This is a genomic window from Paenibacillus sp. HWE-109 (assembly GCF_022163125.1).
Lineage (GTDB): Bacteria > Bacillota > Bacilli > Paenibacillales > NBRC-103111 > Paenibacillus_E.
In genome coordinates this window covers 3,979,330-4,094,672 of the sequence record NZ_CP091881.1, presented here as the reverse complement: position 1 = coordinate 4,094,672, position 115,343 = coordinate 3,979,330, and the positions used below count along the sequence as shown (strand labels likewise).

At 46.3% G+C, this 115,343-nt stretch carries 118 protein-coding genes, 1 tRNA gene, 3 pseudogenes and 1 other annotated feature (1 of these 123 running past the window's edge); of the genes and pseudogenes, 101 read left to right on the top strand and 21 right to left on the bottom strand.

Features of this window, described 5'->3' with window-relative positions; genetic code table 11:
* The 6 genes from LOZ80_RS17560 to LOZ80_RS17535 all read left to right on the top strand — a co-directional run.
* Nucleotides 1–280, top strand: partial view of a pseudouridine synthase gene (locus LOZ80_RS17560; RefSeq protein WP_238172557.1) — the final stretch only. The gene continues 467 nt to the left of window position 1, outside the view; the window shows 280 of its 747 coding nt (coding positions 468–747); the start codon falls outside the window, past its left edge; the stop codon is at nt 278–280.
* A gap of 83 nt (nt 281–363) precedes the next feature.
* Nucleotides 364–906 (top strand): redoxin domain-containing protein, encoded by a 543-nt coding sequence (locus LOZ80_RS17555; protein WP_238172556.1) that lies wholly within the window; start codon nt 364–366, stop codon nt 904–906.
* A gap of 29 nt (nt 907–935) precedes the next feature.
* Entirely contained in the window at nt 936–2,603 is a 1,668-nt protein-coding gene (resB, locus tag LOZ80_RS17550) for a cytochrome c biogenesis protein ResB (RefSeq protein ID WP_238173018.1), read from the top strand.
* On the top strand, nt 2,600–3,859 hold the full coding sequence (ccsA, locus tag LOZ80_RS17545) for a cytochrome c biogenesis protein CcsA (RefSeq protein ID WP_238172555.1): 1,260 nt from the start codon (nt 2,600–2,602) through the stop codon (nt 3,857–3,859). The genes resB and ccsA overlap by 4 nt, the downstream gene beginning before the upstream one ends.
* Before the next feature lie 37 nt (nt 3,860–3,896).
* Nucleotides 3,897–4,610, top strand: a complete 714-nt coding sequence (locus LOZ80_RS17540) for a response regulator (RefSeq protein ID WP_189014224.1) — start codon at nt 3,897–3,899, stop codon at nt 4,608–4,610.
* A 1-nt stretch (nt 4,611) separates the two neighbouring features.
* Nucleotides 4,612–6,504, top strand: coding sequence for a HAMP domain-containing sensor histidine kinase (locus LOZ80_RS17535; protein WP_238172554.1), 1,893 nt, complete (start codon nt 4,612–4,614; stop codon nt 6,502–6,504).
* A gap of 126 nt (nt 6,505–6,630) precedes the next feature.
* On the opposite strand, the gene serA is transcribed toward LOZ80_RS17535, so the two are convergent.
* On the bottom strand, nt 6,631–8,211 hold the full coding sequence (serA, locus tag LOZ80_RS17530; protein WP_238172553.1) for a phosphoglycerate dehydrogenase: 1,581 nt from the start codon (nt 8,209–8,211) through the stop codon (nt 6,631–6,633).
* A 73-nt stretch (nt 8,212–8,284) separates the two neighbouring features.
* Nucleotides 8,285–8,515: a binding site (T-box leader), on the bottom strand.
* A gap of 226 nt (nt 8,516–8,741) precedes the next feature.
* On the opposite strand from serA, the gene LOZ80_RS17525 reads away from it, so the two are divergent.
* The gene (locus LOZ80_RS17525) at nt 8,742–9,065 is read left to right on the top strand and encodes a rhodanese-like domain-containing protein (protein WP_238172552.1); all 324 of its coding nucleotides are present in this window, start codon (nt 8,742–8,744) and stop codon (nt 9,063–9,065) included.
* Between the two features lie 248 nt (nt 9,066–9,313).
* On the opposite strand, the pseudogene LOZ80_RS17520 reads toward LOZ80_RS17525, so the two are convergent.
* Nucleotides 9,314–10,491: pseudogene (locus LOZ80_RS17520) on the bottom strand (IS3 family transposase).
* Between the two features lie 977 nt (nt 10,492–11,468).
* Entirely contained in the window at nt 11,469–12,389 is a 921-nt protein-coding gene (locus LOZ80_RS17510; RefSeq protein WP_238172551.1) for a hypothetical protein, read from the bottom strand.
* A 91-nt stretch (nt 12,390–12,480) separates the two neighbouring features.
* On the opposite strand from LOZ80_RS17510, the gene LOZ80_RS17505 reads away from it, so the two are divergent.
* The 4 genes and pseudogenes from LOZ80_RS17505 to LOZ80_RS39525 all read left to right on the top strand — a co-directional run.
* A complete protein-coding gene (locus LOZ80_RS17505; RefSeq protein WP_238172550.1) occupies nt 12,481–13,092 on the top strand; it encodes a CPBP family intramembrane glutamic endopeptidase in 612 nt (203 codons plus the stop codon).
* Complete coding sequence (locus tag LOZ80_RS17500; RefSeq protein WP_238172549.1) at nt 13,089–13,292, top strand: hypothetical protein; 204 nt, start codon at nt 13,089–13,091, stop codon at nt 13,290–13,292. Before LOZ80_RS17505 ends, LOZ80_RS17500 begins: the two co-directional genes overlap by 4 nt.
* A 113-nt stretch (nt 13,293–13,405) precedes the next feature.
* Entirely contained in the window at nt 13,406–15,061 is a 1,656-nt protein-coding gene (locus tag LOZ80_RS17495) for a stalk domain-containing protein (protein WP_238172548.1), read from the top strand.
* A 177-nt stretch (nt 15,062–15,238) separates the two neighbouring features.
* A pseudogene (locus tag LOZ80_RS39525) lies at nt 15,239–15,547 on the top strand (transposase zinc-binding domain-containing protein); the annotation flags it as partial.
* Nucleotides 15,548–15,921: 374 nt separating this feature from the next.
* Here LOZ80_RS39525 and LOZ80_RS17490 read toward each other — a convergent pair.
* A pseudogene (locus LOZ80_RS17490) lies at nt 15,922–17,099 on the bottom strand (IS3 family transposase).
* Between the two features lie 618 nt (nt 17,100–17,717).
* A complete protein-coding gene (locus LOZ80_RS17480; protein WP_337951021.1) occupies nt 17,718–18,566 on the bottom strand; it encodes a polysaccharide deacetylase family protein in 849 nt (282 codons plus the stop codon).
* 165 nt (nt 18,567–18,731) lie between these two features.
* On the opposite strand from LOZ80_RS17480, the gene LOZ80_RS17475 reads away from it, so the two are divergent.
* From LOZ80_RS17475 to LOZ80_RS17165, 63 genes are all read left to right on the top strand, one after another.
* Complete coding sequence (locus tag LOZ80_RS17475) at nt 18,732–19,049, top strand: hypothetical protein (RefSeq protein ID WP_238172547.1); 318 nt, start codon at nt 18,732–18,734, stop codon at nt 19,047–19,049.
* Nucleotides 19,050–19,296: 247 nt separating this feature from the next.
* Nucleotides 19,297–19,902 carry a genetic competence negative regulator gene (locus LOZ80_RS17470; protein WP_238172546.1) on the top strand — a complete coding sequence of 202 codons (606 nt, stop codon included), beginning with the start codon at nt 19,297–19,299 and terminating at the stop codon, nt 19,900–19,902.
* Between the two features lie 124 nt (nt 19,903–20,026).
* On the top strand, nt 20,027–21,529 hold the full coding sequence (locus tag LOZ80_RS17465; RefSeq protein ID WP_238172545.1) for a DnaB-like helicase C-terminal domain-containing protein: 1,503 nt from the start codon (nt 20,027–20,029) through the stop codon (nt 21,527–21,529).
* Nucleotides 21,530–21,554: 25 nt separating this feature from the next.
* The gene (prsW, locus tag LOZ80_RS17460; protein WP_238172544.1) at nt 21,555–22,250 is read left to right on the top strand and encodes a glutamic-type intramembrane protease PrsW; all 696 of its coding nucleotides are present in this window, start codon (nt 21,555–21,557) and stop codon (nt 22,248–22,250) included.
* 68 nt (nt 22,251–22,318) lie between these two features.
* Complete coding sequence (locus LOZ80_RS17455; protein WP_189014250.1) at nt 22,319–22,474, top strand: hypothetical protein; 156 nt, start codon at nt 22,319–22,321, stop codon at nt 22,472–22,474.
* 108 nt (nt 22,475–22,582) lie between these two features.
* Entirely contained in the window at nt 22,583–23,956 is a 1,374-nt protein-coding gene (gene ypeB, locus LOZ80_RS17450; protein WP_238172543.1) for a germination protein YpeB, read from the top strand.
* Nucleotides 23,957–24,027: 71 nt separating this feature from the next.
* Complete coding sequence (locus LOZ80_RS17445) at nt 24,028–24,711, top strand: flagellar brake protein (protein ID WP_283214772.1); 684 nt, start codon at nt 24,028–24,030, stop codon at nt 24,709–24,711.
* Between the two features lie 72 nt (nt 24,712–24,783).
* Nucleotides 24,784–25,008 carry a hypothetical protein gene (locus tag LOZ80_RS17440; protein WP_238172542.1) on the top strand — a complete coding sequence of 75 codons (225 nt, stop codon included), beginning with the start codon at nt 24,784–24,786 and terminating at the stop codon, nt 25,006–25,008.
* Between the two features lie 139 nt (nt 25,009–25,147).
* The gene (gene cmk, locus LOZ80_RS17435; protein WP_238172541.1) at nt 25,148–25,831 is read left to right on the top strand and encodes a (d)CMP kinase; all 684 of its coding nucleotides are present in this window, start codon (nt 25,148–25,150) and stop codon (nt 25,829–25,831) included.
* Nucleotide 25,832: 1 nt separating this feature from the next.
* The gene (locus LOZ80_RS17430) at nt 25,833–26,417 is read left to right on the top strand and encodes a lysophospholipid acyltransferase family protein (RefSeq protein WP_238172540.1); all 585 of its coding nucleotides are present in this window, start codon (nt 25,833–25,835) and stop codon (nt 26,415–26,417) included.
* A gap of 144 nt (nt 26,418–26,561) precedes the next feature.
* Entirely contained in the window at nt 26,562–27,881 is a 1,320-nt protein-coding gene (gene rpsA / locus LOZ80_RS17425; protein WP_189014260.1) for a 30S ribosomal protein S1, read from the top strand.
* Nucleotides 27,882–27,914: 33 nt separating this feature from the next.
* Complete coding sequence (gene fni, locus LOZ80_RS17420; RefSeq protein ID WP_238172539.1) at nt 27,915–28,955, top strand: type 2 isopentenyl-diphosphate Delta-isomerase; 1,041 nt, start codon at nt 27,915–27,917, stop codon at nt 28,953–28,955.
* 143 nt (nt 28,956–29,098) lie between these two features.
* Complete coding sequence (locus LOZ80_RS17415) at nt 29,099–29,728, top strand: YphA family membrane protein (protein WP_238172538.1); 630 nt, start codon at nt 29,099–29,101, stop codon at nt 29,726–29,728.
* Nucleotides 29,729–30,634 carry a YIEGIA family protein gene (locus LOZ80_RS17410; protein ID WP_238172537.1) on the top strand — a complete coding sequence of 302 codons (906 nt, stop codon included), beginning with the start codon at nt 29,729–29,731 and terminating at the stop codon, nt 30,632–30,634.
* A gap of 6 nt (nt 30,635–30,640) precedes the next feature.
* Complete coding sequence (locus tag LOZ80_RS17405) at nt 30,641–30,820, top strand: capping complex subunit for YIEGIA (RefSeq protein ID WP_238172536.1); 180 nt, start codon at nt 30,641–30,643, stop codon at nt 30,818–30,820.
* A gap of 131 nt (nt 30,821–30,951) precedes the next feature.
* Nucleotides 30,952–32,277 carry a ribosome biogenesis GTPase Der gene (der, locus tag LOZ80_RS17400; protein ID WP_238172535.1) on the top strand — a complete coding sequence of 442 codons (1,326 nt, stop codon included), beginning with the start codon at nt 30,952–30,954 and terminating at the stop codon, nt 32,275–32,277.
* 14 nt (nt 32,278–32,291) lie between these two features.
* Entirely contained in the window at nt 32,292–32,900 is a 609-nt protein-coding gene (plsY, locus tag LOZ80_RS17395) for a glycerol-3-phosphate 1-O-acyltransferase PlsY (protein WP_238172534.1), read from the top strand.
* A 16-nt stretch (nt 32,901–32,916) separates the two neighbouring features.
* A complete protein-coding gene (locus LOZ80_RS17390; RefSeq protein ID WP_238172533.1) occupies nt 32,917–33,960 on the top strand; it encodes an NAD(P)H-dependent glycerol-3-phosphate dehydrogenase in 1,044 nt (347 codons plus the stop codon).
* A gap of 91 nt (nt 33,961–34,051) precedes the next feature.
* A complete protein-coding gene (locus tag LOZ80_RS17385; protein ID WP_189014384.1) occupies nt 34,052–34,318 on the top strand; it encodes a stage VI sporulation protein F in 267 nt (88 codons plus the stop codon).
* A 103-nt stretch (nt 34,319–34,421) separates the two neighbouring features.
* Nucleotides 34,422–34,601: a DUF2768 family protein gene (locus LOZ80_RS17380; protein WP_238172532.1), complete on the top strand. Its 180-nt coding sequence runs from the start codon at nt 34,422–34,424 to the stop codon at nt 34,599–34,601.
* Nucleotides 34,602–34,621: 20 nt separating this feature from the next.
* Nucleotides 34,622–34,915 carry a 2Fe-2S iron-sulfur cluster-binding protein gene (locus LOZ80_RS17375; protein WP_238172531.1) on the top strand — a complete coding sequence of 98 codons (294 nt, stop codon included), beginning with the start codon at nt 34,622–34,624 and terminating at the stop codon, nt 34,913–34,915.
* 28 nt (nt 34,916–34,943) lie between these two features.
* Nucleotides 34,944–35,528 carry a nucleotidyltransferase family protein gene (locus tag LOZ80_RS17370; protein WP_238172530.1) on the top strand — a complete coding sequence of 195 codons (585 nt, stop codon included), beginning with the start codon at nt 34,944–34,946 and terminating at the stop codon, nt 35,526–35,528.
* 32 nt (nt 35,529–35,560) lie between these two features.
* Entirely contained in the window at nt 35,561–35,908 is a 348-nt protein-coding gene (locus LOZ80_RS17365) for a 2Fe-2S iron-sulfur cluster-binding protein (RefSeq protein WP_189014277.1), read from the top strand.
* Between the two features lie 27 nt (nt 35,909–35,935).
* The gene (locus tag LOZ80_RS17360; RefSeq protein WP_238173015.1) at nt 35,936–36,679 is read left to right on the top strand and encodes a hypothetical protein; all 744 of its coding nucleotides are present in this window, start codon (nt 35,936–35,938) and stop codon (nt 36,677–36,679) included.
* A 413-nt stretch (nt 36,680–37,092) separates the two neighbouring features.
* Nucleotides 37,093–38,571: a stage IV sporulation protein A gene (gene spoIVA, locus LOZ80_RS17355; RefSeq protein ID WP_189014278.1), complete on the top strand. Its 1,479-nt coding sequence runs from the start codon at nt 37,093–37,095 to the stop codon at nt 38,569–38,571.
* A 251-nt stretch (nt 38,572–38,822) separates the two neighbouring features.
* Nucleotides 38,823–39,095 (top strand): HU family DNA-binding protein, encoded by a 273-nt coding sequence (locus LOZ80_RS17350; protein ID WP_029193008.1) that lies wholly within the window; start codon nt 38,823–38,825, stop codon nt 39,093–39,095.
* Between the two features lie 153 nt (nt 39,096–39,248).
* Nucleotides 39,249–39,322: transfer RNA gene (locus LOZ80_RS17345), tRNA-Pro, on the top strand.
* 110 nt (nt 39,323–39,432) lie between these two features.
* Entirely contained in the window at nt 39,433–40,350 is a 918-nt protein-coding gene (locus tag LOZ80_RS17340) for a phosphatase PAP2 family protein (protein WP_238173014.1), read from the top strand.
* 78 nt (nt 40,351–40,428) lie between these two features.
* The gene (gene mtrB, locus LOZ80_RS17335; RefSeq protein ID WP_238172529.1) at nt 40,429–40,680 is read left to right on the top strand and encodes a trp RNA-binding attenuation protein MtrB; all 252 of its coding nucleotides are present in this window, start codon (nt 40,429–40,431) and stop codon (nt 40,678–40,680) included.
* Nucleotides 40,681–40,795: 115 nt separating this feature from the next.
* A complete protein-coding gene (locus LOZ80_RS17330; protein ID WP_238172528.1) occupies nt 40,796–41,329 on the top strand; it encodes a hypothetical protein in 534 nt (177 codons plus the stop codon).
* Between the two features lie 97 nt (nt 41,330–41,426).
* A complete protein-coding gene (locus LOZ80_RS17325; RefSeq protein ID WP_238172527.1) occupies nt 41,427–42,293 on the top strand; it encodes a heptaprenyl diphosphate synthase component 1 in 867 nt (288 codons plus the stop codon).
* Between the two features lie 19 nt (nt 42,294–42,312).
* Complete coding sequence (locus LOZ80_RS17320; protein ID WP_238173013.1) at nt 42,313–43,062, top strand: demethylmenaquinone methyltransferase; 750 nt, start codon at nt 42,313–42,315, stop codon at nt 43,060–43,062.
* Nucleotides 43,063–43,069: 7 nt separating this feature from the next.
* A complete protein-coding gene (locus LOZ80_RS17315; RefSeq protein WP_238172526.1) occupies nt 43,070–43,945 on the top strand; it encodes a UbiA-like polyprenyltransferase in 876 nt (291 codons plus the stop codon).
* Nucleotides 43,942–44,553 (top strand): UbiX family flavin prenyltransferase, encoded by a 612-nt coding sequence (locus tag LOZ80_RS17310; protein WP_238172525.1) that lies wholly within the window; start codon nt 43,942–43,944, stop codon nt 44,551–44,553. Before LOZ80_RS17315 ends, LOZ80_RS17310 begins: the two co-directional genes overlap by 4 nt.
* Nucleotides 44,534–45,397 carry a menaquinone biosynthesis protein gene (locus LOZ80_RS17305; protein WP_238172524.1) on the top strand — a complete coding sequence of 288 codons (864 nt, stop codon included), beginning with the start codon at nt 44,534–44,536 and terminating at the stop codon, nt 45,395–45,397. The genes LOZ80_RS17310 and LOZ80_RS17305 overlap by 20 nt, the downstream gene beginning before the upstream one ends.
* Nucleotides 45,394–46,371, top strand: coding sequence for a polyprenyl synthetase family protein (locus LOZ80_RS17300; protein WP_238172523.1), 978 nt, complete (start codon nt 45,394–45,396; stop codon nt 46,369–46,371). The genes LOZ80_RS17305 and LOZ80_RS17300 overlap by 4 nt, the downstream gene beginning before the upstream one ends.
* A gap of 80 nt (nt 46,372–46,451) precedes the next feature.
* The gene (ndk, locus tag LOZ80_RS17295) at nt 46,452–46,895 is read left to right on the top strand and encodes a nucleoside-diphosphate kinase (protein ID WP_189014288.1); all 444 of its coding nucleotides are present in this window, start codon (nt 46,452–46,454) and stop codon (nt 46,893–46,895) included.
* A 129-nt stretch (nt 46,896–47,024) separates the two neighbouring features.
* Nucleotides 47,025–47,807, top strand: a complete 783-nt coding sequence (locus tag LOZ80_RS17290) for a CheR family methyltransferase (protein ID WP_238172522.1) — start codon at nt 47,025–47,027, stop codon at nt 47,805–47,807.
* 128 nt (nt 47,808–47,935) lie between these two features.
* Nucleotides 47,936–48,100, top strand: coding sequence for a hypothetical protein (locus LOZ80_RS17285; protein WP_189014291.1), 165 nt, complete (start codon nt 47,936–47,938; stop codon nt 48,098–48,100).
* Between the two features lie 170 nt (nt 48,101–48,270).
* Complete coding sequence (gene aroC, locus LOZ80_RS17280; RefSeq protein ID WP_238172521.1) at nt 48,271–49,434, top strand: chorismate synthase; 1,164 nt, start codon at nt 48,271–48,273, stop codon at nt 49,432–49,434.
* 1 nt (nt 49,435) lies between these two features.
* Nucleotides 49,436–50,530, top strand: coding sequence for a 3-dehydroquinate synthase (gene aroB, locus LOZ80_RS17275; RefSeq protein ID WP_238172520.1), 1,095 nt, complete (start codon nt 49,436–49,438; stop codon nt 50,528–50,530).
* A gap of 3 nt (nt 50,531–50,533) precedes the next feature.
* The gene (aroH, locus tag LOZ80_RS17270) at nt 50,534–50,920 is read left to right on the top strand and encodes a chorismate mutase (protein WP_189014297.1); all 387 of its coding nucleotides are present in this window, start codon (nt 50,534–50,536) and stop codon (nt 50,918–50,920) included.
* Between the two features lie 287 nt (nt 50,921–51,207).
* On the top strand, nt 51,208–52,755 hold the full coding sequence (gene trpE, locus LOZ80_RS17265; RefSeq protein WP_238172519.1) for an anthranilate synthase component I: 1,548 nt from the start codon (nt 51,208–51,210) through the stop codon (nt 52,753–52,755).
* A gap of 29 nt (nt 52,756–52,784) precedes the next feature.
* Nucleotides 52,785–53,825, top strand: coding sequence for an anthranilate phosphoribosyltransferase (gene trpD, locus LOZ80_RS17260; RefSeq protein WP_238172518.1), 1,041 nt, complete (start codon nt 52,785–52,787; stop codon nt 53,823–53,825).
* Nucleotides 53,815–54,612, top strand: coding sequence for an indole-3-glycerol phosphate synthase TrpC (trpC, locus tag LOZ80_RS17255; protein WP_238172517.1), 798 nt, complete (start codon nt 53,815–53,817; stop codon nt 54,610–54,612). The genes trpD and trpC overlap by 11 nt, the downstream gene beginning before the upstream one ends.
* Before the next feature lie 24 nt (nt 54,613–54,636).
* Nucleotides 54,637–55,335 (top strand): phosphoribosylanthranilate isomerase, encoded by a 699-nt coding sequence (locus LOZ80_RS17250; protein ID WP_238172516.1) that lies wholly within the window; start codon nt 54,637–54,639, stop codon nt 55,333–55,335.
* Nucleotides 55,332–56,528 (top strand): tryptophan synthase subunit beta, encoded by a 1,197-nt coding sequence (gene trpB, locus LOZ80_RS17245; protein ID WP_189014307.1) that lies wholly within the window; start codon nt 55,332–55,334, stop codon nt 56,526–56,528. The genes LOZ80_RS17250 and trpB overlap by 4 nt, the downstream gene beginning before the upstream one ends.
* A 3-nt stretch (nt 56,529–56,531) precedes the next feature.
* Complete coding sequence (gene trpA, locus LOZ80_RS17240) at nt 56,532–57,347, top strand: tryptophan synthase subunit alpha (protein WP_238172515.1); 816 nt, start codon at nt 56,532–56,534, stop codon at nt 57,345–57,347.
* Between the two features lie 18 nt (nt 57,348–57,365).
* Nucleotides 57,366–58,466, top strand: coding sequence for a histidinol-phosphate transaminase (gene hisC, locus LOZ80_RS17235; RefSeq protein WP_238172514.1), 1,101 nt, complete (start codon nt 57,366–57,368; stop codon nt 58,464–58,466).
* A 23-nt stretch (nt 58,467–58,489) separates the two neighbouring features.
* Entirely contained in the window at nt 58,490–59,578 is a 1,089-nt protein-coding gene (locus LOZ80_RS17230) for a prephenate dehydrogenase (RefSeq protein WP_238172513.1), read from the top strand.
* A gap of 150 nt (nt 59,579–59,728) precedes the next feature.
* The gene (locus LOZ80_RS17225) at nt 59,729–60,601 is read left to right on the top strand and encodes a polysaccharide deacetylase family protein (RefSeq protein ID WP_238172512.1); all 873 of its coding nucleotides are present in this window, start codon (nt 59,729–59,731) and stop codon (nt 60,599–60,601) included.
* A gap of 414 nt (nt 60,602–61,015) precedes the next feature.
* On the top strand, nt 61,016–61,597 hold the full coding sequence (locus LOZ80_RS17220) for an RNA polymerase sigma factor (RefSeq protein WP_189014316.1): 582 nt from the start codon (nt 61,016–61,018) through the stop codon (nt 61,595–61,597).
* Between the two features lie 7 nt (nt 61,598–61,604).
* The gene (locus LOZ80_RS17215; RefSeq protein ID WP_238172511.1) at nt 61,605–62,234 is read left to right on the top strand and encodes an anti-sigma factor family protein; all 630 of its coding nucleotides are present in this window, start codon (nt 61,605–61,607) and stop codon (nt 62,232–62,234) included.
* A gap of 50 nt (nt 62,235–62,284) precedes the next feature.
* A complete protein-coding gene (locus LOZ80_RS17210; protein WP_238172510.1) occupies nt 62,285–62,866 on the top strand; it encodes a histidine phosphatase family protein in 582 nt (193 codons plus the stop codon).
* A gap of 138 nt (nt 62,867–63,004) precedes the next feature.
* Complete coding sequence (locus LOZ80_RS17205; protein WP_238173012.1) at nt 63,005–64,120, top strand: hypothetical protein; 1,116 nt, start codon at nt 63,005–63,007, stop codon at nt 64,118–64,120.
* Nucleotides 64,121–64,338: 218 nt separating this feature from the next.
* Nucleotides 64,339–64,527, top strand: a complete 189-nt coding sequence (locus LOZ80_RS17200) for an IDEAL domain-containing protein (RefSeq protein WP_189014322.1) — start codon at nt 64,339–64,341, stop codon at nt 64,525–64,527.
* Nucleotides 64,528–64,903: 376 nt separating this feature from the next.
* A complete protein-coding gene (locus LOZ80_RS17195; RefSeq protein WP_238172509.1) occupies nt 64,904–65,929 on the top strand; it encodes an LCP family protein in 1,026 nt (341 codons plus the stop codon).
* Nucleotides 65,930–65,999: 70 nt separating this feature from the next.
* Nucleotides 66,000–66,431, top strand: a complete 432-nt coding sequence (locus LOZ80_RS17190; protein ID WP_189014326.1) for a DUF2487 family protein — start codon at nt 66,000–66,002, stop codon at nt 66,429–66,431.
* A gap of 282 nt (nt 66,432–66,713) precedes the next feature.
* On the top strand, nt 66,714–67,259 hold the full coding sequence (locus LOZ80_RS17185; RefSeq protein WP_189014328.1) for a QcrA and Rieske domain-containing protein: 546 nt from the start codon (nt 66,714–66,716) through the stop codon (nt 67,257–67,259).
* 17 nt (nt 67,260–67,276) lie between these two features.
* Nucleotides 67,277–67,948, top strand: coding sequence for a menaquinol-cytochrome c reductase cytochrome b subunit (gene qcrB / locus LOZ80_RS17180; protein WP_028554311.1), 672 nt, complete (start codon nt 67,277–67,279; stop codon nt 67,946–67,948).
* A gap of 19 nt (nt 67,949–67,967) precedes the next feature.
* Nucleotides 67,968–68,858, top strand: a complete 891-nt coding sequence (locus LOZ80_RS17175) for a menaquinol-cytochrome c reductase cytochrome b/c subunit (RefSeq protein WP_238172508.1) — start codon at nt 67,968–67,970, stop codon at nt 68,856–68,858.
* Between the two features lie 111 nt (nt 68,859–68,969).
* Entirely contained in the window at nt 68,970–69,584 is a 615-nt protein-coding gene (locus LOZ80_RS17170; protein WP_337951020.1) for a DUF1405 domain-containing protein, read from the top strand.
* Between the two features lie 66 nt (nt 69,585–69,650).
* The gene (locus LOZ80_RS17165) at nt 69,651–70,529 is read left to right on the top strand and encodes a sporulation protein YpjB (protein WP_238172506.1); all 879 of its coding nucleotides are present in this window, start codon (nt 69,651–69,653) and stop codon (nt 70,527–70,529) included.
* A gap of 83 nt (nt 70,530–70,612) precedes the next feature.
* On the opposite strand, the gene LOZ80_RS17160 is transcribed toward LOZ80_RS17165, so the two are convergent.
* Nucleotides 70,613–71,485, bottom strand: coding sequence for a YitT family protein (locus tag LOZ80_RS17160; protein ID WP_238172505.1), 873 nt, complete (start codon nt 71,483–71,485; stop codon nt 70,613–70,615).
* A 112-nt stretch (nt 71,486–71,597) separates the two neighbouring features.
* Here LOZ80_RS17160 and LOZ80_RS17155 point away from each other — a divergent pair, with 112 nt between their 5' ends.
* The 14 genes from LOZ80_RS17155 (at nt 71,598) to LOZ80_RS17090 (ending at nt 85,016) form a co-directional block, all read left to right on the top strand.
* Entirely contained in the window at nt 71,598–71,936 is a 339-nt protein-coding gene (locus LOZ80_RS17155; RefSeq protein WP_189014338.1) for a nucleotide pyrophosphohydrolase, read from the top strand.
* A 63-nt stretch (nt 71,937–71,999) separates the two neighbouring features.
* Nucleotides 72,000–72,503: a tetratricopeptide repeat protein gene (locus LOZ80_RS17150; protein WP_238172504.1), complete on the top strand. Its 504-nt coding sequence runs from the start codon at nt 72,000–72,002 to the stop codon at nt 72,501–72,503.
* Nucleotides 72,504–72,536: 33 nt separating this feature from the next.
* Entirely contained in the window at nt 72,537–73,340 is an 804-nt protein-coding gene (gene dapB, locus LOZ80_RS17145) for a 4-hydroxy-tetrahydrodipicolinate reductase (protein ID WP_238172503.1), read from the top strand.
* A 25-nt stretch (nt 73,341–73,365) separates the two neighbouring features.
* Entirely contained in the window at nt 73,366–73,785 is a 420-nt protein-coding gene (locus LOZ80_RS17140; RefSeq protein ID WP_238172502.1) for a methylglyoxal synthase, read from the top strand.
* A gap of 1 nt (nt 73,786) precedes the next feature.
* Nucleotides 73,787–74,479 (top strand): bacillithiol biosynthesis deacetylase BshB1, encoded by a 693-nt coding sequence (gene bshB1, locus LOZ80_RS17135; RefSeq protein ID WP_238172501.1) that lies wholly within the window; start codon nt 73,787–73,789, stop codon nt 74,477–74,479.
* 18 nt (nt 74,480–74,497) lie between these two features.
* A complete protein-coding gene (bshA, locus tag LOZ80_RS17130) occupies nt 74,498–75,670 on the top strand; it encodes an N-acetyl-alpha-D-glucosaminyl L-malate synthase BshA (RefSeq protein ID WP_189014347.1) in 1,173 nt (390 codons plus the stop codon).
* A gap of 36 nt (nt 75,671–75,706) precedes the next feature.
* On the top strand, nt 75,707–76,990 hold the full coding sequence (locus LOZ80_RS17125) for a CCA tRNA nucleotidyltransferase (protein WP_238172500.1): 1,284 nt from the start codon (nt 75,707–75,709) through the stop codon (nt 76,988–76,990).
* A gap of 428 nt (nt 76,991–77,418) precedes the next feature.
* Entirely contained in the window at nt 77,419–78,387 is a 969-nt protein-coding gene (locus LOZ80_RS17120; RefSeq protein ID WP_238172499.1) for a biotin--[acetyl-CoA-carboxylase] ligase, read from the top strand.
* 248 nt (nt 78,388–78,635) lie between these two features.
* On the top strand, nt 78,636–79,493 hold the full coding sequence (panB, locus tag LOZ80_RS17115) for a 3-methyl-2-oxobutanoate hydroxymethyltransferase (RefSeq protein WP_238172498.1): 858 nt from the start codon (nt 78,636–78,638) through the stop codon (nt 79,491–79,493).
* A 23-nt stretch (nt 79,494–79,516) separates the two neighbouring features.
* Complete coding sequence (gene panC, locus LOZ80_RS17110) at nt 79,517–80,380, top strand: pantoate--beta-alanine ligase (RefSeq protein ID WP_238173011.1); 864 nt, start codon at nt 79,517–79,519, stop codon at nt 80,378–80,380.
* 5 nt (nt 80,381–80,385) lie between these two features.
* Nucleotides 80,386–80,769, top strand: coding sequence for an aspartate 1-decarboxylase (panD, locus tag LOZ80_RS17105; RefSeq protein WP_238172497.1), 384 nt, complete (start codon nt 80,386–80,388; stop codon nt 80,767–80,769).
* Nucleotides 80,770–80,847: 78 nt separating this feature from the next.
* A complete protein-coding gene (locus tag LOZ80_RS17100) occupies nt 80,848–81,441 on the top strand; it encodes a tetratricopeptide repeat protein (RefSeq protein ID WP_238172496.1) in 594 nt (197 codons plus the stop codon).
* Nucleotides 81,442–81,531: 90 nt separating this feature from the next.
* A complete protein-coding gene (dinG, locus tag LOZ80_RS17095; protein ID WP_238172495.1) occupies nt 81,532–84,393 on the top strand; it encodes an ATP-dependent DNA helicase DinG in 2,862 nt (953 codons plus the stop codon).
* 2 nt (nt 84,394–84,395) lie between these two features.
* Complete coding sequence (locus LOZ80_RS17090; RefSeq protein ID WP_189014361.1) at nt 84,396–85,016, top strand: redox-sensing transcriptional repressor Rex; 621 nt, start codon at nt 84,396–84,398, stop codon at nt 85,014–85,016.
* Nucleotides 85,017–85,451: 435 nt separating this feature from the next.
* Here the strand turns inward: LOZ80_RS17090 and LOZ80_RS17085 are convergent, their stop codons facing one another.
* Nucleotides 85,452–86,453 carry an inorganic phosphate transporter gene (locus LOZ80_RS17085; RefSeq protein ID WP_238172494.1) on the bottom strand — a complete coding sequence of 334 codons (1,002 nt, stop codon included), beginning with the start codon at nt 86,451–86,453 and terminating at the stop codon, nt 85,452–85,454.
* Between the two features lie 61 nt (nt 86,454–86,514).
* The gene (locus LOZ80_RS17080) at nt 86,515–87,141 is read right to left on the bottom strand and encodes a DUF47 domain-containing protein (RefSeq protein WP_189014365.1); all 627 of its coding nucleotides are present in this window, start codon (nt 87,139–87,141) and stop codon (nt 86,515–86,517) included.
* A gap of 256 nt (nt 87,142–87,397) precedes the next feature.
* Here LOZ80_RS17080 and LOZ80_RS17075 point away from each other — a divergent pair, with 256 nt between their 5' ends.
* From LOZ80_RS17075 to LOZ80_RS17040, 8 genes are all read left to right on the top strand, one after another.
* Nucleotides 87,398–88,693, top strand: coding sequence for an amidohydrolase (locus LOZ80_RS17075; RefSeq protein WP_238172493.1), 1,296 nt, complete (start codon nt 87,398–87,400; stop codon nt 88,691–88,693).
* Between the two features lie 42 nt (nt 88,694–88,735).
* Entirely contained in the window at nt 88,736–89,224 is a 489-nt protein-coding gene (locus LOZ80_RS17070) for a cell wall elongation regulator TseB-like domain-containing protein (RefSeq protein WP_238172492.1), read from the top strand.
* Between the two features lie 115 nt (nt 89,225–89,339).
* A complete protein-coding gene (locus LOZ80_RS17065; protein WP_238172491.1) occupies nt 89,340–89,870 on the top strand; it encodes a hypothetical protein in 531 nt (176 codons plus the stop codon).
* Complete coding sequence (locus LOZ80_RS17060) at nt 89,863–91,368, top strand: AAA family ATPase (RefSeq protein WP_238172490.1); 1,506 nt, start codon at nt 89,863–89,865, stop codon at nt 91,366–91,368. The genes LOZ80_RS17065 and LOZ80_RS17060 overlap by 8 nt, the downstream gene beginning before the upstream one ends.
* A gap of 310 nt (nt 91,369–91,678) precedes the next feature.
* A complete protein-coding gene (locus LOZ80_RS17055) occupies nt 91,679–92,551 on the top strand; it encodes a 3-hydroxyacyl-CoA dehydrogenase family protein (protein WP_238172489.1) in 873 nt (290 codons plus the stop codon).
* Nucleotides 92,548–93,756, top strand: a complete 1,209-nt coding sequence (locus LOZ80_RS17050; protein WP_238172488.1) for an acetate/propionate family kinase — start codon at nt 92,548–92,550, stop codon at nt 93,754–93,756. Before LOZ80_RS17055 ends, LOZ80_RS17050 begins: the two co-directional genes overlap by 4 nt.
* A 65-nt stretch (nt 93,757–93,821) precedes the next feature.
* On the top strand, nt 93,822–95,111 hold the full coding sequence (gene asnS / locus LOZ80_RS17045; RefSeq protein ID WP_238172487.1) for an asparagine--tRNA ligase: 1,290 nt from the start codon (nt 93,822–93,824) through the stop codon (nt 95,109–95,111).
* Nucleotides 95,112–95,155: 44 nt separating this feature from the next.
* Complete coding sequence (locus tag LOZ80_RS17040; protein ID WP_238172486.1) at nt 95,156–95,836, top strand: DnaD domain-containing protein; 681 nt, start codon at nt 95,156–95,158, stop codon at nt 95,834–95,836.
* Nucleotides 95,837–96,264: 428 nt separating this feature from the next.
* On the opposite strand, the gene mtnB is transcribed toward LOZ80_RS17040, so the two are convergent.
* From mtnB to LOZ80_RS17000, 8 genes are all read right to left on the bottom strand, one after another.
* Nucleotides 96,265–96,906: a methylthioribulose 1-phosphate dehydratase gene (mtnB, locus tag LOZ80_RS17035; RefSeq protein ID WP_238172485.1), complete on the bottom strand. Its 642-nt coding sequence runs from the start codon at nt 96,904–96,906 to the stop codon at nt 96,265–96,267.
* Nucleotides 96,903–97,565 (bottom strand): 2-hydroxy-3-keto-5-methylthiopentenyl-1-phosphate phosphatase, encoded by a 663-nt coding sequence (locus LOZ80_RS17030; protein WP_238172484.1) that lies wholly within the window; start codon nt 97,563–97,565, stop codon nt 96,903–96,905. The genes mtnB and LOZ80_RS17030 overlap by 4 nt, the downstream gene beginning before the upstream one ends.
* Nucleotides 97,562–98,830: a 2,3-diketo-5-methylthiopentyl-1-phosphate enolase gene (locus LOZ80_RS17025; protein WP_238172483.1), complete on the bottom strand. Its 1,269-nt coding sequence runs from the start codon at nt 98,828–98,830 to the stop codon at nt 97,562–97,564. The genes LOZ80_RS17030 and LOZ80_RS17025 overlap by 4 nt, the downstream gene beginning before the upstream one ends.
* A 43-nt stretch (nt 98,831–98,873) precedes the next feature.
* Complete coding sequence (gene proC / locus LOZ80_RS17020; protein WP_238172482.1) at nt 98,874–99,743, bottom strand: pyrroline-5-carboxylate reductase; 870 nt, start codon at nt 99,741–99,743, stop codon at nt 98,874–98,876.
* Nucleotides 99,744–99,772: 29 nt separating this feature from the next.
* The gene (locus tag LOZ80_RS17015; RefSeq protein WP_238172481.1) at nt 99,773–101,020 is read right to left on the bottom strand and encodes a glutamate-5-semialdehyde dehydrogenase; all 1,248 of its coding nucleotides are present in this window, start codon (nt 101,018–101,020) and stop codon (nt 99,773–99,775) included.
* Nucleotides 101,013–102,740: a proline--tRNA ligase gene (locus LOZ80_RS17010; protein ID WP_238172480.1), complete on the bottom strand. Its 1,728-nt coding sequence runs from the start codon at nt 102,738–102,740 to the stop codon at nt 101,013–101,015. The genes LOZ80_RS17015 and LOZ80_RS17010 overlap by 8 nt, the downstream gene beginning before the upstream one ends.
* A gap of 27 nt (nt 102,741–102,767) precedes the next feature.
* Nucleotides 102,768–103,868 carry a glutamate 5-kinase gene (gene proB / locus LOZ80_RS17005; RefSeq protein WP_238172479.1) on the bottom strand — a complete coding sequence of 367 codons (1,101 nt, stop codon included), beginning with the start codon at nt 103,866–103,868 and terminating at the stop codon, nt 102,768–102,770.
* Between the two features lie 406 nt (nt 103,869–104,274).
* Complete coding sequence (locus LOZ80_RS17000) at nt 104,275–105,477, bottom strand: pyridoxal phosphate-dependent aminotransferase (protein ID WP_283214771.1); 1,203 nt, start codon at nt 105,475–105,477, stop codon at nt 104,275–104,277.
* Nucleotides 105,478–105,632: 155 nt separating this feature from the next.
* Here LOZ80_RS17000 and LOZ80_RS16995 point away from each other — a divergent pair, with 155 nt between their 5' ends.
* From LOZ80_RS16995 to LOZ80_RS16985, 3 genes are all read left to right on the top strand, one after another.
* Nucleotides 105,633–106,157, top strand: a complete 525-nt coding sequence (locus LOZ80_RS16995; protein WP_238172478.1) for a DUF1572 family protein — start codon at nt 105,633–105,635, stop codon at nt 106,155–106,157.
* A gap of 81 nt (nt 106,158–106,238) precedes the next feature.
* On the top strand, nt 106,239–107,042 hold the full coding sequence (locus LOZ80_RS16990; RefSeq protein ID WP_238172477.1) for a carbon-nitrogen family hydrolase: 804 nt from the start codon (nt 106,239–106,241) through the stop codon (nt 107,040–107,042).
* A gap of 359 nt (nt 107,043–107,401) precedes the next feature.
* Entirely contained in the window at nt 107,402–108,784 is a 1,383-nt protein-coding gene (locus tag LOZ80_RS16985) for a glycine--tRNA ligase (RefSeq protein WP_238172476.1), read from the top strand.
* 358 nt (nt 108,785–109,142) lie between these two features.
* Here the strand turns inward: LOZ80_RS16985 and LOZ80_RS16980 are convergent, their stop codons facing one another.
* From LOZ80_RS16980 to LOZ80_RS16960, 5 genes are all read right to left on the bottom strand, one after another.
* Nucleotides 109,143–109,634: a cysteine dioxygenase gene (locus tag LOZ80_RS16980; protein ID WP_238172475.1), complete on the bottom strand. Its 492-nt coding sequence runs from the start codon at nt 109,632–109,634 to the stop codon at nt 109,143–109,145.
* Nucleotides 109,635–109,810: 176 nt separating this feature from the next.
* A complete protein-coding gene (locus LOZ80_RS16975) occupies nt 109,811–110,686 on the bottom strand; it encodes an SDR family NAD(P)-dependent oxidoreductase (RefSeq protein ID WP_238172474.1) in 876 nt (291 codons plus the stop codon).
* 97 nt (nt 110,687–110,783) lie between these two features.
* The gene (locus LOZ80_RS16970; RefSeq protein ID WP_238172473.1) at nt 110,784–111,752 is read right to left on the bottom strand and encodes a helix-turn-helix transcriptional regulator; all 969 of its coding nucleotides are present in this window, start codon (nt 111,750–111,752) and stop codon (nt 110,784–110,786) included.
* 20 nt (nt 111,753–111,772) lie between these two features.
* Nucleotides 111,773–112,666 carry a LysR family transcriptional regulator gene (locus LOZ80_RS16965; RefSeq protein WP_238172472.1) on the bottom strand — a complete coding sequence of 298 codons (894 nt, stop codon included), beginning with the start codon at nt 112,664–112,666 and terminating at the stop codon, nt 111,773–111,775.
* Between the two features lie 204 nt (nt 112,667–112,870).
* Complete coding sequence (locus LOZ80_RS16960; protein WP_189017780.1) at nt 112,871–113,017, bottom strand: lmo0937 family membrane protein; 147 nt, start codon at nt 113,015–113,017, stop codon at nt 112,871–112,873.
* Between the two features lie 201 nt (nt 113,018–113,218).
* Here LOZ80_RS16960 and leuC point away from each other — a divergent pair, with 201 nt between their 5' ends.
* Together leuC and leuD are read left to right on the top strand one after the other, a co-directional pair.
* Nucleotides 113,219–114,640 (top strand): 3-isopropylmalate dehydratase large subunit, encoded by a 1,422-nt coding sequence (gene leuC, locus LOZ80_RS16955; RefSeq protein WP_238172471.1) that lies wholly within the window; start codon nt 113,219–113,221, stop codon nt 114,638–114,640.
* A 27-nt stretch (nt 114,641–114,667) separates the two neighbouring features.
* Nucleotides 114,668–115,273: a 3-isopropylmalate dehydratase small subunit gene (gene leuD, locus LOZ80_RS16950; protein WP_238172470.1), complete on the top strand. Its 606-nt coding sequence runs from the start codon at nt 114,668–114,670 to the stop codon at nt 115,271–115,273.
* Nucleotides 115,274–115,343 lie beyond the last annotated feature (70 nt).

Sequence of the window (115,343 nt, the reverse complement as noted above, 5' to 3'; positions counted from 1 at the left end):
AGACGGAATGACGGCGCCTGCTGAAGTCGAATATGCGGATGTGAATATGGAGAAAAATGAATCCATCATCACCATTACGATCTATGAGGGCAGGAATCGACAAGTCAGACGGATGTTCGAAGCGATTTCTTTTCCGGTTATTAAATTAAAACGTATCAAATTTGGTCCAATCTTCTTAACAGGTCTGCCGAGAGCGAAGTACCGCCACTTGACGCCCAAAGAGGTTGAAGAGCTTAGGAACGAGGCTCTCACGACACATAACGTTCAAAAAGGCCAATAAGAATTGGCCTTCTTTTCGTTATAATAAAGGTAATACTGTGTGATAAACGACTACTATTGTCGAAAAAGTGAAGGTGATAAATTGTGGGTGCAAGAAAGAAATGGGTACAGATTGCGATATTTGCAATCGTGCTTATTATTGGCGTATTTACCATTATTACGAATTTGTCCGCCTCGGACAGCAAGAAGTATCCGCAACAGGGCGATAAAGCGACAAACTTTTCATTGGTCGGGCTAGAAGGAGAAACACATCAATTATCGGATTACAAAGGGAAACCGGTGCTGATTAATTTCTGGGGCACTTTTTGTCCGCCTTGTAAAGAGGAAATGCCTGCCCTTCAGAGGCAGTATGACAAATGGAGCAAACAAGGCGTTGTCTTCCTAGAGGTGAATGTCGACAAAAATAAAGTGACGGTTCAAGGCTTTATGGATCAATACAAATTGAGTCTGCCTGTATTGCTGGATGCCAAGGAAGTGGTGCGCAAGCAGTATGGTGTCATGGATTATCCGACAACTTTCTTTATAGGCGCAGACGGGAAGATTGTCGTCAAGAAAATTGGTCAGATGACAGAATCTTTCATCGACGAAACGCTGGGACAGTTGGTTAACAAGTCGCAAAATCAATAAATGTTTGAAGTTTTCAGGAGGTCAACATGTTGTTTTACAACACCAAATGCGATTGTGGGCATCAGAATCCTACAGGAACTACACTCTGTGAATCATGCGGAAATCCGCTGATTGATATAGATGGCAGAGATATACTGGAAATGCGGTATGATGGCATGGCTCGCCGCTCGCAGAAATCGAATCCTTCGATATTGGATAAAGTCTGGAATTTCTTTTCCTCGGTTAAAATAGCGGTATGGATCATTTTCTTCACGGTTGTCGCTTCAGCGGTAGGTACCATCTTTCCGCAAGAAAACACGTTTCTGGATATGGATCCAGCCCAATATTACTCAGAAAATTACGGTACTTTAGGTACCATCTATCACGTGCTTGGCTTTTCTCATACGTTTAACTCTTGGTGGTTCATTACCTTGCTGTTCATGATCGGGACATCGCTTGTTATTTGCAGCTTGGACCGTGTGCTTCCGCTATACAAAGCATTATCCAAGCAGCAAATCCGCAAGCATCTGAATTTCTTGACACGGCAAAAAGTCACGCTTACGACAGAACTGCCTGCCGGAACGGATGAGGAAGCTTGGACAAGCAAGCTGGGCACGATTTTACGCAAAAAGAGCTATCGCATACATAAAGGCAAAGACGGAACGGCTCTGCTGGCAGAGAAATATCGTTTTAGCCGTTGGGGACCCTATATTAACCATATTGGCCTCATCATTTTCCTGATTGGCGTGCTTATGAGAAGCATCCCGGGCTGGCATATGGATCAATACATGGGCATTCTGGAAGGCGAAACGAAACAGATTCCACATACGTCTTATTTTATCAAAAATGAGAAATTCACCTTGGAACTCTATGATGACAAAGATCTGCCTGAAAGCATCAAGGCCAAAGGACAGATTGTTCCAAAAACGTATGAAACACAGGCGGTGCTGTATCATTGCTCAGCGAATTGCGATGAGTCGGACAAAGAGCCCGTACTTGAAGAAGTACATAAATCGAACATTCTTGTGAATCATCCTCTGGACTACAAGGGACTGCAAGCGTATCAATTTGACTACAAATCGACGCCGCTGCTCATTTCTGTAAAACCTACGTTAAGCAATCCGGCGACTGGTGAATCTTACGGAAGTTTTGATCTGCCTATGAACAACCCTAAGGAAGAATATCAGGCAGGGCCATATACGTTGAAGTTAAAAGGCTATTTTCCGGAATTCGGATTAGAAAAGGGTCAGCCAATCAGTTTATCGAATGAACCGAAAGCGCCTGCATTTATTTTTAACATCACAGGTCCTGGACTTTCGGCCAACGGTGAACCCTATATGTATTTCCCGCGGCAAGTGGATAAGGAGTCTTTCTCTCAAGACACGATTAATGGGGCTATCAGCCAGAAGTTGAAGCTTGCGGTAGGCAGCATGGAAGGCGTGCAATTCGCGAATTACACGACTTACTTGAATATTCGCGTAGATAAAGCGATGCCGTATATTTGGGTTGGCTCAGCGATCTTTATGATCGGCGTTATTATGGGCTTTTACTGGCAGCACAGACGGATATGGATTCGAATAGATCAAGGGAAGTTAACTTTAGGCGGACATACGAATAAAAACTGGTTTGGTTTGCGCAATGAAGTTGCAGCCGCGCTTAAGCAGAACAATGTGGACGTAACACCAAAATCATTAGATACAGGAGGGAACCAAGGGTGAATGTAAATTCAGTCAGCAGCACCTTTTTACTTATCGCTTTTTTCGTTTACCTGGCCGCATTTTTGCTTTTCGTTCTTTCCATTACAGGCAGGAAATGGAGTAATCGCGATCCGGAACAACATACGAAAAGATGGGGGTTTGTAGCTTTTCTAACCTCCGTTGCAGGCTTTGCCTGTCACGTGACATTCTTTTTTACAAGATGGGTGGAAGGCAGTCATATTCCAACTTCTAATATGTACGAGTTCATGACTTTCTTGGGCATGATGATTATGTTTGCTTTCTTGATTGTTTATCTGATTTATCGCACCCCGGTGCTCGGCGTGTTCGCATTGCCGATTGGCTTTATCATTATTGCTTATGCTTCGGTATTTCCAAGTGAAGTTCAGCCATTAATTCCGGCGTTGCAAAGCTATTGGTTGAAAATTCACGTTACGACCGCAGCAGCAGGGGAAGCGTTCTTCGGTGTTGGTTTTGCCGGTGGATTAATGTATCTCTTGCGAGCCGTCGATTACAAAGGAACGACGAAAGCCGATAAGCGCGAACAAAGAGGTGTGGAGCTGACGCTCTTTTTCATCTTGATGCTCATTGCCTTTATTGCCTCTATTTTTACATTTAACGGCTCGGGGTATAAGGCTGTCTTCTCCAAACAAGTGGTTGTCACAGATACACAAGGTCAGCAACAAACGAATACGCAGAACGAAACATACGTACTGCCGCCAATCGTGAAACCTCACGGCATGGACGTCGTTTCGATGAAGCCATTCCTTGGCATGAATGAACCATTGTTCTCAGCGCCGTCCTGGATGGAAGGGGCAAGTGCTGGACGTAAGCTGAACACGGTCATTTGGTCCGTACTCGGTGGATTAATCCTCTATGCACTTGCTCGGTTAGTAGCCCGCAAGCCGTTGGGTGCAGCTATCGGACCTGTTGTGAAAGGAATGGATGCCGAGGATTTGGATGAAATCAGTTACAGGGCAATTGCCATTGGCTATCCGATCTTTACACTCGGGGCACTGATCTTTGCTATGATTTGGGCGCAAGAGGCTTGGGGACGTTTCTGGGGCTGGGATCCCAAAGAAGTATGGGCACTGATCACTTGGCTGTTCTATGCCGTCTTCCTGCATCTGCGGCTGTCCAAAGGTTGGCAAGGTAAGAAATCGGCTTGGTTAACGGTGATTGGTTTTATCGTGGTTATGTTTACTTTGGTTGGGGTAAATCTTGTCATTGCAGGTCTTCACTCCTATGCGGGTGTATAACATAGTTGAACAAAATTAGATAAGGATGTGAAGCTACATGGAAATGAAAGCTAGCATACTCGTTGTGGATGATGAGGAAAGAATTCGCCGACTGCTCAGGATGTATTTGGAAAAAGAAGGCTACATTATTGAAGAAGCTGAAGATGGTGAGACCGCGCTGCGCATGGCGACGGATTTGGATTTTGACTTAATCTTATTAGATGTAATGCTGCCTGGTATAGACGGGATTGAAGTTTGTGCCCGGCTTCGTCAAGTGAAGTCAACGCCGGTCATTATGCTGACGGCCAAAGGCGAAGAGACGAATCGCGTAAGCGGCTTTGAAGTTGGCGCGGATGACTATGTTGTTAAACCGTTTTCGCCTCGTGAAGTGATCTATCGCGTTAAAGCTATTTTGCGCAGATCCTCTGCGACCGCTTATTTATCCAAAGATGCCAGTTCAAGCAACAATATTGTCTTCCCTAATTTGATTATTGAGCATGATGCCCATCGGGTAACAGCGGGAGGGCAAGAAGTTGCCTTGACGCCTAAAGAATACGAATTGCTTCACTATCTGGCAGTTTCTCCGGATAAAGTGTTCTCGCGTGAGGAGCTTTTGAAAGATGTATGGAATTATGAATTCTTCGGTGATTTGCGGACGGTCGATACGCATGTAAAGCGGCTTCGTGAGAAATTAAACAAAGTATCCCCGGATGCTGCCGCAATGATTACGACTGTATGGGGAGTAGGCTATAAGCTAGAGGTGCCTAAATAACGTGTTTATATTCAGAAGTGTCGTCGGTAAGCTTTGGTTAACGATTATTGGCTTAGTTGGGGTTGTTTTGCTCATACTAGGCTTTTTTCTTGTCAATTACATGCAAAACTATTTCTCTCAAGCGAATGATCAGAGTCACATTTTGGAGAAGCTGGCTCTTAAATTCTCAGAGGAAGCTTCCAATCATATGTTCAATGAAGAGTTCTATCAATTAAGCAATGAGCTGTTAGGCTTTCAGGATGCGAGAATGCTCATCATCTCGACGGATATGAAAGAGATGGAACTGCCTGTTTCCAAAAGCAGTGAATTAATAAGTTTTCATGCGTCGAACTTCTACACAGCGGCAGAACTTGCGCCTGTCTTCGCGGGTCAAACGATTTCCAAACCTGTGAATATGCCTGGCAAAGAAAAATTCAAGCTAGGCAGTGATTATCTGGTTGTGGCTGTGCCGCTGAGGAATCTACAAGGAAACATTGTAGGCGCTACGATGATTTATCAATCCTTACAATCCTTAGAAGCTACGCAAAAATACATGCTGAAATTGTTTATCTATGTTTCTATCGTAGGTTTCCTGATGACGACTTTCTTCGCTTTCTTCTTGTTCTCACGGATAACAAGGCCGCTCCAGCGCTTGAAAAAAGCAGCGGATTTGATCACGATGGGGGAATATGGAACTCGCGTCCCGATTCAATCCAAAGATGAGATTGGAGAGCTTGCCAAGACATTCAACCATATGGGGCAGAAAATGCAGGAAAGTATTCGCGCCCTTAGCCAGGAGAAGGAGCATTTATCCAGTATTCTGCGCAGTATGACGGATGCGGTTATTACCCTGGATGCCAATGGATTCGTGATGCTCACCAACCCGCAAGGTGAGAAGATTGTGCAAGAGTGGAGTGAAATTGAATGGTCTGAGGACGATGAGGAAACGCGGCGCTTCCGCAAGCCGGATACCGCGCTCGGTGATTGGGGTCTGACAAGCTTCAGCAACCCTTATTCGAGTCCTATTCCTGTTCCGTTGATTCCGCTTTTTGAAGCGGTCGTGGATGAATCTTCGGAAGCGGCAACGAAACTGCATGTGCAGAATGGCGTCTGGTCAGTCGCCATGACGCCGCTCTATACAAGCGATCAAGTGCGCGGTGCCGTTGCCGTCCTGCGTAATGTCACAGAGGAAGAGCGGCTCGATAAGCTGCGCAAAGACTTCGTGGCGAATGTATCCCATGAACTGCGCACGCCGATCTCCATGCTGCAGGGCTACAGCGAAGCGCTGCTGGACGATATTCCCTCCACGCCGGAGGAAGGCAAGGAGCTGGTGCAGGTCATTCATGACGAATCGCTCCGCATGGGACGGCTCGTCCGCGACCTGCTCGACCTGGCGCGGATGGAAGCCGGCCATCTCGAACTTGTCTTCAGGGAGGTCGAAGTCGACGCCCTGATCAAGCGCATGCACCGCAAGTTCTCGGTGCTGGCCAAAGAGCGAGGCATCGCGCTAAGCGCATCGCTGCCGGATGAACCGCTCATCCTCCTGAGGGGGGATGAGGACCGGCTCGAGCAGGTGTTGACGAACCTGCTCGACAATGCTTTCCGGCATACAGCCGCAGGGGCCAGTATTGCCGTCAAAGCGGAGTCCGCCGTCTTCAAAGATAAGCCGGCGATTCGCATTGAGGTCTCTGATGAAGGACAGGGGATCCCCGCTGAAGACCTGCCGTTTATTTTTGAACGTTTCTACAAGGCGGATAAGGCCCGTACGCGCGGTTCATCGGGCGGAACAGGACTTGGTCTGGCCATCGTCAAAAACATCATAGAAGCACATTATGGCAGCGTTAAGGTGCAAAGCCAACTAGGTCAAGGGACAACCTTCACCATTTTCCTTCCATGTGAACCCAAAATAGCTTAATATCACGAAATTCGACATGAAAAAGGCGTTTGCTGAGAGGATCTCTCAGCAAACGCCTTTGATTTTGTAGAATATTCAGACAAAATCTTGTTGTTCGTGAAACACTTTGTGTTGTTTGCTTACAATTTATACGGTAAGAGCACGAACATTCACGATTTCTGCTTGTTCTGACAGCTCATCCAATACATTCGAAGGTGCTGATTTATCAATCGTCAAGACCATGATGGCAGAACCGCCGATGACTTTACGACCAACCTGCATAGTCGCAATGTTCACGTTGTTTGTTCCGAGCAGGGTACCTACACGACCGATGATACCAGGTTTATCATTATGGGAGATCAACAGCAAGTTGCCTTCAGCTGCGAAATCAACAGGGTACTGGTCAATTCGAACGATGCGCTCGCCGTAGCCAGCTAGCAATGTGCCTGCAAGAGTTTTCTCTTCTTGTTTTGTTTTGACCGTTACAGTTACCAAGTTGGTGAAACTGTTGGAAGTGTTTGATTTCTGAACCACGATGTTCACATCACGCGATTTCGCAAGGTGCATGGCATTTACGATATTGAGGCCTTCAAGTTGCTTCTCGAACACGCCTTTGACGATGTAACGAGTTAATGGATTTGTATCGACATCGATTAAATCGCCAGCATAGTTAACAACGATCTCATAGACAGCACCTTGGGCGATTTGACCAAGAATGGAACCGATCTTTTCGCCAAGTCCGAAATAAGGCTGAAGTTTGTTCAATACATCCGCTGGTACTGGCGGCAAGTTTACTGCATTCTTGAATGGTTCATTGCGCAGGATGTGAAGAACTTCCTCGGAAACATCGATGGCTACGTTTTCTTGCGCTTCGATCGTGGAAGCACCCAGATGAGGCGTTACAATGATTTTAGGATTGTTCAAGAACGGATGATCCTTTTGCGGAGGTTCAACTTCGAATACGTCGAAAGCTGCTCCTGCAACAATACCTTGCTCAATCGCTTCTACCATAGCCATTTCATCAATGATGCCGCCGCGCGCACAGTTGATCAAACGCATGCCTTTTTTCATGATGTCGAATTGAGGCTTGGAGATCAAGTGACGCGTTTCCGGTGTGAGCGGCGTATGCACAGTAATGAAATCAGCTTGTGCAACAATTTCATTAACCGTTCCTAATTTGACGCCAATTTTCTCCGCGCGTTCTTCCGTTAAGAACGGATCGTAGCCAATGACTTCCATGCCGAAGACTTTAGCGCGTTTCGCTACTTCACTGCCAATACGTCCCATACCGAGAATACCGAGTGTTTTGTTGCGAAGCTCAACCCCGATGAATTTGCGATCCCATTCGCCGCCAACGGTTTTCTTGTAGGCTTGTGGAATCATACGTGCTGTAGACATCATCATAGCAAAAGTAAGCTCGCATGTTGCAATCGTGTTTCCGTCAGGAGCGTTGATCACGATAATTCCGCGTTTTGTAGCAGCTTCCAAATCAATATTGTCAACACCGACACCAGCACGGCCAATTACCTTGAGCTTCGTGCCGGCACTCATAATTTTCTCTGTTACCTTCGTTTGACTGCGAACAAGAAGTGCGTCATAATCGCCAATGATGGCGATGAGTTCATCTTCAGAAAGACCAGATTGCTTAACGACTTCTACGTCGGTTGCATCATAAAGCATTTGAATTCCCATGTCACTAATTGGATCGGATACTAGAACTTTGTACATAATTCGGTTCCTCCTTAGAATATGAACATAAAAAAACTCCCAGCCCTCAGGTACAGACATATGATGTCTGTATCCAAGGGACGAGAGATTGCTTTCGTGGTACCACCCTAGTTCGCTGCCCATTCGCACGGGTAGCCTCAATTGGTCTTGCGACCTGGAACTGTAACGTGTTCCGTTCCGATTGCATCTACTTTAATTCAATGCAATAACTCTGGAGTGCTCCGTAAATATTCGCTGCCGATTCTCACCTGCCATCGGCTCTCTGAAAGCTACTTTATTTACTTGGCTCCGTCAACGCTTTACTGTGATAGAATTTTCATTAGATTACCATGCGATTGAAGTCGTGTCAATACATGTCGAATCAATTTCACAAGAAATTCATATTGATTTCTTGTGGGAATTGCGCTTAGCTTTTCGTTTATTTTAAAGCAATAAAGATGAGAATGCAATGTAAATTCGCTTGTATTTTTGCCTGTTTTTCGCTATCGTACTGTTTACATCGACATTTTAGCTATGGAAGGAAAGTGCATATGGAAGTATCGAGCATTCACCCCCAAAAGTTTATTGAAATTCTAGATCAACAAACGTTGAAAGACATTGTTATCATTGATGTAAGGGAACCTCACGAATGGGACTTTTATCATCTGGAAGAAGCCAAGCTGATCCCTATGCAGCAAATTCCTCATCGGATGGGCGAGCTTCCCGAAGATCAAGATATTTACTTGGTATGTGCGCATGGTGTGCGCAGCCACCGTGTAGCAGAGTATTTGCAAGAGAATGGGATCGAACGGGTCATTAACGTGGATGGCGGCATGGCGGCAATCGCGATGCTCCGCGGGTTTCAATACGACTAATAAAAGGGGCTGATCCGAAGGCAAATTGACCTTGAGGCAGCCCCTTTACGAATTCAATAACCTTAATTCACTTAACAACCTCAATTCACTCAACAACCTCAATTCACCATTCCGCCTATACACAATTCTATAAAGCCAATCTAGTTCATTAGAATGACAACTTGATATGCAGGAGCTCAGCGGTGCTCAACTCTATCAGTAACGTTGTTTTTGTATCTGAGTCAATAGAGTGGACACAAAAAAAAGAGCTAAGAAATCAGTTTTATTTGCTTGTAGTACTGGGATTCAAACTTGTCTGGAGACAAATAGCCAAGCTTGCTGTGCGTACGTTTCCTGTTGTAGAAAAACTCAATGTACCAGTAGATTCGTTGGTGTGCTTCTTGGCGGCTTTGAAATTTATATCTGTACACCAATTCCCGCTTGAGAATGCTGTGAAAAGCCTCTATACAAGCGTTATCGTAGCAATTGCCTTTACGGCTCATACTACGAATCATATGGTATTCTTTCAGTTGTTTACGGTACTCATTAGATGCATACTGCGATCCCCGGTCTGAATGATGGATAAGGCCTTTAGGCGGCCTTTTGGCTTCGTATGCTTGATTTAAGGCGTCTAGCGTCAGTTCCACGGTCATGCGATTGCCCAGCTGCCAGCCAACGATTTTGCGGGTAAACAAGTCAAGAACGCTTGCTAAATAAAGGTTTCCTTGACGTGTATGGATGTACGTGATGTCGGTAACCCATACTTGATTCGGTCTTGTACACACATCAAAATGCTGATTTAACCAATTTGGCGCAATCGGGTGGCTGTGATTGGAATCCGTTGTTTGCACCTTGAATTTCCCTATAGCTTGTGAGCGTAAACCCTTCTTTTTCATGATACGCCCAACCGTTTTGACAGCGACTTTGAAACCTTTCTTTCTCAGTTCCTTTGTAATTTTCGGACTCCCGTAATTCCGATCCGATTCCAAGTACTCCTTTTCCACCTCTTTAGCCAACGCTTCGCGGTACTTTTTCCGCTCACTTGGGGGTGTGGTTCGCCATTTATAATAGCCGCTCTTGGATACACCTAGTACGCTGCACATCTTCTCAACTCGAAATGTTGAACGGTGGTCATCAATGAACTTGAATCTCACTTCGGGTCTTTGCTGAAGATGTGCAGCGCCTTTTTTAAGATAGCTAGTTCTTCCTCTAGGTCTTTGTTGCGTTGTTCCAAGTCTTTCATGATCTGGTCATGGCTACGTAGATTGCCACTTCCTACGAAGGGCTCATCTGGAAATTGGCGATATTTACTGACCCAACTGCTCAATGTTTTCGCTGGAATGTTCAGTTCGTTTGCAATATCCGGAATCGATTTACTATGTTGTTGAATGTACTTAACCGTTTCTTCTTTGAACTTTTGATTGTACCGTTGGCGGAATTCACTCATCTCGGACACCTCGTCATTTAGATAGGTCTATTATCTAATTTCCCAATTCGCTGTGTCCACTGTTAAGTCTAAATGCATTTTCAACGTTAAAGTTCCCGAAGCAGCCTCAGCCGCCGCTGTAACGCTGTAAATCAACCTTATCCCGCCTGAAATGTCGTTCAAGGTGCCCAGTTCTGCTTTTTAACGTTGTTTTTCAACGTTAAAGTTCCCGAAGCCGCCTCAGCCGCCGCTGTAACGCTGAATGTCAACCTTATCCCGCCTGAAATGTCGTTCAAGGTGCTCAGTTCTGTTTTTTAACGTTGTTTTTCAACGTTAAAGTTCCCGAAGTAGCCTCAGCCGCCGCTGTACTGCTGAATTTCAACCTTATCTCGCTAGAAATGTCGTTCGAGGTGCTCAGTTCTGCCTTTTAACGTTGTTTTTCAACGTTAAAGTTCCCGAAGCCGCCTCAGCCGCCGCTGTAACGCTGAAATTCAGCCTTATCCCGCCTGAAATGTCGTTCAAGGCGCTCAGTTTTGCATCTTAACGTTGTTTTTCAACGTTAAAGTTCCCGAAGTAGCCTCAGCCGCCGCAGTAACGCTGAATTTCAACCTTATCCCGCCTGAAATGTCGTTCAAGGTGCACAGAGTTGCTTGTTAACGCTGTCTTTCAGCGTTTCGCGTGAAACTCCCGCTATCGCTTGAATAGTAACCTTTGCTGGCAGGTTCTTGTTCCTTAGAGCAGCTGTATCTATCTTTGGTAACATGGGGAGGATAGGCAAGCTAAAAAACACTCTCAGCTAGCTTGTTCTCAGTGCGCCGAGCCCCTCCATCATGATAGGGGTGAGACTCCACTACGCAAACTTGGAGATTAGGGGAAGTTCGCCGCTCTCCCAATCCCACAAAAAAAGGAGCTAAGCGAGCAATCCGCTTAACTCCTTTTTTCATTCCTGAGGCTGACGCGCATTCAACAATCTTACTTCTGAGCCAGCTATTTCTTGTTTAATTCACATCAGAGAAGAATGGCAGCTGTGGCAGTACTTCGTTGGCGTACCATTTGGATTTGCCTTTGACAAAGTCCCCTGGACGGACTGCGTTCGTACTTAGCAGAAGATCCATCGTTTGATTCACATCGCTTACATTCAGTTTCTTTGCTTGACCCGATGCGATGAATTCATCGATGCGAATTGTAAGATCTTGCGGATAAAACGGTATGAACGATTTGTTTTTGAGTAATTTTGCCGTTATGTAAAGATTTTTAACATTTATATTCATAGCGCGCCATTGGTCCAAATTGGCGTTGTTGTTTGGATCAAAGTTCTCGATGTCGTGATCAATGGTTCCGTTCCATGCGACAATAGAATCATAATAATTTTTCTGAGCTGTCAAAGCTTGCGTTTTGGCCTCTTGGAAATAAGCATCTTTCTGAATGGCGTCAATCAATTGAGCACCGCTAAGTCCGTTCGCTTTGCTTTGGTAACTTTTCAATGTGTCCGCAAACAGCTTCAAACTCTTCAGATAGCCTTGATGGGACTGAACGAGCAGCGGTGAGGAAGCGGGCATATTCTTGCTTTGCAGGACGCTGTATTTCTCATCTGCTAATTTATAGAGTTCTTTCAATACAGCAGAAGCATCAATCGTGGAATTTCCCAGCTCAATTTGACTCATCAACTCAAACCATTTATTCTGAAATTCCCTAAAGGGTAAAAAGATGGTATGGTAATATGAAACCAATACTTGTTGATCATAAGCCCCGATTTCTTGGACGACAGCCTTGTCAGCGTTTAAAATTTTATCGTATTTTTGATCAGATTTTTCCTGGCCGACTCTTAAACCGTAGAAAAAGGCGCCTAGGATACAAACAAGCATAAAGATAAACATGAGGGCGAATAAATAATCTGTGCGGGTAAGACGCTTATCCATAATCAAGCTCCTTATTCTCTCTTTTTCTTTTAACTTAGTATAGGGGAAATAGCTATAAAAGGGAATATGTCAGGAAAAGAGGTATTTCGACATGAAAAAATTCGATTTTAAAAACATTCGTTTCGGAAAAGTGGATATGAATGAGTTAAATGACCGAACTTTATTGCTTAATCTGTACATAACCCAACTGCTTACGCTTATTATCGGAATTATCATCTTATTATTTCAGAGCAATTCAAAGATTCTTTCGATTTTGTCGTTTCATGGCGGTTGGAAAGTGCCGATATGGGGGACTATATTTGCACTGCTTGTTCTTGGTGTTGATATTTTGATCTCGAAATGGGTGCCCAAAGAAGTATCCGATGATGGCGGGATTAATGAAATGCTATTCGGTAAAAGGGCATTGTGGCACATCGCGCTTATTTCTTTGATTGTGGCTATTTGCGAAGAAATGCTTTTTCGTGGTGCGATCCAGCATGCCTGGGGTCCTTATTGGACCAGTATTTTGTTCGCGGCTATTCATATTCGGTACTTACAGCACTGGTTAATGACGGGAATGGTCTTTAGTATTAGTTATGGACTTGGTTGGATCTATCTTCAAACAGGCAGTTTATGGACACCCATAATTGCTCATTTTATTATTGATTTTGTGATGGGCTGCATATTGCGGTTTAGCAAGGAGGAGGAAGAACAGAGCGTATGAATGCAGAAGGAAACACGCCGCTGCGGTCTAATCGCAGCTCAAAGGAAATGCCAGTGGATGAAACTTATTTACCGCCACGTAAAGCAGTGCATCCCTCTGAGCAAGGAAAGTGGACAAGCATTTTCTACCTCAGTTTACTCTGGATTTTCATTATTCTTGTTGTAGGGCTGACCTTTTGGGGCATAAAATACTATTCTTAGACCTATAAAAAATGAGTCTGTCGAACTATGTCGAAATATCGAAATCAAAAGCTATGATAGAATCATAGCTTTTTTTGTTGTTTAAATTTACTTGAACGGGGGGATTCTGGGAAATGAAAATCACTCATACACAGCGATGGATTTCCTTTTTGAAAGTCACAGTCATACTTTTTGTGTTCTTATCAAGTTTTGTTTGGTCGGCTAAGCCCTCCTATGCTTTTTCTTATGAATACCTCAGTTATCCACAAGGGAATGTAGGACTCTTGCGTCCCAATATAGGGCTTTCCGTAGAATTCAGTGACAGCATGTCACCGGATAGCTACCAAATGTTTATCAATGAAGATGAAGTGACAGCTACATTTGACCCGACATCGCATAAATATGATTATTTGCCAAAAACTGATTTAAAGCCGGGCGCGTATAAAGCTCGCATGACCTTCAATTTTAAAGGGTATCCACCGATATCCATTAATTGGACGTTCTCGGTGATCAAGTCGGCCGTTTCTTTGTCATCCGAAGTGTCCAAGGAGCAGGAAGATGGATTGCGAGCCATCAATGATTATCGCTTGAAACTAGGATTATCCAAAGTTAAATTCAGTGATGCCTTAAATACGGCAGCCCAGAAGCATGCGCAGTATTTGCTCCTAAATAAAGTCGATCCGATTAATACCTCCATCTCACTGCATGATGAGAAACCAGGGTTACCGGGATTTATCGGCAAATCATTAAGTGAACGGGCGGGGTACATAGGTTACTCACGGGCAAGCAGTGAAGATGTGGCTTTCAATCCGGTCTCATTAGTGGAAGCGATCGACAGTCTCTTTGATGCTCCCTATCATCGCTCACCGTTTCTAGTGCCGAGTTTAGATGAAATAGGCGTATTTCGAGCAGGGGATTACCATGTCATTGAATTCGGTTTCGCTGAGGGCGCTGCTCCGGAGCTAGTTGTCTCGCCTAGCAATAAGGATGGCTATGTCCCAACCAACTTTGATGGACATGAATCACCGGATCCACTTCGCATTCATGCGGGATTGGCCTATCCGGTAGGTTATCCAATTATGGCTTCAGTTAGCGGAGGCGGCGTTAAAAAAGTTGCTTTACAGGAAGCGGAACTGAAGGATGAAGCGGGGAATACACTCACTTTGCTGAAGAATGATTCGGTGAGAGATACTCATTTGGAGACGGAAGTTATTCTAATGCCTTCGAAACCGCTTGAATTCGATAAAACGTACAAAGCTTCTATCAAGCTTACGGCAGCGATGGAGGATGGCACTTCCAAATCTTATTCGAAAGAATGGACCTTCCACACAGAACCAAGCAAGGGGTACGGGGTCACGAAGCTTCACGAAGATGCAGCAGCGTATATCAATCAGATGGTTGAACCAGCAGCAAAAGGAAGTCACCTTGTCACGATTGGATTGACGGGAGATACCTATACCCTTGATCAAGTGCCTTACCCGATGAAACAAAAGCCGTATTTGCGTGATGGCACTACCTATCTCTACATAAGAGATTTGGCCGCGGCGCTAGGCGCTACAGTGGAATGGGACGATAAACAGAAAGCAGCTGTATATAAAAAGGGCGATAAAAATATTTTATTCTTTACGAATAGAAGTGCTTATAGCCTAAACGGTGTAGAAACCTCAACGGATACGGCCGCGCTGCTTATTAACGAAACGACAATGATTCCAGTTCGGTTGCTGTCAGAGGCGCTTGGCGCGAATGTCGCGTATGAAGCGAGCACCAAAACAGTCAAAATTAGTTACTGAGTAATAAGATTATTAAAAAAAAGGCTGTTTCAAAAGGTTGAAAACCTTGCGAGCAGCCTTTTTTGTTATTATAAAACTTTAAGTTTTTTTTGGGGGGGGGTTAAGATGTTCATTTAAGGTGTTCCCCTTTTAGGTTTTTGGTGCATTTAGAAGATGAACCAGGGCATCCTACACTGAATTTTCTTTGATGAGAATCAGCACGGTAAAGCCTTGAAAGCAAGCACGGCCAAAAGATACGTCCCATAGTGCTGAGAGAAATCCAAAATATCGAGACTGTGGAGACCCGAATTAAGGGTTTAAGCTGCTTGCATGTGAAGGGTGCCACGATTTTAAGGTGGCGCCCTATTGGTGCAAGGGGACGTTTCTGCACGGCGTGTTCATACGGAGAAACGGAAGAGTGGAGCCCAGATCTTGTCTGAGGACGTATGTCAAGTCAACCATCGACAGGTTATCTTGACAATCGACGAAGGTCAAAGAGACATGTTTTGGGTTGGGGTGAGTGGAGTTTGCCCAGAAATTAGGAATGACTCCGGTCTTAGGCTGGGTTTGTAGTCCACACCTGCACGATGGAGTGGTTTAGTGCGATGAGATGAGAAGAGAAGAGATGAGAACAACGGTTTGGAAATATAAACAAGCTATTTGGCAGAATGAGATCCGCTAGCGTAGCTATCGCGAGGAGATAAGGGGAATCAAGCCGCGGATACTAGTAAAACGTGTCTAGAAAGCGTGTCTGAGGGAACTGAAGTACGCTATAATTCTGAAAACCCTCATATTCCACGCCAGAGGGAACTACGGTCCGCTATTGCACCATTTATCGGTCAGAATGTATCTAAGTCAATAGAGTGGACACAAAAAAAGAGCTAAGAAGTTAGTTTTATTTGCTTGTAGTATTGGGATTCAAACTTGTCTGGAGACAAATAGCCAAGCTTGCTGTGCGTACGTTTCCTGTTGTAGAAAAACTCAATGTACCAGTAGATTCGTTGGTGTGCTTCTTGGCGGCTTTGAAATTTATATCTGTACACCAATTCCCGCTTGAGAATGCTGTGAAAAGCCTCTATACAAGCGTTATCGTAGCAATTGCCTTTACGGCTCATACTACGAATCATATGGTATTCTTTCAGTTGTTTACGGTACTCATTAGATGCATACTGCGATCCCCGGTCTGAATGATGGATAAGGCCTTTAGGCGGCCTTTTGGCTTCGTATGCTTGATTTAAGGCGTCTAGCGTCAGTTCCACGGTCATGCGATTGCCCAGCTGCCAGCCAACGATTTTGCGGGTAAACAAGTCAAGAACGCTTGCTAAATAAAGGTTTCCTTGACGTGTATGGATGTACGTGATGTCGGTAACCCATACTTGATTCGGTCTTGTACACACATCAAAATGCTGATTTAACCAATTTGGCGCAATCGGGTGGCTGTGATTGGAATCCGTTGTTTGTACCTTGAATTTCCCTATAGCTTGTGAGCGTAAGCCCTTCTTTTTCATGATGCGTCCAACCGTTTTGACAGCGACTTTGAAACCTTTTTTTCTCAGTTCCTTTGTGATTTTCGGACTCCCGTAATTCCGATCCGATTCCAAGTACTCCTTTTCCACCTCTTTAGCCAACGCTTCGCGGTGCTTTTTCCGCTCACTTGGGGGTGTGGTTCGCCATTTATAATAGCCGCTCTTGGATACACCTAGTACGCTGCACATCTTCTCAACTCGAAATGTTGAACGGTGGTCATCAATGAACTTGAATCTCACTTCGGGTCTTTGCTGAAGATGTGCAGCGCCTTTTTTAAGATAGCTAGTTCTTCCTCTAGGTCTTTGTTGCGTTGTTCCAAGTCTTTCATGATCCGGTCATGGCTACGTAGATTGCCACTTCCTACGAAGGGCTCATCTGGAAATTGGCGATATTTACTGACCCAACTGCTCAATGTTTTCGCTGGAATGTTCAGTTCGTTTGCAATATCCGGAATCGATTTACTATGTTGTTGAATGTACTTAACCGTTTCTTCTTTGAACTTTTGATTGTACCGTTGGCGGAATTCATTCATCTCGGACACCTCGTCATTTAGATATGTCTATTATCTAATTTCCCAATTCGTTGTGTCCACTGTTAAGTCTAAATGCAGAATCAGCATTTTTCGCTTAAATAGCGGATCTCAGTTCCCTTTCATGCTACGTTTACCTTAGTTCTCGCCAAATAGAGGATCATAGTTCCTTTTCACACGACGCTCTCTGTCATTGTAAAGCCCAAAGAGAACTATGATCCGCTATATGGTTGAAAACCGATGAGCCGCTCATCTATTAGGGCAGCAAAGCTGCTTTTCTTCACTGTCTTTTGTGGAAACAAGGCTGATGAAACAGCTTAATTGATCGAGAAGCTGCTGTTTGGGAGACATAAGCAAGCGGGGAGTGCAGTTTGTTTGTTTGTTTGTTTGTTTGTTTGTTTCTCTGTGTGCAAAGAAAGCAGGATATACAGCAGATTAGCACGATTTGTGGTCTTTTCACAGGAAATGACGGCGAGTCTTGCCGGAATAAGCACTTTATGAGCTTCTAGAGCTTCTAGAGTGCTTATGCCTCCCGCGGACAGCGGGAGGCGCCAAAAAAAGAAGCTAAGCAGCTACAAGCTGCTTAGCTTCTGTCTCGGTTATCAATCAACCTCACTTAAGTTACTTCATTTCAAGTTCAATCGCATTCGGATCTACAAATGTGTATCCTTTTTCCTCAAGCTGCGTGAGTAAAGAATCCAATGCTTTTACCGTCCACGGAAGCTCGTGCATCAAAATGTTGCTGCCATTATGCAGTTGCTTCAGCACATTCTCGATGACTTTACCGGGATCGTTCTTCTGATTGGTCATCTCCCAGTCCAGGGAGCCGTTAGACCATGTCATATACAGCATGCCTTTGCCCTTGATCTTTGCCTTAAGGTAGTCATTGCCTGAACCGAACGGCGGCCGGAAAAACTGAGGTTCCTGACCGATCAATTCCTTGACGATTTTTTGTACATCCTCGACTTGCTGGTCTATCTTGTCATTGGTCATATCTTTCAAATTATCATGATCCCAAGCGTGATTGCCGACGATGTTCCCACTGTCGTGTACCAGCTTAACAAGCTCAGGTTTTTGTTTAATCCGGTAGCCATTCATAAAAAAGATAGCTTTGGCTTTATGCTTTTGCAGCGTATCAATAAGCGCTTGGTTCATGGCTTGCTCTTTGGGCCCATCATCAAAGGTAAGCAGAATCACTTTTTTATTGTCATTAGGGTCGTTGGGGACAATATCATAATTTTTGTTCATATGATAGTCCTTCTTAACTGTCTGTTCCACAGGTTTCGTGGGTACTGGCGTCGGTGTTGGTGTCGCGGTTGGCGTCGGCGTAGGGCTTGGCGTAGCGGTGGCGACGGCAGGTGTTGGCTGATCTGTGACAGCAGCAGGCCCTTTGCTAGGTTGAGCACTACCGCAAGCTGCTAGAAATAGCATCACACTAAGCAACATTACACTGGCTTTATTATTCATCATTAGTGTTCTCCTCAGGTTCATAACTAACTTGTTGATCTCTACATATAGTACCACATTTCTGCGATAACATATCTCCTTTGTTTTCCTTCTTCTTTGGCGTATGCCCATGATGCAACTCGCGCAACCTATGGAGGATTCATACTAATTAGCATGGAGGGAGACCCAATGAAAATAGGCACATTTTTGCTTGGTGGTATTGCCGGTGCTGCAGCGGTCGTATATTTGAATCGGAAAAGCAAATCAATGTTATTCTCCGCATTCAGTTCGTCCAGTGAATCCATGGGCAAAGTGGTTGATAAAGCAAAAGATTCTTTCTCGAACAGAACGTTCAACAGCACATCCACAGCACCCAAAAGCTTCACAAGCACAGAGGCGAACGGACTGACGCAGGTGGAAAAGTTCGTGAAAGAAGATCCAAGCTTAAAATCAACCGTAAATGAGATTTTAAACGAAAACAGAGAAAATACGTCGACAATCCAATAACTGTACGTATAAGGCGCAGTCTGGCATACCTACGGGGCCAGCTGTGCTTTTTCTTTTATACATAACTTAACGCGTGCAATTGCAATCAATTAATGTTAACATGGTAGGTGAAAACGAATCTAGGAACCATGTCCAATTCGTGTTCAAAGTTTCACCTTTTTTTCGCAGTTATCATATTCTGTTTTAATAAGATGACCATGCTTTCGATGCAAGCTTTCCTTCGGAAAGCTCAAAGGAGGATCCTATCATGAAAATAGAACGCTTAAGTCAGGATAAGATACGGATTTTCCTAACATTCGATGACTTAACTGAACGCGGTATTCAAAAAGACGACATGTGGAGAGAAATTCCCAAAGTACACGAACTATTCAGTGAAATGATGGATCAAGCCTATTCCGAGCTCGGATTTGACCCGTCCGGCCCGCTTGCAGTCGAAGTATTTGCGCTTCCGGCTCAAGGTATGGTTGTGATTGTAACCAGAGGCAAGCTTGATTTATATGCGAACTCTGACGCATATGACGATCACGAACCTGAAGAAGTGTACGAAATGGAAGTTACGCTTGAACAAAGCGATTTGATCTCCTATGCATTCCGAGATTTTGAAGATCTGTTGCGTGTATCCAAAGTAATCAATCCCCTTCTGATGGAAGGCGGTACCCTGTATTCGTACAAAGGGAAATATATTCTACAACTGGAACCGGTAGAGCTAGAAGAAAACAAATATCAGGCTTTAATCGCCGTATTATCTGAGTTTGGCGAAGCGGCCTCGGTTACACAAGCAGTATTAGAGGAATACGGGAAAACAATTATTGCAGATGATGCAGTAAAGGTGCTTTGCAGACACTTCAAATAAGCCCTCTGAACACTTCTTTTGTTGTTGAATGAAACAAGCATCTTCAAAAACGATTGTTTTTGTTGGTGCTTTTTTTAGTTGAAACGCAAGGCAGCAGCTTAGAGAGACAGGCGGGGGAGATTTCATGACAAGCTTAGAGCGTAAACAATTAGTGCCTACTCTGGCTGCAGTGGATTTGGATGGTTTATTAGGATATTACCAGAAACAGATGCGGGAAGAGGCCTACTTTTATTTGCAAAAAAGAGGCATTACAGAGGAAACCGTTCAGCAGTACCGGATGGGCTTTGAGATTGGGAAGATTGGCTTTTATGTGGATCAGAACCAACTAGGAGATTACTTTGAGCATAGAGTCATTGTTCCGATTCATAATTACGAAGGTGAAATTGTTGATTTAATTGGACGTGCAATTGATAACAGAGAGCCTAAGTATAAGGCTTTGTATGGGATGGACCAGTATTTGTTTAATTATACCGCGCTCGATGATACGGACGAAATAGTCCTCTGCAACGGGATATTCGACGTGCTCACGCTGAATCAAGCCAAAATGCCAGCCACATGCGTGCCAGACTTCAGTATATTTAAAGAGCATCATCTTCCTTTACTTGCCGGCAAGCGCGTATATATCTGCATGGGTAACGATGAATCGGGGCGCAGAGAATCAACCCGAATCGAAGCCTTGCTAAGAGAGCAAGGGAATGAAACCTATATTGTTAATTTGCCCGAAACCATTCGGGATATTAATGATTTGTTCATCCGCGCTCAGAATCCATCCGAAACGTTTCTATCACTGGTGAGTCAAGCGGTAGAAGAAGCGACATTAGCGCCTGTAGCACCGGATATCAAGAACAGCACCGTTTATTTGGAAGAGTATATGAAGCGGTTCCGTGGACAAGTGGCTAATATCCGGACAGGTTTTGCGAAGTTGGACACGCAGCTCTTCGGTGGCTTCGGCAATGGCTTATATCTACTAGCGGGTGTCGGTGCTGTTGGCAAAAGCATGCTGTTGAAACAAATTGCCGATCAGCTTGCTCTGGATCAAACGCCGGTCGTCTTTGTTTCCTGGGATATGACCAATTTCGAATTATGGTCCCGCAGTATTGCACGGATTATCGGAATAGCTCCGCAAAAAGTGCTTGGAGGGAAAGTTGACCCGGACCAAGTGACAGAAGCGAACAAGCAATATGCCAAGATCAGCAAAATGCTTTGGATGATTGAATGTACGATGGATACTACGTTGGATCAAGTGGCAGCTTCGATAGAGAGGATTGCGGTCAATGTAGGCAAAGAACCTGTTATTTTCATCGATCATCTCCAGCGAATTCCTGTCGCTAGAGGCGCAATTCCACAAACTTGGCAGCAGCAGCAGGCAGCTATTGCCTACACCCTCAAACAATGGTCAAGGGAGTGGAATTGCCCGATCATTGCAGCTACAGCAATTGAGTTAGGACAGGATAACGTTCCTGACAGTGTGCAAGCGTCAGCAGACGTCGTGATGATTATGCAGCCCACGAAATCTGAGGATGAGCAGCATCAGGCTATTTCACTCGTATTAACGAAGAATCGCAATGGCATGATAGGGAATATCCCGCTTATTTTTCATAATGATCGCGCTCTGTTCACAGAATAATTCACAGAAAAGGGGGAACTGTATCTTGCAAATTCTGCCGATCATACTGGCAGCTATAGCTCCAGGTCTCTCGTTACTCACTTATTTCTATTTAAAAGATAAATATGAAACAGAACCCATACATCTGGTCATTCGCATGTTCATTTTTGGTTTTCTCCTTGTGTACCCAACGATGGTGCTTCAAAATGCGTTCATGAAGGAAGTTGGAGAAGGTACATTCGTCTCCGCCTTTTTCCTCTCAGGCGGCATTGAAGAGTTCCTCAAATGGTTCGTCCTGTACCACATGATCTTTCGGCATGAAGCGTTCGATGAACCGTATGATGGTATCGTCTATGCGGTGGCAGTGAGCTTAGGTTACGCTACGCTCGAGAATATCATTTATGCTTTCCTTCATGCTACGTCATTCTCAGCTCTGATGATGCGAGCTTTACTGCCTGTATCCGGTCACGCTTTATTCGGGGTCATGATGGGTTATTATATGGGGAAAGCGAAATTCGTCCCGCACAAAGCCCAAAAATATTTATGGTTTTCGCTATTATTGCCAATTCTTTGGCACGGATTGTTCGATTATATTTTACTCATTTTCAAATCGAACTGGATTTGGATTATGATTCCAGTGATGGCTTTTCTCTGGATTCGGACGATTTGGCGGGTCGATCGCGCCAACGCGCACTCGCCTCTGCGTGTAGTTACGTCAGACGACAAGATTAAAGTGAGTTAAAATGGGTCATAATGGACGGTATAGATGGCGATTCCTGGAAGAAACCAGGGGCGACCGGGAGGGTATACATGTCCACAACCAGAGTGAAAGTGAAGATACGCTGTCGACAATGCGGCGAGAAATTTGTTCTTAAAGGCAAGAAAGATAAAGGGAAGATTGAAACGGGATTCCGGCAATGCATATGCAGCAATGAGCATGATTTTGAAATTGAATCCGAAGATTAGCGAGGGGCCATTCTTTATGAATCGGCCTCTTTTTGTTGTCATTCTTGTATAAACCTGACTTTCCACGTAAAAACTAAGCGCAAGTTTGGGAATGAAAGGAGTAATCGCGTGTATAAAAGATTAAGTATTGTCATGTTTCCATTCCTTTTGCTAGCCTTTATTGGCGCATCCGTATGGGGGTACTTAGAACACCAGGAGAAGAATACGATTTTGATTAAAGCAGAGAATCAATATCAGCGTGCTTTCCATGATCTTTCGTTCCATGTGGATAAGCTGCATACCGAATTGGGGAACACCCTGGCGGTGAATTCCGCTTCAGAGCCGTCGTATCGCAAAGGACTTGTGAATGTCTGGCGACTGACGAGTCAGGCTCAAAGCGACATTACACAGCTTCCGTTGACGTTATTGCCATTTAACAAAACAGAGGATTTCTTGGCGAATATGGCTAATTTCTCTTACCGAATGTCTGTTCGGGATATGACGAAGCAGCCTCTGAATGAAAATGAGTTGAAAACATTAACGGCGCTTTATGATCACTCCTCCGAGATTACAAAGGAAATCAGAGACGTTCAAACGAAGGTAATTTCCAATAATCTGCGTTGGATGGACGTGGAGATGGCATTAGCATCTGAAAAGGAAACCCATGATAACGCGATTATTGACGGGTTTTCTACGGTAGATAAAAAAGTGGGCGCCTATGAAGAATTAAATTGGGGACCCGGAAATTTATCGGTTTTATCCACGAACAATGTCAAAATGCTTTCTGGCAATGATATGACAGTGGAGGAAATCAAACCGAAAGCCGCACAATTCCTTGGACTAAGCGACACTTCTGCGATGAAAGTAGTGGAGAATGGCGGGAAATCTCCGGAATATCAAAGCTTCAGTGTTGTGGTTCCGGGTGGTCAGGGAAGCGAGAATGATATCCAATTGGATTACACCAAAAAAGGCGGACATCTCATTTACTTTATGAAGCCGCGAATGGTTCAATCGGCCAAATTTGATTTGAGGCAAGCGCGAGATATTGCCAATGAATTTTTGGATCAGCATGAATATAAAGACATGAGTGCCGTTAGTTACGATCAATATCAGAATATCGCCAATATTATCTTTGCCAAGCGGGAGAAGGATATCACAATTTATCCCCAGCAAATTAGTGTGAAAGTCGCGTTGGATACGCTTGAAGTGACAGGGATTCAGGCAACAGATTATATTTATGGCCAGAAGCCGCGTCAGTTAGGTCAACCGAAAATTGCCGCTGCTGAAGCGCGCAAACAACTGAGCCCTAATTTGAAAGTAACAAGCGAGTCATTGGCGGTTATAAAGAATGATCTGGATGAGGAAGTGCTTTGTCATGAGTTCATCGGCACGATGAACAATAATATTTACCGATTGTATATCAATGCCGATTCTGGCTCGGAAGAGAAGATTGAAACGATTCGTCCAGAACAAGCAGAAGCTGCTGCCAACGCAGCCAAATAAGTGCGAAGAGAAGCGGGTTCAGCACCTTGCTTCTTTTTTTGCTATTCAAAAGATCAGGTCGTGGTATAATTGTGTCATATTATGTCGCGGAGGTGCAGAAATTGCTTCCTAAGGTTAACCAGATTTTACATATGAACATGAACAGTATTGATGATGAAGAGTCCCGAATCGAATACAAAGCCAGAATTGCTGATGTAACGGATACTGCGCTTGTCATAGAGATTCCGTTGAATGAGAAAACAGGACGCCTCAAAAAGTTGTATCAGGGCGATGAATTAAGCACATTTTTCTTAGGCGAAGGCGGCGTGAAACATTATTTCACGACTTCTGTCATCGGCTACACGGAAGATGTCATTCGTTTGGTTGAGCTGCGTAAACCGGCTTTGGAATCAATTACGCAAATACAACGCAGAAATTTCCTGCGCGTGCTGGCTGAACTGGAAATTGCAGTGAAGCTATCCGATCAAATTCAATTTATCGGTGTCACCGAGGACGTAAGCGGGGGAGGCATTTCCTTTATTTGTGATGGACAAGTTCCCGTCGGTATGAACATGGCGATTTCCTGCTGGATTCTTGCTCCATTTAAGAATGGAAGCATTGAGCATATTCCTTTTAGCGGTGAAATCGTGCGGGTTAAGCAACTGGACTCAGGCAAACAGCTGGCCATGGTGAGGTTCGTTGATATCGCCGATCGAGAGCGCCAAAAGCTAATTCGCTTCTGTTTCGAACGACAAATGGATTTCCGCAAAAGATAACGCATGCATGAGATAACGGTTGCATGGGCATACTACCAGACAATATGCCAATGCAAGCAGGTGATGGGTCCTATGTCTTCCGGTCAGGAAAAGCAATCATACGAGCAGCTGTTTATTCTCTTCTCTGCCAAAATAGAGAAAGTGATTATTCGGACAACGCTCGTATTTTTCATTTTGCTGATTTGCGCGCAAGCTTTACTGCAAATTCCCTACGTACGCAAGCATTTTACAAGGGTGGAACCATTAGAAGGAAAGCCCTATATTTTACCTCAAAATGATCAGGGTGAACGCTCCTAAATACCTTGAAATGCCACTTCGTATGCGTCCAAGTTTTGCATATGCCATTTTAGTGTGGTATAATTTGATTTAATTAGCAGGCAGTGCCTGCTTTTTTGTTCGTAAGGTACTGTAAAGGATTGTTGGGAGGAACAGCAGCTTGGAAAAGTTCAATATTGCCATAGATGGTCCTGCTGGAGCCGGTAAAAGTACCATTGCACGGTTAGTAGCCGGAGCTTTGGGATTCGTTTACGTGGATACAGGAGCCATGTATCGAGCAGTAACGTGGAAAGTACAGCACGAAGGGCTGCGACCTGATCAAGAAAATGAAGTAGCTGCTTTGGCGAATCGCATGCAGATTGAGCTTATTCCTCGCGAAGAAGGACAGCAAGTGTTCGTAGACGGTGTCGATGTGACCAAAGAAATTCGCACGATTGCCATTACGGATCATGTTTCCCAAATCGCAAGCTATGGAGCTGTACGTCAGCTGCTTGTTATGCTTCAGAAGCAAATGGCTATTTCCAAAGGTGTTGTCATGGATGGTCGTGATATTGGTACACATGTGATGCCGGATGCAGAAATCAAAGTATTTCTGACAGCCAGCGTGGAGGAACGAGCTGAACGCCGTTTTAAAGAAATGCAAAACAGCGGAACATGCACGTTGACTCTGTCTGAATTGGAACAAGATATCGCCAGACGCGATCAGTTGGACCAAGACAGAGAGATATCCCCCCTCAGGCGCGCTCACGATGCTGTGCTAATGGATAGCACCTCGATGACCATTGAGGAAGTAGTCGACGAAATACTTGGACTTTGCAAAGACAAAGTCGGAGGTGGCAAATAAGATGCTGTATCGCATCGGCAGGGCCTTATTTCGTTTTATGTTTACAGTATTTTTCCGCTTGCGAGCTATCGGCATGGACAACGTGCCTTCAGATGGAGCCGTAGTGCTCTGTGGGAATCATACGAGTTTATTGGATCCTCCCTTGTTAGGGACTCCGCTTAAACGAATGGTGCATTTCATGGCCAAGGCAGAACTGTTTGATATCCCTGTGCTCGGCCCCATTATTTCCAGAGTCGGTGCTTTCCCCGTCAAACGCGGAGGCGTCAGCAGAGACTCCATTCGGCTAGCGGTTCAATTGCTGCGTGACGGCAACATGCTTGGCGTGTTTCCGGAAGGTTCAAGGAACAATGCCGGCGGGATGGGCAAGAAGGGCGCAGCCAGTCTTGCACTGAAATCTGGGGCAGCCGTCGTACCTGTTGCGATTATTGGCACGTATTCGATATTTCGCCGTATGACGATCGTCTATGGAAAGCCGCTTGATTTAAGCGCTTATGCAGGTGGCAGCTCGGAAGACTTGGAGCTGGCAACTGAAGCAATTATGAAGGAAATTCGCCGGTTACATACCGCTTATAGCAAAGGTAAATGAGGATGTATGGAATCGAAAGCTTGGAATTATACTATCTTTATGCGAATGGAAGTTATTGTTGTTTGAAACAGAGTAGAAGCTTGTATCCTGCTTTGTGACTTATAAATTATTTATTGTTGGTTGTAATTAGAGGAGGGTAATCCCATGTCAGATGAAGTAAAAGTTGAAGATCAAACCCAAGAAGTTCAAGAAACACAAGAAACAGCCGTATCGCAAGCAGAAGCAGAGCACGCACTTAACAATGTTGCTGTTCTTAAGAAAGGCGCTACCGTTAAAGGCAAAATCGTTAAGGTAGACGCAGATCAAGCCTTCGTGGATATCGGTTACAAATACGATGGTGTAATCCCGGTTAAAGAGCTTTCTTCCGTTAGCTTGGATGATGCGGGTCAAGCCGTTCAATTAGGCCAAGAAGTGGAACTGAAAATCGTTTCCATCAACGATGCCAAAGAAACGCTTGTCTTGTCCAAACGCGTTGTAGATAACGAAAAAGCTTGGGAAACTTTGCAAGGTCAACTAGACAGCAAAGAGATCATCGAAGCAACGGTTGCTGAAGTTGTAAAAGGCGGACTTGTTGTTGATATCGGCGTACGCGGATTCGTGCCAGCTTCCATGGTTGAACGTCAATTCGTTGAAGATTTCTCTTCCTACAAAGGCCGCACTTTGCGTCTGCGTGTGAAAGAAATTGATCGCGAGAAAAACAAAGTCATCCTGTCCCAAAAAGACGTATTGGATGAAGAATTCGAAGTCAACAAAAAGAAAATCATCGAAGGACTTCAAGTTGGTCAAGTTTTGGACGGTACAGTTCAACGTTTGACACAATTCGGCGCTTTCGTTGATATCGGTGGCATCGACGGCTTGGTTCATATCTCTGAGCTAGCTTGGCAGCATGTAGAACAAGCTTCTGATGTTGTAAAAGAAGGCGACAAAGTTAAGGTGCAAATTCTTAAATTGGATCCTTCCAATGATAAAATCAGCTTGAGCATCAAAGCGACACAAGATGGCCCTTGGTCCAATGTTGAGCGTGATTTCAAAGCGGGTGATATCGTTACAGGAACAGTTAAACGTCTTGCAGCATTTGGCGCATTCGTTGAAGTAGCTCCTGGTGTAGAAGGTCTCGTGCATATTTCCCAAATTGCGCACCGTCATATCGGCACGCCTCATGAAGTGTTGAAAGAAGGCCAAGAAGTGCAAGTGAAAATCTTGGAAATCAGCACAGCTGAGAAACGTGTTAGCCTGAGTATCAAAGAAACCGAAGATGCTCCGGAAGCTCCGGCTGGCGCAGCGGCTCCATCCGCTGGCAAACCAGACAGAGAAAGACAACCACGCGGCGATCGTGATCGTGGAAACAGTGCAAGCCACCAAAAAGAAATCGCTGGCAATGAGAACGTGTCCTTGAGCAACCAAGGTCTGTCCATGACACTTGGCGAGCGCTTTGGCGACAAACTGGCGAAATTCAAAAAATAAATAAAATCCATATTTCTTAGGGGGACCATCAGAATGCGCATTTCACGCAAAATGGAGCATGTCCATTACGCGCTGGAGCTTGGTCAATCACGGCAGCAGGGTCTGTCCGATATCAAGCTTGTGCATAACTGTCTGCCTGAGACTTCGACGGATCATATTGCATTAACTACCACAATCGGCGATCTCATTATGAGTTCGCCGATTTTAATTAATGCAATGACGGGTGGCGCTCAGGAAACAGAAAGTATTAATCGCGAGCTGGCGATTATGGCAAGAGAGAAGGGAATGGCGATGGCTGTCGGCTCTCAAATGTCAGCTATCAAAAACAGCGAAGTCGCATCGAGTTACCAAGTTGTCCGACGGGAGAACCCGAATGGTGTTGTATTTGCCAATTTGGGCAGCGAAGCGTCCGTCGAACAAGCACTCCGCGCTGTTGATATGATTGAAGCTAATGCGCTTCAAATTCATTTGAACGTGATGCAGGAACTCATCATGCCGGAAGGAGACCGCAGCTTTGTCGGCATGTTGAGCCGCATTGAATCGATCGTCCGGCATGTGCCTGTGCCGGTCATCGTGAAAGAAGTCGGCTTCGGCATCCTCAGAGACAACGCCGCACAGCTGCAGAACATCGGCGTCCGTGTGCTGGATGTTGGAGGTTCAGGCGGCACGAATTTCGCCGCTATTGAGAATGCCAGACGTCCAGCCGCGATGGAATGGCTGAACGATTGGGGCACGCCGACAAGCATTGCGCTCCTGGAGGCGCTGTCGGTGTATGACAGAGGCTCCGTTATCGCCTCTGGCGGGATTACGAACGCATTGGAGGCAGCCAAAGCGCTTGCCTTAGGCGCATCGGCCGTAGGGATGGCCGGCGCTTTCTTGAAGGTACTGCGCAGCGAAGGCGTGGACGCGCTGCACCATTTTGCAGACGAGCTTCATCAAGGACTTATACTAATTATGACAGCATTAGGCAAGAACACAATACAAGCACTGGGACATAACCCGCTAGTCATTATGGGTGAGACGGCAGAGTGGTGCCGTGCTAGAGGGATCGACATAACTTCATATGCTAGATAAAGCCAACCGGAGTAAATAATCGAAATTTTGCCATACTAAGGATTAGCCAGTGCTTCTTCTCCAGTGGAGTGGGGGCCTGATTGATCCGCAAGGCAGGTTAGTGACAAAAGTCATTGACCCGCGTTGCCTCTTAGGGTGGTTAGATGATGAACTCCGGTTATTTGTCGCTTATTCTCCTTTGCATCACGATGATTTTATTCGCCAGTGGATGGAAGGATGTGTACGTCAGAAGTATATCGCACAAAGGCATGCTTCTTTTTTTTGCCTCTTGGCTCGTATTATCCAGAGTAGCCATAACTATCGGGCACGTTCATGTGCAGCTTGTATACGCGGAACTCGTACTTATTTGCCTCGGTATCCTCTATGTGACACAAGGTTTCATCCATAAACTTCATTTGCTTTCCATCGGTCTTCTGCTGGGCTCCTTTCACTTTTTAATGCATCAGCTGCTGGAAATGGATCCGATCCTCATCGTACGCAATTCGCAATGGGATGTTGCTTTATTGCTCGCGTTGGTTGTCGTTATTTTGCAGCGTAAAGCCAGTGAGCAGATTGCTGCGTTGTCCATTGGCTACTTGCTAGGCGATGTGTATCAAGCCAGCATACACCCCGTCAATGGCCTGCATCACTTGGGGAACGCTGCGTTTCAAGATCAGTGGTGGCTGTCTGTTTTCGCTGCTCGCACCGTGACAATTATCTTGCAAGCGACCTATCAAGGCTGCCGGAACGTGCTTAAAAGCTGGATGGATCGAAAGGGAGGCTGGAGAAAGTAAATGGATTGGTTCTACTCTCATCGTTATACGATTGGTATTGTTGTCGGCGTTGTCTTTGGCGTTGTGACGCGTCTGAATATGCTCAGAACGGATTATCGGCAGTATCCCACCTACCCACATGGCAAAATCATTCATATTTCCCTAGGGGTTATCGCAGCCGGCTTGGGGGCTGTAGCAGTACCTGCACTGCTGGATAAGAATTATACAGCGGTGACTTTCCTATCGCTTGCCGCTCAGCAATTCCGCGATGTTCGTAATATGGAGAGGCAAAGTTTAACGAAAATTGACGAGTTAGAGTTGGTTCCTAGAGGCGCAGCGTATATTGAAGGTATTGCGATGGTGTTCGAAGGGAGAAATTATTTGGTCATTCTCTCGGCGTTTCTTGCCTCTTTATTTTGTATATTGTTCGCGTGGTATTGGGGGATTGCAGCAGGTATACTTTCAATATTTATTGCTAATTATTTCAAATCAGGTAACAAACTGGGTTCTATAGCTGATATTGAAGCGGTTCCCCTTCGTATGGACGGACCGGATTTATTCGTTGGTCATATTTACATCATGAACGTTGGCTTGCAGGACAGTCGGACCAAAATAGCTGAGCATGGACTTGGCTTTCTCGTCAAGCCCAAGAACCGCAACGCCCGGGTTACCTTGGCTAACCTTGGTCAAAGACAAGCCATTCTGCATGACATTTCCACCTTGTTTGGCGTGTACCGAGATGAGGGTGAGCCTTCGCTCAGACCTATGGCCAAGCTCGATATGAACTCGGGAACAATAGGCGTTCTCCTTCTGCCGCAAGAGAAAGATGTTGAGAAGACGACCATCGCTCTTCATCGGGTGCCAGTGCTCGAAAGTGCAGTTCGCATGCCCTCTGAAGCAGGGGTGAACAAACAGAAGGGAAGTTGATGCACAGTGACGCAGATTGTTGCGATCGTGACGTTGACCAAAGAGAAAGTAGGCGGAGGAGCTCCCATCTTCATTGTTGATCGAGAGGAAGATCTCCAGAAAACGTCTTTCTCATTAGAGAAAATACTGGATGCAAACGCGCATGATTTGAAAAACGGCACGATGATCTTGGTTAAGCATACTTGATTGTTAGGGTATGTGGACGCTCTCAGGAGCGAAATCTCAAATGAGATTAGCCAAGTCGTGTCTTTTTTGTTATGATGTAAGTTGCGTATTTTTCCATGGCTGATCATGGAATTCGAAGGAGTGAATGAGTAGTGGCTAGACCAGTTCTTGCAATTGTAGGCCGACCGAATGTCGGCAAGTCCACCATTTTCAATCGGATCGTAGGCGATCGCCTTGCGATTGTGGAAGATAAACCGGGTGTAACACGTGATCGATTATATGGTGTAGGGGAATGGCTGAATACGTCATTCAGCGTCATTGATACAGGTGGTATTGAGATTGACGGGGAAGATGCGATCCTCAAATCGGTGCGCATTCAAGCGGAGCTTGCTATTGAAGAAGCGGACGTCATTGTTTTCATGGTAGATGCCAAAGCGGGCGTAACCCCATCGGATGAAGAGGTTGCCCAGTTGTTGTTCCGCTCCAAAAAGCCAATCGTGCTTGCGGTTAACAAAGTAGACAACTTGGCGCGTCAAGATGATATCTATGAGTTCTATTCTCTGGGGTTTGGCGATCCAGTTGGGATTTCAGGTTCCCACGGCATCGGCATCGGAGATTTGCTTGAAGTTGTTTGTAACTTGTTTCCGGATAAAAAAGACGATGAGTATGGCGAAGAAGTCATTAAATTTGCTTTGATTGGTCGCCCGAATGTTGGGAAATCATCGATGACGAATGCGATTCTTGGCGAAGAACGCGTCATTGTTAGCGATGTCGCAGGTACTACGCGCGATGCGATTGATACACCGTTTGAACGAGATGATCAGAAGTTTGTCATTATCGACACGGCAGGTATGCGCAAACGCGGCAAAGTATACGAAAATACAGAGAAATATAGTGTCATGCGCGCTATGAAAGCGATTGAACGGGCAGATGTTGTGCTTGTGGTCATCGACGGGCAAGAAGGCATTATTGATCAGGACAAGCATATTGCCGGCTATGCCCATGAAGCAGGAAAAGCGATCGTCATTGTCGTAAATAAATGGGATGTCGTAGACAAAGATGATAAAACGATGCAGCACTTCACCCAAACGATTCGCGATCATTTCCTTTTCTTGAGCTATGCGCCAATCGTATTTGTTTCGGCGAAAACTACTCAACGCTTGCACAAGCTGCTGCCTGTTGTTATTCAAGTTGCAGAGAATCACGCGCTTCGTGTACAGACACATTTACTTAATGATGTCGTCTCTGATGCTGTTGCGTATAACCCGCCGCCAACGGATAAAGGTAAACGTCTGCGGATTAACTATGTCACGCAAGTGGCCGTTAAACCTCCTGTCTTTGTGCTCTTCGTGAATGAGCCTGAGCTCATGCACTTTTCATATGAGCGCTACTTGGATAATAAGATTCGGGCCGCCTTCGGATTTGAAGGCACACCGATTCGCATCCTAAGTCGCAGAAAGTCATCGGACAAAGAATAAGGAGATGTTGTAGCTTGCTTTTACTTTCCATAATAACAATTGTAGTGGGTTATTTATTAGGCTCCATAAGCTTTAGTTATTTATTCGGAAAATGGATTAAAGGCATTGATATTCGCAAGCATGGCAGCGGCAATGCGGGCGCGACGAACACGCTGCGCGTGCTCGGCAAGGGCCCGGCCATCCTTGTGCTAATCCTGGATGCGCTCAAAGGGGTAGCCGCCGTCTGCTTAGGTATGTGGGCAGCTTCTGGCCCTGATGATATCTGGGTGCGTGTCTTGTGCGGGTTGGCAGCGATTGTCGGTCACAACTGGCCGGTCTATTTCGGTTTTCGCGGCGGCAAGGGGATTGCGACTACGATTGGCGTGATGGCAACCCTATGCTTCCTGCCAACACTTATCGCTGGTTTGACGGCGATTGTCATTATTGCGATTACACGATTCGTCTCGCTGGGTTCTCTAATTTTAACAGCACTTTTACCTTTTCTTATTTGGGGAATGGATTTTCCTATGCCTGTTTTATGGATTAGTATTTTGCTATGCGCCTTCGCTTTTATGCGGCATCGCAGCAATATTGTCAAACTCATTCAAGGAAAAGAGAACAAGCTGGGTCAAAAGAGAGCTTAGCTGAGGAGGGATTACCTTGACCAACAAAGTATCGGTTCTGGTAGCAGGGAGTTGGGGGACTGCGCTTGCTTCGGTACTGGCGGATAATGGCAAGCAAGTGCTGTTATGGTCACGTAATGAGGAGCAAGTGAAAGAAATCAATGAAAAGCACAGCAATAGCCGATTTCTTCCGAATTTCGAATTATCGCCGTTAATCGTTGCTACGAATTCCCTGCAGGAAGCTGTGGAAGACGCCGATGCGATCATTTTAGTTGTGCCTTCCTCCGGTATGCGCGATGTGGCTTCTCAAATACGGCCTTATGTGAAAAAAGATGCCTTATTGATCCATGCGACAAAAGGTTTCGAAATGAGCACGCTCAAACGAATGACTGAGGTGCTCGCCGATGAGCTGCCTGAGATGGACCCCAAACGATTGGTCGTCTTGTCAGGTCCTAGTCACGCGGAAGAAGTTGTTCAGAAACGTCCGACAACAGTTGTCGTCGCGGCTGAAGATCTGGAAGCAGCAGAAGCTGCGCAGGATTTAATGATCAACGCTTATTTCCGTGTCTATACGAATCCGGATGTAGCGGGTGTTGAAGTTGCAGGAGCGCTCAAAAACATCATAGCGCTTGGCGCAGGGCTCACCGATGGACTGGGTTTCGGAGATAACGCGAAAGCAGCGCTTATGACACGAGGGTTGGCTGAAATTGCTAGATTAGGTACAACCATGGGTGCCAATCCGCTTACATTTGCAGGTTTAGCCGGAATCGGTGATTTGATCGCGACGTGTACAAGTCAGCATAGCCGTAATTGGCGCGCAGGCAATAAATTAGCCAAAGGCATGCCGCTTGAAGATGTGCTCAAGGAGATGGGCATGGTCGTTGAAGGTGTGAAAACAACGAAAGCCGCCTATGAGCTCTCCAGCCGCTATGATGTGACGATGCCGATTACGAATGAATTATACCTTGTGTTATTCGCAGGGAAATCACCACAACTCGCTGCCCAAGATTTGATGGGCCGCGTGCGGACGCACGAGATTGAGGAAGTTCCTGTAGAGCTGATTACAAAAGTATTGAAGTAGCCTACACCAGATTCTTGCCGCGCTCATACTATACCTTATAAGCTAAGCGATCAAGAGGTATAGGGAGGCGGAACATTTGGCGAATAAGGATATGTCCAAAGACATTCTAAACGTGGTCAAGAAGAAAACGGGGAAATCCGTGACGTCCAAAGATATTGAGAAACTGGCAAGCGGTGTGAAACCTTCTACACTGCAAAGTGAAACGCAGCTTCGTCAGTTAATTAAACAAGTTTCCGGTTTAGTTAATGTGAAAGTATCCGAAGAAACCATCAATGACATCGTGCAAGCAGTCAAAAGCAGCAAGCTGGATACGAATAACATGCAGCAATTAATGAATATGATGATGGGTAAAAAATAAAAGCATGAAGGGGAGCTTTGCTGCCCTTTATGCTTTTTTTCTCATCCTATGCTATACTTACTGGTGATAAATTTTAATGATTTATACATAAGGAGTTATGAATATGTCAAGTTTAGACAAAATGTGGGCTTCTTTTGTGGCGATCGGACTCATGGTTGTCGCATCCTTATTAATCTCCTACGCAAGAACGCGAACACAAGGTGTTCTTCGTGTAGTACTTTCGCTCATTGCCTTTTTCCTGTTCATCCCTATTTTACTCTACATGCTACTATCTTTGTTTTAACTTCCTGGAGGCGAACACCGATGTTGGAATTGAAAACGCGCAAAACACAAAAAACGATCGAGCCGGTCACAGGATTAACCCTTCTGGATCATGCGCTCAAAGAAGATGTGGATTGGGGATTTTCGTGTACACGGGGCACTTGCGCCAGATGCCGCTGCTATGTAGCTTCAGGCAGGGAACTGTTGTCGTTGCCATCTGATGAAGAAGAAGATCGTTTAGAACCCGAAGAGCTTGAGCAGGGTTATCGTTTAGCCTGTCAATGTGTGGTTAAGCAATCTGGGTCCATTTCTGTGACTCATAAACCCTATTTCTGAAAATTTCTGCCTGAAAGGTGTGGGCATCTTGGTTTTGCTAGAGCCGTTACTTCCATCGATTACGACCATTCAAACTGAGTTATTGCAAGCACCTGGGCTACGCTATCTTATCGGTGGAAGCTGCGGACTGCTCTTGCAGCAAGTAGATATCGGACGAAGTCCGAGAGACCTAGATATTTATGTCGACGTTGACGACGTGACACCAATATATTCAACTTTGCACAAATATGCCGTCGATAGTCCGGTGTATAGTGAAACTCCCATCTACGCCTCGATCCTGAGCCATTATCAAATCGATGGAACTGCCGTTGAAGTCGTGGGGGATTTCAAAGTACAAGCCATGGAATGCTCCTATCAGGTAGAAGTGGCTTATTTATGGGAAACTCACAGTCAATCAGCGTTGATTGACAATCAGAACATTAGAATCATGCCGCTGGCTCATGAGCTGCTGTTTAATTTGCTGCGAGATCGTCCTGATCGATATGAAGCTATTGTTCGAACAATGATGCTGAATCCCGAGCCGCATAGGCGAGTTTTGGCAGACATTATGCAAAGAAATCAATGGGGATCAGCGTTCCGGCAAAAGGTGGAGGCACTATTGCCGAAACGCTAATAGAAAGAAGACGCGATAAGTAGGTGAGTGCAATGGCACTATCGGAAGTTCTTTTTTTGCCGGATAACAAAAAGATTACGGTACGTCCCGGCACCACTTTACTGGATGCTGGGCGCAAAGCCAGGGTTAATATCCGCACGCGTTGCGGGGCCAAAGCTGCTTGCCTCATGTGCAAAGTGCAGGTCACGGATGCTAGTGGACTAGCGCCAATGAATGTGAATGAACGGTTGAAACTGGGCTCACAAGCGGACGAGGGCTATCGATTGGCTTGTCAAGCCCGAGTGATTGGTCAAGTGCAAGTCACAGTGCCTGAGGACCCTCTGAAGGCTGCTATAAGGGCTCAGCTTGCCAGACAAGCGGAAGATGACGATTTATTTTAGAAAAGATAGGATGATTTCTTCGTGAAAATGGTTCAAAACTTTTTGCAATACCGTACGATCGCTCTCGCACTGTGTCTAATTATGCTGCTCAGCGGTTGCGCTTATCCCAAGGAATTGCGCAAAGAGAATCTAACGAATCCTGCTGAGTTTATTACCGTTGTGCAGCAAGCCATCGATCAATTCCATGAGAAAACCGGTGTGCTCCCGATTAAAAATAGTGACATGACAACACCGCTTTATGAGAAATATGTCATTGATTTCGCCAAACTCCAAAAGTCAAATCTACTTAGCGCAGTGCCTGCAAACGCCTTTGAAAGCGGTGGTATTTTCATCTATGTGCTTGTGGACGTGGAGACCAAGCCAATTGTCAAGCTGATGGATTTATCAGCCTATCAAAGCGTAGAAGATGTACAGAAAAAGATAAACGACTATAAAGTGAAACATGATGGGAATTTGCCGCAGGGCATCGCTATTAATGAAGCTTTTGAGTATGTGGATTTTGATAAATTGGGCGCCAAAACTCCGGATATCAAATCGGTATACAATCGTAAAAATCTCATTTCCTACATTGTAAATAAGCAAACTGGTGACGTCAGTATTGATTACGGCATGGATATTATGCAAGTCATTCAGAGCGGCTCGCTCGCTGGTTCGTTGAAGGCAGATCAGGATCTGCGTGATCTTCTCGTCAGCAAAACGCTTTTTGTTCCCATTCGAAGCACGGCTTATTTGTGGCAAAAAGATCAACCGATGCCGCAAGCGGCACCATAAATCTTGGGGTGAGCGAAGCTCACCCTATATGTATTGGCTGAATGGTGATCGTTTGTCCGAATAGCGCACTACAGTTCCTTTATAGGATTTGTTGCTATGAATAAGGCTCATCTCCCAGGGCGGCAAAGTCGCTTTTTTTGCTTTTTTTAGAATAACTCCTCTATGTGTCTCATATATTTTTTCAATGTGGTGAGTCTTTGATTTAAGTTCTGTATGTGCTTCATAAAATATGAGCGGCAAAAAAAAGATCTACGGATCTATCATATTTCTATCGAAAGTACATATATTTCTTACTAGTCCAATTAGGCGAGACTTTGATCTTCGATCGATCAAAGATCCCTATATGATGTACGAGTAGTCAATTGTTACCGTCACATGAGTCAGTTGATGACCAAACTGTAGGAGGGATTCTCTTGGAGAAAGTGGATATCTTTAAGGACATTGCAGAACGAACGGGAGGGGACATTTACCTGGGGGTTGTCGGAGCAGTCCGGACAGGAAAATCAACCTTTATCAAACGTTTTGTGGAATCTGTAGTGCTGCCTAACATTCAAAGTGAAGCGGATAGGATCCGGGCTACCGATGAACTCCCGCAGAGCGCTGCTGGCCGCACGATTATGACAACGGAGCCGAAATTCGTACCGAATACGGCGGTTCAAATTTCCGTGGCCGAAGGGCTGAACGTGAATGTTCGCCTAGTTGATTGTGTAGGTTACGCAGTCGATGGCGCCAAAGGCTATGAAGACGAGAACGGCCCAAGGATGATCAATACACCTTGGTTCGATGAACCGATTCCTTTCCAGGAAGCGGCCGAAATCGGTACAAGGAAGGTCATTCAAGAGCATTCTACTCTCGGTGTTGTTGTAACGACCGATGGAACGATATCTGACATTCCTAGGTCTTCTTATGTGCTAGCAGAAGAGAGAGTCATTAATGAATTGAAAGAAGTAGGCAAGCCTTTCATCGTCATTATTAACTCTCAGAAACCAAACAGCGAACCAGCTCTGGAACTGCGCAGCGAGCTGCAAAGCCGCTATGATGTGCCTGTTGTCACGATGAGTGTAGCCAGTGCCGGAGAAGAGGAAATGGTCTCGGTTCTTCGTGAAGTGCTCTACGAGTTCCCTGTCCACGAAGTCAATGTAAATCTGCCGAGCTGGGTCATGGTGTTGGATGAGAATCATTGGTTGCGCACGCAATTTGAAAATTCCGTACGCGATACCGTTCAAGATATCAGACGTCTGCGTGATGTGGATCGTGTCGTCAGTCAATTCGCCGAATATGAGTTTATCGATAAGGCTGCATTAGCTGGACTCAGCATGGGGCAAGGGGTGGCGGAGATTGATTTGTTCGCGCCTGATGAGCTGTATGACCGTATTCTGGTCGAAGTGGTCGGCGTCGAAATCCGAGGCAAGGATCATCTGCTGCAGCTGATGCAGGATTTCACGCATGCGAAGCGCGAGTATGATCAATTCGCCGAAGCCTTGGAGATGGTCAAGACGACGGGGTATGGGATAGCGCCTCCAACGCTGGCTGAGATGGCCTTGGATGAACCGGAATTGATTCGCCAAGGTTCCAGATTCGGTGTGCGTCTAAGAGCGACGGCACCTTCAATTCACATGATTCGTGTGGATGTAGAGTCGGAATTCTCGCCGATTATTGGAACGGAGAAGCAAAGTGAGGAGCTTGTCCGCTACTTGATGCAGGATTTCGAGGATAACCCGCTGAAAATTTGGGAATCCGACATTTTTGGGAGAAATCTTCATTCGATTGTGCGAGAAGGTATTCAAGGAAAGCTTGCGCAAATGCCGGATAACGCTAGATATAAGCTGCAAGAAACACTTGGACGAATTATTAATGAAGGCTCAGGCGGCTTAATTGCTATCATTTTATGAGGAATTGAATGTGGACAAAAACACTCCATTGAGTGTTTTTTGTCGTTTTCTAGCAGAAATACCCACATAAATTGGAAACCGATACTTGAAATTGCTGTCGGAGTATATTACTATGAATTTATTCGTCTGCTTTCGAAGTTCATTTTAACTAAGAAAATCAACGATTTTTCATTGGATAATGTATATTTTCTGAGGAAACGGTGAAAACAGGAAGTAACGGAAGTGAGAAATCTTGGGGGGAGGTGAATGGCATGAATAAATCTGAATTGATTAACAAGGTTGCTGAAACCTCTGAGCTTTCCAAGAAAGATGCAACGAAAGCAGTTGACGCTGTGTTTGATGCAATTTCCGAAGCGCTGCAAGGCGGGGATAAAGTACAACTAGTTGGATTCGGTAACTTTGAAGTTCGTGAACGTTCTGCTCGTAAAGGACGTAATCCACAGACTGGTGATGAAATCGAAATTCCAGCAAGCAAAATTCCAGCTTTCAAACCTGGTAAAGCACTTAAAGATGGCATTCAATAATTTGCGTTTTACATACTATTGAACGTTATATAACAAGAAAGCCGTGGCCGCTATATGCTGTCGCGGCTTTCTTTCTAGACCTTAGAAAATGGCTTTACAATTCGAATTTCTCCTACTATAATTACAAAAGTGAATGAGTTTGCTAGCTACAAACGGGGTATGGCGCAGCCTGGTAGCGCGCACCCTTGGGGTGGGTGAGGTCGCACGTTCGAATCGTGTTACTCCGATTATGACAAAGACATCGACGGTCCGATGTCTTTTTCTCGTGATGAGACTTGTTCCAATAAAAAGAGAGAACGCTGCTGAGATGATTTTAGGGGGAACAGTCTTGAGTAAGGTGAAATTGAACGAGATCGTGAAATCGCAAGATTGGACGATGTTCGGCATTATTGCTTCTATTTATTTGGTTTGGCGGATCGGTGTTGTTGGAAACTGGAGCAAGGAATGCTGGATTCTACTGCTTGTATGTCTGCTTGGTGTCCGCAAAGATCAGATCGATGTGGATTGGAGACGTTTTTTTATCTTTGGTATTCCACTTCTTGGTGTTTTTTATTACTTCTATGGAACGGGCAATGGCTTTTGGTGGAAAATCGCCAATTGGATGTTTGAGAATAATCGTCATCCTTGGCACTGGGATGCGTATATGAATGCTATCCCGCTGAATACGGGAGGGTGGGCAAGATGGATTGCAACACCTTTTCTGGATCGGGCGATGGTATGGATTTATAATTACGGTTTTGTTTTATCGCTGTGGATCTGTATCGTGCGAAGCTTCTGGACACGCAGTATTAAGAAAATGCTCTCTTATGCGTTATCTGGGCATATGCTGCAGTTCCCGTTAATTCTGCCCTTTTACAATTTGATTTTGCTGCACGAGGTTTGGTATGTGAATAAACAACCGGATCTTCTGCATCGTGTATTTGCCGACGAGAATTCCTTGCTTGTTGCTGTGATGAACTGTTTCCCTAGTATGCACACATCCATTTCCTTTGCCATGCTGCTGCTGGCATTAAGGGAGAAGGATCGTATCTTCAAAACGATGATGGTCACGTACTGCGCATCCATTATTTTCTCAACATTGTATTTGCAGATTCATTGGTTGATTGACGTGTTTGCTGGTATGCTGTTCGCTTATGGGACAGTAAAGCTGTCTGATCTATTGATTCGTGTAGGTTCCAATCGGATTCTGCCTGCCAAATTCAAGCGTTTTTATCAAAAGAGTTCGAAAACTCCTGTTAATGAGCTTTCTGCGTAATGTCAGTTGACTTCTTACACCTTTATTTGGCATCATTAGATAAGTGTTTGTAGATTAGGCGAGAACGGAGGATGGACAGTGGAACAACCCAACAATAAAACAAATTCCGCGAATTCGAATGGCAACGAGTATTTCGTTATTAAAGCCAAGGATAACGGCGTGCATGTCATCGGACTAACCCGCGGTCAAGATACTCGCTTTCATCATACGGAGAAATTGGACAAGGGTGAAGTGATGATCGCTCAGTTTACCGAGCACACCTCAGCCGTCAAAGTGCGGGGAAAAGCATTGATCATGACGAAATACGGAACGATCGATACGGAAGAATAATTTATAAAGCAGGCATAGCCTGCTTTTTTTCTTTGTACAATGGTGTATAGAGCTTGCAACATACAAACGCTACGAAATAAGACTTGCTCTTGGAATCGCGTAGGAGGTGTTTTGCATGAAATGGACGATGCGCATTGTGTTGACTTTAGGGATATCCGTTGCTATGGTGATCTGTTTGTCTTTGCTTCCCCAAATGGATCGCTCCACAGGCCTTCACGCGCCTTCAAATTGGTCAAGCAATCGGGCAGGACAGTTGACGAATGAGAATATGGTTGATCTTCTCGTTCAAGTGCCGCTACAATTGAGGATACGTAAAGTGGAGCTCAGCAATTCACGCATGTCACTTGACTTGAGTTTGCCTAAGAATGCAGACTCTGTCTCAGTCTATCGGGATTTATATACGCTTGCTCAAACGATGCTGTCCAAGACCAAAAATGTGGATCAGGTATGGGTGCGTGTCATAGACTATTCAGGTTCCAAAGAATCGGCTTCAACGCAGCTTGTGCTCGCGATGGTTGCTGAACGCGAAAACGGGAAAGATATGGAGAAGAATGCGAATGACCTTAGCTTGATCCAATTGGAACAGCAATTGCAGAATCGATTCCGACTCACCTATACGTCGAGATGGCAGCAAAAATATCCGTTATAATTAAAGTGCTTCTATTTACGTGTTATGATATAATGACTTGAATTGAAACATCGAAGAATGTTGAAGAGATTTGGCACACGGTTACGGAGGCTTTTGCATGAATTCTTATCGGATCCCAGAGATCGCCAAGCAGTACACAGAGTACGATATGATCCAAATTCACACAGACTTGCCCGATTTTCCGGAGCTCCGCACACGTCTGTTGTTTGCCTTTTTGAATGGAAATAGTAAATTAAGCAAGTTAAGCGAGTTGTACACGTTGGCAACGTCTCTGGTACAGCTTGGTCTGGACACGCATGATATGGTGACGGCATCCAATGACATCAAAGAGAAGAAGGCAGCAAGATCCAGGCAGCTAAAGGTTCTGGCAGGCGATTACTTTAGTTCCAGATTCTATCATCTGTTGGCTCAAGCAGGGCAAATCGAGATGATCAAGCAGTTATCAGATGCCATCTGTGAAGTGAATCGTTTAAAGATGAATGTGTATATCAAAATGAAACAATTGAAATTGTCGGCAGAAGATTACGTCCACCAGTCCGTGGAAATTAAATCTCAGCTTTTTTTGTCTTTCTCTGACCTTATGTCTGGGGCGTATGATCAAGCGTGGCCGGATATATTCCGCAGCTATGCCAAGTGTGAAATGATCTTTGAAGAAATTTTCCGAGTTGATTCTGTGGATAACTTTCGGTGGAGTTGGGGGTTCTGGCATATTTTGCAGACAGGTTCCAAAGAAGAACGCAAGCAGCTGCAAGCGGAAGATTCCGATCAAGCGAAAGTTCGCACACTCTTGCATAAGTACAATATCAAATCGCAGCTATACAACATGCTTGATGCCCATACCAAGCAATTGCAGACCATGGTGCAGCAGCTGGACTCGGACAAACTAATAAGTGAACTGTTTCACATAGGGGAGCCGTTTCTCCGATTTTTAGCGAAACCATCCAAAGTGTTGGAAGAAATTTGAGGTGAACAAACAGATGAGTATGACAAAAGCTACCAATGAAACGAAGAAGTCAAAATCCAAAGAGGAATTCGTCCATTCCGTCTTTGAAAGCATTGCTCCCAAATATGATTTGATGAATAGCATTCTAAGTTTTCGCCGGCACAAAGCGTGGCGCAAATTCACGATGAAGAAGATGAATGTACAGCCGGGACAAACCGCGATTGATTTGTGCTGTGGAACGTGTGACTGGACGATAAGCTTGGCGCAAGCAAGCGGCAGCGGCAAAATGGTTGGCTTGGATTTTAGCCAGAACATGCTTGATTATGGCGCTGAGAAAATTAAGCAGCTTCACTTGGAACAGCAAATCCAACTGATTCGCGGCAATGCGATGAGTCTTCCCTATGACGACAATACGTTTGATTATGCGACGATCGGATTCGCGCTTCGCAATGTGCCCGATCTGGAGCAGGTCATTCGTGAAATGCAGCGTGTCGTTAAGCCAGGAGGGCTAGTTGTGTCGTTGGAGTTGTCCAAGCCGACGTGGCAGCCTTTCAAGTCCATTTATTATTTTTATTTTCAACGTGTGCTGCCTTTCTTGGGTAGATTAATTGTCAAAAAGTACGAGCAATACAAATGGCTGCCGGATTCTTTGGTGCAATTTCCGGATCACAAGCAATTGGCGGCCATCTTTAAGAAGCAAGGTTTAGAAAGTGTTCAAGCTTATCCGTTAACAGGTGGAGTTGCAGCATTACATGTAGGCACCAAGGGGAAAACGAAATCAGGAGTGTAATCAGCATATGCTTACTAAATTAAAAATCTTTTTGGAAATGATTAAATTCGAACACAGTGTTTTTGCTTTGCCATTCGCATTCATGGGAGCTATTCTCGGCTCCGTTGTATTAAATGGACATCTGCCCAGCTGGGCTCAAATTGGTTGGATCACGTTGGCAATGGTGGGGGCAAGAACGGCCGCGATGGCCTTGAATCGTGTGATTGACAAAGCAATTGACAAGAAGAATCCACGGACAGAAAATCGGGCAATTCCAGCAGGACTTATTTCGATTCAGCAGGTTATTATTTATATCATCATCTCATTTGCCTTGCTTTTCTGGGCAACATCCAATTTAAGTGCTTTATCCATGAAGCTGCTGCCAATTGCAGTGTTTTTTCTTGTCTTTTATTCGTATACCAAACGCTTTACGTGGACATGCCACTTCTTCTTAGGTCTTACCTTGGGACTGGCGCCACTCGGCGGATGGATTGCTGTTACGGGTCATTTCACTTGGTCCTCATTTATTTTCTATTTGACAGTTGTTTGTTGGAGTTCAGGATTTGACTTGATTTATGCCTGCCAAGATGCTGAATTTGATAAGAAGGAAGGCTTGCACTCCTTGCCAAGTCGCTTTGGCATCAGAGCAGCATTAAACACGGCGCGGATTTTACATGTTCTAACTGCAGTTGGCTTAGTCGCCTTGTTCTTTATTACTCATTTGAGTTGGTTCTATTTGATTGGTCTCGTTATTGCTTACGTGATTCTGTACAAGGAACACCGGCTTGTTTCTCCACAAGATTTGTCCAAGCTGAATACAGCCTTTTTCACAATGAACGGAGTGTTAAGTCTGGTTATGTTCGCTTTCACTTTGATTGATGTGCTTGTGAGACAGCATTCATGAGTGGGAATTGGGTCATCGGGATTACGGGCGCGAGCGGGGCTGTTTACGGTGTAAGGTTGATCCAAGTTCTCTTGGATCTGGGCATGCAGGTGCATGTGATCATTACAGAGGCTGGCTGGCGAGTACTGCACGATGAACTAGATTGGCAAGTTACCAAACGCAAAGAAATGCTGCAGCAGCATTTTGGCAATCGACTAGGGGCATATGAGTTTCATCCGATTGCCAACATCGGGGCAAGTGTTGCGAGTGGTTCCTTTCGGACCAAAGGGATGGTAGTCATCCCTTGCTCCATGGGCACGCTGTCTGGCATAGCGCATGGTTCATCCGATAATTTACTCGAACGCGCGGCCGATGTTATGTTGAAAGAAGGAAGAAAATTAATTCTGGTTCCAAGGGAAACGCCCTTGCATGCCATTCATTTGGAAAACATGCTGACCTTGTCCAAAATGGGCGTACGCATGCTGCCGGCTATGCCCGCTTTCTATAATCGTCCGCGCTCCTTGGAGGAGATGGTCGATTTTTTGGTGGGTAAAGTGTTGGACAGCATGGAAATCGAGCATTCCTTGTATCGGAGATGGGGAGAAGACCATGAGCAACCTAGACCCTAAAATACGCATAGGCCGGATTAATTACACGAATGTCTGGCCCATTTATTATTATTTTCCCGAATTGATGAACAGTACAGAAGTCGACATTATCGAACAGGTGCCAACTTCGTTGAATAAAGCTATGGCGGCAGGAAACATCGATATGGGGCCCATATCCTCTTTTGCTTATGGGGAATCTTTTGAGCAGTATCTTCTGTATCCAGATTTATCGGTTAGCGCATATGGAGAGGTGAACTCGATTCTGCTTTTCCATGAGAAGCCGCTGCGGGAAATTGCGAATGGCCGAATTGTACTGCCAACAACTTCAGCGACCTCTGTGAATCTGCTTAAGATTATTCTGGAAAAGTTTTACAAAGGGAAGCCAACTTACGAATATGCACAGCCCAACATTACTCAAATGATGGAACAGGCAGACGCAGCTTTACTTATCGGTGATGATGCGATTAAAGAGAATTGGCGCAACACAGCGTATATGATTACCGATCTTGGGCAAGAATGGGCCAAATGGACTGGACAATGGATATCCTTCGCGGTGTGGGCGATCCGTAAGCAAACCGCGGAGCAATATCCGGAATTGGTAACCGAAGCTTTCAATGCTTTCATGGCGAGCAAGGCCAAGGCTCATCTTAATCCGGATGAAATGATTCAAAAAGCGCAAAGTACGGTCGGCGGCACGGCCGAATATTGGCATCATTATTTTCATACATTATGTTACGATTTCGGGACGGAACAATGGGAAGGACTTGCTACCTATTACAAGTACTGTTATGAGCTTGGTTTCCTGCCGAAGCCAGTAAGCATCTCTTTATGGTCAGAGAATAAAGTGGCACGGGTGACTGAATGAAAAATTTAATGGACATTTATACGAGAAAGAGAAAAGATATAGCAGCAATTGAAAAAGAGCTCGAAGAAAGCGTCTATACGGAGTATTCGATGTTAAGAGAAACGTCCGTGCATTTATTGAAAGCAGGCGGCAAACGGATCCGCCCTGTTTTCGTCTTGTTAGCTGGAGAGTTCGGGAACTATCAACTGCAAACGATGAAGCGGGTTGCCGTGCCATTGGAACTGATTCACATGGCTTCTCTCGTTCATGACGATGTGATTGATGATGCGAACACTAGACGCGGACAGCTGACAGTCCGCTCCAAATGGGATAACCGGATTGCTATGTTTACGGGGGACTATATTTTCGCCAAAGCACTTGGCGTCATTACACAAATTCCTAAGCCTGCTGTTCATCAGATTATGTCCAAAGCCATTGTCGAGATGTCGATTGGAGAAATGGAACAAATTCGCTTCTTTTTTCATTCTGAACAAACCATCAGAGACTATTTATTGCGGATTAGACGTAAAACGGCTTTGTTAATTGCTATATCTTGCCAATTAGGGGCCGTGGCAGCTGACGCGCCTGAATGGATCTGCAACAAGCTGTATTCCTTCGGTTACAATGCCGGCATGGCTTTTCAGATTCGCGATGATATTCTAGATTTGATTGGAACCGAGAAACAAATCGGCAAGCCTCCAGGCAGTGACGTAAAACAAGGGAATATAACACTCCCCGTATTGATCGCTATGCAGGATCCAGCACTCAAGCCTTTTATTTTATCCGAATTAGAACGCATACATAAGTTGGATGGGCAAACGGATGTCACTCGTTTCTTGGATGCCATCCGCAACAGCAAAGGGATTGAGCAAGCGGATGCGCTTTCGCAGAAGTACATTGATAAAGCGATTGCCGCACTGGATTTGCTGCCGAATACGCAAGCCAAGAAAGATTTGATTGAAATCGCCCATTTCTTTGGCAACCGTTCTTATTAGTCAAACCGTTGACGATTTGAGTAATGCAGCCAAAAAGTGTAAAGTAGTGGTAAATACATAGTTAAGGAGGAAGTCCTTATATGGAAAAAACGTTTTTGATGGTTAAACCAGATGGTGTACAGCGCGGTCTTATCGGTGAAATCGTAAAACGCTTCGAACAGAAGGGTTTTCAACTCGTAGGTAGCAAATTGACGGTTGTTACAAGGGAGCAAGCAGAGTTCCATTACGCCGAACATAAAGGGAAAGATTTCTACGAAAGACTGGTGAACTTCATCACATCCGGACCGGTTTTTGCAATGGTGTGGGAGGGCGATCAAGTGATTCCACTATCGCGCACAGTGATTGGCAAAACCAATTCATTGGAGGCTGCTCCCGGAACAATTCGCGGTGACTATGCCGTACATACGAATTTCAATCTGATTCATGGGTCGGATTCCCCGGAAAGCGCTGAACGTGAAATCGGCAACTTTTTTCAGCCGGACGAGCTACTTACATACAGCAAAGTGATTCAACAATGGATTTAATAGGAGTTAAGAACTAAGAATCTGGCATCTTTTTGGATGCAGGTTCTTTTTTTTGTCGTTTCGTGAAGGATTCTAGGAGTCGCCTACAGAATGTTAGGGAAGAGAATATGACCGAGGTGGGTGGACAACATGGAAGATCAAGATTTTTTGTTGTTTATAAAAAAAGTAAAAGAACATACGTCCATTGATCTAGCCCTATACAAGGAAGCGCAGATGAAAAGACGATTGACCACATTGCGGATGAAACGCGGATACGATACCTTCGTCAGCTTCTTCGATGCGATGATGAAAAATAAAGAGTTGTTTTATGAATTCCTGGATCGCATGACCATCAATGTCTCGGAGTTCTGGCGCAATCCGAATCGTTGGGAATTGGTTGAACAGAAATTTGTTCCGGATATGTTGAAGAAGAACCGTCGGCTGAAAGTATGGAGCGCCGCTTGTTCAACAGGGGAAGAACCTTATACGCTGGCTATGATCATGGCGGAGCAAGGGGCACTGAATGAAGTTCAATTGCTTGCCACAGATATTGATGACGGGGCACTGGAGAAAGCACGCAAAGGGATATACCTGGATCGTTCTTTAAGAGATGTGCCGGATAAATATGTGAAGAAATATTTCCGTCAAGATCAGCTGATGTACCATATTACAGATGATTTGAAGAAATCGGTTAAATTTCAGAAGCAGAATTTGCTCGTCGATACCTTTGATGCTGGGTTCGACCTCATCGTTTGCCGGAATGTAATTATTTATTTCACAGAAGAAGCCAAGCATGTCTTGTATCAAAAGTTTTCCAAAGCACTTAAACCAGGCGGGTTATTGTTCGTGGGTTCAACAGAGCAAATTTTTTCACCTGCGCAATATGACCTGGAACCAGCAGATACTTTCTTTTATCGCAAGAAGGGTGTATAAGTTCTTCCATATCTTCCAATACTAAGAGTAACAAAGTCTAAGCTTATGCTGATGTAACAATCTAGAAGAACGTCAGCTAAGTTTACGGTATCGTTATTTGCTGAAGCAGAAACTCTTAGGGGGCTCATATGGACAAACGCAAGGTGATCACCGCTTATCGCAGGGGAATGATTTCTATTCAGGAGTGTGCGCAAATTTTGGGCGTGGATTCGTCTCAGATTACGGGATTGATGAATGATCCCCAGATGGCAGAACTTCCAAGAGTTGTCCAAAAGCAGCCGATGCTCGGATAATAGAGCTCCTGATCAGATGTTGACACGCTTACGCTAAAGGGATTTTACCTTAGATGCGAGGCGTGTTTTTTGCGTTTGTGCTGTTGCCAAACCTCAGTAGCTATACTATAATGACAAAAGGTAATCGCGCGTCAAAGCGCTAAAGTGTTGGATACGGGGGGTAACGGATAGTGAGATATTTAACAGCAGGTGAAACGCATGGACCGCAGCTTACTGCGATTATTGAAGGGTTTCCGAGCAATGTAACTCTTAATTTTGAAGAACTTAATTTTCAACTACATAGACGTCAAAAGGGGTATGGTCGCGGCCGTCGGATGCAGATTGAAAAAGATACAGCGACGATTGCTGGCGGTGTGCGCCATGGCAAAACAACAGGTGCGCCAATTGCCCTTGTTGTTGTTAATAACGATTGGAAACATTGGACAACCGTTATGGGCATTGAGCCTGTAGAAGAGGATAACGAAGGCAAACGTCGTGTTAATCGTCCTCGTCCTGGCCATGCCGATTTGAACGGCGGTCTTAAATATAATCAAAAGGATCTACGCAACATTCTGGAGCGCTCAAGCGCACGGGAAACGACAATGCGTGTAGCAACGGGAGCGGTTGCACGTCAATTGCTTGCTGAGTTCGGGATTAAAGTCGCAGGACAAGTGATTCGGATTGGCGATGTTGAAGTTAAGCGTCAAGAGCTTCCTGTTGATGAGCTTATTCGCCTTACAGAAGAATCGCCAGTACGTGTTGTGGATAAAGAAGCAGAAGCTCAAATGATCGCGGCTATTGACGCAGCCAAAGAAGATGGCGATACACTTGGCGGAATTGTTGAAGTTATCATTGAAGGCGTACCTGTTGGTCTCGGCAGCCATGTGCAATGGGATCGCAAATTGGACGGTAAAATCGCACAAGCCGTGCTTTCGATCCAAGCTTTCAAAGGTGTTGAATTTGGAATTGGCTTCGAAGCGGCGGAACGCAGAGGCTCCAATGTGCATGATGAAATTTTGTACACGCAGGAAGAGGGCTTTAGACGTAGAACGAACCGCGCAGGTGGTTTCGAAGGTGGGATGACGACTGGCGAGCAAATTATCGTTCGCGGCGTTATGAAACCTATCTCAACGCTATACAAACCGCTGCAAAGCGTAGACATCGATACGAAGGAAGTCTTCACTGCTCAAGTGGAACGTTCCGATACCTGTGCGGTGCCGGCTGCTGGTGTCATTATGGAAAATGTTATCGCATGGGAAGTTGCGAATGCGTTCTTGGACAAATTCGGCGGCGACTCCATCGAGGAAATTCGTGCGAACTTAACGAACTTCCTAGCTCAAGTGGAGAGTTATTAATATGAGAGAACTCACGGTAGAACTTGGCGAAAGGTCTTATCCGATTTATATTGGTCAAGGGATTATTAACCAAATCGTTGCATACTTCGACCGTGCGGAGCTTAGCCGCAAGTCGCCACTGCTCATCGTGACCGATGAGACTGTGGCTCCTCTGCATCTGGAGCGCGTCTCGACGCTGCTTCGCGAAGGCGGCTTTGCGGTTACAACCTGCGTCGTCCCGGCAGGCGAAACATCCAAGTCCCTCGCGCAGCTCGAGGGAATCATCACAGCCGCCCTCCAGGCGGGCCTTGATCGCAGTTCGTCGATCGTGGCCCTGGGTGGAGGCGTGGTCGGCGATCTCGCCGGCTTCGCCGCGGCGAGCTTCATGCGCGGGGTCCGCTTCGTGCAGATCCCGACGACGATTCTTGCCCACGACAGCTCTGTCGGAGGCAAGGTGGCAGTGAACCATCCGATGGCGAAGAACATCATCGGGGCGTTTCACCAGCCCGAACTCGTTCTGTTCGACATCGAATTGTTGTTAACCCTGCCGCCTCGCGAAGTAAAAGCGGGACTATCGGAAGTGATCAAGCATGGTTTGATTTGGGATGCGGAATTCACGCAGTGGTGCGATGATCATGCAGATAAGCTGCTTGACCTTGATCCGGATGCGCTGAGTTATGCGTTGTACATAGGTTGTAAAGTGAAATCGATCGTGGTGTCTCAAGATGAGCGAGAAAACGATCTGCGCGCGATCCTCAATCTAGGACATACGATTGGGCATGCGCTGGAAGCTGTTGCTGGCTATGGGGAATTACTGCATGGCGAGGCCATCGCGATTGGGATGGTTGGCGCAGCCAAGCTCGCTCAGCAGTTCGGATATGGGGAAGAAATCCACAAAGTAACCAAAGATTTGTTCGAAAAGTATGGTTTGCCAGTTCGCATACCTGCTCATTTGGACACAGACAGCATAATGAGCGCTATGACGCATGATAAGAAATTCAAAGAAGGCACGATGGTTTATATTATTCCGACGGAGATCGGTAAAGTGGAAATCCGCAAGGATGTTACCGTTCATCAAGTCAGAGAAATTGTCGAGCTTCTAAAAGAGGAGAGTTAGTTCATGTTCTTGAGGGGAATTCGTGGTGCGACGACGGTTGAACATAATGAAGCAGAAGAAATTTTAACGGCTACCGGGGAATTGCTGCGTGCTATTGTAGAAGCCAATGATTTTCATCCGGAAGATATTTGTTCCGTATTCATTACGGTGACTCAGGATATTACAGCAACGTTCCCGGCGCGTGCGATTCGTACGTTGGATGGTTGGGAGTTAGTTCCACTCATGTGTTCGCTTGAGGTACCGGTTGAGAATTCATTGCCCAAATGCATTCGTTTAATGGTGCAGGTCAACACAACGAAAAGCCAAGCCGAAATCAACCATGTTTATTTGAAAGAAGCTAAGGCATTAAGACCTGATATTGTTAAATTGACAAATGAAGCAACACGGTAGTATAGTGGAATTAGTTGAGTTGAGGCAAGTAGAGCAGAGTTTAGTCGAGTAGAGCTGAGCCCAGATGAGCTGAGAAAAGGTAACAGAGGTATGTGTAGGTGGATTGCGTCTCCCAGGGAGCCGTCTATTTCTTCATACATTGCCATGTCTTCTTTTTTCATATTCTTCTTGATCTTCTACTGTAACTAAAGTCAACCTCTACTCCGGTAGAGGTTTTTTTGATTAACCAAATAGAGGGATGAGCACCGCAAAGACGAGCTGCTCGTAAGCTGAGAGGGGATGTTTCCATGTATACACCTGAAATTCAAGAAGTGATTCGTTTAGCCAAAAATTATAATCTCATTCCGGTTGTTCGCCATTTATTAGCGGATACCGAAACGCCGATACGTGTTTTTCAACATCTGTATCAAGAAAAGCGAGCATTTCTGTTGGAAAGTGTAGAGGGCGGAGTCAAATGGGCTCGTTATTCCTTCATCGGCAGCGATCCCTTCTTAATGATTAAGGCGAAGCATGGAAAAACGATGATTGAAACTCAAACGGAGAATAAGATTACCGATGAGAAGCCTATCGACGTGTTGAAAGCTTACTTGCGTTCGTACTCCAGCCCGCAGCTTGCGGATTTGCCTAGGTTTACGGGCGGGGCTGTCGGCTTTTTCGGATACGATTTACTGCAATATTATGAGAAACTGCCCGCTCATCAGATTGATGATTTGCAGATGAACGATATCCAATTCATGTTCTGTGATCAAGTTGTTGTATTCGATCATTTCAAGCAGCAAATTAAGGTTATCTCCAACGTACATGTGCCGCAGTTTGCTACGGATGCTGACATCGTCAACGCCTACCAAGCGACTTGCGCCAAAATTGATGCTACGATTGAGAAAATTAAGCGCCCGCTGAGCTACGACACGATGACTCATAATCCGATCGTCAGCGAACCGGATCTCGGCGAAATTCGTTCTAATATTACCAAAGAGAAATACATCGCAAATGTAAACAAAGCTAAGGAATACATTCGTGCAGGCGATATTTTTCAAGTGGTGCTATCGCAGCGTTTTGAGATTGAAACGAGTGTTTCACCGCTGCAAGTGTATCGTGTGCTGCGCACTATGAATCCTTCACCTTACATGTATGTGCTCAAAATGGATGACGAAGTCATCGTAGGCACATCGCCAGAGCTGCTGGTGCGAGTCGAAGAGGATAAGGTTGAAACCAGGCCGATTGCCGGCACCCGGCCGAGAGGCAAGACGCCTGCTGAGGATTTAGCTCTGGAACAAGAGCTGCTTGCCGATGAGAAAGAGCGTGCAGAGCATTTGATGCTGGTTGACTTGGGACGGAATGATATCGGTCGTGTTTCCGAATTCGGGACAGTGAAATGCGATACTTTTATGGATATTGAACGCTACTCCCACGTCATGCACATCGTTTCCAATGTAACGGGTAAAATTGCCAAAGATAAAGATTTCTTCGATGCTTTTCTATCCTGCATGCCTGCGGGTACTGTCTCTGGGGCTCCCAAGCTGCGAGCTATGGAGATTATAGCTGAATTGGAGCCAGAGTCCCGCGGTTCATACGCCGGAGCGATCGGCTATCTAGGGTTTTCAGGGAATATGGACACCTGCATCACGATTCGTACGATTATTTTCAAGAATGGCAAAGCTTACGTTCAAGCTGGGGCTGGTATTGTATGGGATTCCGTTCCTGAAAGCGAGTACCAAGAAACAGTGAATAAAGCGACTGCATTGCTCAAATCAATTCGGATGGCTGAGGCCATGTTCAGCCCTGAACCAAAGCCGGTTAGTGATATTAACAAGGATTACTTTGTTAACTCTTAAGGGAGTAGAAACATAGGAGGAATAGAGTCATGAGTGGACTTATTCATATACAGCAAGCGATCGGGAAAGTGATCGGCGGCAGCCATCTCTCCCGTGAAGAGGCGCGCAGCGTCATGTCCGAGATTATGGACGGCGCAGCTTCGCCAGCGCAAATCGGCAGTTTGTTGACTGCGCTGCGCATGAAAGGCGAAACACTGGAAGAGATCACTGGATTTGCAGAAACGATGCGCAGCAAAGCGATGCAAGTCAACGTGCTGCAAAGCGATCTGCTCGACACATGCGGGACAGGCGGAGATGGGGCAGAAACGTTTAATATTTCAACGACAGCAGCGATTGTAGCTTCAGCAGGCGGCATACGTGTAGCAAAGCATGGCAACCGCGCCATGTCGAGCAAAAGCGGCAGTGCGGACGTTCTGGAAGCGCTGGGCGTGAAGATCACATTAAGCGGTGAGCAGGCAGCCAAATGCTTGGACAGAACCGGCATCTGCTTCATGTTCGCTCAAGCTTATCATCAATCCATGAAGCATGTGGCTGCGCCGCGCCGCGAACTGGGATTCCGGACTGTATTCAATTTACTGGGGCCTTTGACGAACCCGGCAGGCGCGGACCGTCAGGTTCTAGGCGTGTTTGACAGCACGAAAACCGAATTGATCGCGCAGGCACTGCAAGCCTTAGGCTTAAAACGTGCGCTGGTTGTTGCCAGTGAAGATGGTTTGGATGAATTCAGCATTTCGGCACCTACCAAAGTGACGGAACTGAAGGCGGATGTGATCACGACATACCAAATTACGCCGGATGATCTTGGCTTGCGCGCGCACAGCATCAAAGATGTGATGGGTGGAGATGCTCTGTTGAATGCTGAAATCATTCGTCATATTTTCGCTGGTGAAAAAGGGCCTCACCGCGATATCGTACTTGCGAATGCTGCCGCATGCTTCTACGTAACCGGTCATGTAGGAACACTGCAGCAAGGTGTGAAGTTGGCCGCGAATGTGATTGACTCCGGAAGCGCTGAACAGAAACTGAATGACTTAATCCAATATACAGGAGAACTATGCCATGTTTCTTGATAAAATTGTTGCGACGAAATTAGCCGAGGTTGAAGCGATGAGCAGTTTTTCCATCAAGGAGGCGGAGAGGCTGATTGCCGAGCTTCCACCATGCTTGGGTTTTGAGCGAGCTTTGACTACACGCAAAAACCGCGCTATGGGTCTTATTGCAGAAGTGAAAAAGGCTTCACCGTCCAAAGGATTGATTCGTGAAGACTTCGATCCCGTAGGATTGGCTAAGTCTTATGAAATCGCAGGAGCGGATTGCATTTCTGTGCTGACGGATGTGTCCTATTTTCAAGGCAGCAACGCGTACTTGCAGGCCGTTCGGCAAGCTGTGAATGTGCCGCTGCTGCGTAAGGATTTCACGATTGATCCCAAGCAAATTTATGAAGCTCGTTTGATCGGAGCGGATGCCATTCTGCTCATTGCGGCTATCCTGTCGACAGATCAAATGAAGCAGTACTTGCAATTGGCCAGCGATCTAGGCCTCGATGCGCTTGTTGAAGTTCATGATCGAGAAGAATTGGAACGTGCGCTTGAACTGGATACGCAGCTGATAGGTGTGAACAACCGGAATCTCAAAACATTTGTGACGGATCTGCATACAACGGAAGAACTGATACAGTTTGTTCCTCCTGGCAAGACAGTCGTTAGTGAAAGTGGTATTTCAACTGTGCAGGATATGGCTTATTTGCAGCAGATTGGCTCTAAAGCCGTGTTGATCGGAGAGCACTTTATGCGTCAGCCGAGCGTAGAACAGGCTGTGAACGATTTGATGGGTGAGCGCGCTCAGCAAACGAACTAGATCGATTAGAAAGAGGCGAATCGTATGGCCGTGAAGACGGTTCCGAGCGTAAAAATTTGTGGACTTCAAAGCGTTGAAGTGTTAAAATCAATCGTGCATTTGCCGATAGCTCATATCGGTTTTGTTTTTGCACCAAGCAAGCGGCAAGTAACCGCTGAGAAGGCGCAAGAATTGATTTCTTACTTGAAATCAGAAGCAATGAAGGGTGTGCCGATTCCGCTAACGGTAGGCGTTTTCGTGAATCCGAGCGAAGAGCAGCTAACACAAATTTTAGCTGTAGCCCCTCTGGATGTCGTTCAGCTGCACAGCAAGGAAACGCCGGCATTTTGCCGCTGGGTGCGTGAACAATTTCATGTGAAAGTGTTCAAATCCGTTTCGATATCGAAGTCGGACAATCAAATCCCGCTGCTGGCTGACGTGTCTGCTCAGCTTGATCCCTATATCGGGACCATTGATGCTGTTTTGCTGGATACTTTTGATCCCATTTATGGTGGAGGCTCCGGCACTTCGTTTGCTTGGGACTGTATTCCTGTGTATCAGGAATGGGCTCGAAAGGCGCAAGTACAACTGCTTGTTGCAGGCGGTTTGCAGCCTGATAATGTGAATGAACTAGTGTCGGCCTATCAGCCCGACGGCGTGGATGTATCGAGCGGCGTTGAGACGGATGGTGTGAAAGATATTGCGAAAATTACCGCATTTGTGGAAAGGGTGAACCGAAAGTGACGCAAGTACCTGACCAGCATGGCAGATTCGGCAAGTTCGGCGGCCGTTATGTACCGGAAACATTGATGAATGCATTGACCGAGCTTGAAGAAGCTTATAACCAATATAAAGATGATCCTGAATTCGTGGCAGAGGTCCGTTATTTGCAAAAGCAATATTCAGGTCGTCCCACACCGCTTTACTATGCGGAGCGACTTACTGAGCTTTTGGGCGGCGCCAAAATTTATTTGAAGCGCGAAGACTTGAATCATACGGGTGCCCACAAAATCAACAATACCATCGGACAAGCGGTTCTCGCTAAGCGGATGGGGAAGAAAAAAATCATTGCCGAAACAGGAGCAGGCCAGCATGGCGTTGCTTCAGCTACGGTGGCTGCATTAATGGGCTTTGAATGCAAGGTTTTCATGGGCGAAGAGGATACCAAACGTCAACAGTTGAATGTTTTCCGCATGAAGCTGCTAGGTTCTGAGGTTATTCCAGTTACTTCTGGAACTCGTACCTTGAAAGATGCTTGCAACGAAACGCTGCGTTATTGGGTCAGCAATGTACAAGATACCTACTATATCCTTGGTTCGGTTACAGGACCTCATCCATATCCGATGATGGTGCGTGATTTTCAACGTGTTATTGGTGATGAATCTCGTGAACAAATTCTTGAAATTGAAGGCAGACTGCCTGATGCGGTTATCGCTTGTGTAGGCGGAGGCAGCAATGCGATGGGGATTTTCTATCCATTCGTTCAGGATGAATCGGTCCAATTAATCGGCGTTGAAGCAGCAGGCCTCGGCGTGGATACGGAAGAGCATGCGGCAACGATGACGAAGGGAACACCAGGTGTGTTCCAAGGTTCCTTGAGTTATTTACTCCAAGATGAATATGGGCAAGTACTGCCTGCGCATTCGATCTCGGCTGGATTGGATTATCCAGGTATCGGACCCGAGCACTCCTATCTGAAGGATATTGAGCGTGCGACATATTATCCGATTACGGACCAGGAAGCGCTGGATGCCCTGCAATTGCTAAGCCGTACCGAAGGGATTATTCCTGCCCTGGAAAGTGCTCACGCCATTGCCCAAACGGTCAAACTGGCTCCTACGATGTCCAAGGATGAAATTATTGTCGTCAGTCTGTCTGGACGCGGCGATAAAGACGTTGAATCCATTATGAGTTACCTTGACAAGGGGAGGAGCTAGAAGATGAACCGTATTGATCAACGCTTTGCCGAACTGAAAGAGCGCGGAGAGACGGCTTTGATTCCTTTCCTGACGATAGGAGATCCTTCCGTAGAAGCTTCTCTAGAGCTAATTCTAGAGATGGAGCGCGCTGGCGCAGACTTAATCGAGCTAGGAGTTCCTTATTCGGATCCTTTGGCAGACGGTCCTGTCATTCAACGTTCTTCCGAACGTGCGCTGAAGCGCAAAATCTCTATCTTTGACGTGATTGATGTAGCTCGTAAAGCCAGAAGCAGAGGTTCGAAGCTGCCTTTTATCTTATTTACTTATTACAATCCGGTTCTGCAACTTGGGCTTGAACGAATGTTCAAAACGATGCAAGAAAATGAAATCAGCGGTATTATTATTCCAGATCTTCCGTTAGAGGAAGATAGTGAGACCAGAGCTATCGCTGAAACCTATAATGTTCATTTGATTCCGCTAGTTGCCCCTACTTCGAATGAGCGTGTCAAACGAATCGCGGCAGAAGCACGAGGATTCGTTTACTGTGTGTCATCGTTGGGTGTGACGGGTGAACGCGCAGAATTTTTTGGTGGCATCGAGGAATTCCTATCAACGGTGAGGGAAGCAGCGAGCGTGCCGATTGTCGTCGGCTTCGGGATTTCGAATCGAGAGCAGGTAGAGCGTTTTGAGAAACTGTGTGACGGCGTTGTCGTGGGAAGTGCGATTGTGCGAACCATTGAGGGATCATTGTCTCATTTGGAAAGCGATGCTGCGCACCCGGAAGGCCTCTTGCAAATTCGCAACTTTGTGGGAAAATTAAAGGGTTCGGACAACTAATTGACGAGGTGACAAGCTATGAAACCGAAACAAACGATTGTACATTTACCGGTTTACCAGCCAGGTAAGCCAATTGAAGAAGTGAAACGAGAGTTAGGGCTGACTGAAGTCGTTAAATTGGCATCCAACGAGAATCCTTTCGGTTCTTCGCCCAAAGTGAAAGCAGCCTTGGAAGCGGAAATCGCTAATATCAGTCTTTATCCTGACGGTGGCGCTGTTCAGTTAACGGAGGCGGTTGCGAAGTCACTCGGCGTGGAAACCAATCAAGTGATTTTTGGCGCAGGATCTGATGAAGTTATTCTGATGTTGGCTCGCGCGTTCCTTGTGCAAGGTGACGAGACCGTTATGGCATCACATACATTTCCACAATATAAGCACAACTGTGAGATTGAGGGAGCTGTGTCGATCGAAGTTCCTTTGATCGATGGCACTCATGATCTTGATGGCATGTTGGCGGCTATAACGGAGAAAACCAAAATCGTGTGGATTTGCAATCCCAACAATCCGACAGGAACGATGAATACAGATGCTGAGATCGAAGCGTTTTTAGCCAAAGTTCCTGCCCATGTTTTGGTTGTTTTGGATGAGGCATATTGTGAGTACAACACAACGGGCGAATTCCCGGATAGCATTAAGCTTATCGCTCAGTACCGCAACGTTATTGCGCTGCGTACTTTTTCCAAAATCTATGGATTGGCTTCACTGCGTGTCGGCTATGGGATCGGTCACCCGGATGTTATCCGGTCGATTAATCAAGTTCGCGAACCGTTTAATACATCGCGCTTTGCCCAAGCAGCAGCATTGGCAGCTATTCAAGATCAAGATTTCATTGCCAGTTGCCGGGAAGCCAATACGGCCGGATTGCAGTACTTGAATGAGCAATTTGCAGCATTGAAGTTACAGGCATTTCCAGCTCATGGCAACTTTATTATGGTGGATGTGGGTCGCCCTGCGGCAGAAGTTTTCAATGGTTTGCTGCGCCGAGGCATCATTATTCGCGGGGGGCATATGCTGGGGTTCCCAACTTCGATTCGAGTAACGATTGGTTCCCGCGAGCAAAATGAAAAGTTCATCACAGCGCTTAAGCAAGTACTTGCTGAGGTTGCTGTTCAAGCCTAATTCAAATCACAAAGGTTGATTTCATGACAAAAATTGCGATTTTCGGGGTCGGGCTCATCGGTGGCTCGCTTGCCCTCTGTTATAAAGGAAAGCCAGGCTTTACTGTCGTCGGTCATTCGCCCAATCCTAAGTCAGTTGAGAAGCTTCTCAAGAGGAATGTTGTCGATATCGCGACTACCAACATGGCTGAAGCAGTAGTAGACGCTGACTACATATTTCTATGCGTACCTGTCGGTATGCTGGAAGACTATGTCCGGCAGCTTGTTGAGCTGCCCCTCAAGTCAGGTTGTATCATTACGGATGTGGGGAGTACCAAAGCCTCAGTAACGGAAAGCTCTGCCAAGATTGTAAAGGAAAATATTTATTTTATTGGCGGACACCCAATGGCTGGTTCTGAACGCCATGGGGTAGAGGCGGCTTCCTCACATCTATTCGAGAATGCATTCTACGTATTGACACCGGCGGAGGGGACACCTGAAGTTGAGGTAGACCGTCTGACGGAGTTGTTAAGAATTACAAAGGCGCAGATCGTCCGTGTCGGCGCCAGGGAACATGATGATATTGTCGGCGCCATCAGTCATTTGCCGCATATAATCGCGGTCGCCCTGGTGAATCAGGTCAGAGGCTATAACGAAACGAATCCGCTTTATCAGAATTTGGCTGCCGGCGGATTTCGCGACATCACGCGTATTGCCTCCAGTGAGCCGATGATCTGGCGGGATATCCTGGTCAACAATCGGGAGGTCCTGTTGAGACTTCTGAAGGATTGGCATCTAGAAATCGCGCAATTTGTTCAGTTGCTTGAAGCTGGAGACGGTGATGGCATAGCTGAGCACTTCCGTTTAGCAGGTGAATTCAGAAGTCAATTGCCGGAACGAAGAAAAGGTATGATCACGTCCTTATTCGATATCTATGTCGATATTCCGGATCACCCTGGGATTATCGGCCAAATTACGACATTGCTTGGGAATGCTCGCATTAATTTGAGCAACATTCAGATTATTGAAAGCCGCGAAGATGTTCCTGGGGTTTTACGTCTTTCTTTTCGCAATCAAGAGGATGCGGATCGCGCTTCAGCGCTGCTTGGGCAGCAATATGCAGTACATGTGTAAGGCCAGAAAAAACTGAATTTCTCGTCCGATTGAGTTCTAAAGGAGGGGAAATCTCAGTTTTTTTTTATTTATATGAACTTGATTTTCAAAAAAATAGTCTCATGCTATAATGACATCTGTTGTTATATTTTATATGGTGGGGCGACGTCGATGAGAATCTGGATGATGTGGAAAAGTCTGTTTATTGCAATCCTGCTTTTTATTAATTTTTTTCCTTCTTTCGTAAGTGCTAATAAAGTGATGTTTACGAATGAAGTCGCTGTACTGGTGTACCACCACATCGATGACCAAGTTCAAGGCTCCGTAACTATTTCGACGAGGCTATTCGAGAAACAAATGGAGGCCATGCTTAGGCAGGGGTATCGCTTTATAACGATGGATCAGTTCAAGAAATTTATGTCGGAGAAAGCAGATGTCCCAGACAACGCTGTGCTGGTCACATTTGACGATGGTTACGAGAGTTTCTACACCAAGGCTTTTCCGATACTTAAGAAAATGCGAATACCGGCTGTGAATTTCGTTATTACGAGTGGGTTGGATGATCCGAAAGGAACATTGCTGGCTTCCTTATCCAGAGATGAGATTAAACAGATGAGAAAAGAGTTCGCAGGCGTTGATTTCCAACTTCACTCTGATCAGATGCATGCGATGAAAGATGGCAAACCCTTGTTGACGAATAAAATCACAACCAATGGTGTAACAGAAACGGATAATGACTTTAAACAAAGAGTTATCAACGATACAAGAAAATGCATGACGAAAATTAGAGATATTAACGGGGCGAAGTCGGTTGATTCTTACGCTTATCCTTTTGGGAGCTTTGATAACCAAACGATTTCATTTCTGAATGAGGCTGGCGTCAAATTCGCTTTCACGACGAAAGCTGGGATGACCAATGTAGAAACCGATCCCATGCAGGTTCCACGGATTAATGCAGGCAGTCCATATATTCGGCCGCACTCCATCAACAATTTGATTAAACAAGCTTTGAGGCATCAAATACCGGATCTTACTAAAAATTAAACACGTAGTAAACGTTTTCAAAAAAATGTTGACAAAATGAAACCGTATACATATAATAAAAGTACAGTATGGTTTCTCTCCACTCCTATCCGATAATGGCACCATAAGTGCAACCGCCAATTTGGCGGTTTTTTTTTGTTCACATATGCCATATTTTTGGGATTTTATTATATAATGGGAAAGACGTGTTGTTGTGTTTAGCTGACAAATGGACGAATATGGACTTTATCCAACAATTTGTCGAATGGAGCAGGAATTTAGGGTGTCCATCCCGAAGCATTTAAAGGGCAAATTGTATTCTTTTATTCGCACATAAAGTTTTTACAAATAACCGCAACTTTTCACTCCAACCTCAGTACAACATGTATGAGGATATGGAGTGGTACCTGGGTCCGCTAGGAGGGTCGCCACGTAATGACCGATTCCCAATTGATCAGAGAAATCAAGGATGGAAATGTTCAATTATATAATGAACTTATGCGTCGTTACGAGCGTAAAATCCTTGCATTTATCTTTCATATGCTCAAAAGCACACAGATGGAGGCGATTGCCGAAGATCTGTGTAATGAAACATTTTATAAAGCATATCGCAGTTTGCATTCCTTCCGAGAAATTGAAGCCTCGTTTTCAACTTGGCTGTATACGATTGCTCGAAATACGGTTTTGAGTGAGCTGCGCAAAAATAAAAGCGTTCAAGTTTCTTTGGAACAGAGTGGTCTGACGCCACACGCATCGTTCGATGCGATGCCTGAACAAGCTATGCTCCGCAATGAGAAAGTGTCCATGGTTCGCGATGCAATTAATAGTTTACCGGAGAAACAACGGTCAGCTCTAATTCTTAGAGAATACGATCAGATGGATTATCAAGAAATCGCCAATATACTAGGTCAAACTGTAAGCTCAGTGAAGTCTCTTCTTTTTCGGGCAAGAGCCTCCGTTAAATTACAGTTAGATCCCTATTTTAGTGAACCGATATTCGAAGAGTCGAAGGGATGAAAGTGCGATGAAGTGTAGTGAAATCCAGGAGTTGTTTGGAGTCTATTGGGATCTGCCGAATAATGACCTGAGAAGGGCCGCGGTAGATGCGCATATAGCGACCTGTACCGAATGTGCGGAAGAATTTCAAATATGGGAAGAAAGTACTATGCTCATACGCACAGCTACGATTGAAAGTGATTTGTCTGACTACGAACCGATGGTATCGAGTAAGGTAATGAGTCGCATATATGAAGATGAATCGTGGCGCATGCCGGTTTCAGAGCGTATCTATGCGATATCATATAAGCTGCGTAGAAATCTTACGGCAGTCATTGCCTTTTGCTTAGCTTTGTTTGTATTTAGCTTCCTGTTTGCTGTCGTGTATGATGGAACACCACAGTCTTCCATCGCTGCGGCAGATAATTCGCTATTTGATATGCAAGCGCCCCAAGCTTTGAAATCGACGACTACGGAATCGATGAATGGCCATAAGATGGGTGATGCCGTAGCAAGTCTGAATCCCAGCTTTATGGAGCCTTTGCGCTTTCATGTAGGTCCCATTCATTCCTACCCGCACTATTTGCTAGTAGTTTCGCTGTTAGGATTGATTGCGACCATTATTATTATGAATTGGTTGTCACGAACGAAAGCATAATGCTCCGAGAGGGGCATTTTTCATTTTAACTGGTGATGGAGGATCGATAGATGACAACGATTGGATTTATTCGGCATGGCAGTACAGAATGGAATCGTCTGGGCAAGCTGCAAGGACAGCTGGACACCGATTTAACCGATGAAGGGCAAGAACAAGCCAGGTTGTTAGGCGTACGTTTAGCGCAGGAAGCCTGGGACGGAATCATCAGCAGTGACTTGACACGGGCAAGAGAAACCGGCGAAATTGTCTCCAAGCTCTCGGGCATCCCATTCCTAAGGACGGATAAGCGTCTAAGAGAACGTAGATATGGCCAGGCTGAAGGAACTACTGTCGCAGAGCGAGAAGAGCGCTGGGGACCAGATTGGAAGCTTCAGGAACTAGGTCAAGAGTCCGATGATGATTTGTGGGCGAGATGGTCAGAACTAGAAGCAGAATTGCTGAAGGACTATCCGGATAAGAACATCTTGCTTATTTCACATGGCGGGTTTATCGTTCAGGTTCTGAGAGTATTACGAATGGATAGTGAGGATTATCTCCAGAATACATCGCTTACGATTCTCTTGAGACGGGAAACGGGCTGGGACTTACAGCTGTACAACTGTCTGAATCATCTGCAATCTGTTACGGAATAAGGTTGACTTACTAGCATGGCTCATCTTTTGAGTCATGTTTTTTTTATAGGCTTTGGAATATTTTCGGGAAAAAATCCCATAATGGTTACTAGAAACCACGGAGCTATAGGCTTCTTAATTGGGGGTTGTAGGATGAAAATGAACCTAGCGGATATGCTCAGCTACGCTGATATTCATGATTTAGGTCGAATTGCTCATACCTATGAATGCCAATGCAACGGCCATTCGAAGAATGAATTAATTCAATCGATTCTTAGTACAGCGCTGCGCAGAGAAGTTTTTGAGAAGCATATTCAAAGCCTGAACTTGGAAGATATTCGATTCTTGAATTCACTTCTGAGCGATCCACGCAATGCCTTCAGTATCGAAGAGCTGATTGCTAGAGTTCAACAATCGCGATTCCAGAAAGAAGAATTGGGTGATTGGAATCCGCGGGATATGGTTGTGAAATTCAAGAAGTTGGGATGGCTGTTCAATGGCTATTCCCAGCAAACGAAGTTTTTGTTCCACATGCCCGAAGACTTGAAGCGTAAATTTAGTGAAGCTTTGGCAAGGCAGTTCAAACAACGCTTGAAGAAAACTGCTGAGCCTGGTGTTTATCGGGATGAACAGCAGCTTGTCATCGATGATATCTATCACTTCTTGACGTATGTGGCGGGCCAACCAGAAATACCGCTGACCGCTGAAGGGGCTATGTACAAAAGGCAGCTGCAGCAACTATTGGACAGATTATCTGTACAGGAAGAGATGGTTTCCAAAGGGAGCTGGAGATTCGGCTACGGACGGTTGTTTAAGGAATATCCGAACCGATTTTCTTTCATCTATGATTATTGCTTTTACAGACAATTAATAACGGAGCATAACCACGTATTGCATCTAACTGATGAAGGGAAATCCCGGATCAGCGAGGGAAAGAAAGAAAATCTAGCAGATGTGTACAAGTTTTGGCTGCGACTCTACAAGAATCCGATACCTAATATTCAGAGTATGGCGGGATGGGTGGAACGTCTGGGCAGCGAGTGGGTTACCTTGCAGACCTTGGCTGATGTGCTCTGTCCATTGGTAAAACCATTCTACTATGATACCTCAGTCTCTATCTTGGAGCAGCGTATCCTGCAAATGATGATGCATTTGGGCTTGATTCGAATCGGAGAAGATCTGTCGGACGGCACCGTTATTCAGGTTACAAAACTTGGAAGCAAGGTGATTCAAGGGACATTGGTAGCTGAAGAGGACAAGGTTGCCCTTTTTTAGCGTGAACACGATGATGCAGCATCTCTATTTGATTCATTAGTGGGTAAAGGCACATTCCTCAGGAATCGGGCTATTGAAGGAAGCGTTGAAGATTTGATTGAATATGATGAAGTAGGAGCCTTACACAGGGGTTGCGATGCACCAAGGTGGAAATTCAACATGTTTTTGCGAAAGAGAAGCTCCTGACAAACCGCGGACAACATTTGGAGGTAGGTCTCATGGGAAAAATGAATGTATCTAACAACGCGCTGCTGGCACTTTTCGCGGAAATGGTTTGGGATAATGCCATTCGCAAATATAAAGAAGAAAATCTTTATAAAGAGATTGATCGCGCTTTGGCCAAAGGAGATCAAACGAAGTTTCTTGCACTTACATCAGAACTCAAAAGCTTACAATCATCCGGATAGCAGCAAATAGAGAAGACATGTGAGATTGATCACGTGTCTTTTTTTGATCCATAAGAATGATAGCGATCCAGAGGGAACTACAGTGCGCTATCATTCTGAAAACCCTCATATTCCACGCCAGAGGGAACTACGGTCCTCTATTGCACCATTTCCCGGTCAGAATCAGCAGGTTTCGCTTAAATAGCGGATCACAGTTCCCTTTCATGCAACGTTTACCCCAGTTCTCGCCATATAGAGGATCATAGTTCCTTTTCACACGACGCTCTCGGTAATAGCAAAGCCAATTTTCTTAATCTCATTCATTATAGAAAGAACTAAATTGGTTTCCCATGCGTCTTTTATATAAGCTTAATTTCTATACATAAGGAGATAACGGATGAAACTAACAAAGGGAAGTTCCAGAAAAAGAAAATGGATAACCGCTGGTGTAATTGCAAGCTTACTGGTTGCAGTTTCTTTAGCTGTGTATGCTGCATTTTTGACTAATAAAATCAATCAAACCCTTGATCATATCGCAGCGCCCGAAACATCAACTATACCTAGCTTCAATGTGAATGCCCAACCTCTGAGCAAGGAGATGGCTATGGTTCAAAAGCCGCTGACATTTCTGCTTACAGCAGTTGATGAACGTGAAGGAAGCGAAGGTTCGCTGAATACGGACGTGATGATGCTCGTTCGTGTCGATCCTCAGACTCATCAAGGAACCGTTGTCTCCATCCCGCGGGATTTGGAGATCGAAGCGCAAAAGTCGGGGCTTGACGATTCACACAAGGCGAACTATTTTTATGCTTATTATTACAATAAAGATAAGACGACAGCACTCAGAGAGACGAAACAATTATACAGCCGTGTTTATGATATTCCGATCGATTATATGGCAGTCATTAATTTCGATGGCTTTCGCAAACTGATTGATCAATTCGGCGGCATGAAGGTAAATGTGGATATGGATATGCGATACGAAGATGAGAGTGACGGTACGAATATACATTTGAACAAAGGTGAACAACTGCTGAATGGCAAACAAGTTCTGGATTTCATCCGGTATCGCAAATCGAATTTAGGGACTGCCGAGTCCTCGGACACCGTTAGAAATCAAAGAGAACAGTTCGTTCTTAATGGATTGCTTGATAAATTAACCTCATTGAACGGAATAACAGCTTGGGGCGGTGTTCTCGATATTGTTGGCAGCTCGATCAAAACGGATATTCCTGCTGACGAGCTGCGGACAATGACCAAATCGTACCGTGAGTTAAAGCCGGCAACGGTGCAATACATCCATCTCGAAGGCGAGTGGGAGAGTCCGTATTTGGTCGTGAAAGAGCAGGATTTGAACGAAGCGCTTAATGCTTTGCGCGGTCAAAGCGCTCTTTCAATTGACAGTCAGGTAAGGACGGATTAAAGTACAAGATGAGATTCAAGATATTACATAGCATGCCCCTTTTTGGCAAACGATAGGGAGGTAAGACGTTGTGAAGTTTGATGAAGTTCCCGCGAAAGACTGGATTGATTTGAAACCGTATTTAGATACTTGCTTGCTGCCTGTTTCAGGGTTGAGCGGATTTGAAGATCCCATGCAGGTAACCGAAAGATTGCAGCATTTGCGCGATGCGTTGGAAGCGATTGAGATTCCCTATAAAGGAAGAGTCGTGACCTATCCTGCGGTGCATTATGTAACGGGTGTCCAGATCAAAGATCAGTTGGATGCCGTCTCGCTGCATTTGAAAAGAATGGGTTTCCGTTATGTCATTGTTCTTACCGTACATAAAGAAGCGACGCAATGGAAAGCAGACGAAACAGATTTATTCATTGCGGTCGATATGGATCGCTGGGCAACGGAGTCCGAGCAGATTAAATCAAGTATTTCTAAGCAAGTTCAGCACTTGTGGCAGCGCAGTGATTAACTTTAACTGCTAAGCGTATTATTGGAAAAAAAATTGTGCAGGATAAGGGGAGCAGCGGTGTACAACCGCGGTCAAAAAGTTGTGACAATTTCGTTAAAATTTGTTCAAAGGCCAAGATTTCATTCGACTAAAAGGAGTTATGGATTCTTGACGACCTAGTAGTCCTAGGCTATTATTAGTAATGTCCTAGTTATGTAGTGTAATGTCGAACGACACGTGATAGAGGTAACTGATGTCCGGGAGGGTTCGGATATCGGCCAATGTAGGAGGGTAGACCTGAGAATGAGTGATCATAACAATCACAATGAAGAACAGCATGGGAAGAAGCCCGGGACCAAACGCGAAATGTCTCGTCGACAATTTCTTTCTTACACCCTTGGTGGCGCTGGAGGATTCATGGGAGCTGGTATCATTATACCGATGATACGGTTTGCTGTAGATCCTGTCCTTCAAAAGAAGAGTGCTTCAGACTGGGTTAAAGTTGTCGAAGAAAGTAAAATTACAAATGTTCCACAAGCGTTTACGTTCCAAGTCCATCAAGTTGATGGTTGGTACGAAAGCGATGCTGAACTGGTTGCATGGATCTCCAAAGACAGCGGCGGCAAGCTCTTTGCGTTGAATCCAACCTGTAAGCATCTTGGATGTACAGTCAACTGGAACGACAATCCTGCCTACAAAGATCAGTATTTCTGTCCTTGTCACGGTGCTCACTATACGCAAGATGGTAAAAACCTTGCAGTAGCGCCTAAACCATTGGATGAATATACGACCAAAGTAGAAAATGGTTTCGTTTATGTGGGACAACTACATGCTAACACAAGAGTATAAGGAGGCGTCAGCATCAGATGTTTAAAAACGTATACAACTGGATTGACGAACGTCTTGATATTACGCCAATGTGGAGGGATGTAGCAGACCACGAGGTTCCAGAGCACGTTAACCCTGCTCATCATTTTTCCGCTTTCGTATATTGTTTCGGCGGATTGACGTTTTTCATTACAGTCATTCAAATTTTGTCAGGTATGTTCTTAACGATGTATTACACACCTGATATTATCAACGCTTATGCCAGCGTTGACTACTTACAGCATAAAGTAGCTTTCGGTGTTATCGTCAGAGGTATGCACCACTGGGGAGCGAGCTTAGTAATCGTAATGATGTTCTTACATACCCTGCGCGTGTTCTTCACCGGTTCTTATAAAGCACCTCGTGAAATGAACTGGGTTGTAGGCATGTTGATTTTCTTCGTTATGTTAGGTCTTGGTTTTACCGGATACCTGCTTCCATGGGATAACAAAGCGTACTTCGCTACGCAAGTAGGTATGAAGATCGCAGCATCGGTACCGTTCGCGGGACCTTACATTGAAACATTGCTGCAAGGTGGAAGCATCGTTGGTGCGCAAACATTGACTCGTTTCTTCGCTATCCACGTATTCTTCCTACCAGGCGTTCTGCTAGCTTTGCTTGCTGGACATTTCTTCATGATTCGCAAACAAGGTATTTCCGGACCGCTATAATTGAAAGGAGGGTCAATGCGTGGCGCATGGTCATAAGTCTGACGAAAAAATCGTTTATGTGGGAGATTCCCGCGTAATTAAAAAAACACAAGAGCAACGACTGATTCCTAGAGATTATTCTGCATATCCGGGGAAATCAGAAGCGTTCGTACCAAACTTCTTGTTGAAAGAATGGATGGTTGGTGTCGTTGTATTGGTCGGAATGCTCGTACTGGTCATGTCCGATCCAGCTCCGCTAGGTTATCCTGCGGATCCTAAGAACACCGCGTTCATTCCGATGCCGGATTGGTATTTCTTATTCATGTATCAATTGCTGAAATACCCATATACATCAGGTGATTATGTTGTACTTGGTGCGGTTGTTGTTCCTGGTCTATTATTCGGCGGTTTGCTGCTTGCTCCATTCTTGGATACGGGCAAAGAACGTCGTTTCTACAGAAGACCGATTGCTTCAACTTTAATGATTCTATCCTTGGTAGCATGTACATACTTGACTTACACGTCATGGTCGCATTATCAAATAGAATTGAAAGAGAAAAACATTGTTCCTGAGCACATCAAGCGTGAAGAAGAAATGCACGCTAACAAAGGTGCTGCTGCTGGCGGCGGTGCTTCCAAAGACACGAAAAAAGGTGCAGCAATCGTTGCAGCTGATGATCCAGGTGCTGAAATTTACAAGAAAGCTACTTGCTTGTCTTGTCATGGCGCAGGACTTAAAGGGATGCCGGCTTCAGGTGTACCTGCCCTTCTGGGTGTAGGTGACAAGCATTCCCAAGAGGAAATTCTTGGAATCATCAAAAATGGTAAGGGTAACATGGGTAAACAATACCAAGCTAACCTTGACAAAGGTTTATCAGATGCTGATGTCACGAAGCTTGCAGAGTGGCTATCCAAACAAAAAGCCCAATAATATGGGAAACCTGATCGCGTTAAGCGGTCAGGTTTTTTTAAATCAATTAGAGGAGGAGCATACTTACAGATGGGGTTATCTGCCAGCTATTTTTGGAGCAAGGATTTTCTATTGAGTAAAAAAATATTGTGGCTGCTGTTCATTTCCAACTTGCTTGGAACCGTATATGGTTATGAATGGTATTGGATTCAAATGAGCAATACCATTGCCGAGAAACCGTTATGGTATGTTTTTTTTGTGCCTGACAGCCCTACAGCCAGTCTCTTTTTTACCTTATCTGTTGGTTATTTGCTTCTGGATCACACTTCCAATAAACAGTCTGGCCAATTGTATCAAGCCATTAGAGGCTTTATCGAAGCTTTCGCATTAATTACTTCTTTTAAATATGGCATTTGGGCCGTTACGATGATTTGGGCCGGAGCTTGGCAAGGCGTCGCGGTAGGTTGGGATGGCTGGATGTTAACGAGTTCACATTTGGCGATGGCTTTGGAAGCGTTACTATTTGTACGTTGGTACCGTTACAAAGTTGGAGCGATCGTGTTGGTTGCGGCATGGACGTTCTGGAATGATTTCATGGATTATGAAAGAGGGGTTTTCCCAAGTTTGCCGAGCGTCCTAGTGGATAACTTCTATCGGACCATCGAAGCCTTCACCATTGGCTTGAGCATTGTAGGCATTTTGATTGCTGTTTACTGCTTAATCGTGCGGCGAAAAACAAGTCCATAATTACTTCATAGCTGGTCTAAAATGGGACGAACCTCCATAAGATGATGGTGAAGGAGGGGGAGTCCCATGTTTCATTCTACGAAAACGAGAAAACTGGCAGCTGTCATTGTGCTGTCTTTGGTTGTAAGCATCAGCGCGGCTTGCGGAGCCAGCACTCGCACGAGTGGACAAGCTGCGAAACCGATAGATGCTGAGCAAGTGCAGCGGGTGGAATTTCTAAATCAGATTGCAGACGATATGTACAAGCAAACGATGGATGGTCAAGTGGCGGAGGCGAGAAATAAACTGCAGCAAATGTCCGATCAAATTCCTAAGATTCACTTTGAGGGCATTACTTCGGTTGAAGGTCTCAATGCCTTAACTGAAACGATTACAGAAGCGAAGCGGGTCTACAATGCGGTGAATTATTCCCCTGATGAAGGACAAGTAGCTGTAGCCAAAATTCGCCTTGCGACAGACGCTTTGACTCATAAGAATCAACCGATGTGGCTGCAATATTACAAAGTACTGCAGAATGATACATCCTTACTGACTCAGGATCTCAAAGCGAATAAACAAAATGAAATGCTGACTGATTTTGGTAAATTATCGCAGCATGTAGCCATTATTCATCCTGCTATTCTCATTAGTCGAGATGCAGGTTCTGTTGAGAAACTCGATTCTTTGCTCGTTTTCTTACATAAATACATAAATGAGAAACCAATGGCAGTGAATCAAGTTGAATCTGGATTGGGGCATCTCCATCAGGTTTTGGACGAACTGTTTCTGAAGAACAAGGATGCAATCGCCTTCGTGCCGATTACAGACCCGAGACAGCCGATTATTTGGTCATTAGGCATTGGGCTCATCATTGTAAGTGTGTTGTCTTTTGTCGGTTGGAAAATGTATCAGCCAGGAAGAAGTTTTGTGCCGGTCAAACAAACGCGTGAAGGCAAGAATCGATAGAGACTCAGTTGCACCTGCAGGAAAATAGCAGCTCCCAAAGGCTTACAAGCCTTGAGAGCTGCTATTTGTGTTGGGAGCGTAGCTTATTGTGTTTTGAAGCCCTCGCCTATTACATCGTGGACCTCGCCAATGATGATAAAGGCGCGCGGATCTATGGCGTGGATGAGTTCGCGAAGTCTTCTTGTTTCGTGGCGATAGACAACACAATAAACAACTTCTTTTTCATTGCCGGAATAGGCTCCCCGGGCAGGAAATATGGTCACGCCTCTGTCTAGCTCTTGCGTAATAGATTTGGCTAAAGGGACAGCCAGCTCGCTTATGATCGTAAAAGCTTTAGCTGTATAGGCGCCCTCCGATATGTAATCAATGATGCGTGAGCTGACGAATACAGCGACGAGCGAATAAAGCACTTTTTCCTTGGGCAGGTAAAGAAAGGATGATCCGATGACAATGACATCGATAATCAGGATGACTTGTCCAACGCTCCAGCCCTTTTTCTTCTGCCCGATGCGGGCTAAGATATCCGAACCGCCTGTCGTTCCGCCAAAGCGGAAGACGAGACCAAGGCCAATCCCGAGGGTGACCCCGGCATACAAAGTTGCAAGGAAGTAGTCTTGGCTCGTTTGGAAAGGGATTAGCCATTGAGCTCGAATGAGCAGTTCCATGACCCAAAGAAAGAAGGATAGGGATACAACACCGAAAATCGTATACAGCATCGGCCCTTTGCCGAAGAAGCGCCACCCCAAATAAAATAGCGGTATATTGATGACTAGGGTGGAGATGGAAGGGGGAACGTTCAACACATATTTGAGCAGCAAGGAGATGCCGGTGACACCGCCCTCCATTAACTCGTTGGAAATGACGAAATAATGCAAACCGAACGCATAGATTGCAGTGCCGACCATAATCGCAAACACGTTCGTAAATTGATCTGCAAATCGTTCTTTGAAAATCATTCTTATTCCTCCAGATAGGTGATGAGATCGTCAAAAAAATTTGTCAACTTTTCTTGTTTAGTTTAACATAGTAATGATAGCTTTGGTTAAGATGATGGAGAGAAGGGTGAACATGTCAGAACGTACACTTAAAGATATACAGCAAGAAGTTGATACTTATATTTCCCAGTTCAAGGAAGGATATTTCAGTCCGTTAGCGATGCTGGCCAGGATGTCCGAAGAAGTTGGGGAATTAGCTAGAGAGGTCAATCATACCTACGGGGAAAAGCCTAAAAAAAGTACAGAAGCGGATAATTCCATCGAGCTGGAGCTTGGCGATATTTTATTTATCACGATTTGTTTCGCTAACTCACTCGGGATTGATCTGACCGAAGCCCATGATAAAATCATGCACAAATTCAATACACGGGACGCAGGTCGTTGGACCAAAATTAACACCGAAAGCACGTAAGCTTCATAAACTGTACTATCCCCTGTTAACGGGAAACTCGCTTTCGCAAAGGAGGATGGGCAGATGAATGGAGAAGATCAGATACAGAAAGCGTACGAATCCATACTTGGTCATGATTTCGAAAAAGCCATTGAATGGTTTGAAAAAGCGATAGCTGCGGAACCAGACAATGCTGCCTATCACTATAAGCTTTCGATTACCTTTGCTAGAAGCAACAAGCTGTTTCAAGCGATTGAGCATGCCAGCAAGGCGCTGGATTTGGAAAAGGACAACGAGGTTTACCGTTATCACTTGCAAGTTTTACACGCACGAGAACTAGTTGATAGAGCACAAAAAGAAATAAGTGCCAAATCCGAACACGGAGAGCGGGCGATTTTTCTGCTCAAAGAAGCGATTGTTCTTGATCCTCTGGCGATTGAAGCGTATCTTATACTAGGCGAAGTATTCGCTCTTCGCAATGATTATAGCAGAGGTTACCAGGTTGTAATGGATGCTCTTCGTCTAGAGCCGAATCATGAACTGGCGAAGCAGCAGGCTGCCCGCTATCAACTCAAGCTGAAATTGTAGGATGGAAACACATAAAAAGGAGATACACGACGCATGGATCGTAAAATTCGAGTAGCAGTCATTGGAGCAAGTGGAAGAATGGGGCGAGAGGTCGTCAAGACCGTATTGACAGAGTCTGATATGGAGTTGGTGGCAGGTGTCAGCCGCTCCTCTGGCCCAATTGATTTAGGGAAAATGGTTGGATTAGAAGCATGCGGTGTTTACATGAGCAATGATGTTGAACAGGCTTTAATCGAATCCAAACCAGATGTTTTAGTCGATTTCACTGGACCGCAGACAGCGGTTTCCCATACAAACTTAGCCATTCGTTTAGGAATTCGCCCCGTCATGGGGACGACTGGTTTCACGCCTGAAGCTATCGTACAATTGGACAAGCAGTGTCAAGATGGAGGGATTGGCGGCATTATCGCGCCTAATTTCTCGATTGGCGCTATTCTGATGATGAAGTTCGCCGCACAAGCATCCAAGTATTTCCCGAATTTGGAAATCATTGAATACCATGGCGATCAGAAGTTGGATGCTCCATCTGGAACAGCTGTCAAAACGGCTGAGCTCATCTCCGAAGTCAGAGAAGAGCGCCGTCAAGGCAACCCTAAGGAAGAAGAAACAATTGAAGGCTCGCGCGGCGGGTATTACAATGGGTTTAGAATACATAGTGTTCGATTGCCAGGCATTTTTGCTCAGCAAGAAGTGATTATGGCCGAACCAGGTCAGGCTCTTAAGATCAGACATGATTCTTATGATCGTGCCGCTTATATGCCAGGCGTTGCTATTGCTGTTCGTAAAGTGATGACGTATAGCGGAATGATTTATGGATTTGAGCATTTTATAGATTAAGAGCCCTAGGGGAGTGGAATGTAGGATGTTAAAGATTGCGCTAATTGCCCATGATCGGAAGAAAGACGAAATGGTGAACTTTGTAACAGCTTATGAACATGTATTTGAGGGACATCAGCTGTATGGAACGGGAACAACGGGGCAACGCATCATGGATGCTACCAAATTGAGTGTACATCGCTTCATGTCAGGTCCGCTTGGCGGGGATCAGCAAATTGGCGCTTTAGTGGCACAAAATGAAATGGATTTTATTATATTTTTACGCGATCCATTAATGGCTCAGCCGCATGAACCCGATATTATTGCGCTTCTGCGTCTGTGCGATGTTCAAGGGATTCCTTGTGCGACGAATGTAGCGACGGCCGAATTGCTCGTCCGAGCCTTGGATCGCGGTGATTTCGCTTGGCGCGAACTCGTACATAAATATAAACCAGGTATTGAATAAGATGAGCGACAAACTTGATATCCTTATTTTTGGCGCACATGCAGACGATGCCGAGATTGGCATGGGGGCTACCATTGCCAAGCACACCGCTCAGGGTGTCAAAGTAGGCATCTGCGATCTAACCTATGCGGAGATGTCTTCCAATGGTACCGTCGAGACCAGAATCCAGGAAGCGGAGGAAGCGGCTAAACTTTTGGGCTTAACGGTCCGTTCCAATCTGGGTTTACCGGATCGCGGTCTGTCGAATCAGCCTAGCCATATTGAACGCATTACCCGGGAAATACGTAAATATAAGCCGCGTATCGTGTTTGCGCCCTATTGGCAAGACCGCCATCCTGATCATATTGCCTGTTCAGCTTTGGTTCAGGAAGCCGTATTTAACGCAAAATTGCGCAAGTACTTGCCGGAGTCAGAACCGGTGAATGTTGAACAATTATACTTTTATTTTATAAATGATGTGTATGACGCTGATCTTATGGTTAATGTGACCGATTGGTATGATCAAAAAATAGCCGCTCTAAGCGCGTATCGCTCACAGTTTGTAACAGGGCAAGGCACAGTGGCAACGCCATTAAATCAAGGTTATATAGAACGAGTAGAAGCTCGGGATCGTCTGATGGGGCAGAAACGAATGATTACCTATGCGGAAGGTTTCGTTTCCAAATTACCTTATGTGGTAGATCGCTTCGAGTGATCGGAAGAGAGGTGTAGGATGAGCGACAAACTTAAAATTGGCATTACCTGTTATCCGACTTTGGGCGGATCCGGGGTTGTTGCGACAGAACTTGGCAAGCTGCTTGCCGAAAAAGGACACGAGGTTCACTTTATTACTCACAGCATGCCTTTCCGTTTGGGGAAATTTCATAAAAATATTTTTTATCATGAAGTCGAAGTTAGCCAATATTATGTATTCCGTTATCCGCCTTATGATCTTTCGCTGGCTAGTAAGTTAGCGCAAGTTGCCAAGATGGAAGAATTGGATTTATTGCATGTGCACTACGCAATTCCCCATGCTGTCTGCGCGCTGCTGGCTAAGCAGATGGTTGGAACTAAACTGAAAGTTGTAACAACGCTTCATGGAACAGATATTACAGTGCTGGGCCAGGATCAATCGATTTCTGATTTAATTCGTTATGCGATTAATGAAAGCGATGCGGTTACAGCTGTTTCGAAGGATTTAATTAAAGAAACCAGGGAATCCTTGGATATTGACCGTGATATTGATTTAACCTATAACTTTGTTGATAAACGTGTGTACTATCCGCGGGACATTTCCAAGCTAAGAGGGGAATTTGCCCGCCCGGAAGAAAAAATATTAATTCATATTTCCAATTTCAGGCCAGTTAAAAGGGTGCAGGATGTCGTCGACATTTTTGCCAATGTGAGCAAACGGATTCCTTCAAGGCTTTTATTTGTTGGAGAAGGACCTGATCTTTCGAAAATGATCGCCAAAGTCAAAGAGCTTGGGCTTACGGATAAGGTAACGTTTTGTGGTAAACAGGATGATGTTGCCCAGGTGATTTCGCTTGCTGACCTGATGCTTCTGCCTTCTGAGAAGGAAAGCTTCGGCCTCGTTGCACTGGAAGCAATGGCTTGCGGTGTGCCGACGATCGGTTCCAATGCAGGGGGAATTCCAGAGCTCATCACACATGGTGAGACCGGGTACTTGGCTGAAGTAGGCGATACGGAGAAAATGGCTGATCTTGCCGTTAACTTGTTAAGCAATCAGGTCTTATATGAACAAGTGGTCGCGAATTGTTTGAACCGCGCCAGACATACGTTCTGTAATGATATTACAACAGTTCAATATGAAGAAATTTATTATCGCGTACTCGGAAGAGAACTTCCAGAATCTCATCGCATTACAGCTTCTGCCTGCCAATAAAGGCGAAGATAGCTGGTCAGGAGTAACATGTCGGATGTGGATAACAAAGATAGATTGGATCACGGGGCTGCGCTGCTAGTCCAGAAGCTTGTCGAAGCCGGTTACGAGGCGTATTTGGTTGGCGGTTGTGTGCGTGATACGGTCCTTAAGCGACCGATCAAAGACATTGACATCGCAACCTCAGCGCTCCCTGAACAGGTGATGGCAATCTTCTCCCGTACGGTGCCAACTGGGTTACAGCATGGTACGGTTACGGTTGTTTTGAGCGAGGGAACCTATGAAGTGACAACATTCCGGAAGGAAGCGGAATATGAAGGGTTTCGCCGACCTTCTTCCGTAACGTATATCTCGGATTTGAACGAGGATTTGAAACGGCGCGATTTCACGATGAACGCGATGGCGATGGATGGTCAGGGCGAGATTCTCGATCCATTCGGAGGGCAAGAAGATTTGGCCCGCGGGGTGCTGCGCTGCGTAGGCGCAGCCCAGGAGCGATTCGGCGAAGACGCGCTGCGGATGCTGCGCTGCATTCGCTTTGCTTCGGCTTATGATTTGCAGGTCGAGGAAAGCACTTGGTTGGCGCTGTTGGAGCAAGCTCCGCTTATGCGCCACATCGCTTTGGAGCGCGTGCGCAGCGAGTTCGCGCGCATGATCGAAGGTCCTGCGCCGGCGCGGGCCATCCGGTTGCTGCTGGCGAGCCGCCTTACGGCGCACTTCAAAAAGCAGCTTCCGCTGCCTTTTGAGCGCTGGCTCGCCTGGGATGACGCGCTGGACGCTGTCAGCGCGCTAGCAGGGCAGCATGACCGCTGGGCCATGCTGCTGATGCTGCTGGAGGTGCCGGCGGACACCGTCCGCACGGCGCTCCAGGAGCTGACCTTCTCCCGCGCCGACGGCGACGCGGTCGTGGCGATTCTCGCTCTGCGCGAGACGGTGGCCGTCGGCGTGGCAAACCCAGACCCTGCTCCGCTGGAGCGGGTCTGGAAGCTTGGCGCGGTGCGCCGCGGCGAAGCCGCAGCCCGCGCCCTGCTGCGGCTGCTGCGCGTGCTGCCGCATACTGCCGAGAAGCGCGGCGAGCTCGCGCGCTTCCTGCAAACCGCAGCGCCCGAACTGGTGCGCTGCGGAGAGGATTGGCTGAGCGAGGTTCCCTGCTTCAGCCTCAAACAGCTCGCCATATCCGGCAAGGATCTGGCGGAAGAGCTTGGGCTGCAGCCTGGCCCCTGGATGGGGGTCCTGCTGCAGCAGTTGCTCGAACGAACCGCGCTCGGTGATCTTCCGAACGAGCGAGATGCGCTATTGCAAGCCGCGCGTGCTGCGACATAGCAGCGCAGCGCGGTTTTTCTCAATATGGTTAGGGGTTCCCTTCATGATCTGTGTTTTTATCTCTTGAATTACCTCCAAGTAGGCATGAACAAGCACATTTAGATTGCCTATTCATGCCGGGCTCACCATGGTAGATAGTCTAATCGCAGGCTAGTAAAGGAACATCAATCCGCTATTCTAGGCATAAGCGTCATTATCGAGAGGTTGAGGGAACTACAGTGCGCTATTTTGCTGTTTTGGTGGGAAGTTCAGCAATTTTCATCGAAATAAGACCCTGTAGTTCCGCTACGCCCCTAACATCCCTGCTATTTGCCTATATAGCGTACTGTAGTTCCCTTAAAAAGATTTGCCGCTCTTAAGAAGCTCATCTTTGAACGGCCTCGAAAGAAGTTTTCTCATAATCCAGATAGATGGCGAGTGAACCAAACATGAATGAACGTATTTTGGAATTGTTCCAAGAAACGCCGGAGGCGTATGTGTCTGGCGAAGAAATCAGCCGCAGGCTGAACGTTAGCCGCACGGCGATATGGAAGCATATCGAAGAGCTGCGGGCAGCCGGATACGAATTTGAAGCCGCGCCGCGCAAAGGTTATCGACTGGTGAGCAAACCGGACCGTTGGCAAGTGAGTAAGCTGCTTGCCGGGTTGAAAACCAAAGTGCTAGGACAAAAAGTTCATGTATATGGCGCCGTAGACTCCACCCAAACAATTGCCCATGCGCTGGTTGCTTCAGGGGCTCAGGAAGGCACGATTGTGCTGGCGGAGGAACAGACAGCCGGGAGAGGCCGAATGGGCCGTGCGTGGCATTCTCCGTCGGGTAAAGGCATTTGGATGAGCATTGTGCTTACGCCGCGTGTCCCTGTTTATTTTATGCCGCAATTAACGCTGCTCAGCGCCGTCGCCTTGTGCCGCTCCATCCAGAAAGTATGCCAAGTTGAGATTGGCATCAAATGGCCGAATGATCTCCTCATCAAGGGCAAGAAGGTTAGCGGGATTTTGCTTGAAAGCAGCGGTGAAGATGAACGTCTCAAATATGTCATTGCCGGGATCGGCATCAGCGTCAATTTGACCACGGAAGATTATCCGGAGGCATTGCGAAACATTGCCACCTCACTGGCGATTGAATCCGGCCAGGTGATTTCAAGAGAACTTCTGGTCCAAACATTCCTGCTGGAATTTGAAGAGCTATATGCGCTCTATATGGACAAAGGGTTCGCGCCTATACGGCTGCTCTGGGAAGCGCTCAGTGTGACACTGAAGCGGCCTATTCGCACCTCCTCGCCTTCCGGTTTCATCGAAGGTATTGCTGACTCGTTGGACGACTCAGGTGCTCTAACGGTCATTACATCCTCTGGAGAGAAGGTTAGAATTTACTCTGGGGATATCGAACTAAAATAAAGATAAGGTATCAAATGGCAGCAGGATTTGGTATAATAGGGTGACAAGGCGGTATCCTTAAAGGAACGGCACTTGCAGCTTGACCGTATGTTGTTGCACACTTGAATAACCGTTATACGAGATGTTGGATTCTGCTCTGAGCCTTATGGGACCGAGACAGAAGGATCACCTTAGATTCTTTCTGCATGCGATCCTTTTAGCTCTTAGCTAAAAGGTTTTTTATTTTATATCAGGAAGTTGGGATTAACATGGAACAACGCAAGCCGCTAACTACAACGAAGATGAGAAAAATGAAGCAGGACGGCGTGCCGATCACGATGATCACAGCCTATGATTACCCTTCAGGCCGACTGGCGGAAGAGGCAGGCATTGATGTGATTCTTGTTGGTGATTCACTGGGCAATGTCGTGATCGGGTTCGACTCCACACTGCCGGTGACACTGGATGATATGGTGTACCATACGCGGGCGACGGTGCGGGGAGCATCTCGCACTTTTGTCGTAGCGGATATGCCGTTCCTTACGTACCATGGCAGTTTGGATGCGACGTTAAAAGGCGTTGCCCGCTTAATGCAAGAGGGTGGAGCGAAGGCGGTTAAGCTGGAAGGCGGAGCGGAAATCGCCGCGACGGTCAAAGCGATTACACAAGCTGGCGTTCCTGTCGTTGGACACTTGGGCTTAACGCCTCAGTCGGTTCATCAACTAGGCGGTTTCCGTGTACAGGGGAGAAGCTCGGAGCAAGCGGAGAAGCTGCTGAGCGATGCCAAAGCGATAGAGGAAGCGGGCGCATTCGCTATCGTGCTGGAGTTGGTTACCGATGAGTTGGCGCAATGGATATCCAAGCAGCTGACGATCCCGACAATTGGGATTGGATCAGGGGTACACTGCGATGGACAAGTGCTCGTCTATCATGACCTCTTGCAGTATGGTTCTGACAGTGCTCCCAGAAAGTTCGTCAAAGCTTATGCGAATATCGGGGAAACTATTCGAGATGGTATTGCCGAATATGTGAAAGAAGTGAAAACACGCGCTTTCCCAAGTCCCGAGAATACATTCCACATGGACAATGATGTCGTGCAATATTTGTACGGCGACAAGGAGGATTGATCGCTATGGAAGCGACTCAGACAATGCAAGTTGTTCATTCCATCGCCGAGCTGCGTTCGCGGATTAAGGATTTCCGGCGTACAACCGATCAAACCGTGGGTTTCGTGCCGACGATGGGGTATTTGCATGAAGGGCACGTAAGCTTATTGCGCAAGGCACGGGCACAAAGCGGACTGGTTGTCTTGAGCATTTTTGTCAACCCGCTGCAGTTCGGGCCGGGCGAGGACTTCGAACGGTATCCGCGCAATACGGAGAAGGACCTCCAGTTGGCTGAAGCGGCTGGCGCTGATCTGGTCTTTATGCCTTCCGTTGCTGAAATGTATCCGTCTCCGACGCGCACAACAGTGAATGTATCCGGACTAACAGCCAGACTATGCGGAGCATCGCGTCCAGGACACTTTGACGGCGTAGCCACTGTAGTCAGCAAGCTGTTTCATATTGTACAGCCGGATCAAGCTTTTTTTGGTCTTAAAGATGCCCAGCAGATCGCAGTGATTCAGCAAATGGTGCTGGACCTCAACCTGGCTGTAGAAATCGTTCCTTGCCCGACGCTGCGGGAAGTGGATGGGCTTGCCATGAGTTCCCGAAACGTGTATCTTTCTGAAGATGAGCGCAAGCAAGCTTTGGTGCTGTCGCAAGCTTTGGAGAAAGCCCGGGAGTATAGTCTTGCCCACGCCAGCTTTACATCCGAAGAGCTTGAAAGGCTTGTCAGGAGCCATATTTCAACCGCTTCATTAGCTGATATTGATTATGTCGAGGCGCTTGCTTATCCGACCTTGGAACCTTTTGACAACAGCTATCATACCCCTTCTATCATTATTGCTTTAGCTGTTAAGTTCGGCAAAACCCGGCTAATTGATAATCTCATTTTACAAGTAAGGAAGTGACGACGATGTTTCGCACAATGATGAAAGCCAAAATTCACCGCGCAACCGTTACAGAAGCCAATTTGGACTATATCGGAAGCATCACGATTGATGAAGATTTGATTGATTTGGTTGACATGCTGCCCAACGAGAAAGTGCAGATCGTCAATAACAACAACGGCGCACGCCTGGAAACCTACATTATTCCGGGGCCGCGCGGCTCTGGCGTTATTTGTCTGAACGGAGCAGCAGCACGGTTGGTACAGACTGGAGACACCGTTATTATCGTCTCGTACGCGATGATGAGCGATGAAGAGGCTAAGAAGCATCACCCGACAATTGCGATCATGGGCGCTAATAATAAAGTGGTTCAACTGCTGAAAGAGGAAGAGCACTCCACGATCCTTTAAGTCCTGACTGCCATGCATGAAATCGGCTCTGTTTACAAAGAATGAGGATAAGCTTTCGAAGCAAAGGTGGGATGCCAAATGTTTAAGCATTTATTTTCCACAATGAACGAGGTTTTGGAAGAAATCCAAAAAGAATATCCGAATAGTGATGTGGAAAAAAAGGCGGAGCTCGACGAACAACTGCAGGTGTTGAAAACGATGAGCGACGAGTTCATCGAGGCGTGGCTGCTTTTTGAGGAGAAGCTGGGAAAGTTTTATGGGGACGTACCGATCAGCACCCAAACCCTTCATAAAGAACTGATGGATCTTGATTTGTCCGGGAAGCAGACGGATGAATTCGTGCGGGGGCAGGGCTATTACAAGCTCTATATGTACGATCAGGCGAATAAAGAGTTCGCAGCATTGATTGAGAAGCAGCCTGATTTCTTGTTGGCCAGAGTGTATTTAGCGATGGGACATTTGCGGAAAGGGGAGTTTGGAGAAGCGTATCAACACTTCAAATTCCTGCTTCCCTTAACCGATAATTCCAAAATGAAGGCCATCTCCTATAATGCCATGGGCTGTATACAAGTTCAGAATCAGAATATGGAGAAAGCCTTTGAGTATTTCCAGAAAGCGTATCACACCGATCCTTCATGTATGGAGCCGCTGATCAATCTGGACGAATCTTAAGACCTAAACAGCGAACTAGGTATTCCCTTTTCCTCATCAGATTTGGTATGCTAGGAGAAGTGCAGGACGAAGGGATTGAAGATACACGTCATGAAATTTGCAGTTTTGGATTTTGAAACGACAGGAAGTCAGCCCGCGGATGAGATTATCCAGGTTGGATTAGTCATTATAGATCAATTTCAAATCACAGACAGGTATACTTCTCTGGTCAATCCAGGGATTAGTATACCTTCTTCCATTACAACCCTTACTGGCATTACGGAAGATATGGTAGCAGATGCCCCAACGCTTGATCAAGTCATGTCAGATATGTTTCCGCTTCTATTTGATTGCGTGCTGGTAGCCCATCATGCGGCTTTCGACGTGTCCTTTTTGCAAAAAGGTTTGACAAAGACGGGGTATCCGCCTTTCTCAGGACGCGTTTTGGATACGATCGATATGCTGCGTATGCTGTTTCCTTCGATTTCGAGCCTTCAACTTAGCATGGTGGCTGGTTTGTTCGGGCTTGATCATGAGAGACCCCACCAAGCGGATAGCGATGCAGAAGTGACAGCAGCCATCTGGGTCATGTGTTTGGAACGATTAATTGGATTGCCGCTTCTGACGATCCAACGCTTGCAGCATATTTTTGAAAACGGGAACAGTGATTTAGGCTGGTTCTTGGATGAAATCTGCTTATACAAAGAGTCCATCACAAGTGTAGATATGGATACGAATCGTTACTTCCGGCAATTCACGCTGAATGTTTCTGATTGGGGTGAGGAAGAAGATATTCGCACGCCATCCGATGAGGCTGGTTTGGGGGCTTCATTCAAGGAGTTCCATCAAGGACTCAAAACTGCGCTGCAAGAGAAGTTCGAGATCTTTGAAGATCGCGAATCTCAAGAGCAGATGATCCATGAAGTGGAGAAGTCGCTTGAGAACGATCAGCACTTGATGATAGAGGCAGGCACAGGTACGGGCAAATCGTTGGGATACTTGATCCCGGCCATTTATTATGGCATTAAGTATGAGAAGAAAGTGGTCGTATCGACGCACACGATCAATTTGCAGGAACAGCTGCGGGAGCGGGATATTCCGCTATTGAAGGCGATCTTTCCAGTGCCCTTCAAAGCCGCGGTGCTCAAAGGCAGAAGCCATTACCTCTGCCTGCGCAAATTCGAAACGAAATTGACGACGCGTGATTATGAGAATGGCAAGGAAGATCCGATAACGGCCGCGCAAATGGTTGTTTGGCTTAGTGAGACCGAACATGGCGACGATGAGGAACTGCATTTTGGAAATAAGGGGGCGCAGTTCTGGCATACGGTTGCCAGTGATACTGACTCCTGTTTGAACCGGATGTGTCCGTGGTATAAGAAATGCTTCTATCATCGCGCACGAAATGACGCCAATACGGCCGATGTGATCATCACCAACCATTCCCTCCTCTTCACGGATATGAAGGCTGAGAACCGCCTTCTACCGTCTTACAAGCACCTTGTCATTGATGAGGCGCATCATTTTGAAGAAGTTGCGAGCAAACACCTGGGTATTGAGCTTCATTCCTCGGCCTTCTACCATTCCTTATTATGGCTGTACAAAGATAATCGCAGTGGTCAATTGCCGATGCTCCGGTTTCGGTTGCAGAAGTCTGATGAGCATGCAGAACGCGCAGCAGTCTGGAGTCAAACGATAGACGGTCTCTTTCCTAAAATTATCAAAATCAAAGAGGATTGGGATCGACTGAGCGAATCGCTATATGAACTATTGGCTGCGAACAGCGACCCCTCCCAAACGGAAAATTCGCAGTATGTTCTGCGGATGAAGCCAGAGACGCTGCCGGACAATTGGCGAGAGCTAGTGATTATGGAAGACAATATTTATCTGAATGCCAACGATTTGCTGCGGACACTCGATAAATTGCTAAGTGAAGTCAAAGAGATGCAGGATGTGCTTGGCGTTCAAGGACTTGTGACTGACCTGAACGGTACGGTTAAGGAACTGTATGAACACCGCGACGCGCTGCACTTCTTCATGAAAATGGCTGACGAAGGCTATGTCTATTGGATGGAAGCCGGCACCTATGCCAAAGCCAAGTCACTGCAGTTGAACTCCGTACCTATTGATGTAAGCGGACTGCTGCAGCAGCATTTTTTTGAAACGAAAGATAGTATTATCCTAACCTCAGCGACTTTATCCGTGAATAAGTCCTTTCAGTACTCCGCTGATCAATTAGGCTTGGCGATTCCGGAAGATGAAGAGAGAGGCAAGCTCAAAACGGTGCAGTTGCCTTCGCCCTTCAATTACCGTGAACAAGCGCTTGTTGTAATTCCGCGTGATTTTCCAACGATCAAAGGTGCGGGAGATCCGGCCTTCATCAATGCCCTTATCCAATCACTTAGTGATGTAGCGCAAGTTACGAAGGGACGCATGTTAATCCTGTGTACCTCGAATCGGATGCTGAAGCAAATCTATGCAGGTATGAAGGACTTGCTCAAGCCATACGGCATCACCGTGCTGGGACAGGGCATTGACAGCAGCAACCGCAGCAAGTTGACCCGAATGTTCCAAGATAATGCTATGTGCGTTCTACTGGGCACCAGTTCGTTCTGGGAGGGTGTCGATATTCCCGGAGACGCGCTCAGCTGCTTGGCTATTATCCGACTGCCGTTCCAACCGCCCAACAACCCGTTGGTCGAAGCAAAATGCGAGAACATCAAGAAGCGGAATGAAAATCCGTTTATGAAATTCTCGGTGCCGCAGGCTGTCATTCGTTTCAAGCAAGGGTTTGGTCGGCTTGTCAGAAGGGCTTCCGATAAAGGAATCGTTATTATCTACGATACCCGCGTCATCGATACTTACTATGGCAAACACTTCCTCTACTCACTGCCTGGGCCTAAGATAGAGCATATGACGACGGAACAAATGTTACCAAGGATTGAGCAGTGGATGGGGATGGGGGATGCCTAAAGATGAAAACACAGAAAATATCAGAGGCTGTCGTACGCAGGTTGCCCATTTATTTACGGTATTTGAATGAGCTTTCGATGAAAAATGTGTCGACGGTATCCTCGCAGGATTTGGGCCAAAAGCTGGATCTGAATCCTGCTCAAATTCGCAAAGATCTGGCTTATTTTGGAGAGTTCGGGAAAAAAGGCATCGGCTACGACATCTCTTATTTGATCGAGAAGATTAGACAAATTCTTAAGCTTGACCGGCATATTCAAGTAGCTCTTGTCGGGGCGGGTAATCTGGGCCGTGCGTTGTGCAATTATAATACTTATCTGCGTAATGATATGAAAATAGTCGCTTTGTTCGATGCCATGCCTGAAAAAGCGGGGGAGATGATCAATAATTTGATCGTCCAGCCGATGTCCGAGATGAAGAGTGTTTTATCGCAGTTGGGCGTGCGTATTGGGATTATTACTGTACCGGCAGCCGAGGCTCAAAATGTAGCCAATCAATTCGTTGACTGCGGCATTGAAGCGATCCTGAATTTTGCACCTGTGATCATCAAGGTGCCCGCGGAAGTGCGCGTGCATTACGCGGATTTCACGACGGAGCTGCAAAGCCTGGCGTATTATTTGGATTAGCAGGAGCAAGAGCAGCAGCTCAAAATAGAACAGGTGAGGCGTGAGGGTGGAAACGCGCGACGGGGTAGCCCCCCATAGATGTACACATAGAAAAACCGTCAGGATGTACCTGACGGTTTTTATTTATTTGTTTTGGAGTGAACGCGGAATTACTCCAGCTGCCTCGGCGGACGTAAGGGAACTACGGTGCGCTATTCTAGCCAAAAGTGTCATTTTTCGGTAAGGTGAGGGAACTACAGTACGCTATTTTGCCGTTTCATGGGAATTTTCAACGTTTTCGTGGAAATAAGACCCTGTAGTTCCGCTATTAGTCACGCATCCCTACTTTTTGCTTAATTAGCGTCCTCTAGTTCCCTTACAAGGTTTTGCCGCTAAGAAGAGGCTGATTTATCAGGGCGGCGAAGCCGGTTTTCTTATTCGAACAAGATTGGAACTTTAAAAAATAAGTCTAAACAAGACGAAGTAAATCGAGAAGGCCAAAATGATGCTGATCGGAATGGTGATGATCCATGTTATAAGCATCCGCCCAACCGTGCCCCACTGAACATCATGGAAACGCAGCACACTGCCTGTCCCAATGATCGCGGACGAAATGACATGTGTTGTGGAAAGGGGTTTGCCGATGAAAGTCGAGAATTGAATAACAATGGATGAAGTTAAATCGGATGCAAAGCCATTGATGGGTTCAATTTTAACTATTTTACCGGAAACCGTTTTGATGATGCGCCATCCGCCGATGGAAGTACCAAGCCCCATCGCCAAGGCAGCGGAAATTTTTACCCAGAGAGGGACATTGAGATCAGTTTGTACGCCAGCTGCCACCAGACCAAAGACGATAATTCCCATTGCCTTTTGAGCGTCATTTCCACCATGGGAGTAGGATAACAGACCCGCGGAAATAATTTGCAGCGTACGGAACATCCGGTTTAATTTGGATCTTGATGTATTTCCCGACCAGATGACAATGTATTTGATCAGCACCATGATGAGATAACCAAGTCCAAAAGCAATGATAGGGGACAAAAGCAGGATGATGATAATTTGCGTAAATCCATCCCAGTTGACCGCATGGACGCCTGAACCGGCAATTACCGCACCTGCTAATGCGCCAAGCAAAGTATGAGAAGAGGAAGATGGAATGGAAAGGTACCATGTTAAAAGATTCCAGATAATAGCTGCCAATAAGGCGGCTATGACAATTTCTACGCCATTCTCAATCTTGGCAGGGTTCGCGATGCTGCCCCCGACCGTTTTGGCAACTTTGGAAGAAACCATAGCGCCAACAAAGTTAAGCGTTGCGGCCATGATGATGGCTACCCGCGGGCTAAGCGCTCGTGTTGAAATGGAAGTTGCAATCGCATTGGCTGTATCATGAAAGCCATTGATGAAGTCAAAAAGCAAAGCGAGAATGACAATAATAACTAAATAGGTTAACATGATTTCCTCCTAAGCGTTTTCCGATTGGAAAACTTTCTTCGCGTCATAGCAACGAAAGTTCCTATGAATAACGAAGCACGACACTGTCTAGGATATTGGCAACATCTTCACAAGCATCTGTCGTTTCTTCGAGACGCTCATAAATTTCTTTCAACTTGAAATCTTCGTACGGGTCTTTGCGAGTGATGAAAATTTGGCGAATGCCTTCCCGCATCAAGCGGTCTCCATCATTTTCGAGGGAGTTGATAGCTACGGTGTGCTCAGGGATTTGCATATATTTTTTCTTAGCAAGGAGTTTGAAGGCATCCAGCATATGCTGACAGGAGTCAACAATTACGGCTGAAAATTCTTTCATATAGGAGTCTGTGTGGGAAACAGAGAGATAATCGAATCGAGCAATCGTGGCTTCTATACCATCGGTCACATCATCTACTTTGGATGCGAGGACCATAATATCTTCCCGATCAATTGGGGTAATGAAAACTTTGTTCAGGCCTTTGAAGATTTCGTGTGTAATTGAATCACCAGCGTGTTCCAGATCATGAATGGGTTTAACGTATTCAATTGGAGGTTTATCACCCATCATAGCTGTGCGGAACAATTGTGCGGTTTGGAGTGCGTTTTCAGCAGCACGTATTAGTAGTTGCAAGAAATCGACTTCGTTCTTTTTTGTGAATAACGTTGTCATATAATCCTCCTATTATTTACTATATGTAGAAATTTTTGATCAAATTATCGTCTTTTTCAGGATAAACAGACCAATATGTAGAAAAAAACTCACAATGCTAAAAGTATCATATGAATCGTACTTTAAGCAACGAAAATTCCGTGACAATTTACATTTTCTTAACATAGCGATGTATTCTTGATTTTAGATGCCCGAAGTTGTAAAGTTTATAAAGCAGTGTTTGTCTTTAGAATGAGCATAGAGAGGGTTTTTTAGTATGAAAAAAACATTAATTACGAACGGAATTTTTATTTCTAATAATGAAGCGAAATCGTCAATCCAAGGTTGTATGGTGATTGAAGGCAATCAAATTACATACATTGGTGAGCAAAGCCCAGAACCGCGCGAAAACTATGATGAAGTGATCGATGGAACGAACAAGCTATACATGCCTGGTCTCGTCAACACACACGGACATGCGGCAATGTCACTGCTGCGTGGATACGGGGATGATCTGGCACTGCAAGTTTGGCTGGAAGAGAAAATGTGGCCGATGGAAGCCAAATTCACGTCTCAGGATGTCAAATGGGGGACACAGCTGTCCATTTTGGAAATGATCAAAGGCGGCACAACGACGGTTGTTGACATGTACGATCATATGAATGAAGTGGCCAAGTCTGTGGAGGAGTCAGGTATGCGCGGCGTGCTCACACGTGGTGTCATTGGCCTGTGCCCGCCCGATGTTCAAACCTCCAAGCTGATCGAAGCGACAGAATTTGCGAAAAATTGGCATGGTCAAGCGAATGGCCGAATCACAACGATGATGTCTCCGCATGCTCCTTATACGTGCCCGCCGGATTATATCGAACGTATCGTGCAGGCAGCCCATGATTTGAATCTGCCGATTCATACGCATATGTCAGAAACGAGCCGTGAAGTGCAAGCAAACGTTGATCAATACGGCCTGCGCCCTGTTGCTCACCTAGAGAAGATCGGCGTGTTCAGCAGACCGACGCTCGTCGCACATGGTGTACATTTGACAGATGAGGAAATCGGCATTCTTAAGCAATATGATGTTCGTGTATCCCATAATCCAGGCAGTAACCTGAAATTAGCTAGCGGTGTAGCTCGTGTTCCAGAGCTTTTGCGCGCAGGGGTAAAGGTCTCCCTTGGTACGGACGGCGCTGCTTCCAATAACAATTTGGATATGTTTGAAGAAATGAGATTGGCTGCACTGATCCATAAAGGTGTTTCCGGCGATCCGCTTGCAGTTCCAGCGGCGCAAGCACTTCTGTTGGGCACGCGCATGGGGGCAGAATCAGTGTGGTTGGATGACGTTGGTTCTTTGCAGCCGGGGATGAAAGCTGATTTCATCGCTTTGGATATCGATCAGCCGCATTTCCTGCCGCGGACAGATTTCGTTTCTCATATTGTGTACTCAGCTTGCGCCAAAGATGTAGTAGATGTTTGTGTAGATGGTAATTGGATCGTTCGCAAGGGCGAGAGCTTGACGCTGGATGAAGAAAAAATTAAGCGTGAATTTGTGCAGTCCTTTGACAGGCTGATTGGCTAAGCCACTTGCCGTTAAGTTCGTCTGGGGAGGTGATCCGCGAACATGAATACAAAGCGATCCATCATGCTCGGTGTTTTCATTGTTGTTACACTTGGTGTCGTACTTAGCCGCTTTTACTTGAATGTTCAGGATGAACATTGGGATGAAAAAAGCAAAGCAGTTGAAAAGGCTTATGAGAAAAGCATTATGACCAAAGCGACGAATGTGGATTTCTTCTATGGAGACGAGCCGCTGCAAATCGTTTATGGGGAAGATAAGTTAGGTCAAGGCGTCATTGTCTGGGTGTCTGACAAAGATACGCATACCGAGATGACAGCAGATGCTGTTACGGAGGACCAAGTTCGGGAGACGATGCTCAAAAAGGACGCTGACTTCGAAATTGAACGGGTAATCCCGGGTAAGCTTGGTCAGGAATATGTTTGGGAAGTATTCTACAAGAAGCAAGAAGATAGCGGAACACGTTATTTCTATGATTACTATAAATTCAAAGATGGAAGCTATCTGGATACGTACCGACTCAGCCTGCACTAGGGCTGAGTTTTTTCGTTTCCACTCTTTTCATAAAGCAATGGTGTATACCGCGTGATATACTATTCGTATAGAAAAGAACGAAACAAAATAATTGGAGAAAGGGGGACGTTGACTGATGAAGCTGCGTCTCTTACCTGTCGTAATCAGTGTAATCATTTCTGCCGGTGTTTTGTTCGGTGGATGGTTTGCCTATACAAGCTTGGCTATGGAAAATCCGTTAAGCGACATCATAAGCAAAGTTCCCGGTGTCACGAGCTCGACGATGAAATTGGATAGTGATCGTGTTGATATTGAAGTTTCACTAAATAAAGATGCGAATTTAAGAACGGTAGTTGATCGTATTCATAAGGATAGCGCTTCTATTATTGGTAAACGGACGGTTAATATTCACATCAAAGATAACCCTTCAGACAAGCTCGACCAGTGGTGGTCGAAAGCTTTATTTGAAGTTGCTCAAGCGATGGAAACGAAGCATTATGCCGATATACCAACCACTTTGCAGAAGTATGCAAGTGAAGTGCCGACAATGAAAGTGGAAAGTGAAATGGATCAGACCTACGTATACATTCGCTTGACAGATGGTGATGCGACGAAATTCATTATGCTGCCTAGAACTTCTCAGATCGGGGTGTGGCCGAATGAGTAAACTTTATAAAGAAATTGGTATTGGGTTTATTCCTGTTTTGCTTGCTTTTTTAGTATTTCTCGGTGTGAATATTATTCCTATTCTCTTCGTGGCCGTGCTGGGTGTATCGTTATTCTATATGATTCGCGGCCGAAGCGGCGTTGGGATTACGACTGGCGGCGGTGACCGCAAAAGCAAAAATCGCACGCCATCCTACTTAACTTTTGAGGAGATTGGCGGTCAGGATCGAGCGAAGAAAGAGTTGACGGAAGCGCTGGATTTTTTGATCAAACATGAGGAAATTAAGAAGCTGGGTATTCGCCCGCTCAAAGGGATACTGCTTACAGGTCCTCCGGGAACCGGGAAAACATTAATGGCCAAAGCCGCTGCTCATTATACGAATTCTGTCTACCTAGCTGCTTCAGGCAGTGAGTTTGTGGAGATGTATGTGGGTGTTGGCGCGAGCCGTGTACGTGATTTATTCAAAGAAGCTAGATCGCGAGCTGCCAAAGAAGGCAAGGACAATGCGATTATCTTTATTGATGAAATCGATGTGATCGGCGGCAAGCGGGATGGCGGTCAGCAAAGGGAATATGATCAGACACTCAATCAGTTATTGACGGAAATGGACGGGATTCACACGAATGACGCACCTCGCATTTTAATTATTGCCGCTACGAACCGTAAGGAAATGCTGGATAGCGCTTTATTGCGTCCTGGTCGATTCGACCGTCATATTGAAGTTGATTTGCCTGATAAGAAAGGCCGTCTGTCTATTCTGGATATCCATGTGAAAAATAAGCCATTGTCCAAGGGTGTATCCTTGGATACGATTGCTGATCAGACGTTTGGCTTCTCAGGAGCACAGCTCGAAGGGGTGCTGAATGAGGCTGCGATTTATGCGATGCGTGAAGAAAAACCAGCCATCGAACAGCATCACTTGGCATCTGCGATTGATAAGGTGATGATGGGGGAAAGAACAGATAAAGAAACCGCGCAAGAGGAGAAGGAACGTGTTGCATATCATGAATTAGGACATGCCATTATCGCTGAATTGGTTCGTCCCGGTTCCGTGTCTCAAGTTACGGTTAGCCCGCGTGGGAAAGCCTTAGGTTATGTACGACATAATCCACCTAAGGATCATTATCTATATACCAAAGATTATATTGAGCATCAGATCATGATTGCTTTGGGCGGAGCCGCCGCGGAGGAAATCTTCTATGGCGGACGCAGCACGGGTTCGCGCAATGACTTTGAACAAGCGTTGTCCATGGTTCGCAACATGATGGATTCCGGCTTGACCTCTTTAGGCATTATTGATCGTGAAATGGTAACCAAAGATCAATTGATGAAAGAGAATACAGCGATTCTCGATGCGCTTATGATTCGTACGAAGTTGCTGCTGGAACAGCAGCGCAGTGTGTTTGATCATTCGTTCGCGATACTGATGAAGGAAGAAGTCTTGTCAGGCGATACATTCCGCACGCTGTTTGATGCATCTGTGATCCAGAGTGCGTAGAGAAAACCGTTGGCCATTGGTCAACGGTTTTTGTGCTGAGAAACAACGTTACCGGCAGCGAAGGAGGATCGTGGACGGCATTTCAGGTGAGCGTGCTTCCGAGCACGAGCGTGTAAAGTACTTCACGCCGTCACCTAGGCTTGTCATGTATGCCTGATGCGCTGAATTGTGGCGAATTTGAGAAAGTCTAGGGAATGTTTTGTGTATACTAATGAAATTCGGGATCAAAAATTGTATGATATGATTGGGTTCCACTAATGAGAATCCATTGAGAATAGAGAGACATGGAGCATGAGAAGGAGAAATTCGGATGCTATTTAAAAAGATTGGTGTGATCGGCGGAGGCACGATGGGGCAAGGGATAGCCGAGATGTTGGCAGCCCGAGGCCTAGATGTCCTGTTAGCCGAGAAAACGACGGAGAAGTTGGACCGCGCGATTGAGCAAATCACGGTAAGCTTAGATAAACAAATTGAACGTTGGGCGCTTACAGAGTCAGAGAAGAAACTGATTTTGGCTAAGATAAATAAAACAGAATCGCTGGATGATATGGCGAATTGCGATATGGTGATCGAAACCATAACGGAAGATTTGAACGCCAAAAAGCATGTCTTTTTTCAATTGAATCAAATCTGCGATCCGTCGATTATTTTGGCTACGAATACATCAACGCTAAGTGTAACGGAAATTGCAGCGGTGACAACGAATCCGCAGCGGATTATTGGGCTGCACTTTTTGCATCCAGTTGCGAAGATTGATCTTGTTGAAATTATTCGTGCGATGAAAACGTCGGATGCAACTTTTGAGCAAACGAGACAATTTGTGGATGAACTGATCCAGAAAAAAAGCATCAAAGTCAACGAATCGCCTGGTTTTATTACGACTCGATTGATCTGCACACTGATCAACGAGGCTCTGCACACGTTGTCTGAGGGAGTCGCTTCCGCGGAAGATATCGATACAGCCATGCGGATTGGTTATGATTTTAAACATGGTCCGTTGGAAATGTGCGACCGTTTCGGCCTGGATTCCGTTCAAGCCGCGCTGGAAGGCATGTTTCGCGAGTATGGAGATATCAAATATCGCCCATCCTTCCTTTTGAAACAAATGGTACGAGCCGGGCATCTGGGCACGAAGACAGGCGAAGGTTTCTTTCGTTACGATAAGGATGGTGATCGGCTGTGAATATATTGGTTATTAACGCAGGAAGCTCCTCCTTGAAATATCAGCTGTTTCAAATGAAAGATGATTCGGTGCTGGCCAAAGGCCGAGTAGAACGCATTGGGATGGAGACAGCGATCTTGACTCATGAGCCTGCAGGTAAACCCGAAGTGCGCGAGGTGAGTGAAATTCTCGAGCATACCACAGCGATACGCAAGGTTCTGGCGCTGCTGGTCCACCCCGAGCATGGCGTCCTGTCGTCAACGTCCGAGATCGACGCCGTGGGCCACCGTGTTGTCCATGGCGGTGAATCCTTCAAGAACTCCGTCCTCGTCACGGACGAGGTGAAGATGGAGATCAAGCGCCTCTTCGATTTGGCGCCGCTGCACAACCCGGCGCATATGCTCGGCATTCTGGCGGTGGAGGCCAATATGCCTGACGTGCCGCAGGCTGTCGTGTTCGATACCGCCTATCATCAGACGATGCCGGCGAAGGCCTACCTCTATCCGATCCCGATGGTGCTGTATCGGAAGCACAAAGTGCGGCGCTACGGGTTTCACGGAACCTCGCACAAGTACGTCAGCGAGCGGGCCGCAGACTTCCTGGGCCGCCCGCTGGAGCAGTTGAAGCTCGTTACCTGTCACATCGGTAACGGAGCTTCCTGCACCGCTGTAATGGGCGGTGAGTCGGTCGACACGAGCATGGGGATGACACCGCTCGAAGGGTTGATGATGGGTACGCGAAGCGGCGATCTCGATCCTGCCATCGTGCCTTACGCCATGGGCAAAGAGGATTTGACGCTTGGGGAGATCAGCTCCATGCTCAACAAGCATAGCGGATTGCAGGCGATCTCGGGGATCTCCAGCGATATGCGGGAGATCGTGGAAGCGATGGAAGCGGGCGATAAGAACGCTACGTTAGCCTTCGACATGTACGAGTACCGGCTGCGCAAATACATTGGGGCTTATGCCGCGGCGATGAACGGGCTCGATGCGATTGTATTTACAGCGGGTGTTGGCGAGAACTCAGAGCTGCTGCGCAAAAGGGTTTGCGAACACCTGACCTTCCTCGGCATTGAGTTCGATGAAGAAGCAAATCGCAAAGGGAGAGGCGAGGAACGGCGAATCACAACAACTGCCTCCCGCGTGCAAGTTTTAGTCATACCAACGAATGAAGAATGGGTAATTGCCTGTGATACATATCGACTCATCCACCCGGAGGCAAACTGATTGTTTCCGGAAAATAGTGTACAATAGAGAAGGAGTGTGATTTGTTAAGGAGGTTCGATATCGAAATGAAATGTACGATTGGTGAAGTCAAACATCATGTCGGTGAATCCGTTACGATTGGCTGCTGGCTCAACAAGAAGCGTTCCAGCGGTAAGATTCAGTTTTTGCAACTAAGAGACGGTTCGGGCTATATACAAGGCATTGTGATGAAAAGCGATGTCAGTGAAGAGGTATGGGAAGCTGCTTCCAAACTAACCCAAGAGAGCTCTCTATACATAACAGGAATCGTGAAGGAAGATACCCGCAGCAAAGGTGGCTATGAGCTCGATGTGCTCGGAGTCGAAATCATCCAAATTACTGAGGATTATCCCATTTCTCCCAAAGAACACGGTGTTGATTTCCTGATGGATAATCGCCATTTATGGATTCGCAGTCCGCGTCAGCGCGCGGTGCTAGTGATTCGGGCGCAAATTATTCAAGCGGTTCAAAACTTTTTCAATGAACGCGGTTTCCATCTGGTGGATCCACCGATTCTAACTCCGTCTTCTTGCGAAGGTACAACCAATTTGTTCCATACCAAATATTTTGATGAGGACGCTTTTCTTACGCAAAGTGGGCAGCTCTATATGGAAGCTGCCGCGATGGCACTCGGAAGGGTATATTCATTCGGGCCTACATTCCGGGCAGAGAAGTCCAAAACACGCCGTCATCTAATTGAGTTCTGGATGATAGAGCCGGAAATGGCTTTCGTTGATCATGCCGAGAATTTGGACATTCAAGAGCAATTCGTTTCTCATATTGTTCAAACGGTACTTAAAAACTGCTCGCAAGAGTTGGAAACGTTGGAAAGAGATACGACCAAGCTGGAGAAGATACAAGGTTGTTTCCCACGAATCACCTATGATGAAGCGGTTGATTTTCTGCAAAAGAATGGTCATGAGTTCGCCTGGGGCGAAGATTTTGGGGCTCCGCATGAAACGGCGATTGCAGCGCAATACGAAACACCCGTGTTTATTACTCATTGGCCGACAGAAATTAAGGCTTTCTATATGAAACCTGATCCTGACCGACCGGAAGTCGTGCTTTGCGCAGATATGATCGCACCGGAAGGCTATGGCGAAATTATCGGCGGCTCGCAGCGAATCGATGACCCAGCGTTAATGGAACAACGTTTCCAGGAGCATGAATTATCGAAAGAAGCGTATCAATGGTATCTCGATCTAAGGAAGTATGGAACAGTTCCGCATTCCGGCTTCGGATTAGGACTGGAACGAACAGTAGCTTGGATCTGTGGACTTGATCATGTGCGCGAAACGATTCCATTCCCACGTCTCTTATATCGTCTATACCCGTAAATCAATTAATCAACCGTCGGTAGAAAGGGAGGACGATACGAACTTTGAATAAACAAGCAGTTACACAGCAGCAGATCGAAGCGGCTCTTATTGCCAGCTTTCAGGAGGGGAGTGTTGGGGTTCCGCTTCTTCTACTCAAGCATTACAAGGCGATGGAAGTCAGTGAAATTGAAGTGATGACCCTGATTCATCTGATTTCTTTCCTGGAGAAAGAAAAGAACGATTTTCCGACAACGGATGAAATTCAAGCGCGAATGTTCGCATCGCCAGATCAAGTTATAGCCAGCCTCCAAAAGTTAATACACGAGCAATTTATTATGATTGACGAGGATACGGAAGAATTCACGGGCATTCGCAGTGAGCGTTATAACCTAACGCCGCTCTACCGTAAATTGGCTAAACGGGTGGCGGAAGAACAGATGGCACGTGCTGTCAGTGTGCGACCCAGCGCTTTGGCCGATGAGAATGCTAGAAATATTTTTACTACCTTCGAGAAAGAATTTGCGCGTCCTTTAACCCCCATGGAATTGGAAACAATCTCTGGTTGGCTGGATAAAGATATGTACAAGGAAGAGCTTATTATGACGGCGCTCAAGGAAGCTGTGTTCGCGGGTAAAGTTCATTTCCGTTATATTGACCGCATCCTGATGGAATGGGGCCGCAATCGTGTGGCAACGGTTGACCAAGCCAAGGAATATTCCCAAAGATTCAGACAATCCAGATGATGAGCTCAAAACCATCGCACAATTATAGAGAACCTAGCCGCAGACCGCTGTGGGCTGGGTTCTTTTTTTGCGGAATTTATGAAATCAGCTCAAAGCAGAACAAAAGTGCTCTGGGGGTGAGGGGTGAAGGCGCCTTCTGGCAGGCCTCAGCTAATGAACTGTATGATGCTTATAGATGAGAAAAGGGCTGCTTTGGCGATTTAATGAACTAAATAGGCGCTATCGAGCTTTTTTTAGGTGGAAAAGTGCTCGTTTGTTTGAAATAGCGCTTCTGGAAGTCGTTAGATTTTTAGAATGAGCGATTTTGATCGAATAAGGTGTATTGAGTTCGTAAGGGAGCTTGGGTTTGCCTCAAGATGACAAAAAACCAGATTCGACCCATAAGGGGGAATCTGGTCTGGTTTTGGTGTATCAGGCAGAAGAATGAACTACAATCCTTTGTGAAGCAGATGGGAGCGGTACACATATTCAAACAGATACTCAAAAGCTTCCAAATGGCGTTTGGCTTCAAAAGCATTCCCGCCCCACGCGTAGATGCCATGTTTGTGCAGCACGATTCCTGGTATGCGAGGAACGATAGCGCCTTCCACAAGCTCAGCGATTCGCGGGATATCCGCATAGTTCGGCAAAATCGGGATTTCGATTTGTGCGTCTTCTTCCCAGATATTAAATGCTTTGATCAGCTCAACTCCGACAACGGGAATGCTTTTGCGTTCCCAGTAAAGCTCGGAAGCCAGATTATTGAAGATCGTATGGACATGGAAAATAGCGCCTGCGCCTGTAGCTCGATAGATCTCGCTATGGATTAGCGTTTCCGCCGATGGTCTAAGGCTCGTAGCTTCCGTTGGCAGCCCTTTCTCATTCACAAGGAGGAAATCTTCCGGTGTTTGCACAGATTTATCTCTACCGCTGGATGTGATAGCGAAAGTGAAAGCTTCTGGCTCGAAGCCTCCGACACGGACGGATAAGTTGCCGCTAGTCGCAGGGAACCATCCTCTGGCTGCTAAATTGGCTTTAATTTCGCGCAACTCAGCGAAAGCGCGTTGTTTTTCTTCAAGTAAAATAGTCATACGACGGGGTCAGCCTCCAATTGCTTGATAATGTCGAAGAAAGATTCAAAAGCATAGTACGGATAATCGAGCTGTTTGCACATGTCGACGAGATGAGAGCGAGCGAAAATCGTATCGACCAGCTTGGCGCCTTCGAAATCGGTAATACTGTCTCCGATAATGATCTTCTCATAGTGTTCGGAATCATATGAGCGAATGATGCTCGTTTTGCACATGCCGCAGTCGGTTGTACAGTGTTCATCACACGGATTCGGCCAAAGAATCTCGATCGTGCTGCCTTCAAAGGAACTGCCGTTGCTGTAAATATGCTCCGTTGGTATAGGAAAAGGCTTGAGCAGCGGGTATATGAAGAAATCAATACCTCCGCTCGTAATTAACAGCTGGATATGATTCGCTTGACAATAGTCTACGAACTCACGGAAACCGTCTCGAATAACGGCATTGGTAATTGCGTAGTCAACGATCTCTTCCTTGCGCGAAGTTGGAAGGAGGGCGAACATTGCGCCAACGCCTTGGCGAATGGAAATGCTTTTGTCCAAGATTTTCTCGACAATCGGTTCCCAGCCAGGTGGGTCGAAATGCTTCATAATGGCAACTATGTTATCGTTCACGGTAATTGTGCCGTCAAAGTCGCAGAAGACAATGCGTGCCTTGCTCATTCTCTAATCCCCCAAGTATCAATAGCTGATTGTAATTCTGGATGTGTTTGGGCGTAATCGCGCAAGCTGATTCCTTGAACCGTGGCATCGATGGCTTGACGGAAAGCTTGTCCGCCAGCAATCGTACCTAGCGGGTGGCCGTGAATGCCGCCGCCTGCGTTGACAATCACATCACTGCCAAAGTCGCGCAGAATGAGCGGAACAAGCCCAGGATGAATACCTGCCGATGGAACCGGGAAGCTGGCAGCAAGTTTCAACTGCACATCTGACGGAGCATTATAGGCATAATCCTTACGCAAATCATTCGTTAAAAGCACATGCTTAATGGCTAAGTTTTCCTCTCTTGGCATCACAACTGAGCCGTAGGGGGAAGGGAATAGAACTAAGTCAGCGCCAGCCAACCGCATGAGTTTCCCAAGTAACACTGATGGGGAAATCCCATAGTGGGGAGAAGGATAGGTTGCGCCAGCCATCGCTGGATGGGCCATAATCGGAATGGTAATCTCCGGATCCGAACTCAGTTCATGAAGCACGTCGAAGCCATAGGCCAGGACATTGAACAAAAGGGCATTGGCGCCTGCTGCAATAGCTTTCTTGGCCGCAGCAGCGAGTTTGGAGGTCGAGCCGGTCAAATTAACGGCATAGAGCAGCTTCTGACCCGTTAACTTAGAGGCTTGTTCAGCCGCTTCCAGACATACCTCAATCCGCTTCTCGAGCGGAGTCAAAGGATTTTCGAATAAAATTTCATCATCCTTAATTAAATCAACGCCGCCTGCAGCCTGAAGATAGAATTGTTCGCGCAGAGCTGGCAGCTCATATCCAACGACGGATTTGAAGATGCTCATCAGCAGCGGTCGATCCTGCACGCCAAGCAGGTCGCGTACGCCTTGCATACCAAATTTGGGGCCGGAGAAACCAGCCATAAAATCGCTTGAGAAGTTCAAATCGATCAGCTTAATTTTGCCGTCCATGGACAGCTTGCCGAAGACAGTCACGAGCAAAGCGGGAATATCCCGGCTGAAGTTAACATCGGGATAGGCGATGGTGATATCTGCATAACGGTCGCTAGCAGATTCTCCAGCGCCCGGTTCATGCACCTCCACGGAGATAACTTTACCCAAGTGCTTCTCCATCTGGGCTTTTTGTGCTTCAGGAAGCTCCGTCCAGCTGCCAACGGTTAAACCAACAGCGATACTGGTTGCTTTTTTATGAAAATCGGCTTTCTCGTCGAAACTCCGATAGGTGGCTAAACAATAGGCACTCATGAAATACGTTCACCTGCTTATATTAGAATAAGTTCGATAGCGATTAGGACGATTTGGCAATCGGGCTGGGAGCAGCAATTTGCTCGCCCATTTCTCTAGCGCGTTCTGCTGAACTGAAAACAGCCTGGAGAATAGCTTCACTAAATTGAAAACGATCAAGGGCTTCAATAGAAGCCTGGGTTGCACCATTGGGTGAAGTGACTTTGCGACGAAGTTCAGCAGGGTTTTCTTGCGTATGCTGAACCATATGAGCAGCTCCAAGCACGGTTTGCAGCGTCAATTGACGGGCATCTTCTTCGGTAAGTCCACCTTCGATAGCGGCTTTAATCATAGCCTCCATGAAGTAGTAGACGTAAGCTGGACCACTGCCGGATACGCCGGTTACGATCTCCAGTTTTTCCTCTTCAACGATGGTTACGATGCCAACCGCTTCGAACATCTGGGTTGCAAGTTGTTTGAATGTATCATTAACCTTGGAGGAGAAGCTCATTCCTGTAGCGCCTAATCCAATTGTACTTGAGGTGTTAGGCATTGTGCGAACGATAGGCATATTTGTCTGCAACAACGATTCCGCCTTGGCAATCGAGAGGCCGGCAATGACAGAAACGAGAAGCTGGCGTTCATTCAGCTGCGGCTGCAGTTCCGCGAAGGCGGATACGACATCTTTGGGTTTCATGCAAAGCACGACAACATCCGCTTCTCGCAGGAAGGTATCTTTCGTTAGACTGTCCGAAGTCGCTTGTACGCCGTATTCGGATCTTAGAAAAGCCAAACGGCTTTGATCGGAGCGATTCATTACATACAGATTTTGCGGTTGAGCGACTTTGGTTTCAATAAGGCCGCGAATGATGGCTTCGGCCATGGAACCTGCGCCGACAAAGGCAATTTTGGCTTGGGATAAAGATGTGGACATCTTGCAAAACCTCCTCAAAGTAGGAATCGTTATTCCCGTATTTGTCCGCTGCCATAAACGCGGAATTTCGTTGATGTTAATGCTGGCAGTCCCATTGGACCACGTGCGTGGAGCTTTTGAGTGGATATGCCGATTTCTGCGCCAAATCCGAATTCAAACCCATCCGTAAAGCGAGTTGAAGCGTTGTGATAGACGGCTGCTGCATCTACTTCCTGTAAAAATCTCTCTGCTTGAGCGGCATCCTCAGTCACAATACATTCTGAATGCTTGGTGCTATATTCACGAATATGGGCAAGGGCATCATCGAGATTCTTGACCACTTTGATGTTAAGGATATAATCGCCATACTCGGTTTTCCAATCTTCACTTTCGGCCACTTTCATGCTTGGTACCAAGGTTCGAGCGTGCTCGTCGCCCCGAAGCTCTACATGGGCTCCTGTGAAAGCCTCCGCGATGGCTGCCAAATGTTTCTCTGCAATAGCTTCGTGTACGAGCAGAGTTTCCATGGAATTACAGACAGACGGACGCTGTGCTTTGGCATTAATGCCAATACGGACAGCCATTTCGAGCTGTGCACTTTCATCTATAAAAGTATGACATACACCTGCTCCTGTTTCAATGACAGGGACTGTGGCGTTCTTGACAACATTTTGAATAAGTGAGTGTCCGCCTCTAGGGATGAGCACATCGATCAAGCCGTTCAGCTTTAACATTTCATCGACGGAGCTGCGGTCAGCGCTAAGAATTAATTGCAAGGCTTCGGCTGGAACAGCTGAACGGCGAAGGGCGCCGTGCAGAACCTCAATGATTTTCTCATTCGAAAATAAAGCCGATGAACCTCCGCGCAGCACGACGGCGTTGCCCGTTTTCAGGCAGAGACCAGCGGCATCAACCGTGACATTGGGTCTTGCTTCATAAATGATGCCGATCACACCCAAAGGGACACGTAGTTTGCGAATGCGCAAGCCATTAGGACGGTCAAAGGATTCTAATAGGTCGCCAATTGGATCAGGAAGCTCGGCAATTTGTCGAAGTCCTTCGGCAATTCCGGCGATTCGCGATTCATTGAGGGCCAGGCGATCAAGCAGCGATGCGCTCGTGCCTAATTCTTTGCCGCGCTGCAAATCCTTGGCGTTAGCTTCAATAATCGCTTGCTGCTCAGTGACAAGGGCATCTGCCATTAACAGCAGAGCTTCGTTTTTCTGTTCGGTTGTAAGGTTGCCCATGATTTGGGCGGCTTGTTTGGCAAGGATTGATTTCTGAATAACTTCACTCATGAGTAGATCGACCTCCGGATTGGAAAAATGATTGGCAATGGGCAAGCAGTTGTTGAACGGTGAATTCATAGGGAAGACCACTGCGGCGTTCTTTGCATTCGATGATTCGTTCACCGGCTTTTTTACCAACGGTTACTCGTATAGGGAAACCAAGCAGGTCGGCATCATTGAACTTCACGCCAGGGCGCTCTTCACGATCATCCCATAAGACGGAATAACCGGCTTGTTGAAGTTCTGTGTAGAGATCTTGAGATAGTTTCATTTGAATTTCATTTTGGGGCTGTACAGTTAACAGATGAATGGAAAAAGGGGCTATTGTCTCAGGCCAAATAATCCCCTGTTCATCGTAGTTCTGTTCAATGACAGCTGCCAGCACACGGGAAACGCCGATGCCGTAACAGCCCATGATGATGGGCTCAGAATTGCCATGCTCATCACTGAAAGTTGCGCCAAGTGAATGGCTGTATTTGGTGCCTAATTTAAAGACATGCCCAACTTCAATCCCTTTGGCAAAAAGGAGCTCATGGCCGCAATGGCTGCATAATTCACCTTCCGCCACATTATGAAGATCCAGATAAGTAACACTCGGCAAATCTCGTTCAAGGGAGACATGCGTCAGATGATAGTCCAGTTCATTGGCGCCTACGACTGCATCGATGATGCCTCTGGTGGAGATGTCAGCTAGAATCTGGACGTTAGGAAGTCCAATAGGACCGATAAATCCTGCGATTGAGCCTAGTTTGAGAATCGCATTCTCGGAAAGCATGGCGACAACGGCAGCGCCGAGCGTTTGCTTTAATTTGATCTCATTTAATTCATAGTCGCCTCGAAGCAATACGATGACTGGCGTTCCGTCGACATCAAGGGCAACGGATTTGATAATTTGCTGGGGCGAAATTTGCAGAAACTGGCTGAGCTGCTTGATACTGCTGATCGCAGGGGTATGAATTTTGGCCGGTTCAGAAGATGCTGAGGCTGGTCCTTGAGTTCCTTGCTCAGGCATACGGCCAATGGCTTTCTCCAAATTAGCTGCGTATTGGCAAGATGGACAATGCACGATCGTATCTTCACCAACTTCTGCCAGTGCCATAAATTCATGGGTGTCTGTTCCTCCGATGGCACCGGAATCTGCTTCAACGGCGCGGAACTGCAAGCCACAGCGTGTGAAGATGTTAACATACGCGTTATACATGCTGGTATAGCTTTCGTCCAGACCTTCGGCAGAGCTGTCGAACGAATAGGCATCCTTCATCAGGAATTCCCGTCCTCGCAGCAGGCCGAAGCGCGGTCTGCGTTCATCCCGATATTTCGTTTGAATCTGATACAGCGTAACCGGCAGCTTCTTATAAGAATGAATCTCATCTTTCACAATCGACGTAATGACTTCTTCATGTGTTGCGCCTAAGGCGAACTCACGGCCATTACGATCTTCCAACCTCATCAGTTCAGGACCGTAGACATCCCATCTCCCCGATGCTTTCCATAATTCGGAAGGATGCAGAGCAGGCATCAGCATTTCTTGTGCGCCAGCAGCGTCCATTTCTTCACGAACGATGGTTTGTATATGTTGCAGAGCTTTAAGCCCTAAAGGCAGATAAGAATAAATACCGCTGGAGAGCTGCCGAATCAATCCGGCTCGCAGCATCAGGCGATGGCTTGCCGCTTCGGCATCTCCAGGCACATCGCGCAAGGTCGGGATTAGCATTCGTTGTTGTCTCATCTGTAGGCACGCCTCACTTTCTATTGCTTAGGCCAAAGGGACCCATTCATCCCGGTGAATAACTTCAATGCGGGTGACTTCGACCCGTTTCTGGACTTCATCCGTGCTTAAACCTGCGGCGGCTTGTACTTGCCAAGCCGCGTAGTTGACGACGCCGCGGCCGAGAAGCGCGCCGTCCTTACTCATCACCTCGACGACATCACCGGGGTGGAAATCGCCTGTTGCGCCGATAATGCCAGCCGGGAGCAAGCTTTTGCCGCCGCTGATCAGAGCGTTCATCGCGCCTTGATCAACATGAATTTGACCTTGGGGCAGCGAGTGGTAGCCGACCCATTGCTTCTTCACGGGCAGATTGTTCAGCGCCGTGTCGAAGTAAGTGCCCTTGCCGGTGCCGTTCACGGCATCCGACAGGTCGCCGGGCTCCAGCACGCGCCCGATGAAGACCGGCACGCCCCCGCGCATGGCGATGCGGGCTGCTTCAACCTTGGAGCGCATGCCGCCAGTGCCGACTGCGCTCCCGGAGCCTCCAGCGAAGCTGAACAGCTCATCGCTGATGGCAGCTACGCGCTCGATGCGCTGCGCGTTCGGGTTCTTCCGTGGATCGTCCGTGTACAGGCCGTCCATATCGGTAATGATGATCAATTTGTTCGCTTTGACCAAATTGCCGACGAGCGCGGACAACGTATCATTGTCGCCGAATTTCAGTTCATCGACCGAGACGGTGTCGTTCTCGTTAATAATGGGGACGACGCCGCGTTGCAGCAGTTCGTCGATGGTCAGCAGCGCATTCTGTACACGCTTGCGATTGGAGAAGTCGTACCGGGTCAGCAGAATTTGCGCCACGCCGCGGCCGTGGGATGCGAATGCTTCATGGTACGCCTGCATCAACAGCGCTTGCCCGACGGCTGCCGCGGCCTGCTTCTCGTGCAGCACCTTGGGCCGCGTACGGTAGCCAAGGGAGGTGAAGCCTGCGGCAACCGCGCCGGAGGTGACGAGCAGCACTTGATTGCCGGCCTGCTGAAGCCGCGCCAGTTCTGTCGCGAAGAAACGTATTTTATCCGGATTGAGTCCTCCGGTATCTGAAGTTAGTGAGCTGCTGCCGATTTTGACAACAATGCGCTGAGTCATAACGATCCCATCCTTTATGTCTTCGTATGTAGATACAAAAAAAGACTCCCGTCCTTAACACATAAGGACGAAAGTCTGTTGCTTCCGCGGTACCACCTTAGATTGGCGCATGCCAAAGGCAGCACCCCACTCTAGATTCCCTAAATAACAGTAGGGGACTGTTCAACTCTTCGTTGACGGTTCAGGGGCGGGTTCGGAATCGGTTCACGGCAAGCTCTCTCAGTCAGTGGAGCTTACTCTCTGGTTACGTGCTGCTCGGTCCTACTATTCCCATCATAACGTTGTAATATTTGAAGTTTTGGAAGACTTCCTTTTTTGGTTCTATCTAGAATAGCATGCTGCACGAACGTTTGTAAAGCAGCGAATGTCTGTTTTTCCTTGCGACATGTGCCGTTTTATTTCGCGATTAGCCGAATAAATGCAGCTTGCCTATGCGCTGGACAGCTTCTTCTAATCTCTCCTCGGAAGATAAGAGACCTAGTCTTACATAGCCTTCGCCGTGTGTACCGAAGCCTACACCAGGTGCGACGACGACTTTGGCTTCCTCCAGCAGCAAATCAGCCAGACTTTGCGAGGAGTGTCCTTTGGGCACCGGCAGCCAAGAGAAGAACGAACCTTGTGAAGGACGCGCGTCCCAACCGATGCCAGCTAATGCTGTGTACAAGGCATTGCGGCGGCTTTCGTACACGTCGCGCAGCTCGGTTACACAGTCCTGGGGACCCGTCAGCGCTGTTGCTGCGGCCACTTGAATGCCGCCAAACAGCGAGCAATAGTAGTGATCCTGCATCAAATTGATGAGGCGAATCACTTCTTTGTTCCCGAGGGCAAACCCTACGCGCCAGCCGGCCATGTTATAGGTTTTGGAGAGGGTATAGAATTCGATGCCGACTTCTTTGGCTCCTGGAGTTTGCAGGAAACTCACCGGCTTCTGTCCGTCGAAACCGATAGCGCCATAAGCGAAATCACTGGCAACGACGACGCCATTTTTCTCAGCGAATGCTACCGTTTCTTCATAGAAAGAAGCCGGAGCCGTTGCTCCTGTCGGATTGTTCGGATAATTGATAAACATCAGCTTGGCACGGTTTAAATCAGATTCACGAAGCTGTGAATAATCCGGCAAGAAGTTGTTTTCTTCGCGAAGCGGCATAAAAGCCATCTCGGCTCCAGCCAAGGCAACGCCCGACCAGTAGTCCGGATATCCTGGGTCTGGTACTAGACACACATCGCCTGGATTCAATAAACATTGAGCGATTTCAATCAGACCGGTTTTACCGCCGAACAGGATGGCGACTTCCGTATCTGGATCGAGATCAACATTATGGTCTTCTTTGTAACGCTGCGCAACCGCTTGTTTCAGGAACGGAAAGCCGCTGAAAGGCGGATATTTGTGATAGAGCGGGTTAGCCGCAGCTTCCTGCATGGAGGCTACGATGTGCGGGGGAGTAGGACGGTCTGGATTTCCTTGGCCTAAATTAATAACGTCGTGGCCTTGAGCGATTTGAGCATTGGCCTTGCCTACGAGCGTTGCGAAGAATTGTGTCGGTAAACCTTTCATCCGTTCAGCGGGCTGTATGGAAAAGGCACTTGTTTGAGTAGATAAATTTGTCACGGGTTTAATTCACACTCCGTAGGTCGGGATTTTGATTAATATCCTTAATGTAACATGATTAATCTTTTTTTCATAGTGATGAAAAAAAACGATTTTACTTAGGTCATTCCTTCCACTATGGTTAAATCAGATAGAACGGAAAGGTGATGAAGGCAATGAAGGAGCAAGATCAAGTGGCAGGGGTATTCTATCAAGAATCCATTCGCGCTTTTGCAAGTATGAAAAAACTGGCAGACAAAGCATTGGCTCAAGCGGAGGATGCCCATTTCTACCTTACATTAGATGAAGAGTCGAATTCCCTTGAGGTGCTGATTAAACATATGCACGGAAATATGCAGTCGCGCTGGACGGATTTCTTAACGACTGACGGTGAAAAAGCAACGAGGGAACGCGACGGCGAATTCGAGGGACAAGGTCAATCGCGGGAAACGCTGATGTCACTCTGGGAAGAAGGATGGTCGGTGTTATTCAGTGCGCTTAATGCATTGGAAGATGAAGATGTTCTACGAATCGTGCAAATTCGCGGTGAAGGGCATACCGTTCTTCAAGCGATTCAAAGGCAAGTCGCCCATTATGGTTATCATGTGGGGCAGATCGTTTTACTTTGTAAGCATTGGGCCAGCGGGCAGTGGCAGACGCTAAGCATTGCACGCGGACAGTCCAAACAATTCAAACCTTAACACTCGGCATTGAGTTCGGCGCATATTTCGTCTACTATGAAGAGATAGATGTTTTTTGCCAATGAAAGGAGTTTTCCACGCATGTCAGAATCACAATTCCTGCATATTGCACTGATTCAAATGGATATTACAATCGGTGAGCCCGACACGAACTTTAGACGCTTGGAGCAGCTTCTTGAACAAGCGGTACGCAATGAGACCAAACCCGACGTCATCGTTTTCCCAGAGATGTGGAATACCGGCTATGCGCTGACTGAGATTCAGCAGCTAGCGGATGTGAACGGAGAGCGCACCAAAGCGTTCTTGAGTGGTTTCGCGAAGACGCATCATGTGAATCTGATTGGCGGGTCCATTGCCGATAAAAGAGAAGATCGCGTACTCAACACGATTTATGCGTTTGACCGGGAAGGCGCTGAGATCGCGGAGTATTCCAAGATCCATCTGTTCCGTCTGATGGACGAAGAAAAATTCCTGCACAGCGGAGACCAGCTTGGCCGTTTTGAACTTGAAGGCGTGCCAGCCGGGGCGATGATTTGCTATGACATTCGCTTTCCTGAGCTTGCCCGCAAATTGGCGCTCGAAGGCGCGCGTATTTTATTCGTTCCTGCGGAATGGCCGCATCCACGCTTGCATCACTGGCGTACCCTGCTGATGGCAAGGGCTATTGAGAATCAGATGTACGTGGTTTCCTGCAACCGCGTTGGCACCAGCGGGACGACGGATTTCTTCGGGCATTCCATGGTGATTGATCCATGGGGAGAAGTTATCGTGGAAGGCGACGAAAGCGAAGCTGTTTTGCACGCTACGATTGATTTAACGGAAGTTGTCCGCGTTCGCGCCAAAATTCCTGTTTTTGAAGACCGCCGTCCGCATTTGTATGAATGAAATGAAAAGATTACCGATTTCCGTTTGATTTTTTGTCGGTTTTTCTGTAAACTAAAGCCAATTGAATGATCAATTATGGCTGTGAAGGATGAATAGTACTTGAACAACTTCTAGTTCAGCGAGCTGGGGACGGTGAGAGCCCAGACAATGAAGCTCAAGGAAAGGCTGTCCGGAGCCAATACGATAAAGGGGATACAGGCTGATATGGCTGTATCAACTAGGGTGGAACCGCGGGTGCGTAAGGCTCTCGTCCCTAGGCATTCTTTGATGCCTTTGGATGTTGAGCTTTTTTTGTTGTTTGCTCAACACCAAACGGTTGTTAGAGTCATTTTACGAGAAGATGAAGGAGCGAATGAGCAATGAGTGTTACAATGGATCAAGTCGTAGCTTTAGCGAAGCACAGAGGTTTTGTATTCCCAGGTTCCGAGATTTATGGCGGTTTGGCTAATACGTGGGATTACGGTCCACTGGGTGTTGAGCTGAAAAACAACATCAAGCGCGCTTGGTGGAAAAAGTTTGTTCAAGAGTCTCCTTATAACGTTGGTCTTGATGCCGCGATTCTGATGAATCCGCAAGCTTGGGTAGCATCTGGACACGTAGGCAACTTCAACGATCCGATGATCGATTGCAAAAGCTGTAAAGCCCGTCACCGCGCGGATAAATTGATTGAGAACAAATTGGCGGAGAAAGATATCGAAATTATCGTAGACGGCATGACTTTCGACGATATGATGAAATTAATCGTGGAGAACGACATCGTTTGTCCGGATTGCGGCAGTAAGGATTTCACTGACATTCGCCAGTTCAACCTGATGTTCAAAACGTTCCAAGGCGTAACAGAAGCCAGCTCCAACGTCGTTTACCTGCGTCCTGAGACAGCACAAGGGATCTTCGTAAACTTCAAAAACGTGCAGCGCACGATGCGCAAAAAGCTGCCATTCGGTATCGGCCAAATCGGTAAAAGTTTCCGCAACGAAATCACACCGGGGAACTTTACGTTCCGTACGCGTGAATTTGAACAAATGGAGCTTGAGTTCTTCTGTAAACCAGGAGAAGACATGAAATGGTTCGAGTACTGGAGAAGCTTCTGCCACAATTGGTTATTGTCATTAGGCGCCAAGCCTGACAATCTTCGTCTGCGTGATCATAATGATGATGAATTGTCCCATTACAGTAATGCGACAACGGATATTGAATATAAATTCCCCTTCGGCTGGGGCGAGCTATGGGGCATCGCAGACCGTACGGACTTCGACTTGAAACAGCACATGGAGCATTCCGGTGAGGATTTCAATTATATCGATCAAGAAACGAATGAGCGTTATATTCCATATTGCATCGAGCCGTCGCTTGGTGCTGACCGTGTAACCCTGGCGCTTTTGATTGATGCTTTCGAAGAGCAGAAGCTGGAAGGCGACGACAGCCGTACCGTTCTTCACTTCCACCCGGCCCTTGCGCCAATCAAAGCTGCTATCTTCCCGCTTTCCAAGAAGTTAAGTGAAGGTGCGCAAGCGGTATTCGCGGATCTGGCGAAGCATTTTATGGTTGATTACGATGATACAGGCTCTATTGGCAAAAGATATCGTCGTCACGATGAGATCGGTACGCCATTCTGTATTACGTACGACTTCGAGTCGGAGACGGATGGTCAAGTGACAGTTCGCGATCGTGACACGATGGAACAAAAGCGTCTTCCGATTTCTGAATTGAAAGCCTTCATCGAGGCGTCCCTTCAGTTCTAATAGCAAACCCCCTGACATAACGCTGATTGCGTGATTTCAGGGGGTTTTTCTTAACGAATTTATATGTTTGGGTCTGGGTCGAGCGATGCTTACTTCCTATTTACTGGCGTTTACACAGCTTTTTTTGCTGCGGTGGTTTCTGTCTCAAAGGACATCTAATGAACTGTATGATGCTTATAGACCGGAAAATGGCTACTTTGGAGATGTAATGAACGGAGTTGGCGCTATCCGGCACTTTATTGGCAGAATGATGATCATTTGCTTAAAATAGCGCATCTGGCATTCATTAGATTTTCAGAATGAGCGATTTTGGCCAAATAAAGGGTATTGAGTTCGTTAGGGGGCTAGGTTTTTCTTTTTAAATGACGTAGTCAAGAATCTCGCTGTAGGGCAAATACCGTTCTACTTGACGCAGAGGCGGACTATAGACATGAAGAGAGATTGCGGCTTCCTGACCCGGATTGCTTAATTGATGAATTTGATCCTTTGGGGCTGTAAAATACTCGCCTGCCTGAATGCGATCTTCCGCATGACTAATGGGGTAACCTTCATTATCCAAACGGTACTTCGTGTTAAGCAAGGAGCCTCGAATTAAGCAAGCAGCGCCAATCGCGGGTCCATGATTGTGAATGGCGGTAGCTTCGAAAGCAGGGATGTGGATGACTATCACCTCTAAATTGGTAGCGCTATAGATCACACTGCGGCCATATGCGAATTGCTGAGGTTCTGTTGCATAAGCCGGCACTTCTCCTAATGTGCCCTCGATGTCTTGCAGGGCTGCTTGCAGTTCTTCCAGCGAAGGATCCTGCAATTTACAGAATGTCTGTTCAATTGCTTGTAATAAGGACATGGTTTCCGCCTCCTAGGCATTTGTTTCTTTATCAAGAAAAGTTGGTCAAACGATAAGAAACTTTTATATAACCTATGCAGGAGGCATTCGATGTGACAGTGGTAAATGTACAAGCTTTGCTTGTCAATCCAACCGCCGAAATTTTTTTCAAAAGTTATTCATCTAATCATAGCGGCTTACGCGCGAAATGGAGGGACGCGTCTGCCGTCGATATCCGTAAAGCTATATTCCTCCGCTAAAGTGCCGGCCTCCAGCAGCTGCCCGGCTTTCAGATGAACATGCGGGTCAGAAGCTAACGCGACCACTGCGCGTCCGATATATTCAATAGATTCTGTAGCTTGCAGAGCTTCAACCTTCAGGAAGTCAAGGTCATCGGGTTGGAGCCCGTAATGGTGAAGCACGGCTTCCGTTCTCATCCAGCCCGGAGCCAAAGCAAGTGCGGTAATGTCCAACCCATTGGCTTTGAGATTCAAAGACATGGTGCGGGACATGTTGGCTACTGCACGTTTAACCGTATCATAGAACACATTCACTGGATTATCGCCGCCAATATCCGGGTAAACGCCTGTATTGATCAATAGTCCTGTTTTTTGCTCGAGCCAAAAGGTTGACATGGCATATCGGCTGGAAACCATCTGGGCGCGCAATCCAGCGCCGAACATTTTGTCCCACCGTGTCATCGGCTGTTCCCAAAATGGCGCTTGAAAGTCCACGTCTTCATAATCCTCATAGCCGCCCCACGCGTTATTGACAACGATATCGAGCGTGTCTTGCTCGCGTTTAATTTGCTCGTACAGCGCTTTAACATCCTCATCCAGCGTATGGTCACAGCGTACCGCAATACCTTGACCACCTCGTTTTGTAACTTCATCTGCGGTGTCTTCAATGGTTCCCGGGACATCTGCTCTTGTGGACTGTGCTCTGGTGCTGCGTCCTGTCACATAGACTGTTGCTCCTGCTTCACCGAGAGCTAACGCAATCCCGCGGCCTCCTCCTCGACTAGAGCCTGTTACCAAAGCTATTTTACCTTGCAAGTTGTTGAATTGAGTCATTGGACTGCCTCCTTATCGTAAGCCTAGTTTGTGTTCTTCCAAGCTTCTTCATAAGTGTATAGCGAATCCCAGACAATTCTTGTCATAGTCTTCAAAGTCACTGAGAAACCTTGCCGTACGCGATCTGCATCGCCTGAATTTGCTCACGTATCCACTGGACCATAGCTGGAGGTTGTTCCACGACAGCCTCTTTGCCTAAACTTAAATAATAGTTGGAAAAGTATGCTAAATTGCTTGGGTGAATCTGGGTCGCCAAATAACCGCTGCCATCTTTCCTGCGTTCCAAATGTTCATCAGGGCCATTGCTTCGTTCATAGGCTCTTACGCCTTCAGGACTAAATCTGACCTTCAAAGGAAGTGTGGCAGCTTCTTTACTTGCATCATGCCCAGTTTTCAGCCAGTCTCCAAGTGTGTAATGCTGAAAGTCTTTGGGTGAATACTCAGCTCCGGCTGGTTTCAAAGCTCGAATCCGGTCAGCTCGAAACAGGAGAATGGATTCTTTTTGGAAACAATAAGAGGGGAAATACCAGAAGCCATTGGATGAGTAAATGCCGATAGGCTGCAAGACTCTCTGTTTATCGCCATCCTTGGAACTATAGGTGATGAACAGGGGCTGCTCGGCAATCGCTGCGTCCAGCAGCTGCTCTAAGTAAGGCGAACTTTGCGTCCGGCTGGGTGTCCAGAACGAGACGCGGTCTTTCAAGGCATCGATTCGGGCTTTCGTATCCGATGGCAGGTTGTGATAGAACTTATTCAGAGCGGTCACAGATTCCGCTGAAAAAGGAAGCGCCCCATAAAACTGAAGCGATTGAAAGGCGAAGAACATGGCGACGGCTTCTTGTTCCGAAAAAAGAATCGGCGGGAGCATTCGCTTTTTCAGCAAGCGAAAACCGCCATGCGGGCCGAATTCGGTGTAAAGCGGCATCCCGAGTTCGCTTAACTCTTGCAAATAGCGGTGCATGGTGCGCTCGGAAACACCGAATTCATCAGCCATTTCCTTCGTTGTGAATTGCATGCGCTCATTGACAGCCATCATCAATTGGATTAGCCGCTGCGTTTTGTTCATCTTCGTGATGACCTCCATTGCTATTCGGTTGAATTCATAACTTCTTTCATCGTGGCCACGAAGGCTTCTGCAGCTTTGGACAGATATCTGCCCTTGCGATAAGCGATAACCAACGTTCTGGTCGGCCTGCCCTCGAGCTGAAGATGGATAGGAGACAGCTCGCTAAAGCTTCTTTTGGAAATTAAATAAGGGACAAATGCAATGCCCATCCCAGCTGCGACAAGCGATTGAACCGTCTCCATGTTGCTGGATTCGAAGACGATATTGGGAATGATGCCGGCTTTTTGGCACAATTCCAAGGTGAGTTTTCGGAATCCTTGACCTTTTTTCAGCGCAATGAAGGAGTCGCGTTCCAATTGTTCAATTCGGACCGGTTCCTTGCTTGTCGCCAGTAGATGCTGGGGAGGAACGGCGAGGACAATTTCTTCTTCCAATATGGTCTCATAGATAAGTGAATCTTCACGCAGCGGCAAAGAGAGCAGCGAGATATCCGTTTGCCCGCTCATCGTCAGCGTTTCTAGATTCGAAGATGTTTCCTCAACCAGAGAAATTTCGATGTCCGGGTAGGCCGCTTGAAAGACTGGGACAACAAAGGGCAGAATGGTCGATCCGGTAATCGGCATGCTGCCGACGACAAGTCGCCCTTTTTTCATCTGCGAGATGTCCTCCATCTCTTTTTTGAGCTGTTCCACCATGTCGAGAATTTTTTGTGATTTTTCGACAAATAGGGAACCTGCGTGCGTGAGCTCCACAGAATTCGTGCTGCGTTGGAAAAGCAGAACGCCAATCTCCTTCTCCAGTTTGGATAATTGCTGGCTAAGGGAGGGCTGGGCAATATGCAGCTTTTCCGCGGCTCTTGAGAAATTGCGTTCGATGGCAATTTGAATCGCGTATTGTAGTTGGCGTAATTCCATATGTAAGTTCATCTCCTGAAAAGTAATTGCATGGGTCATGTTTATTGGTTCTACCTATAAAGTGTACCCTAACTATATCAGATATAGGGAACCGCTGAAATAAGCGATCAACGATCTGCGAATAGAAGTAAATCCAGACTGTAATAGAAAAAGCTGCCCACCAGGTTTTAACCTTGTGGACAGCCTTGTGGAAATGTGGCGTTTCTAACTGCTTCTGCGACCTGTAACCAAATTGAAGATTAATGAGATTAAAGCCACGACAAGCAGCAAATGAATCAAGCTGCCTCCAATGCCAAAACCCATACCCAAAGCCCACATAACTAATATAATGACGAAGATTGTCCATAACATACACATACACTTCCTTTTCATTCTGGTATAATTGCTTATACTACAAACTAACCATCTCATTTGGATTTGAAACACTCATAGGTAGAATCTATCAAGCTTATAGTTATTATATCTTGGAGCAATGACGATTTCCGTGCTAAACTACGTTATGAGGGTAAGACAAGAACAATAAGAGCGGATAATGACAAGAGGTGACTGGATATGAGTAAAAAGACAATGTTTGAGAAAATCTGGGATAATCACGTAATTAACCAGGAAGAAGGCAAACCTAGCGTTATCTATATTGACTTGCAACTGGTGCACGAAGTAACTTCTCCACAAGCGTTCGAAGGACTTCGCTTATCGGGTCGTAAAGTTCGCAGACCTGATCTGACTTTTGCAACAATGGATCATAACGTACCAACGAAGGATCGCTTCAACATCACAGATCCGATTTCCAAGCAACAAATTGATACACTTTCCCAAAATTGCCGTGATTTCGGCGTTACACTGTTCGACCTAGACAGCATCGACCAAGGTGTCGTGCACGTTATGGGTCCAGAACTTGGCCTTACACACCCAGGTAAAACGATCGTTTGCGGCGATAGTCATACTTCCACTCACGGTGCGTTCGGTGCGCTTGCTTTCGGTATCGGAACAAGTGAAGTTGAACACGTGCTTGCAACGCAAACACTGCAACAGTCCAGAGCTAAATCTTTGGAAGTACGCATTACTGGCAACTTGAAACCAGGCGTTACAGCAAAAGATCTTATCTTGGGCGTAATTGCCAAATACGGCACGGATTTCGCAACTGGGTACGTTATTGAATACACAGGCGAAGCGATCCGCAGTCTTTCCATGGAAGAGCGTATGACGGTTTGTAACATGTCCATTGAAGGTGGAGCGAGAGCAGGTTTGATTGCTCCTGACGCAACGACTTTCAACTATCTGCGTGGTCGTGAATACGTGCCGCAAGGTGCTGATTTCGATGCAGCGGTAGCAGAATGGGCTACGCTTGTGACTGATGAAGGCGCTGAGTATGATTGGGTGTTGGAATTTGACGCAGACACGTTGATCCCGCAAGTAACCTGGGGAACTAGCCCGGGTATGGGTACTGGCGTAAACGCGCTTGTTCCGGATCCGCAAAGCTTCGAAACTGAGAATGAACGCAAAGCGGCTGAAAAAGCGCTTGAATATATGGATTTAACCCCAGGTACGCCTATGACGGACCTCAAAGTGGATTATGTTTTCATCGGTTCCTGTACCAATGGACGTATTGAAGATCTTCGTGCAGCTGCCAAAATTGCACAAGGCTACACAGTTGATCCTAGTGTAACGGCTATCGTCGTACCAGGTTCAGGCCGCGTCAAAATTCAAGCTGAAAAAGAAGGCTTGGACAAAATTTTCTCTAATGCGGGCTTCGAATGGCGCGATGCAGGCTGCAGCATGTGTCTGGCTATGAACCCAGACGTTCTGCAACCAGGTCAACGCTGTGCATCTACGTCCAACCGTAACTTCGAAGGCCGTCAAGGCCGCGGCGGACGCACGCATCTGGTTTCACCAGCTATGGCGGTTGCAGCAGCGATCAAAGGTCATTTCTACGATGTTCGTGATTGGGAAATCAAAGAATACCAACAAGCTTAATTTTGGTTGATTAAGGAGAATGAAAACATGGAAGCTTTGAAACAACATACAGGCCTAGTCGGTCCCGTGGATCGTGTAAATGTAGATACAGATGCTATTATTCCTAAGCAATTTCTCAAAAGAATCGAACGCTCCGGCTTCGGACAATTCCTTTTCTTCGAATGGAGATGGGATGAAGCGGGGAATGTGATTGAGAGCTTCCCGTTAAACCAAGATCGCTACCAAGGAGCATCCGTCTTGCTCTCCAGAGCGAACTTCGGCTGCGGATCTTCCCGTGAGCATGCACCTTGGGCGATTCAAGATTTCGGATTCCGCGTCATCATCGCGCCATCCTATGCGGATATTTTCTACAACAACTGTTTCAAAAACAGCATTTTGCCAATCAAGCTGTCCGAAGAGCAAGTGGATGATTTGTTTGCTCGTACAGCGAAATATGAAGGCTACAAGCTGAGTGTCGATCTTGAAAACAACAAGCTGACAGATGAGCATGGCTTGGAAATTACGTTCAACATCGATGAGCACCGTCGTCAATTCTTGCTGCAAGGCTTGGATGATATCGGTTTGACATTGCAGCACGAAGCAAAAATTACAGCTTATGAGCAAGCGCACCAAAAACGTTTGGCTTATAAATAAGATGTGAGATCAAGCGCAATTCGTGGATTTCCATGGATTGCGCTTTTTGCGTTTTAATGCGAATGTTCAC

Coding starts and splice junctions, on each gene's coding strand:
- LOZ80_RS17290 (WP_238172522.1), top strand. CDS start 47,025: ATGGAAGATCAAGATTTTTTGTTGTTTATAAAAAAAGTAAAAGAACAT.
- LOZ80_RS16995 (WP_238172478.1), top strand. CDS start 105,633: ATGAAGGAGCAAGATCAAGTGGCAGGGGTATTCTATCAAGAATCCATT.
- rpsA (WP_189014260.1), top strand. CDS start 26,562: ATGTCAGATGAAGTAAAAGTTGAAGATCAAACCCAAGAAGTTCAAGAA.
- LOZ80_RS17010 (WP_238172480.1), bottom strand. CDS start 102,740: ATGAGACAACAACGAATGCTAATCCCGACCTTGCGCGATGTGCCTGGA.
- LOZ80_RS17410 (WP_238172537.1), top strand. CDS start 29,729: ATGGATTGGTTCTACTCTCATCGTTATACGATTGGTATTGTTGTCGGC.
- LOZ80_RS17475 (WP_238172547.1), top strand. CDS start 18,732: ATGAAAATAGGCACATTTTTGCTTGGTGGTATTGCCGGTGCTGCAGCG.
- LOZ80_RS16975 (WP_238172474.1), bottom strand. CDS start 110,686: ATGACTCAATTCAACAACTTGCAAGGTAAAATAGCTTTGGTAACAGGC.
- mtnB (WP_238172485.1), bottom strand. CDS start 96,906: ATGACTATTTTACTTGAAGAAAAACAACGCGCTTTCGCTGAGTTGCGC.
- LOZ80_RS17225 (WP_238172512.1), top strand. CDS start 59,729: ATGAGAATCTGGATGATGTGGAAAAGTCTGTTTATTGCAATCCTGCTT.
- LOZ80_RS17120 (WP_238172499.1), top strand. CDS start 77,419: ATGAATGAACGTATTTTGGAATTGTTCCAAGAAACGCCGGAGGCGTAT.
- LOZ80_RS17350 (WP_029193008.1), top strand. CDS start 38,823: ATGAATAAATCTGAATTGATTAACAAGGTTGCTGAAACCTCTGAGCTT.
- LOZ80_RS17300 (WP_238172523.1), top strand. CDS start 45,394: ATGAAAAATTTAATGGACATTTATACGAGAAAGAGAAAAGATATAGCA.
- LOZ80_RS17070 (WP_238172492.1), top strand. CDS start 88,736: ATGAATACAAAGCGATCCATCATGCTCGGTGTTTTCATTGTTGTTACA.
- LOZ80_RS17465 (WP_238172545.1), top strand. CDS start 20,027: ATGACAAGCTTAGAGCGTAAACAATTAGTGCCTACTCTGGCTGCAGTG.
- serA (WP_238172553.1), bottom strand. CDS start 8,211: ATGTACAAAGTTCTAGTATCCGATCCAATTAGTGACATGGGAATTCAA.
- LOZ80_RS17365 (WP_189014277.1), top strand. CDS start 35,561: ATGGCACTATCGGAAGTTCTTTTTTTGCCGGATAACAAAAAGATTACG.
- LOZ80_RS17285 (WP_189014291.1), top strand. CDS start 47,936: ATGGACAAACGCAAGGTGATCACCGCTTATCGCAGGGGAATGATTTCT.
- LOZ80_RS17090 (WP_189014361.1), top strand. CDS start 84,396: ATGAAAACACAGAAAATATCAGAGGCTGTCGTACGCAGGTTGCCCATT.
- LOZ80_RS17250 (WP_238172516.1), top strand. CDS start 54,637: ATGGCCGTGAAGACGGTTCCGAGCGTAAAAATTTGTGGACTTCAAAGC.
- LOZ80_RS17075 (WP_238172493.1), top strand. CDS start 87,398: ATGAAAAAAACATTAATTACGAACGGAATTTTTATTTCTAATAATGAA.
- panD (WP_238172497.1), top strand. CDS start 80,386: ATGTTTCGCACAATGATGAAAGCCAAAATTCACCGCGCAACCGTTACA.
- leuD (WP_238172470.1), top strand. CDS start 114,668: ATGGAAGCTTTGAAACAACATACAGGCCTAGTCGGTCCCGTGGATCGT.
- LOZ80_RS17325 (WP_238172527.1), top strand. CDS start 41,427: ATGAATTCTTATCGGATCCCAGAGATCGCCAAGCAGTACACAGAGTAC.
- LOZ80_RS17185 (WP_189014328.1), top strand. CDS start 66,714: ATGAGTGATCATAACAATCACAATGAAGAACAGCATGGGAAGAAGCCC.
- LOZ80_RS17060 (WP_238172490.1), top strand. CDS start 89,863: ATGAGTAAACTTTATAAAGAAATTGGTATTGGGTTTATTCCTGTTTTG.
- LOZ80_RS17155 (WP_189014338.1), top strand. CDS start 71,598: ATGTCAGAACGTACACTTAAAGATATACAGCAAGAAGTTGATACTTAT.
- trpA (WP_238172515.1), top strand. CDS start 56,532: ATGAACCGTATTGATCAACGCTTTGCCGAACTGAAAGAGCGCGGAGAG.
- LOZ80_RS16965 (WP_238172472.1), bottom strand. CDS start 112,666: ATGGAATTACGCCAACTACAATACGCGATTCAAATTGCCATCGAACGC.
- LOZ80_RS17015 (WP_238172481.1), bottom strand. CDS start 101,020: ATGAGTGAAGTTATTCAGAAATCAATCCTTGCCAAACAAGCCGCCCAA.
- LOZ80_RS17470 (WP_238172546.1), top strand. CDS start 19,297: ATGAAAATAGAACGCTTAAGTCAGGATAAGATACGGATTTTCCTAACA.
- LOZ80_RS17055 (WP_238172489.1), top strand. CDS start 91,679: ATGCTATTTAAAAAGATTGGTGTGATCGGCGGAGGCACGATGGGGCAA.
- LOZ80_RS17030 (WP_238172484.1), bottom strand. CDS start 97,565: ATGAGCAAGGCACGCATTGTCTTCTGCGACTTTGACGGCACAATTACC.
- ndk (WP_189014288.1), top strand. CDS start 46,452: ATGGAAAAAACGTTTTTGATGGTTAAACCAGATGGTGTACAGCGCGGT.
- dinG (WP_238172495.1), top strand. CDS start 81,532: ATGAAATTTGCAGTTTTGGATTTTGAAACGACAGGAAGTCAGCCCGCG.
- LOZ80_RS16990 (WP_238172477.1), top strand. CDS start 106,239: ATGTCAGAATCACAATTCCTGCATATTGCACTGATTCAAATGGATATT.
- LOZ80_RS17360 (WP_238173015.1), top strand. CDS start 35,936: ATGGTTCAAAACTTTTTGCAATACCGTACGATCGCTCTCGCACTGTGT.
- LOZ80_RS17200 (WP_189014322.1), top strand. CDS start 64,339: ATGGGAAAAATGAATGTATCTAACAACGCGCTGCTGGCACTTTTCGCG.
- LOZ80_RS17330 (WP_238172528.1), top strand. CDS start 40,796: ATGAAATGGACGATGCGCATTGTGTTGACTTTAGGGATATCCGTTGCT.
- LOZ80_RS17495 (WP_238172548.1), top strand. CDS start 13,406: ATGAAAATCACTCATACACAGCGATGGATTTCCTTTTTGAAAGTCACA.
- LOZ80_RS17100 (WP_238172496.1), top strand. CDS start 80,848: ATGTTTAAGCATTTATTTTCCACAATGAACGAGGTTTTGGAAGAAATC.
- panC (WP_238173011.1), top strand. CDS start 79,517: ATGCAAGTTGTTCATTCCATCGCCGAGCTGCGTTCGCGGATTAAGGAT.
- LOZ80_RS17310 (WP_238172525.1), top strand. CDS start 43,942: ATGAGTGGGAATTGGGTCATCGGGATTACGGGCGCGAGCGGGGCTGTT.
- LOZ80_RS17085 (WP_238172494.1), bottom strand. CDS start 86,453: ATGTTAACCTATTTAGTTATTATTGTCATTCTCGCTTTGCTTTTTGAC.
- leuC (WP_238172471.1), top strand. CDS start 113,219: ATGAGTAAAAAGACAATGTTTGAGAAAATCTGGGATAATCACGTAATT.
- dapB (WP_238172503.1), top strand. CDS start 72,537: ATGGATCGTAAAATTCGAGTAGCAGTCATTGGAGCAAGTGGAAGAATG.
- trpC (WP_238172517.1), top strand. CDS start 53,815: ATGTTTCTTGATAAAATTGTTGCGACGAAATTAGCCGAGGTTGAAGCG.
- LOZ80_RS17500 (WP_238172549.1), top strand. CDS start 13,089: ATGAATGCAGAAGGAAACACGCCGCTGCGGTCTAATCGCAGCTCAAAG.
- LOZ80_RS17150 (WP_238172504.1), top strand. CDS start 72,000: ATGAATGGAGAAGATCAGATACAGAAAGCGTACGAATCCATACTTGGT.
- LOZ80_RS17320 (WP_238173013.1), top strand. CDS start 42,313: ATGACAAAAGCTACCAATGAAACGAAGAAGTCAAAATCCAAAGAGGAA.
- LOZ80_RS16960 (WP_189017780.1), bottom strand. CDS start 113,017: ATGTTATGGACAATCTTCGTCATTATATTAGTTATGTGGGCTTTGGGT.
- hisC (WP_238172514.1), top strand. CDS start 57,366: ATGAAACCGAAACAAACGATTGTACATTTACCGGTTTACCAGCCAGGT.
- LOZ80_RS17065 (WP_238172491.1), top strand. CDS start 89,340: ATGAAGCTGCGTCTCTTACCTGTCGTAATCAGTGTAATCATTTCTGCC.
- asnS (WP_238172487.1), top strand. CDS start 93,822: ATGAAATGTACGATTGGTGAAGTCAAACATCATGTCGGTGAATCCGTT.
- LOZ80_RS17195 (WP_238172509.1), top strand. CDS start 64,904: ATGAAACTAACAAAGGGAAGTTCCAGAAAAAGAAAATGGATAACCGCT.
- LOZ80_RS16980 (WP_238172475.1), bottom strand. CDS start 109,634: ATGTCCTTATTACAAGCAATTGAACAGACATTCTGTAAATTGCAGGAT.
- LOZ80_RS16970 (WP_238172473.1), bottom strand. CDS start 111,752: ATGAACAAAACGCAGCGGCTAATCCAATTGATGATGGCTGTCAATGAG.
- LOZ80_RS17165 (WP_238172506.1), top strand. CDS start 69,651: ATGTTTCATTCTACGAAAACGAGAAAACTGGCAGCTGTCATTGTGCTG.
- LOZ80_RS17510 (WP_238172551.1), bottom strand. CDS start 12,389: ATGGATAAGCGTCTTACCCGCACAGATTATTTATTCGCCCTCATGTTT.
- LOZ80_RS17160 (WP_238172505.1), bottom strand. CDS start 71,485: ATGATTTTCAAAGAACGATTTGCAGATCAATTTACGAACGTGTTTGCG.
- bshB1 (WP_238172501.1), top strand. CDS start 73,787: ATGAGCGACAAACTTGATATCCTTATTTTTGGCGCACATGCAGACGAT.
- aroB (WP_238172520.1), top strand. CDS start 49,436: ATGAGAGAACTCACGGTAGAACTTGGCGAAAGGTCTTATCCGATTTAT.
- LOZ80_RS17305 (WP_238172524.1), top strand. CDS start 44,534: ATGAGCAACCTAGACCCTAAAATACGCATAGGCCGGATTAATTACACG.
- LOZ80_RS17440 (WP_238172542.1), top strand. CDS start 24,784: ATGTCTTCCGGTCAGGAAAAGCAATCATACGAGCAGCTGTTTATTCTC.
- LOZ80_RS17215 (WP_238172511.1), top strand. CDS start 61,605: ATGAAGTGTAGTGAAATCCAGGAGTTGTTTGGAGTCTATTGGGATCTG.
- fni (WP_238172539.1), top strand. CDS start 27,915: ATGCGCATTTCACGCAAAATGGAGCATGTCCATTACGCGCTGGAGCTT.
- qcrB (WP_028554311.1), top strand. CDS start 67,277: ATGTTTAAAAACGTATACAACTGGATTGACGAACGTCTTGATATTACG.
- LOZ80_RS17430 (WP_238172540.1), top strand. CDS start 25,833: ATGCTGTATCGCATCGGCAGGGCCTTATTTCGTTTTATGTTTACAGTA.
- LOZ80_RS17375 (WP_238172531.1), top strand. CDS start 34,622: ATGTTGGAATTGAAAACGCGCAAAACACAAAAAACGATCGAGCCGGTC.
- LOZ80_RS17380 (WP_238172532.1), top strand. CDS start 34,422: ATGTCAAGTTTAGACAAAATGTGGGCTTCTTTTGTGGCGATCGGACTC.
- proC (WP_238172482.1), bottom strand. CDS start 99,743: ATGTCCACATCTTTATCCCAAGCCAAAATTGCCTTTGTCGGCGCAGGT.
- panB (WP_238172498.1), top strand. CDS start 78,636: ATGGAACAACGCAAGCCGCTAACTACAACGAAGATGAGAAAAATGAAG.
- LOZ80_RS17230 (WP_238172513.1), top strand. CDS start 58,490: ATGACAAAAATTGCGATTTTCGGGGTCGGGCTCATCGGTGGCTCGCTT.
- proB (WP_238172479.1), bottom strand. CDS start 103,868: ATGACTCAGCGCATTGTTGTCAAAATCGGCAGCAGCTCACTAACTTCA.
- LOZ80_RS17210 (WP_238172510.1), top strand. CDS start 62,285: ATGACAACGATTGGATTTATTCGGCATGGCAGTACAGAATGGAATCGT.
- LOZ80_RS17080 (WP_189014365.1), bottom strand. CDS start 87,141: ATGACAACGTTATTCACAAAAAAGAACGAAGTCGATTTCTTGCAACTA.
- bshA (WP_189014347.1), top strand. CDS start 74,498: ATGAGCGACAAACTTAAAATTGGCATTACCTGTTATCCGACTTTGGGC.
- LOZ80_RS17385 (WP_189014384.1), top strand. CDS start 34,052: ATGTCCAAAGACATTCTAAACGTGGTCAAGAAGAAAACGGGGAAATCC.
- trpE (WP_238172519.1), top strand. CDS start 51,208: ATGTATACACCTGAAATTCAAGAAGTGATTCGTTTAGCCAAAAATTAT.
- LOZ80_RS17025 (WP_238172483.1), bottom strand. CDS start 98,830: ATGAGTGCCTATTGTTTAGCCACCTATCGGAGTTTCGACGAGAAAGCC.
- aroH (WP_189014297.1), top strand. CDS start 50,534: ATGTTCTTGAGGGGAATTCGTGGTGCGACGACGGTTGAACATAATGAA.
- LOZ80_RS17205 (WP_238173012.1), top strand. CDS start 63,005: ATGAACCTAGCGGATATGCTCAGCTACGCTGATATTCATGATTTAGGT.
- LOZ80_RS17455 (WP_189014250.1), top strand. CDS start 22,319: ATGTCCACAACCAGAGTGAAAGTGAAGATACGCTGTCGACAATGCGGC.
- LOZ80_RS17540 (WP_189014224.1), top strand. CDS start 3,897: ATGGAAATGAAAGCTAGCATACTCGTTGTGGATGATGAGGAAAGAATT.
- LOZ80_RS17220 (WP_189014316.1), top strand. CDS start 61,016: ATGACCGATTCCCAATTGATCAGAGAAATCAAGGATGGAAATGTTCAA.
- trpD (WP_238172518.1), top strand. CDS start 52,785: ATGAGTGGACTTATTCATATACAGCAAGCGATCGGGAAAGTGATCGGC.
- LOZ80_RS16985 (WP_238172476.1), top strand. CDS start 107,402: ATGAGTGTTACAATGGATCAAGTCGTAGCTTTAGCGAAGCACAGAGGT.
- LOZ80_RS17140 (WP_238172502.1), top strand. CDS start 73,366: ATGTTAAAGATTGCGCTAATTGCCCATGATCGGAAGAAAGACGAAATG.
- LOZ80_RS17525 (WP_238172552.1), top strand. CDS start 8,742: ATGGAAGTATCGAGCATTCACCCCCAAAAGTTTATTGAAATTCTAGAT.
- LOZ80_RS17505 (WP_238172550.1), top strand. CDS start 12,481: ATGAAAAAATTCGATTTTAAAAACATTCGTTTCGGAAAAGTGGATATG.
- LOZ80_RS17315 (WP_238172526.1), top strand. CDS start 43,070: ATGCTTACTAAATTAAAAATCTTTTTGGAAATGATTAAATTCGAACAC.
- LOZ80_RS17415 (WP_238172538.1), top strand. CDS start 29,099: ATGATGAACTCCGGTTATTTGTCGCTTATTCTCCTTTGCATCACGATG.
- LOZ80_RS17480 (WP_337951021.1), bottom strand. CDS start 18,566: ATGATGAATAATAAAGCCAGTGTAATGTTGCTTAGTGTGATGCTATTT.